Consider the following 115,343-nt stretch of genomic DNA (forward strand, 5'->3'; position numbering starts at 1 on the left):
GGCTTTGCCGGCACGCCGCTTTTCGCCCGCATCCAGCATCTCGTCTCTCCCCTGCTTGCCGTCCCGCATGCCGCCGCCGCCTTTGCGCTGGCTTTCCTCGTCGCCCCGTCGGGCTTCCTGCTCCGGCTGATCTCGCCGGAGGTGACGGGCTTCACGCGGCCCCCGGACTGGCTTCTTCCCAACGACCCTTTCGCGCTGACGATGATTGCCGGGCTCATCGCCAAGGAGGTGCCGTTTCTCTTCCTGGTGACGCTTGCCGCCCTGCCGCAGCTTGCCGTCACGAGGGCATCGCGCCTTGCGGCGGCGCTCGGCTACGGGCGCGTCGCCGGCTTCGCCATCTGTCTTTGGCCCGCCCTCTACCGCCAGATCCGTCTGCCGGTCTTCGCAGTGCTCGTCTATTCGGTATCCGTGGTCGACGTCGCCATGATCCTCGGGCCGAAGCTGCCGCCAACATTGCCGGTGCGAGTAACCCAATGGGCCGGAGACGACGACCTCGGTGCGCGATTTCTCGCATCGGCGGGCGCTTTCCTGCAGCTTGGCATCGTCGTTGCCGCAATGGCGAGCTGGATCGTGCTCGAACGGGTCGGGAAAGCCGTTCTCGCGCGCCTGACCTTTTCCGGACGGCGCTTTGCGCGGGACGGCGCGCTTCGCGCTGCGGGCGCCCTCGCCATGAGCACCTGTACGGTCACCATTTTCACGGGGCTCAGCGTGCTCTCGATCTGGTCGGTTGCAGGCCTCTGGCCCTTTCCCGACGCGTTGCCCGGAAGTCTCACGCCCAATACCTGGATGCGCACATTGCCTCAACTCTGGGCGCCGCTCGGCACCACGGTCGCGCTCGCTCTTTCGGCGTCATCGCTGGCGCTCGTATTTACCATCCTCCTGCTCTACCGCAACGGCATCGCCGGCGGACGGAAGAATGCAGCCGGCTACCGGCTGCTTTACCTCCCCTTGCTCGTCCCGGAGATCAGCTTCGTTTTCGGGCTGCAGGTCCTGATGCTCTCGGCGGGGCTCACTCCCGGCTTTGCGAGCGTGCTGGCGGTCCATTTCGTTTTCGTGCTCCCTTACGTGCTTCTGTCGCTGTCGGCCCCCTGGCGCGCGGTCGACCCGCGCTTCGAAAAAATTGCCGCCGGCTTCGGCAAGCCGGCGTTGGAAATCCTGTTCACGGTCCGGCTGCCATTGCTCTTTCGTGCCTGCCTCACCGCGCTCGCGGTCGGTTTCGCCGTGTCGGTCAGCCTCTATCTGCCGACGCTCCTCATCGGGTCCGGGCGGCTGACGACGATCACGACCGAGGCCGTCGCACTCTCGTCGGGCGGCGACCGGCGGGTCATCGGCATCTACGCCCTCGTTCAGGGTCTCCTGCCCTTCCTCGCATTTCTCGTTGCGTCGCTCGGCCCGCAGTTGCTATTCCGCAACCGGCGGGCAATGAGGACGTGAATGCAGGAAAACGCCGGGTCAAATTCCCCGATCAAGACAGGATGCCTGACGCTCTCGGAGGTGACGATCGGTCTGGGCGGCCGGGCCCTGCTCGCCGTATCGGCGTCCGTCGCGCCGGGCGAGGTGCTGACGATCATGGGGCCGTCCGGCTCCGGCAAGTCGACCCTGCTCGCCTTTGCGGGAGGCTTTCTCGATGCGGCATTCGATGTGAGCGGCCGCATCCTGATCGACGGCAAGGACCTGACGGCGGTTCCCGCCAACCGGCGCCACGCGGGCATTCTGTTTCAGGATCCGCTGCTCTTTCCCCATCTATCGGTCGGCGGCAACATCGTCTTCGCCATAGCGCCGGCTGTCAAAGGACGAGCCGCACGCCGCCGGCTGGCCGATGCAGCCCTCGACGAGGTGGGCCTTACCGGCTTCTTCGACCGCGACCCGGACACGCTCTCCGGCGGCCAGAAGGCACGCGTGGCGCTGCAAAGGGTGCTCGTTTCCGCGCCACGATTCCTGCTTCTCGACGAACCTTTCTCCAATCTCGACGCGGCGCTCAGGCAGCAGACGCGTGAGCTTGTCTTTTCCAAGGCGAGGGCGGCCGGGCTGCCCACCATCCTGGTGACCCACGACAGTGCCGACGCGGAAGCCGCCGGCGGCCGCGTGATCGAAATCGGAATGGAGGAGCAGGCGTGATGCGCGCGCTTCCGACCCTGCCTATCCGCGAGATCCTGCCCGGCCTTGGCGACGCGCTCGCTTCGTCGGGATCGGTCGTGCTGTCGGCTCCTCCCGGCGCCGGCAAGACGACGCTGGTGCCGCTTTTTCTGCTCGACCAGCCCTGGCGCGGCGACGGCAAGATCATTCTGCTCGAACCGCGGCGGCTCGCAGCGCGGGCCGCGGCCGGACGCATGGCCGAACTTCTGGGGAGAAGGTCGGCGAAACCGTCGGCTACCGGATGCGGCTCGACAACCGCGTATCGGGCAAAACCCGGATCGAAGTTGTAACGGAGGGCGTCTTTAGCCGGATGATCCTCGACGATCCCGAATTGTCCGGCGTTTCGGCTGTCCTTTTCGACGAGTTCCACGAGCGTTCGCTGGATGCCGATTTCGGGTTGGCGCTGGCGCTCGACGTGCAATCGGCGCTGCGCGAGGACCTCAGGATCGTCGTCATGTCGGCGACGCTCGACGTCGAACGCATCGCCGGGCTCGTCGGCGATGCGCCGGTCCTGAAAAGCGAGGGCCGGAGTTTCCCTATCGACATACGCTACGAAAACAGAGCGGCCGGTGAAAGCGTCGAGGACGCGATGGTCCGCACGATTGCAGAGGCGCATCGGTCCGAGGAAGGTTCCATCCTTGCCTTCCTGCCCGGGCAGGCGGAAATCGCCCGCACGGCCGCGCGGCTCGCCGATCGCTTCGGGGAGGCGACCGCAATCGTGCCGCTCTACGGCAATCTGAGCCAGAAGGAACAGGACGCGGCGATCCGCCCGGCACCGAAGGGCACACGCAAGATCGTGCTGGCGACTTCGATCGCCGAAACGTCGATCACCATCGACGGCGTCAGGATCGTCGTCGACAGCGGTCTGCAGCGGCTGCCGGTCTTCGAGGCCTCGACGGGCATCACGCGGCTCGAAACCGTGCGCGTTTCAAGAGCCTCGGCCGATCAGCGCGCCGGGCGCGCCGGAAGGACTGAGCCGGGTATCGCGATCCGCCTGTGGCATCCCGGCCAGACGGCGGCGCTCGCCGCCTTCACGCCGCCGCAGATCCTTGCCAGCGATCTCTCCGGCCTGCTCCTCGATCTTGCCCATTGGGGTGTGGCCGATCCGTCGACGCTGAAATTCCTCGATCCGCCGCCGGAGACGGCCCTGCGCGAGGCGCGAGGCCTGCTCTTCGAGCTCGGCGCGATCGACAGCCGCGGCGCGCTGACGCCGAGGGGCCGCAGGATCCGCGATCTGGCGCTGCCGGTGCGGCTTGCGGCAATGTCGGTTGCAGCCGCCGAGGAAGGGCGGGCGCAGGAGGCCTGCCTTCTCGCGGTGATGCTCACCGAGCAGGGCCTCGGCGGCAACAGCATCGATATCGAGGAGCGGCTGCGCCGGTTCCGGAGCGAGCGCAGCGACCGGGCCGAGGCCGCCCGCGGTCTGGCGCGGCGCATGGCCGGCGAGCTCGGCGCATCGAACAAGGCGGGTCTGGAGCCGGTTCTGCCTGGAGCCCTGCTGATGCACGCCTTTCCCGACCGCATCGCGCTGCAGCGCGGCGGGCGCGGCCGCTTCGTCATGGCGAACGGACGCGGTGCCGAGATACCCGAGACCGAACGCCTTGCTGCGGCCGGAATGCTCGTCATTGCCGATCTTACCGGCAGAGCCGGGGCGCAACGGGTGCTTGCTGCAGCGGAAATAACGAGAGGCGATGTCGAAGGGCACATGCCGGACGCCATCGTCACCGAGGAGCAAAGCTTCTTCGATCGGGCCAGCCGGCAGGTGCGTGCGCGCCGAGTGACACGGCTCGGGGCGATCATCTTCGAGGAGAAACCGCTGCCTCGCCCCAGCGGCCAGGCGGCGGCGCGGGCACTCGCGGACGGTATCCGGCAGCTGGGGCTCGCCGCTGTCCCCTTCCCGAAGGACGTGGAGCAACTGCGCGACCGCATCGGCTTCCTGCACCGCTCCATCGGCGAGCCCTGGCCGGACATGTCCGACGCGGCGCTGATCTCCCGTCTCGACGCGTGGTTCGTTCCGTTCCAGGGAGACGCCGGCGGCATTGACGGGATCAAGGGCCGCGATCTCGCCGAAGGCCTCATCTCGCTCGTTCCATACGGCCTTCAGCGCGACCTCGCCCGGCTGGCCCCTACGCATTTCGAAGCGCCGACAGGCCAGCTTCATCCGATCCATTACGACGGCGACGAACCGCTCCTGTCGATCCGCGTTCAGGAGCTCTTCGGCCTGAAAGCGCATCCCGCGATCGGCGACGGTCGGCTGCCGCTGCTTCTCGAGCTGATTTCCCCGGCCACCGCCCGATCCAGACGACCCGGGACCTGCCCGGCTTCTGGGCCGGCTCGTGGAAGGACGTCAGGGCCGAGATGCGCGGCCGCTATCCGAAACATCCCTGGCCGGAGGATCCCGCCAATGCGATGCCGACGACGCGCGCGAAACCGCGCGGGACTTAGAACGGGAGGGAAAGTGTGCTCGTTTTCCGATCCGTCCAACGTGGCCGGATGCGGCTCTACGGCGCACCGAGGTCCGCCGCCGTTTCCTATTTGCCGGGTTCGGAATAAAGTCCGGTAAGATGAATTGACGCCCGGTCGCGCATGCGACCCGCATCGCGAAACGGAAACGCATGGCAGCTGCGACACTCTATAACGATCAGAACAGCAATCGCAGTCTGAGGCTGCAGACGCTCATCCGGCTGCGCTGGCTGGCGGTGGGTGGACAATCGCTCGCCGTCGTCGTCACGGCGCTGTGGTTGCAGTTCCCGCTGCCGATCGTTCCCTGCTCCGTATTGATCGCCTGCCTGGCGCTTCTCAACGTCTTTCTCACGCTCCGCTTTCCGCCGACGCAGCGGTTGACGCCGCCGGCCGCCTTCTCCCTGCTCGGTCTCGACCTTGCGCAACTGACTGCGTTGCTCTTCATCACCGGCGGCCTTGCCAATCCCTTCGCGCCGCTTCTCTGCGTGCCGGTCATCATCTCGTCGGCCTCGCAGCCGAAGCCGCAGAGCATCGTGCTGGCCGGACTCGCCGTCCTGGGCGTCACCGCCCTTGCCTTCTCGCCCTTCCCGCTGCCCTGGTATCCAGGCACCGTTCTGCTGATGCCGCGCGTGCTGACGGCGGGCATCTGGTTCGCGATCGTCTCGATGACGGCCTTCGCCGCCTTCTACACCTATCGCGTCTCGCTCGAGGCGAGCGAGCTTTCCGAAGCGCTGACGGCGACCGAGCTCGTCCTCCAGCGGGAGAAGCACCTGTCGCAGCTCGACGGTCTCGCGGCCGCCGCCGCCCACGAACTCGGAACGCCGCTCGCGACGATCAGCGTCGTCGCCAAGGAGATGGAACGGGAGCTCGGCGACGATCCGCGTTTCGGCGAGGACGTCCATCTTCTGCGCAGCCAGAGCGAACGCTGCCGCGACATTCTGAGGCGGCTGACCACCCTTTCGTCCGAAAGCGAAGAACATATGCGGCTTCTGCCGCTCTCATCGCTGATCGAGGAGGTAATGGCGCCGCATCGCGAATTCGGCATAGAAATCGAGCTGAAGGAGCAGGGCGATCGCGCCTCGGAGCCGGTCGGCATCCGCAATGCCGGCATTCTCTACGGCCTGGGCAATCTGCTGGAGAACGCGGTCGACTATGCGCGCAAGAAGGTGACCGTCACGACGGAACACACGGCCGAGCGCGTGCGGGTGACGATCGAAGACGACGGCGACGGTTTTTCGCCGGACATCCTGGCGCGGATCGGCGAACCCTATGTGACGCGGCGGCAGAAGGACGACAGTGCCGGCGGGCTCGGCCTCGGTCTCTTCATCGCCAAGACGCTGCTCGAGCGTTCAGGTGCCCGGCTGCGCTTCGAGAACGGCGGTTCGAAACACCCGGGCGCCCGGGTCAGCGTCGAATGGCCGCGCGTGCTGATGGACACGAAACTGGCGAAATGACTTTTGGCGGTTTATTGAAGACAGGTGCGGGGAAACCCACATGATTGCCGGCAAAACCACCGGTTTATGCCTACCGCATGTTTCCTTTGATCCTGTCCGGTGAAAGAATAGAACATGCAGCACTTGAAGGGTTACAGCGGCCCTTGCGCGCCCGGTGAGACGCATGGCGCTGTAGGGATTTGAGAAATGATCGAAAAGTCGATGCCTGCGCCAAACACTCACGCCGCCGATGCGGACCTGATCGGGCCTGACAAGAGCCTTCTGATCGTCGATGACGACACGGCCTTTCTGCGGCGCCTCGCCCGCGCAATGGAAGCGCGCGGCTTCGCGGTCGAGATCGCCGAATCGGTCGCAGAAGGCATAGCCAAGGCGAAGACCCGCCCGCCGAAACATGCAGTCATCGATCTCCGCCTGAGCGACGGCAGCGGTCTCGACGTGATCGAGGCGATCCGTGGGCGCCGCGACGACACGCGCATGATCGTTCTGACGGGCTATGGAAACATCGCGACCGCGGTCAACGCCGTGAAGCTCGGAGCGCTCGACTATCTGGCCAAGCCCGCAGACGCCGACGACATTCTCGCGGCGCTGATTCAGCGCCCGGGCGAGCGGGTGGAGCCTCCGGAAAACCCGATGTCGGCCGATCGCGTGCGATGGGAGCATATTCAGCGCGTCTACGAAATGTGCGAACGCAATGTTTCCGAAACGGCGCGCCGGCTCAACATGCACCGACGGACCCTGCAGCGCATTCTGGCGAAACGGGCGCCGAAGTAACTCGCGCCGCCTTTCTAATCCCGCTCGCCGCTGACGATGTCGCTGATCGACTGGCCGAGCTCGCCGTTTCGCTCGGCCGCCCATTCTGCGAGCGTCAGGCGCTGCGCCGCCGTGCGCGCGAAGGCCTGCGTTACCGATTTTCGCGTGCTCGGCGGCAGGCGGTGTTCCGGAGCGTCGCGCAGCATATGCGCACCGTAGCCGTCGGAAAGCATCAGCCCGCATTCTTCCGGAAAGATGTCGAGGGGAACCTGCGCATGCGTTGCGAAGAACAGGCGGTCGCAGTGGAGCCGGTACTCCGGCCACTTGCGATCGACGCGGAAGTCCTCGATCGAGGTCTTGATCTCGATAATCCAGATTTCGCCCTTCGGCGAGAGCGAGATGAGATCGGCCCGCCTCCCGCTCGCAAGCGTCAATTCGGGCAGAGCCGCGTGGCGCAGTTCCATCAGCAGCCGCTGAACGCCGCGCCGTACCTTCATCGCCCGCTCTGACTGACGTCCGTCTGCGAGCGGATTGTCGCCATGGATAGACAAGATCGTCATTGCCGCCCTCGCAAAGTGATACGGCGACCTTTGCGCCTCTGACGAGACGCGCGGCGCTGCAGGGTGGTTTGTTGCAAAAAAGCCATCGTCACGGAATTTACACCTTTCGGCCACATTGCGGGGGGCCGGTCCCTTGCGCACTGCGGTGCAATAGAAAATAAGCTGTTGCCGCTGACGGCCGGACACCCTCCCCCGTATTTTCCTGACCTCTTTTACGAGACCATCATGCGCTTCCGCAACGCTCTCCTTCTGTGCAGCCTGGCGGCCACCGTTGCCCTCGCCGGCTGCTCACAGACCACGACCACGGCCGGCTCCTCTCCCGAGGGCGAAAAAGTGGCGACGAACCAGATCTTCTCCAGCAATTATGGCCCTGTTGAGGACCACGGATATGCGGTGCCGGGCGTTCCGATCAACCGCGTAGACCAGCGTTTCCATCGGCAGATCGTCGATTACCCGACGAAGGAACGCCTGGGAACGATCGTCGTCAACACGCCGAGCCGCTTCCTCTATTACGTGCTGCCCGGCGGCAAGGCCGTACGTTACGGGATCGGCGTCGGCAAGCAGGGTTTCGCGTGGGAAGGCGAGGCCTATGTCGCCTGGAAGCAGGAATGGCCGACCTGGCACCCGCCGAAGGAAATGGCCGAGCGCAAGCCGGAAGTCGCCAGATATGTAGAGGCCGGCATGGGCCCGGGCATCAGCAATCCACTCGGTGCACGCGCTCTCTATCTCTTCAACAAGGAAGGCCGGGACACGCTGTTCCGCCTGCACGGCACGCCGGAATGGTCGTCGATCGGCACCGCCGCCTCGTCCGGTTGCATCCGCCTGATGAACCAGGACATCATCGATCTCTATTCGCGGGTCCGCCCCGGCCGCAACGCACGCGTCGTCGTGCAGCAGTAACGGCTGCAAGACATCGAAAAAGGGCCATCCGGTGGCGCCGGGTGGCCCTTTCTTTTTGCCGTCGCGGCTGATTGCGCTCGATTCGAGAAGCTGGCGCGTTCTTTGTGCGTCCCTTTGGACGCACGGCGCGCCTTGTTGATCCCCTCATTCCTGTGCTCGTCACAGGAATCCAGCCAGACCGAGTCCTTGGGCTGAAAGAACGCTTCCCGCGCCGCGGACGCGGCGAGGGCATTGCGTCACAGCTTGACCATCTCGCACATTCGCAAATTAAAGTCGTAGTAGCCGCACATCCCGGGTCCCTCATTCCTGTGCTTGTCACAGGAATCCAGCCAGACCAAGTCCTTGGGCTGAAAGAGCTCTTCCGCGCCGCAGACGCGGCGCTGCTCTCATCCCTGTGACGAGCACAGGGATGAGGGGAGGAGAGGTTGCAGTCCTCCGATACGTTTCCTACAGCGCCGCGCGTCTTGTGAGACGCGCCAAGGTCGCTGTAACCCTTTGAGCTGCTCGATGTTTTTGTCCATTGATCGGCCACGATCAAAGGAAACATGCAGTGGCGCACGGTCGATACGCGAGGAATTCACGCGCATCACCGTGCGTGCCGACAAATCCGACCAGAGCTTCGACGCCATTAAAATCGCAACGGGCCTCAGGCCCGCTGCTTCGCCTTCAGCTCCAGCCGGCGGCGATGCAGGACCGGCTCGGTATAGCCGTTCGGCTGCTCGCGGCCCTTGAGCACGAGATCGAGCGCCGCCTGAAAGGCGATCGATTCGCTCGAAGCGCCCAGCCATGGGCTGGTAATTCGGATCGCCGGCGTTCTGCCCGTCGACGATCGCCGCCATGCGCTTCATGGTCTCCACGATCTGCGATTCGCTGACGATGCCGTGATGCAGCCAGTTCGCCATATGCTGCGCCGAGATGCGCAGCGTCGCGCGGTCCTCCATCAGGCCGACATTGTTGATGTCCGGCACCTTGGAGCAGCCGACGCCCTGGTCGACCCAGCGCACGACATAGCCAAGAATGCCCTGCGCATTGTTGTCGAGTTCGCGCTGGATTTCCTCCTCGGTCCAGTTCGGCCGTGGAGCGACCGGCACGGAGAGGATATCGGCGAGCTTCGCGCGGGCGCGGCTCTTGAGGCCCGCCTGGACTTCGGCGACGTTGACGCGATGATAGTGGGTGGCGTGCAGAGTCGCGGCCGTCGGCGACGGTACCCAGGCCGTGTTCGCGCCCGCCTTCGGATGAGCGATCTTCTGCTCCAGCATCGCCGCCATCAGGTCCGGCATCGCCCACATGCCCTTGCCGATCTGGGCGTGGCCGGACAGCCCGCACGCGAGACCGACATCGACGTTCCAGTTCTCATAGGCCGATATCCATGGCGCCTGCTTCATGTCGCCCTTGCGGATCATCGGGCCGGCTTCCATCGAGGTGTGGATTTCGTCGCCGGTGCGGTCCAGGAAGCCGGTATTGATGAAGACGACCCGTTCGCGGGCGGCGCGGATGCATTCCTTGAGGTTGACGGTCGTCCGCCGCTCCTCGTCCATGATTCCCATCTTCATCGTGTTGGCCGGAAGCCCGAGCGCCGCCTCTACGCGGGCGAAGATCTCGCAGGCGAAGGCGACTTCCTCCGGCCCGTGCATTTTCGGCTTGACCACATACATGGAGCCGCTGCGGGAATTCGCCCGCCGGCCGTTCCGGCCGATGTCGTGGAGTGCGATCAGCGCCGTCACCATGGCATCCATCAGGCCTTCCGGCACCTCTTTGCCGTCCCGGTCGAGGATCGCGGGGTTGGTCATCAGGTGCCCGACATTGCGCACCAGCATCAGCGACCGGCCCGGCAGTGTCAGAGTCGCGCCGTCCGCAGCCTTATAGGCCCTGTCGGGGTTGAGCCTCCGGGTGAACGCCGTGCCGCCCTTGGTCACCTCCTCCTCGAGATCGCCTTTCATCAGCCCGAGCCAGTTGCGGTAGACGAGCACCTTGTCCTCGGCGTCGACGGCCGCAACCGAATCCTCGCAATCCATGATCGTGGTGATCGCCGATTCCAAGACGACGTCGGATATGCCGGCTGCATCGGCCTTGCCGATGGGTGTCGTTGCGTCGAGGACGATGACGACGTGAAGGCCGTTCCGACGCAGAACGATCTCGGACGGCGCCGCGGGGTCACCAGCATAGCCGGCGAACTGAACGGAATTGCGCGGAGCGCTCTTCGTGCCGTCGGCAAGCGTTACGGTCAGCGTCCCTCCCTCGATCGAGAACGATTCGGCATCGCTCCAGCGGCCGGCCGCCAGCGGAGCGCTCGCGTCGAGAAATTCTCGCGCCCAGGCGATGACCTTGGCACCGCGCTTCGGATTATATCCCTTGCCGCGCTCGGCCCCGTCGGTCTCCGCTATCGCATCGGTGCCGTAAAGGGCGTCGTAGAGCGATCCCCAGCGCGCATTGGCGGCATTGAGCGCATAGCGCGCATTCATCACCGGCACGACAAGCTGCGGCCCGGCGATCGTCGCGATTTCGGAATCGACATTTGCGGTCGAGACGTAAAAATCGGGACCTTCCGGCAGGAGGTAGCCGATCTCCCGCAGGAAGGCTTCATAGGCTTCCATGTCGACCGGGGCACCATGCTCGCGATACCAGCCGTCGAGCCTGGCCTGCATCTCGTCGCGCTTGACGAGAAGGGTCCGGTTCTTCGGTCCGAGATCGTGAACGAGATCCGAGAAGGCGGAAAAGAACCGCTCCGCCTCGACCCCGGTGCCCGGCATCGCTTCTTCGACCAGAAAGCGGTGGAGCCCCGCATCGATCTGCAATCCATATTTCTCAACGCGGTCCATGCCACAGCTCCTGATTCAGTATTCCTATTGCCATAGATAGAAGCGGCGCCCGGAAGGAAAAGCGCTTTGGCCCCGCTCACATGCGCGGACACTCTCTCATCAACGCATTCCCTGTCAATTCCGCAAGGATGCGAAGAATTGTTTCCGGAATGGAAAAGGTCAAGACGCGTGATGCGCGATACGGGGCCGGCCGCTTGCCGAGGCGATGAAGCGTGCCTCGATCAGCTTGCGGCTGCCTTCGACTTCCGGCGCGTCGATCTCTTCCCGAAGCACCGCGGCGGGTTCTTCTGCACCGTTGGCGCGGGCGCTCTCCAAGGCCATCGTTTCGGCGCGCCGTCGGGCGACGCCGAAAGCCTCCTGCTGATCGACGAAGCGTTCGCTCGCGCCCGCACCGTTGACGATGAAAATGCCTTCTTCCGGCGTCGTCACGAAGACGGTGATCGTTGCCCGCACCTGACCGACAACCGCGCCGACGGCGTTTGCCACATCTGCCTCCGCCGGGATCGCGGCCTCGGTGGAAAGCATTTCGGCGATGGCGGGGTAATAGACCGGCGCCGAGGCGCCGAGACCGACAAGCGGCCGGTCGAGGCTGATCGAAAAGCGCACGATGCCCGGTTCCCGTTTCAGCGCCCGGTCGACGGCAAGTGAGGCGGCGGGGTCGATGGCGGCGCCGTCCTCGCTGAGACAGGCTTGCAGGATGGCTTCAGAGGATTGTCGCGTCAGCCGGTCGACGATCAACTTCGCGAGAGCTTCGACGGAGGCGGCGATAGGCTGCCCCGATCCGTCCTTGGTGCGGGCGGCGATCTCGAGACCCAGGCGTGCGGCCGCGCCGTTCCACTGCGCCTGCCGTCCGAGAACATGCATCGCGTCCGAGGGGGTGAGCCCGCAGATATGCACCAGTCCGCGCGCCACGAGCCGGTCGAGCGTTGCCTTCTGCGGCGTGCTGACGAGCAGGTCCGCAAGCGCCACCGGCACCATGCCGATGCGGCCGTAGAGTGCCTGCTCCTGCGGCTGAAGCCCGCTCGCCAGGTGGTCGGGCAAGCCGGTGCGGACCGCCAGGCGTCCATCATGCCGGCCGGCATGAGGCGCCCGCAACTGCCTTTCGAGCACCGACAGGACGGCGTCGCCGTGCAGGGCCGCGGCCAGGCTCAAGGGCAGGAACCGGCGGGGCCCGAGATCGAGCTTGGCCTTGAGGCCGCGGTCGTTGATCTTCACCTCGGAGTCGCCGCCGAGGCCGTAGGTGCGCATGGCGACCGCCTCGACCATGGTGCGAAAGCCTCCGACGACCGCGCCCTCCGCATCGAGTCGCGGGCGGCCCTTTTCGAGTACGGCTACGTCGGTCGTCGTGCCGCCGATATCGGAGACGACGGCGTTGTCCAGGCCGGTCAGATAGCGAGCACCGACTAGGCTCGCGGCCGGCCCGGAAAGGATCGTCTCGATCGGGCGCAGCCGCGCTTCGGCGGCCGAGATCAGCGCACCGTCGCCGCGCACCACCATCATCGGCACGTCGATGCCGCGGGCCTTGAGGAAGTCTTCGCACGAACCGATAAGCCGGTCGATCATCGAGACGAGGCGCGCATTCAGAAGCGTCGTCAGCGCCCGGCGCGGGCCGCCGAGCTTGGAGGAAAGTTCATGGCTGCAGGTGACCGGCAGGTGCGAGACCTCGCGGATGCGATCGCGCACGCGCTTCTCGTGGTCCGGGTTGCGCACGGCGAAATAACCGGCGATGGCGAAGGACGACACCTGAGAGCCGAGTGCCGGCAGCGCCGCGTCGAGCGCACTCATGTCGAGCGGCGTCTCGCCTCCATGAACGTTGTGGCCGCCGGGAAGGAACAGAACGGGATCGGACCCGAGCGCTTCCTGAAGGCCGTCGCGCTTCAGGTCTTCGGGAGCAAAACCGATCATGATCAGGCCGGCACGGCCGCCCTGGCCTTCGACCAGCGCATTGGTGGCAAGCGTCGTCGAGAGCGACACGAGGCTGATCGCCGAAACCGGCACTCTCGCCTTCGCGAGCACCGCCTCCACCGCGCCGGAAACGCCCTCGGCCAGGTCGTGGCGGGTCGTCAGCGCCTTGGCCTTGGCGACGACGCCGGTAGCTTCGCTGAAAAGGACGGCGTCGGTGTAGGTGCCGCCGGTGTCGATGCCGAGGAGAAGATGCGGGGTCAATTTCTGCTCAGTCCAATGATGAGGGTCCGAAAGGGTCTGTCCGGTGATAGGACATATTCTTGGAAAAAACCATCGCGCGACAACGACGTTTCCGTGTCTGACGGCGGGCGTATCCCACCAACCTGGGCCCTACTTCACCCGGGCAGACACCTTCATCGGCAAGCCGCCCCTCGGCTGCGTCGTCAGCCTTTGCACAGGCCAGGGATGCGTCTCGTCCGTCAGGTCGAAGCGGAAGCGGTGCATGAGCACGGCGAGCGCGATAACCGCCTCCTGCAGCGCGAAGGTCGCGCCGATGCAGATGCGCGGGCCAGCGCCGAAGGGCAGGTACTGGAAGCGGTTGATCTTGTCCCGGTTTTCCGGAAGGAAGCGCTCCGGCATGAAGGCGCGGGGTTTCTGCCAGTAGAGCGCGTGCCGGTGGAGCGTCCAGGGCATGACCAGCACCGATATTCCCTTGCGGATCGGCACGCGCTCACCTTCCGGGGAAGTCCACGCATCTTCCTCGATCGCGGCGCGGTTGATGGATGGCGCCGGCGGATAGAGCCTCAACGCCTCCTCGAAGGCGGCAAGCACATGCGGCATGCGCCCGAGCCAGTCGACCGGATCGGCGCCGCTTGCAAGAACCGAATCGATCTCCTGTTCCATCGTCTCGCGATAGGCGGGCGTATTGGCGACGCAATAGAAACACCAGGCGAGCGCCCGTGCCGTGGTCTCGTGGCCGGCACCTATGAAGGTGAGAATATTGTCCTCGATTTCGGAGGTCGTAAGCCCATCCGGACCTTCCAACTGCAGAAGCAGGGTCAGAAAGTCGTTCGGGACCTCGCCGGGCGCTTCCGCCATCCGTCGCCGGCGCAGAGACATCGTCTCGGAAACGACGCCGCGGAAACGGTCGAGCACTTTCCGGCCGCCGATACGGGTCAGTCGCGGAACCCAGCTCGGCGCAACCAGGAGGTCCATCGGATCGACGCGCCCCATTCGATGCAGCAATTCCTCGACATTGGCGGCGAAGCCCTGCTTTTCGACGGCGATCTCGCCGGAAAAGAGGGTCTCGGCCAGGATCTCGAAGGTGAGTTCCGTCATGTCCACGGCGACATTGGTGACGAAGGGTTCCGATGAAGCACCCGCGTAGCGGCCGACGAAGGCCTCGCAAACGCGAAGCATCTGGCCGGCAAAGCCTTTTGCGTGCCTTGGCGTGAAGACCGGCGCCATCGCCTTACGCGACCGTTTCCAGACCTCTCCTTCCGCCGTCAGGAGGCCGTCGCGCAGGATCGGGCGCAGGATCAGCCGCCGGACATTCGACATTTCGTAGTTGGCGGCGTTCTCGACGAGGATATAGCGGATGAGGCCGGGATCGTTGACGATAAGCGTCCGCTGATTGATGAACTTCGTCTCGATCCAGGGAAGCGTGTAGGAAGGCTCGCCCCAGAGCTCGAGCGGGTTTCGCAGAACCGTGCGGATGATCTCGAGCCGCGAGGGGATGCCGGTGCGCGGGACGGGCGCGGGCGGCTCGAATGGCTCCGGTCGCGTATCCATGTGTATGCCTTTCCCAGAGCAATTCCAGGAAAAGTGCGCAGCGGTTCTCAGTCCGGAATTGCGGAATGCTCTGGTCGCGTACCGTTCCAGTTTTTTACGGCGCAATCAAGAAAATGCTTCACGTGAATCGCGATGATTCCGCCGCCGGGCGATAAAGGATCACAAAAGGCTTTCGAGCTCTGCCAGTTTGTCGTTGACGAGCCAGCCGTAATAGTTCTCCTCCGGCCAGTGGACCTCGCCCCCCTGGTTCTTTGCGGCGAGCGCGGCCGCACGCGCATCCGGATTGCCGACATTGTAGAGCGTTGCCGTCAGGCCCGGATTGCCGGAGATATCCATGCCCGCAATCGAGCGATAGGCATCGATCGAATGCCGGATGGAGGCGGCCATATAGGCAAGCGACACGTCCGGGTCCATGATCGCCTCATAGACGCCCGCGGCGTTGTTTTCGTCGAGGCGCTCATAACCGGAAACGCGCGACACCATATCCGTCAGCATCAATGCGGTCAGCGGATTGATCTGGCCGAGACCGAAGGTCTGCCCGGCGAAGAACGGCTGGAAGAAGACGGCGCTGAAGCGGTTGTTCGGGAAGGATTTGCCGGCCACGGTATGCCCGCGGAACTGGCTGTCCCAGACCCGCTCGCGGCAGGTCCAGAGCGCGTAGGAGCCTTTCTTGCCGGCGCATTCGGCAAATTGGGGCCGCTCGACGAATTCGGCGATGGACTCGCCCTGATAGCCGAACTGGAAGCTGTCGCCCGCATAGGCGGCCGCCTTGACGTAATAGGATTGCAGCCGGTCATAGGCGTCGACATTGTAGGTGTGTTCGCCGACGATTGCCCCGACCATGTGAATGGGCGCGATGCCGTAGGCGCCGGCGACCGACTTGATCTTGCCGACGAGCTTGCGGTCGGTGGCAAGAAGCTCGCGCACCTTCTCGTATTTCGCGTCGAAGGATGTGCGGCCGGCTTTGGTGCGGCGTACCGAGGCGCCCGGAACGCCCGGCTGCTCGACGTGGCGATTGCCCTGCGGAACGATGAGTATCCCGCTCGCAGCCGAAGGACCGGCGGCGAGGCAAAATGTGAAGATCACGAGCATGCAGGCGGTGAGGCGCACTATCAGTTTTCCTGTAGACTCTTCCAAGAAGCCGGCGGACCCGCCGGTTCCGGCGCGCCCTGAAGGCAGAATCATGTCGGAATGATGCCTTAATTCTTAACGGCTGCTGATCGATCTCGAGAAAACGGAGGCGCCTGTCGAGTGACAGGCGCCCCACAATTCGGTGATCGACTGGCCTCGACGGAGGTCGGGCGTCAGAGGATGTAGCGCGACAGGTCGGTATTGGCCGCCAGATCCCCGACATGCCGGCGAACGTAATCGGCATCGATCGTGACGCCCTGGCCTCCGCGATCGGGCGCGTTGAAGGAGACATCGTCGAGCACACGCTCCATCACGGTTTGCAGGCGGCGCGCGCCGATGTTCTCGACATTGGCGTTGAGCTGGACCGCGACCTCCGCCAGCGCGTCGATCGCGTCCTCGGTGAAGTCGAGGGCAACGCCCTCCGTCTCGAGCAGCGCCTTGTACTGGCGGATGAGGCTCGCCTCCGTCTCGGTCAGAATGCGGCGGAAATCCTCCTTGGTGAGGGCCCTAAGCTCGACGCGGATCGGCAGGCGCCCCTGCAGCTCCGGCAAAAGGTCCGACGGTTTTGCGACGTGGAACGCGCCGGAGGCGATGAAGAGGATGTGATCGGTCTTCACCGGCCCGTATTTCGTCGCCACCGTCGTGCCTTCGACCAGCGGCAGCAGGTCGCGCTGCACGCCTTCGCGCGACACGCCGGCACCGATGCCGCCTTCGCGGGTGGCGATCTTGTCGATCTCGTCGAGGAAGACGATGCCGTCATTTTCCGCCGCCGCCACCGCCTCACGCTGGATCTGCTCGTTGTCGAGCAGCTTGTCGGACTCGTCGTTTACCAGGAGCGCATAGGAGTCCTTGACCGTCGTCTTGATTTTCTTGGTCCGGCCGCCGAGTGCCTTGCCGAACATTTCCGAAAGGTTGAGGACGCCGATATTGGCGCCCGGCATTCCCGGGATCTCGAAGGCGCCGCCGGGCGAGCCGGTTTCGGCGACATCGACCTCGATCTCCTTGTCGTCGAGCTCGTTGGCGCGCAGCTTCTTGCGGAAGGAATCGCGGGTTGCCGGCGAGGCGGTGGTGCCGACCAGCGCGTCGAGAACGCGCTCCTCGGCGTTCTGATGAGCCTTCGCCTTCACTTCGGCGCGCCTTTTCTCCCGCACGAGGCTGATGCCGACCTCGACGAGATCGCGAACGATCTGCTCCACGTCGCGGCCGACATAGCCGACTTCCGTGAACTTCGTTGCCTCCACCTTGACGAAGGGCGCGCCGGCGAGCTTGGCGAGGCGACGGGAAATCTCCGTCTTGCCGACGCCGGTCGGACCGATCATCAGGATATTCTTGGGCATGACCTCGTCGCGCAGCTCGTCGTCGAGCTGCTGGCGGCGCCAGCGGTTGCGCAGCGCAATGGCAACCGCGCGCTTCGCGTCCTTCTGGCCGATTATGTAGCGGTCGAGCTCCGATACGATTTCCCTGGGTGAAAAGTTGCTCATCGATTCCTCTCAAATTCCGTCCGCTCGAGCTCCATCAGGAGAGTTCGACCGGACTCGTCTATCCATTCGCCAAAAGGTACGAAACCGGCCTTCGCATAGGCTCGGACGGCGCGGCGGTTGCCGGCGTCGGGGTCGATGACGATGCGCGCGGCGCCGCTTTCGAACAGTCTTGCGGCAAAGGCTCTGAGCGCCATGGCGGCGACGCCTTTGCCTGTCATTTCGGGCGGGCCGATGAAGATGTCGACGCCGGGCGTGTCGCCCGACAGGTCCTTGGCCCAGGGCTCCTCGTCATATTCCGACGGGATCCAGGACTGGATATAGCCGGCCGGCTCCCCCTTCACACGAAAGACGAAACCGTCGACCTCACCCTTCGCGCAACCGTCCCGTATCAGCCCGAGTTCGACATCGGGATCGCCCCACCACTGCCGGACATGCGGCTCGGAAAGCCAGGCGAGGAGCATCGGCAGGTGGCCCTCGGCCACCGGCTCGAAGCTGACCTCTGCCGGCTCATTCGGCATCCAGCGTCTCCACGACGACGTTGTGGTTGGTGTAGACGCAGATGTCGCCGGCGATCTCCAGCGCGCGGCGGGCGATCTCCTCGGCCGACTTGTCGCTGTCCATGAGCGCCCGCGCCGCGGCAAAGGCATAGTTGCCGCCCGAACCGATGGCGATCGTCCCGTGCTCGGGCTCGAGAACGTCGCCGTTGCCGGTGATCGCCAGCGTCACCGTCCGGTCGGCAACCAGCATCATCGCCTCGAGATTGCGCAGGTACTTGTTGGTACGCCAGTCCTTGGCGAGCTCTACGGCCGCGCGCATCAGCTGGTCGGGATATTGCTCGAGCTTCGCCTCCAGCCGTTCCAGAAGCGTGAAGGCGTCCGCCGTCGCGCCGGCGAAGCCTGCAATCACGTCGCCCTTCGACAGGCGGCGGACCTTGCGGGCATTGCCCTTCATAACCGTCTGGCCGAGGCTCACCTGGCCATCGCCCGCCATTACCACCTTGCCGCCCTTGCGCACCGTGATGATGGTGGTCGCATGCATCGTTCCGTAAGGATTGTGTTCGCTCATGAAAGTACCTTTGGGCCCGGTAAGCCGGGGATGCGGCTCGCGATGAGCCTGGTTGCCTGAGGCCTATGTAAGTCGCAGCCGCGCGATTGCAAATGCGCGAACGCGCGCCCAGGCGGCTTTCGTTTTCACGTCGCTGCGGCGCACCGAATCTCCGTCGCAGTTCTGGATATTTCATGCCTCCCCTGATAAGGAGCGGCTCTGTGACGGAATGCGAAGATCGAAGGTGGCTTTGTCGCCCCTCTCCGCGACGCCCGAAAACGATGTTGCTCCGATAGGCCGGCTGGCCCAAAGTCATCGGAGAGTGCAGACAGGAGAGCCTGATGGCAGACGTGACGCCGAGCCGCACCGGCCAAGTTTCGCGAAAGACGAATGAAACCGCCATATCCGTCTCGGTCAATGTCGACGGAACGGGCGTATCGAAGATCGCGACCGGCGTCGGCTTCTTCGACCATATGCTGGACCAGCTCTCGCGCCATTCGCTGATCGACATGGAGATCAAGGCGGAGGGCGACCTCCATGTCGATGATCACCACACCGTCGAGGACACCGGCATCGCCATCGGCCAGGCGTTGGCCAAGGCGCTCGGCGATCGCCGCGGCATCACCCGCTATGCCTCCATAGACCTCGCCATGGACGAGACGATGACGCGCGCCGCCGTCGACGTCTCCGGCCGGCCCTTCCTCGTCTGGAACGTGACCTTCACGTCGCCGAAGATCGGCAGCTTCGACACCGAACTCGTGCGCGAATTCTTCCAGGCGCTCGCCCAGCATGCCGGGATCACGCTGCATGTGCAGAACATCTACGGCGCCAACAACCATCATGTCGCCGAGACCTGCTTCAAGTCCGTCGCCCGCGTGCTCCGCACGGCAACCGAAATCGATCCGCGCCAGGCGGGACGCGTCCCCTCGACCAAGGGGACGCTCGCCTGAGCCGGCCAATATCTGGTTTAAAGACCATGGCCTCCTACCTGATCATGACCCCACCCGGCGCACCGGCCGACGACGAAAGGGCGCGGTTCATCGCCGACGGATTCTCCTGGACCGCCTTCTTCTTCCCCGGTCCGTGGCTCATCGTCAAACGCGCGTGGCTCATCGGAATCTTCGTTTCCGTTCTGCAGTTCCTGTTGCTTCTTGCGGCATCGATGCCCGGCGGCTTCAGCGCAGCGCTGCTCGTCCATCTGGCGCTCGGTCTCATCGTGTCGCTCGAAGGCCCGCTTCTCATCGCCCGCAAGCTCTCGGCACGCGACTGGACGTTTCGTTCGGTCGTTCCGGCACGCGATCTCGAGACGGCCGAAGAAATCTATTACTCGAACGCCGAGCCGTCAGCGCCTGCAGGAGATGCAGCTCCCATGCCGTCGGCCGACAGGTCCGCTACGGGACGGCCGGGCGCCGCCGCCGGGCTCGGCTTTTTTGAATCCTATGGAGAGCGCTGATGCGGGTCGCCATCATTGACTACGGATCCGGCAACCTGCGCTCGGCCACCAAGGCCTTCGAGCGCGCCGCCCGCGGGGCCGGCATCGCGGCCGAAATCGATCTCACCGACAGGCCGGAACGGGTGGCCACGGCCGATCGGATCGTGCTGCCGGGCGTCGGCGCCTATGCCGACTGCCGCCGCGGCCTCGCCGCCGTGGAGGGCATGGAGGAAGCGCTGACGGAGGCGGTCGAGAAAGCTGGCCGCCCCTTCTTCGGCATCTGCGTCGGCATGCAGCTCATGTCGTCGCGCGGACTCGAAAAGACGGTGACGAAGGGTTTCGGCTGGATCCCCGGCGATGTCGTCGAGATGACGCCCGAGGACCGCTCGCTCAAGATCCCCCAGATCGGCTGGAACACGCTTGATCTCAAGCGCGCGCACGCCCTTTTCGACGGCATTCCGACCGGCGAGAACGGTCTGCACGCCTATTTCGTCCATTCCTATCACCTCGCGGCGGAGCGTGCCGAAGACGTGGTGGCGGAGGCGGACTATGGCGGCCCGGTGACGGCCTTCGTCGCGCGCGACAACAAGGCAGGCTCGCAGTTCCATCCGGAAAAGAGCCAGGCGCTCGGCCTCGCCCTCATCTCGAATTTCCTGCGCTGGAAGCCCTGAGGCTGCCGCGTCATTTCTGATCGGACGAACAAATGATCCTCTTTCCCGCGATCGACCTCAAGGACGGGCAATGCGTGCGCCTGAAGCTCGGCGACATGGAGCAGGCGACAGTCTATAATCCCGACCCGGCCGCCCAGGCGCGCGCCTTCGAGGAGCAGGGTTTCGAATGGCTGCACGTGGTCGACCTGAACGGCGCCTTTGCCGGGGAGACCGTCAACGGTGCGGCGGTCGACGCCATCCTCAAGGCGACGAAGAACCCGGTGCAGCTCGGCGGCGGCATCCGCACGCTGGAGCATATCGAGAACTGGCTTTCGCGCGGGCTGAAGCGCGTCATCCTCGGTACCGTCGCGGTGCGCGATCCCGCCCTGGTGATCGAAGCCTGCAGCAAGTTCCCGGGACGGGTCGCGGTCGGCATCGATGCGAAGGGCGGCAAGGTCGCCGTCGAGGGATGGGCGGAAGCGTCCGAGCTCGGGGTGATCGAACTTGCCAGGAAGTTCGAGGGCGCGGGCGTCGCGGCGATCATCTATACCGACATCGACCGTGACGGCATCCTGACCGGCATCAACTGGGCCTCGACGCTCGAACTCGCGGACGCGGTTTCAATCCCGGTCATCGCCTCGGGCGGCCTCGCCTCGATGGACGACATCCGCCGCATGACCGAACCGGATGCGCAAAAGCTCGAAGGCGCGATCTCCGGTCGGGCGCTTTATGACGGCCGGATCGATCCGAAGGAAGCTCTGGATCTGATCCGCGAAGCAAGAAAGGGGAAGATGCGATGACCCTTAAAGCCCGTGTAATCCCCTGCCTCGACGTGAAGGACGGCCGCGTCGTCAAGGGCGTGAACTTCGTGGATCTGATCGACGCCGGGGACCCGGTGGAGGCGGCACGCGCCTATGACGCGGCCGGGGCCGACGAGCTCTGCTTCCTCGACATCACCGCCTCTTCCGACAATCGCGAAACGATCTTCGACGTCGTCGCCCGCACCGCGGAGCAATGCTTCATGCCGCTCACCGTCGGCGGCGGCGTGCGCCAGGTGGCGGACATCCGCAAGCTCCTGCTTGCCGGCGCCGACAAGGTGTCGATCAACACGGCGGCGGTGAAGAACCCGGAATTCGTCGCGGAAGCCGCCGACAAATTCGGCGACCAGTGCATCGTCGTCGCCATCGACGCCAAGAAAGTCTCGGCGCAAGGCGAGGCGGACCGCTGGGAGATCTTTACCCATGGCGGGCGGCAAACGACAGGCATCGACGCGATCGAATTTGCGCAAAAGGTCGTCGAACTCGGCGCCGGCGAAATCCTTCTCACCTCCATGGACCGAGACGGTACGAAGAGCGGCTACGACATCAGCCTGACACGGGCGATCGCCGATGCGGTACGCGCTCCCGTCATCGCCTCCGGCGGCGTGGGCACGCTCGACCACATGGTCGAGGGCATCCGCGACGGCCATGCGACTGCCGTGCTCGCCGCCTCGATTTTCCACTTCGGCACCTACAGCATCGGCGAGGCGAAGCGCCACATGGCCGAGCACGGCATCGCCATGCGGCTTGATTGAGGCGGCGCTGTCAACGAGAAGGGATCCGATAATGACCGACTTCACCCTTTCCGACCTGGAGAAGATCGTGGCGTCCCGCGCCCGGGCGGCGCCGGAGGAGTCCTGGACCGCCAAGCTGGTGGCGGCCGGGCAGACGAAGGCTGCCAAGAAGCTCGGCGAGGAGGCGGTGGAAACGGTCATTGCCGCGGTCGGCGAGGACCGGAAGAATCTGGTCGATGAGAGTGCCGATCTCCTCTATCATCTTATGGTCGTATTGAATATCGCCGCCGTCCCGTTGCAGGATGTGATGAGCGAACTGGCCAGGCGGACGAGCCAATCCGGCCTGCAGGAAAAGGCGAACCGGCAGAATCCATGAGCATCGCCGCGGAAGACATCGAACCGGCCGACATTCCGGGCAATCTCCAGGGGGCGAATATTCGCCCTATCACGTCTTCTCCGCGGAGGAATGGTCGCGCTTTCGCGCCGACACGCCGCTGACGCTGACGGCCGACGAGGTGCAGCGCCTGCGCTCGCTCAACGATCCGGTCGATCTCGACGAGGTGCGACGGATCTATCTCTCGCTCTCACGGCTCCTCTCCGCCCATGTGGAAGCGTCGCAGATCCTCTTCCGGCAGCGCACCCGCTTCCTGAGCATGTCGAACGAGACGAAGACGCCCTTCGTCATCGGGGTCGCCGGCTCGGTCGCCGTCGGCAAGTCGACGACGGCGCGCATCCTTGCGGAGCTTCTCGCGCGCTGGCCCTCGAGCCCGAAGGTCGACCTCGTCACCACCGACGGCTTCCTTTATCCGAATGCGGTTCTCCAGCGGGAAAACCTGATGGATCGCAAGGGATTTCCCGAGAGCTACGATATCGGCGCGCTGCTCAGATTCCTCTCGGCGATCAAGGCGGGCCGGCCGAACGTCAAGGCTCCTACCTATTCGCACCTGACCTATGACGTGATCCCCGACCAGTTCCAGGTGATCGACCGGCCGGACATCCTCATTTTCGAGGGGATCAACGTGCTGCAGTCGCGCGATCTGCCGGCCGACGGCAAGATCGTGCCGATGGTCTCGGATTTCTTCGACTTTTCGATCTATATCGATGCCGAGGAGAGCCTGATCCACAGCTGGTACGTGAACCGCTTCATGCGACTGCGCGAAACCGCGTTCCAGAACCCGCAATCCTTCTTCCATCGCTATGCGACGATCAGCGAGGATGCGGCGCGCGCGATCGCCGAGGGCCTCTGGCACAATATCAATCTGAAGAACCTGCATCAGAATATTCTGCCGACGCGGCCGCGCGCCGATCTCATCCTGCAGAAGGGTCCCAACCACCTGACGCAGACGGTGGCGCTCAGGAAGCTTTGAGGGGAACCGCGCCGCCTGCGGGAAAGGAACCGATTCGGGCGGGGCGAAGCTTCAAGGATTGACCCTTCGCAACGTCAGATTGAGCCGGCCGCCGCTCCTCAGGAGCGTCGACGTGTTCGGATAGATGCGGTCGACGCCGTGGAAGGCGAGCCGTCCTTCGCCGCCGAGCACGACGACGTCGCCGCTTTCGAGCCTGAACGACACGGTCTGTCCGCCGCGTGTGCGGCCGCCGACGCGGAAAAGGCAGTCGTCGCCGAGCGAGATCGAAACGACGGCAGTCTCGAGATCGCGCTCGTCCCGGTCCTGGTGGAGCCCCATGCGCGCCTCTGCCGAGTAGAAATTCACCAGACAGGCCTCGGGGGACTTGTCGCTTCCGGCCACGGCATTCCAGATGTCGTGCAGCATGCGTGGAATCGGCGGCCACGGCTTGCCGGTGACCGGATGCGTCGCCTGGTAGCGGTAGCCGCGCTCGCGGTCGGTGACCCAGCCGAGCGCGCCGCAATTGGTCATGCGCACGGACAGGGGTTTGCCGGTCTTCGGCATCGCGGGCGCGAAGAGCGGAGCCTCCGCGACGACGGCGCGGACGGCCTCGACCAGTTCCTGCTGGCGCGAACGGTCGAGGAAACCGGGAATGTGTCTCACCCCTTTCGGCAGCACAAGCATTGGCGGCATCCTGTCATACGGCATCGATCGAAACCTCCCGTCAGCAGATCCGGCGGGAGATGACAGGGACATAGCGCTCACCGGGGTCGGGATCGACCCGAAACAGCCTTCGTTCAGCCGGCATCCAGATCGGGGATGCGCAGCACCTGGCCCGGATAGATCTTGTCGGGATGGGTGAGCATGGGCTTGTTCGCTTCGAAGATCGCCGTGTGCTTGGCGCCCTTGCCCTTGCCGTAATGGGCCTCGGCGATCTTCCAGAGATTGTCGCCCTTCTTCACGGTGTAGAAGACCGGAGCCTTCGCCTCGGCCGGCGCGGCGGCGCCGTCGGCGACCTTGAGCTCGGATGCCTCGACCTTGGATATGCCGAGCGTATTGCCGACCGCCACGACCGCCTTCTCGAAGGTGGACTGGTCCTTGACGACACCCTTCAGCACGACCTTGTCGTCCACGACGTCGACCTTGACGTCCTTGGTGCCGAGGTCATGGGACGCGAGCTCCTTTTCGACGCTTGCCGCATCCGGCGGCGTGTCGTCGCCGCCGATTCCGAGCTTCTTTCCCGCATTCTTGATAAAATCGAACAAACCCATGCTTGTCTCCTCTCTCGCGCGGCTGGAGCCTGCACATGTCGTCTTCCCCACGACCGCCGTACGGCTTGGCGACATGCGTCAGCGGATAAGAGAGTGCGATTGCGCGCAAAAGACAAGGGCGCGGGCGCAACTTTCGGGCGCGGTCAGTCGCCGCCGGGGCGGCCGCGCAGCTTCTTGATTTCGGAACGGCCGGATTTCTCCTTCAGCCGGCGTTCGATCGATCCGCGCGTCGGCTTGGTCTTCCTGCGCGGCGGGGGCGGCGGTTCCGCCGCCTTCAGGATCAGCTCCTTCAGCCGCTCGCGGGCGTCCTCGCGGTTGCGTTCCTGACTGCGGAAGCGATTGGCTTCGATCATAAGGACGCCCTCCTTCGAGGCGCGCCGTCCGGCGAGCTTCAAGGCGTTGGCCTTGACGCGCTCCGGCAGGGACGGCGAAGCCTGCACGTCGAAGAAGAGCTGGACGGCCGTCGAGACCTTGTTGACGTTCTGTCCGCCCGGTCCGCCGGCCAGCACGAATTGCTCCGTGAGCTCCCATCCGGCGATCACGATGTTTTCGTTGATGTAAAGCGGTTCGCTTGCCATGGATCTTCCTCGGCCGTTTCTATCGCATGCTTGAAAACCGGCCGCAAATGCAAAACCCGGCCGTAGGCAGCCGGGTTTCACGTGAATCATGGCAAAAGACCGGATTATTCGGCGGCCACCCTCGCGCCCGGGGCTGCGTCGCGCACGCTGCCGTCGACGTGGCGCTCGAACTTGGCGAAGTTGGCGATGAACATGTCGACGAGTCGCCGTGCCTGGGCGTCATAAGCCACACCATCCGCCCAGGTCGAGCGCGGGTCGAGAATGCCGGCCTCGACCCCCGGTACCGACACCGGCACCGCGAAGCCGAAATTCGCATCCGTGCGGAACGAGGCGCTGTTCAGCGAGCCGTCGAGAGCCGCCGAAAGAAGCGCGCGCGTCACCTTGATCGGCATGCGGCTTCCCGTGCCGAAGGCGCCGCCGGTCCAGCCGGTGTTGACGAGCCAGCAGGTGACGCCGTTCCTGGCGATGAGGTCCTTGAGAAGATTGCCGTATTCGGACGGATGGCGCGGCATGAACGGAGCGCCGAAGCAGGTCGAGAAAGTCGCCTCCGGCTCCGTCACGCCCTTTTCGGTACCGGCGACCTTGGCGGTGTAGCCGGAGAGGAAGTGATACATGGCCTGTTCCGGCGTCAGCTTGGCGATTGGCGGCAAAACCCCGAAGGCGTCCGCCGTCAGCATGATGATCGTGCGCGGCTGCGGCGCCGTGCCGGTCTTGCTGGCGTTCGGAATGAAGTGCAGCGGATAGGCGCAGCGGGTGTTCTCCGTCAGCGAACCGTCGTCGAAGTCAGGAAGGCGCCGCTCGTCGAGGACGACGTTCTCCATCACCGTACCGAAGCGGCGCGTCGTCGCAAAGATCTCGGGCTCTGCCGCTTCCGACAGGCGGATCGCCTTGGCATAGCAGCCGCCCTCGAAATTGAAGACGCCCTTTTCGCTCCAGCCGTGCTCGTCGTCACCGATCAGAGTGCGGTTCGGATCGGCGGAGAGCGTCGTCTTGCCGGTGCCCGAGAGGCCGAAGAAGATCGCCGTGTCACCGGCAGGTCCGACATTGGCCGAGCAGTGCATCGGCATCACCGACTTCTTGGGCAGCAGGTAATTGAGGACGGTGAAAACCGACTTCTTCATCTCGCCCGCATAGGACGTGCCGCCGATCAGCACGAGGCCGTTTGTCAGGTCGCAGGCGATGACCGTCTCGCTGCGGCAGCCGTGGCGTGCGGGATCGGCCTTGAAGCTCGGCAGGTCGATGATCGTCAGCTTCGGCTGAAAAGACGGAAGCGCCTCGCGCTCCGGGCGGATCAGCAGATTGCGGATGAACAGCGAGTGCCAGGCGAACTCGGTGACGACGCGCGTCGGTAGCGCGTTCTCCGGGTCGGCACCGCCGACGAGGTCCTGGACGTAGAGCGACATGCCTTTGGCATGCGCGAGCATGTCCTGACGAAGAAGCTCGAAATGCTCCGGCGAAATCGCGCTGTTGTTGTCCCACCAGATCTGGTCGGCGGTGTTGGCGTCGCGCACGACATACTTGTCCTTGGGCGAGCGGCCCGTGTGTTGGCCGGTGCGGGCGCAAAGGGCTCCATGGACCGTCAGTTCGGCTTCACCGCGGGCCAGGGCTTCTTCGTAGAGCTGCGGCGCCTCGAAGTTGTAGCGGACGACCGAGAGGTCGGAAAATCCGATCGATTCCAGTCCGATAGAGGGATTGCGGCTCCCGAGCTCATCCATGGTCAAGCTTCCTTCGTGGTTGGCCATTGGCGTTGAATTTCGTCGGAACATACCGGCAAGGCCGATCCAAGACAAGATAGTCAATTCTAAAACAATAATGAATTCAGTATATTAATCGATTTAAAGAAAAATATGCATTTTTTAATCGGTTGAATCGCACCTTCCGGAAACCCACCGGCGGGGCCGGCTGCAGGGGAACCGGATCAGGTGCTTTTGCACTTCGCCACAATTTGTTCCACCTTTATACTCAATTAACGCGGCCGTGACTCGCGGTTGCCGCGATTCTTGCAACGCATCTCGAAGCGTCTCGGCAACCGGGCCTCGAAACGGAGTAGAATAAGATGCAGACCATCGCGCTTGTCGATGACGACCGCAACATCCTGACGTCCGTGTCCATCGCGCTGGAAGCCGAGGGCTACAAGGTCGAAACCTATACGGACGGCGCATCGGCGCTGGAGGGTCTGCTGGCGCGTCCGCCGCAGCTCGCTATCTTCGACATCAAGATGCCCCGCATGGACGGCATGGAGCTGTTGCGGCGGCTGAGACAGAAGTCCGACCTGCCCGTCATCTTCCTCACGTCGAAGGACGAGGAGATCGACGAGCTCTTCGGTCTGAAGATGGGCGCCGACGACTTCATCACCAAGCCCTTCTCACAGCGCCTCCTGGTGGAGCGCGTCAAGGCGATCCTGCGTCGCGCGGCCAACCGGGAGGCTGCGGCCGGAGGCGCCGGTCCGGTGAAGAATGCCGACACGCCTTCCCGTTCGCTCGAACGGGGTCAGCTCGTCATGGACCAGGAGCGGCATACCTGCACCTGGAAGAACGAATCCGTCACGCTGACGGTCACGGAGTTCCTGATCCTGCACGCACTGGCGCAGCGACCCGGCGTGGTGAAGAGCCGCGACGCGCTGATGGATGCCGCCTATGACGAACAGGTCTATGTCGACGATCGCACGATCGACAGCCACATCAAGCGGCTTCGCAAGAAGTTCAAGATGGTCGACAACGACTTCGACATGATCGAGACGCTCTACGGCGTCGGCTATCGTTTCCGCGAAACGGCCTGAGGGAGCGAGCCGGCGGATTGCGGATCACTTGTGGCCGGAGCGCTGCCGCCCGTACCTCCCTTGCTAGCGCTTGCGCAGCAGCGCCGGCTGGCGTAGGGCATCGCGGGAACGGGCGAATGCGACAGGCGACGCGGGCAGAAGCGAAGGTCGCGTCGCGGGAGCGGGAGACTTGGTAGAAGTCTTGCAGGGCGATATCGAAGAAGCGGAAGGACGGGCATCGACGCTGCGCGGGCAGCGGCGATGGGCGCATCCCTTTACGCTGATCCGGCGCCTGTTCGGCAATGCGGTCTTCTCGAGCCTCACGCGGCGCATCGTCTTCTTCAACCTGGTCGCGCTCGTGGTCCTCGTGGGCGGGATCATGTATCTCAACCAGTTCCGGGAAGGTCTGATCGACGCCCGGGTGGAGAGCCTTCTGACGCAGGGCGAGATCATCGCCGGCGCCATCTCGGCCTCCGCCTCGGTGGACACCAATTCGATCACCATCGATCCGGAAAAGCTGCTCGAATTGCAGGCCGGCGAAAGCATCACGCCGCTGCCGAGCGACGAAGACCTCGAATTCCCGATCATTCAGGAACGCGTGGCGCCGGTCTTGAGAAGACTGATCTCGCCGACGCGCACGCGCGCTCGCCTCTTCGATGCCGATGCCGACCTGCTGCTCGATTCGCGCCACCTCTATAGCGGCGGACAGGTGCTTCGTTTCGACCTGCCGCCGGTCGATCCGGAAAGTCCGAGCCTCGCCGACGAGTTCGGCACCTGGTTCAACCGGCTGCTGCAGCCGGGCGACCTGCCGCTCTACAAGGAGCCGCCCGGCGGAAACGGCTCGATCTATCCGGAGGTGATGAACGCCCTGACCGGCGTGCGCGGCGCCGTGGTGCGCGTGACCGAGAAGGGCGAGCTGATCGTTTCGGTTGCCGTTCCGGTACAGCGCTTCCGCGCGGTCCTCGGCGTGCTCCTCCTCTCCACCCAGGCCGGCGACATCGACAAGATCGTCCATGCAGAACGGCTGGCGATCATCCGCGTTTTCGGCGTGGCGGCGCTGGTCAACGTCATCCTCTCGCTGCTTCTCTCGTCGACGATCGCCAACCCGCTGCGGCGGCTTTCGGCCGCGGCCATCCGCGTGCGCCGCGGCGGCGCCAAGGAACGGGAGGAGATCCCCGACTTCTCATCCCGCCAGGACGAGATCGGCAATCTTTCCGTGGCGCTCCGGGAAATGACGACGGCGCTCTACGACCGCATCGCGGCGATCGAGAACTTCGCCGCCGATGTGAGCCATGAACTCAAGAATCCGCTGACGTCGCTCCGCAGCGCGGTCGAAACCTTGCCGCTCGCGCGCAACGAGGAATCGAAGAAGCGGCTGATGGACGTCATCCAGCACGACGTGCGACGGCTCGACCGGCTGATCAGCGATATCTCCGACGCCTCGCGCCTGGATGCGGAGCTTGCACGCGCCGACGCGAAGAAGGTCGACCTCGAAAAGCTGCTCGGCGACCTCGTCGAAATTTCACGCCAGATCCGGGGCAGCAAGAAACCGGTGCTGCTCGACTTCGTCGTCGACCGTAAGGACAACCCGCGCGCAAGCTTCATCGTCAGCGGCTACGAACTGCGCATCGGTCAGATCATCACGAACCTGATCGAAAACGCCCGCTCCTTCGTCTCCGAGCAGAACGGCCGCATCGTCGTCCGGCTGACCCGGTCGCGATCGCGCTGCATCGTCTATGTCGAAGACAACGGCCCGGGCATCCAGGCGGAGGACATCGACCGTATCTTCGAGCGCTTCTACACCGACCGGCCGGAGGGCGAGGACTTCGGCCAGAACTCGGGGCTCGGCCTTTCGATTTCGCGCCAGATCGCCGAGGCGCATGGCGGAACGCTCAGAGCCGAGAACATCACCGGCAAGGACGGCCACATCGGCGGCGCCCGCTTCGTTCTCTCGCTGCCCGCCGAGCCGCACCCGTGAATGCGCCCTTCATCAATGTCCACGGAACCGCGATCGTTCTCGGCACGACCGGGCTGCTGATCACAGGGCCGTCCGGCTCGGGCAAGTCGGCGCTCGCGCTTTCCTGCCTCTCGCAAGTGAGACGCCGGGGCCGCTTCGCCGCGCTCGTCGCGGACGACCGCGTGGATCTGACGCTCGAGAACGGGCGCATCGTCGCGCGCTGCCCTGCCGCCATTCGCGGGCTCCTCGAAATCCGCGGATCCGGAATTGCGGAAGTCGGTACCGTCTCCGCCTGTGTTCTCGATTGGGCGATCACGCCGGTCAGGGCACCCTTCGAGCCGCGTCTGCCGCCGGAGGAGGAGGAGCTGCAGCTCGGGATCGGGCGAAATCTGCTGCTGTTGCGCCTCCCGGTCGAGGGGCCGCTGTCGCCGCTCGACACGCTCGCCGCCCTTCTGCCCGAAAATGTAGGACTTTAGCCTTATCGGAAGGCAGTGCGGCTGCTTTTTCGGCATTTTTGGCTTGCACTTCGCCTTTTCCTTGCCAAGATGGCGCCCCCAACAGGTGGACGAAATTGCTGCATTGCGATATCTGGCCATCAACGAGTTGCATATGCAGTTGGAGCAAAGATACCCATGATCGGACTTGTGCTTGTCACTCATGGCAAGCTGGCGGATGAGTTTCGGCATGCTTTGGAGCATGTCGTCGGTCCGCAAAAAGCTATCGAGACCGTCTGCATAGGCCCCGAGGACGACATGGATCAGCGGCGTCAGGATATCCTCGACGCCGTCGAGAAGGCCAATCAAGGCGACGGCGTCATCATCCTGACGGATATGTTCGGCGGCACCCCTTCGAATCTCGCCATTTCGGTGATGCGCGGCGGCAGCGTCGAGGTCATCGCCGGCGTCAACCTGCCGATGCTGATCAAGCTCGCAGGCGTGCGCGGCGAAAGCGACATGGACAAGGCGTTGGTGGAAGCCTCCGAGGCGGGGCGCAAATACATCAACGTCGCCAGTCGGGTTCTGAGTGGAAAATGATGGATCACCGCCCCGACACGGCTCTGACGCGCGAACTGCTCATCGTCAACAAACGCGGCCTGCATGCGCGTGCCTCCGCGAAATTCGTGCAGACCGTCGAGACCTTCGACGCGGAGATCACCGTCTCCAAGGACGGCATGACCGTCGGCGGGACCTCGATCATGGGGCTGATGATGCTGGCGGCCAGCACCGGCTGCTCGGTCTTCGTCACCGCCAGCGGCGCTCAGGCCGAAGAAGCGCTCAACGCGCTGGATACGCTGGTTCGCGACAAGTTCGGCGAAGAGATGTAACCGATATAAACATATAAAGACCTCTTTATATGTCGGTTGCCCTCCACGGGGTTTCCTGATAGACCGAAGGCACGCTGCCCGCGATCGCGGGAGGCACTGTCATGCCGCCAAACGGCCATGTGGCCGCGCGGCCCTAGGATCAGCCTGGAGAACTTCATGAGCGCAACTCAGGACTATATCGTCGCCGACATCGGGCTTGCCGATTTCGGCCGCAAGGAAATCGCCATCGCCGAAACGGAAATGCCGGGCCTGATGGCCTGCCGCGAGGAGTTCGGCGCATCGAAGCCGCTGAAGGGCGCCCGCATCACCGGCTCGCTCCACATGACCATCCAGACCGCCGTGCTGATCGAGACGCTGGTTGCGCTCGGTGCCGAAGTGCGCTGGGCCTCGTGCAACATCTTCTCGACCCAGGACCACGCTGCCGCCGCCATCGCTGCGAGCGGCGTACCCGTCTTCGCCGTCAAGGGCGAGACGCTGGAGGAATACTGGACCTACACCGACAAGATCTTCCAATGGGCCGACGGCGGCGTCTCAAACATGATTCTCGACGACGGCGGCGACGCGACCATGTACATCCTGCTCGGCGCCCGCGCCGAGGCCGGCGAGAACATTCTGACGAATCCGGGCTCCGAAGAAGAAGAGATCCTTTTCGCGCAGATCAAGAAGCGCCTCGCCGCGACACCGGGCTGGTTCACCAAGCAGCGTGACGCGATCAAGGGCGTGACGGAAGAAACGACCACGGGCGTCAACCGCCTGTACCAGCTCCAGGCCAAGGGCCTGCTGCCCTTCCCGGCGATCAACGTCAACGACAGCGTCACGAAGTCGAAGTTCGACAACAAGTACGGTTGCAAGGAATCGCTCGTCGACGGCATCCGCCGCGGCACCGACGTGATGATGGCCGGCAAGGTCGCGGTGGTCTGCGGCTACGGCGACGTCGGCAAGGGCTCGGCGGCTTCGCTCAGCGGCGCCGGCGCACGCGTCAAGGTCACGGAAGTCGACCCGATCTGCGCCCTCCAGGCGGCCATGGACGGCTTTGAAGTCGTCCAACTCGAAGACGTCGTATCGTCCGCCGACATCTTCATCACCACCACCGGCAACAAGGACGTCATCCGCATCGAGCACATGCGCGCGATGAAGGACATGGCGATCGTCGGCAATATCGGCCATTTCGACAACGAGATTCAGGTCTCGGCGCTTCGGAACCTGAAGTGGACGAACGTCAAGCCGCAGGTCGATCTGATCGAGTTCCCGAAGGGCAACCGCATCATCCTGCTTTCGGAAGGCCGCCTGCTCAATCTCGGCAACGCCACCGGACATCCGTCCTTCGTCATGTCGGCATCCTTCTCCAACCAGGTTCTGGCGCAGATCGAGCTCTTCACCAAGGGCGATCAGTACAAGAACGAGGTCTACGTGCTGCCGAAGCAGCTCGACGAGAAGGTGGCGCGCCTGCATCTCACCAAGCTCGGCGCCAAGCTGACCGAGCTCTCGGAGGAACAGGCCTCCTATATCGGCGTCAAGCAGCAGGGTCCGTTCAAGGCCGAACACTACCGGTACTGATCCTTACCCGAGCAATCCACAACATCTTGTGGCCGCGATCTTGACAAGAGATCGCGGCCGCTTTTTTGGGGCTCGCACTTTCAGCCGAATCGTCAAAGAAGTATGTTTAGCTTATCGATTCGTTATGCCGGTCTGGATTTTTCGGGCCGGCGGCGCGGTCGAAATGGGATGTCTTGTCGGACAGGCGGCAAACAGACGGAGACAGACCGGAGATGCAATCGGAACTGACAGGAGCCTTTGAACGGGCTCCGGCGCGCGGGGCGCAAGGTCGCCGGCACTTTCCGGACGAACGGGGACGGCGCCGTGAAAACACATGAATCCATGTCTTCTGCAGGACGGCAGGGGGCGCCGAGACTGCTCAAGCGGCTCCTTGCGGGAACGGTATTGCTTGCGGCAAGCGATGCCGCAGCTCAGGCCACCGATCCCGGCAGAAGCATATTCGGCACGACGGAGGTGGTGACCTTCTCCGTTTTGATCGGCGTCATTTCCGCCGCCATGATTTCGGCGATCTGGCTCATCCGCCAGCGCGGCAATATCGAGGCCGAGAACCGCGAGCTTCGTTCCAATCTATCCGACGCGAACCAGCGCATTTCCCGCTTCCAGGCTCTCATTGCGGACAAGAACCGGCGCATCGTGATCTGGGACGGGCTCGCGGAGCGCCCGGAATTCCTCGGTCAGCTTCCGGTCGAAACCGGCGCGCCGCAGGACGACCGGGACTTTCTCGCCTTCGGCCGCTGGATCAAGCCGCAATCGGCAGGTCTGCTCGAAAAGGCGATCGAATCCTTGCGTGCCCAGGCGCAGAGCTTCGATCTCGTGCTCGAAACCCAGCGTAACGAGGTCCTCGAGGCGCAGGGCCGCGTATCCGGCGGGCGGGCCTTCGTGCGCTTCATCGCGCTCAACAATCTCAGGGCCGAACTCGCCGAGTTGAAGCTCGAACGCGACCAGCTGCATGCTTCGCTTTCGACGTTGCGGACGCTGCTCGACGCCGTCGATCTTCCCGCGTGGCAGCGCGCAGGAGACGGCAGGCTCGAATGGGTCAATGCGGCCTATGCCAATGCGGTCGAAACCCAGAGCGCGAGCACGGCCGTCGCCGAAGAGCGCGAGCTGCTTGCGACCACGGCGCGCGAGCGGATCCGGGCGGTCTCGACGCTCCAGACGCCGTTCCGCGACAAGGTTTCGACAGTGGTCAGGGGCAACCGGACGTTTTTCGACGTCGTGGACGCCCGCACGCCTGCCGGCTCTGCCGGAATCGCGATCGACGTTTCCGGCATCGAAGCGGTGCGCGAGGAGCTGGCGCGGACGCTCAAGAGCCATGCCGAGACGCTCGAACACCTGGCGACGCCGGTGGCGATCTTCGACGGCAATCAGCGGCTGCAGTTCTACAATCAGGCTTTCCAGCGGCTTTGGGATCTCGACATGGGATTCCTCGAGCGCAAGCCCGACAACGGCGAGGTGCTCGATCGGCTGCGTGCCGGCGGCAAGCTGCCGGAGCAGCTCAACTGGAAGCAATGGAAGACGAGTGCGCTTTCCGTCTATCAGGCGATCGATACGCAGTCCGATCTCTGGCACCTGCCGAACGGCCAGACGCTTCGCGTTTTCGCCACCGCGCGGCCGCAGGGCGGCGCCACCTGGGTGTTCGAGAACCTGACCGAAAGGGTCGATCTGGAAACGCGCTACAACACGCTGGTCCAGGTCCAGGGCGAAACGATCGATCATCTCGCCGAAGGCGTCGCCGTTTTCGGACCCGACGGCCGCATCCGGCTTTCGAATCCGGCCTTCCGGGCGATCTGGGGCATCAATGAGACCGAGGCGCAGCCGGGCACCCATATCCGCGCGATCGAGCAGGCTTGTCTCGCCTCCTACGACCAGCCGGACGGCTGGAAGCGCTTCGCCCATATCATCACAAGCTTCGACGACGAGCGGCCGTCGAGCCGCGGCATTCTGGAGCTGCGCACCGGCCTCATCCTCGACTACGCGGTCATTCCGCTGCCCAACGCCCAGACGATGCTGACCTTCGTCAACATCACCGACAGCGTCCGCGTCGAGCGCGCGCTCACCGAAAAGAACGAAGCGCTGCGCAAGGCGGATGCGCTGAAGAACGATTTCGTGCACCACGTCTCCTACGAGCTGCGCTCGCCGCTGACGAACATCATCGGTTTTGCCGACCTTCTCAAAACGCCGGTGTTCGGCGAACTCAACGATCGCCAGGCCGAATATGTCGACCACATTGCCACCTCCTCGTCGCTGCTTCTGACGATCGTCAACGACATCCTCGATCTTGCGACCGTCGATGCCGGCATCGTCGAGCTCGAACTCGCGGAAGTGAATCTCATCGATCTGATCGACGACGTGACGCAGCAGATGGGCGACCGGCTGATCGAGAGCGGCGTGTCGCTTCGAACCGAAGCGCCCGACAATCTCGGCCGCATTACCGCGGACCAGCAACGGCTGAAGCAGATCTTCATAAAGCTTCTCACCAATGCGGCGAATTTCGCCCCGGACGGAAGTACGATCGAGCTCAAATGCTGGCGCGAGGGGAGCGACTTTGCCTTCTCAGTCACCGACACGGGGCCAGGGATCCCGCAGGACGTTCTCAACACCGTGTTCAACCGCTTCGAAAGCTATGGCCAGCGCGGCGGCGCGGGCCTGGGCCTGTCCATCGTGGAGAGCTTCGTCAGTCTTCACCACGGCAATGTTTCGATCCGCAGCAAGGAGGGCGAAGGCACGGCAGTAACTTGCCGCATTCCCTCCGCCGAAGCGCCGAAGGTCATCGCGGCGGAATAGATGAACTAAATGAAATCTCTCGAACGTCTGCTGAAGGACGAGGCCGCCACCATCGAATTCGGCGAAGATCTCGCATTGGCGCTGAAGGGCGGCGAATGCGTCGCTCTCTCGGGCGACCTCGGCGCGGGAAAATCGACCCTGGCAAGGGCCTTCATCCGGGCCATGGCCGACGACGAGACGCTCGAGGTACCCAGTCCCACCTTCACCCTGGTTCAAAGCTACGACCTCACGATCCCGGTCGCTCATTTCGATCTCTACCGGCTCGCGGACGCATCCGAGCTTGACGAGCTCGGTTTCGACGAGGCGCTCGCCCACGGCATCTGTCTCGTGGAATGGCCGGAGAAGGCCGAGGAGGCGCTTCCGGCCGGCCGAATCACCCTGACCTTCTCGCATGAAGACGAGGGCCGGCGCATTCACCTGACGGCTCCGGACGCGGCCTTCGAACGGATCAACCGCTCGCTTGCCATTCGCAAGTTCCTGCTCGATGCAGCCTATCCTGGCGCCCGTCGGCGCCACCTGAGCGGCGACGCTTCGATCCGGGCCTATGAACGCATCGACACCGGGGATGGTGCGCCGGCGAAGATCCTGATGGATGCGCCGCGACACAAGCCGGGACCTATCCTCGAGGACGGCAAGTACTACCAGCAGCTCGCCCATATCGCCGAGGACGTCGTCCCCTTCGTCGCGATCTCGCAACTCCTCCGCAAACGCGGTTTCGCGGCACCGGCGATTTACGCGCGCGACCTCGACCAGGGTCTGCTTCTCATCGAAAACCTTGGATCCGAAGGCATACTCGACGCCGATGGCCGCCCCGTGGCGGAGCGCTACATCGAAGGCGCACGCCTTCTGGCCCGGCTGCATGCTCAGCCCGCGGAGCGCGACATCGCAGTGGCTGAAGGGGTCGTTCACCACATCCCCGCTTTCGACCGGCCGGCGATCAAGATCGAAACCAGTCTGCTCGTCGACTGGTATCTCCCGTGGAAACGGGGGCGGCCTGCCTCGGACGATGAGCGGCGGGAATACTTCGCCGTATGGGACGGACTGATCGGCGTTCTCGATTCCGCGGAGAAGAACCTTCTACTGCGCGATTTCCACTCGCCCAACATTCTCTGGCGTCAGGACCGCACCGGATTCGACCGAATCGGCATCATCGACTTCCAGGACGCGATGATCGGGCCGACGGCCTATGACGTGGCCTCGCTGGTGCAGGATGCGCGAGTGACGATCGAACCCGATCTCGCCCAGCGGATGATGACTGCCTACATCTCCGAGCGCCGTGGTCTGGGTCCCTTCGACGAGGCCGCCTTCCGGCGCGACTGGCATCTGATGGCCGCTCAGCGCAACTGCAAGCTCGCCGGAATTTGGGTGCGGCTCAAGGAGCGCGACGGCAAACCCGGCTACATGAAGCACATGCCGCGCACCTTCGCCTATCTCGAGCATGCGCTCTCCCATCAGGTGCTGACACCCTTGCGCGAATGGTGCATTAAGGCTGGAATCCTCGCTCCCGAATCAGCGAACCGTTAGGACACGATGCCCATCACCAATGCCATGGTGCTTGCGGCCGGACTGGGCACCCGCCTGCGGCCGGTCACCGACACGCTGCCGAAGCCGCTTGTCAGGATAGCCGGCAAGCCGATGATCGACTATGTGCTGGATCTGCTCGCCGCCGCGGGCGTCACCAGGGCCGTTGTGAACGTCCATCATTTCGCCGGCCAGATGGAGGAGCACCTCGGCCGGCGAGAGGCGCCGCATATCCTGATTTCGGACGAGCGGGATGCGCTGATGAATTCCGGCGGCGGGCTGGCGAAGGGCCTGAAACTGCTCGATGGCGGGCCGGTGCTCGTCATGAATGCCGACCTTTTCTGGATCGGCGAGAAGCCGCAGCAACCGTGCAACCTGAAAAAGCTTGCCGAGTTCTTCGATCCGGAGCGCATGGACATGGCGCTGCTCTGCGTGCGTCTCGAGAACACGACCGGGCACAACGGCAAACGGGATTTCTCGCTATCGGAAGACGGCCGGCTCACGCGCTATGAAGACGGCATGGCGAATCCCGTCGTCTATGCCGGCGCGATCGCCATGGACGCAGCGCTGCTTGCAGACGCACCGGACGAGGCGTTCAACCTCAACATCTATTTCGACCGGGCGATCGCCAGGGGACGCCTTTTCGGTCTGATGCTCGAAGGGCACTGGATCACCGTCGGCTCGCCGGAAGCCATAGCGGAGGCCGAGGCTGCGATCCGCCGCTTCCGGCCGGAGGGATGAGGTGCCCGCATATCCGAACGTCTTCACGATTCCCGCCGGCCTGCCTTTTCTGAGGACGGTCGCGGAAAGGCTCTGCAGTGGCGAGCTGACCCCGGGCTTCCGCTACGATCCGGCGCAGCCGCTGGCACTGGCCGGTGTGACGATCTTCGTGCCGACCCGGCGCTCCGCCCGCGTGCTGCGCTCGGAGTTCGTCGATCTGCTCGGCGGCCGATCGGCCATCCTGCCGATGATCCGGGCGCTCGGCGAGACCGACGACGACAGCGGCTTCTTCGATGCCGAGGTGCCGGCGATCCTCGACCTCGCGCCCCCGCTTTCCGGAACGGCAAGGCTCATCGAACTCGGCCGCCTCATTCTCGCCTGGCGAAACCGCCTGCCCCAGGTGGTCCTCGACATCCACGCGGAAAGCCCGCTGATCGCGCCGGCAAGCCCTGCCGACGCCATCTGGCTCGCGCGCAACCTCGCCGAACTCATCGACGCGATCGAGACCGAGGAACTCGACTGGGAGGCCCTCGACGGACTCGACGGCGGCGAACATGCGCTCTGGTGGCAACTGACGCTCGCCTTCCTCAAGATCGCCCGCACCTACTGGCCGGAGCGGCTGGCGGAACTCAAGCACTCCTCGCCCGCACGCCACCGCAATGCGGTGCTGAAGGCCGAAACCCAGCGTATCGCCGCCGGAAAAGTGAGCGGACCGATCATCATCGCCGGTTCGACCGGTTCGATCCCGGCGACGGCCGCCCTGATCGCCGCGGTCAAGGCGCTGCCGAACGGTACGATCGTGCTCCCGGGCCTCGACGGATCGATGAGCGATGCGGAGTGGCGGCTGATCGCCGGAGAGACCCCCGGCTCCGGCGCTTCTTCAAGGGGCCCGGCAAGCCGCACCCACCCGCAATATGGATTTCACCGTCTGCTCAAGCGCATGGGCATCGAACGCGGCGACGTGCCCGCCCTCGCGAGCGCTGCCGATGATCTCGATTATCGCAGCGCGGTCCTGTCGCGGGCGCTGTTGCCCGCCGACGCGACGAATGTCTGGATGGAGGCCCGCCAGAGCTTCGATGCGGATAGACTCCTGTCCGCCTTTGCGGATGTGGCGCTGATCGAAGCGGCGAACGAACGCGAAGAGGCAACCGCCATCGCGATCGCGCTTCGGCTCGCGCTCGAAGCCGACGAGGAGAGCCAGGCGGCGCTCATCACCCCCGATCGAGGGCTTGCGCGTCGCGTCGGCACCGAGCTTGCCCGCTTCGGTATAGAGGCGGACGATTCCGCAGGCATTCCGCTCTCGGCGACGCCGGCGGGCGCACTTGCCCGGCTGCTCTTGGAAGCGACGCTGAGGCCGGACGATCCGGTTGCCCTGGTCGCACTTCTCAAGCATCCGCTGGCGCGCTTCGGTCAGACGGCAGAGGGTGCGCGCCGAGCCGCGGACGTGCTGGAGCTCGCGGCCCTGCGCGGCGGCACCGATGCGGCCGACATATCGTCCTTGGAGGGGGTCATCGACAAGGCGCTCGACAGGCAGAAGACCGACCGGCACCCCCCGCCCTGGAGGGCGGGCATCGGCCCCGACGACATTGCCATCGCGCGCGCACTCGCACGCCGGATAGCCTCGGCGGTCGCCCCCCTGGCCAGCACTCTCTCTGCCGATCGGCAAACCGGCCGTCACCGCTCGGCCGTGCTGCCCCTTTCGGATTGGGCGGAGCGTACAGGGCGCGCTCTGGAGGCGGCCGCCATCGACGAGCAAGGCAACCTTGGCGCGCTCTGGGCTTCGGAAGCCGGCGAAATATTGGCGACGCTCCTTAGGGGCATCATCGAAACCGATGGCCAGATGGAGGCCGACGGACCGCAATGGTGCGACATTCTCGAGGCGCTTGCCGCAAGCGAAGCCGTCAAGCCGCGATCGATGCGCCATCCCCGCGTCTTCATTTTCGGAGCGCTCGAATCGCGCCTGCAAAGCGTGGACCTGGTGGTTCTCGGCGGCATGAACGAGGGCACCTGGCCGGGGCAGACGTCGAACGATCCGTTCCTTTCGCGAACGATGAAGGCGGGTATCGGACTGGAGCCGCCGGAGCGGCGAATCGGCCAGCTCGCGCATGATTTCCAGATGGCCTGCGGCACCCGCCGGCTGATCCTTTCGCGCTCCATGCGTCAGGGATCGGCGCCGACAGTGGCTTCCCGATGGCTGCAGCGCCTTCAGGCGCTCGGCGGCAAGAGGCTGACGGAACTGCTCAAGGCCAATGGCGCCGACTATCTCCACTGGATGCGCATTCTCGACCAAGGCGAGCGTCAACCATTGTCGGACCGGCCGGAGCCGAAGCCTCCCGCGGAGCTGCAGCCGCGAAAATATTCCTTCAGCGAGGTGACGCGCCTGCGCCGCGATCCCTATGCCGTCTACGCGAGGCGCATTCTCCGGCTGGAACCGATCCAACCGTTCAACCGCGATCCGGGGGCGGCGGAACGCGGCCTGCTTTATCACCGGATCGTCGATCGCTTCGTCAAGGGCGGCTTCGACCCGGCGACGCGCGAGGGCGAGGAAGCGATGATCCGGCTCACCGACGAGGCTTTCGACGAGGAGAAACTGCCTGCGCATATCGACACCATCTGGCGGCCACGCTTCCAGGCGGTCGGAAGGGCGTTCCTCGAGTGGGAACGGGAGCGCCGGCACGGCATTGTGAACTCGTTCACCGAGGTTCCGGCGGCGATGGATCTCGGCATCGGCGATATCCGGCTGACCGGCATCGCCGACCGGCTGGATCGCCTGACGGACGGAACGATCGACATCATCGACTACAAGACCGGATCGAGCCCCTCGCCCAAAGAGGCACGAGCACTTCTCGACCCGCAGCTGGCCCTCGAGGCGGCAGCGCTCAGGGCCGGGGCATTCCGTATGATCGGGCCGGCTCGGCCGCACTCCCTGCGCTATGTCCGGCTGAAGCCGGGCAGCCGGTTTGCCGTCGACACCGTCAATAACGAGGGCGCCCGTTCGAAGGAGACGAAATCCACCGAACAACTGGCGGACGAGTCGCTCGTCGAGCTCCGGAAGCTGCTTTCCGCGCTTATGAGCGGCAGGTTCGGCTTCGCCTCGCGCCTGATCGTTCAGAAACAGCGCGACTACGGCGGCGAATACGACCATCTGGCGCGCGTCGCCGAATGGGCGACCGCGGATGGCGAGGACGACGATGAGGAGTGATGCGACAGGCCCGGAGGAGAGAACCCCCGAGGGGTGGCTCGACTGGACGACGCAGCGGCAGGCGCTCGCCTCCGATCCCGCGCGTTCCGCCTGGGTTTCCGCCAATGCCGGCTCCGGCAAGACGCATGTGCTCACGCAACGCGTCATCCGGCTTCTGCTTGCGGGCTGCCGGCCGTCCGCCATCCTCTGCCTGACCTACACGAAGGCGGCCGCTTCCGAGATGTCGAACCGCGTGTTCGAGAAACTCGCCGAATGGGCGACGCTCGACGACAGCACCCTCGAAAAGCGCATAGAGGCGATCGAAGGCAAGCGGCCGCCAACGGCCAAGATCCAGGAGGCCCGCCGGCTGTTCGCGCGCGCCCTGGAAACCCCGGGCGGACTGAAAATCCAGACGATTCATGCCTTCTGCGAGGCGCTTCTGCACCAGTTCCCGCTCGAGGCCAATGTCGCAGGGCATTTCTCCGTTCTCGACGACCGCGCAGCGGCGGTGCTGCTCGCCGACGCCCGCAGGGCTCTCTTGACCGCCACGGCAGCGGCAAGCGACCGGGAACTGGCGGAGGCCTTCGCCACGGTCCTCGATCTTGCCGACGATACCGGGCTTGAAAAGCTGCTTGCGGCGATCGTCGCCAACCGGGCGCCGATCCAGGCCTTTCTCGATCACGTCTCCGGACGCGGCGGGATGGACGCGCATCTGCGGACAGCGCTCGGCCTCGAGCCCGAAGAGACCGCCGAGACGGTCATGGCCGCGGTCTGGCCGCTGGCGGGACTCAATGGCCCGGCACTCGATGACTATATCGACTTTGGATTGCGCCTCGGCGGCGCCAAGCCCTCTGCCATCGCAGAAGGCTTGCGGGCCGTCCGGGCGATCGAGGATGCCACCGCCCGCTATGCCAAACTCGTGGAACTCTTCTTCAACGGCGGCGGCAAGCCGAAGGCGGAATCGGCCTTTCTGAACGCCGCAATGCGCCGTGCGGCGCCGCAGCTCGAACTCAGGGTGGAAGAGGCGCGCAGCCACATGCTCGCCTGCGTGGACCGCCTGAGCATCGTCCAGATGTACGGGGCGACCCGCGCCGCCCTCATTCTCGCCGAGAGGCTCAACCGCGACTACGAGGCGCTCAAGAAGGCACGCAGCCAGCTCGATTTCGAGGATCTCATCAACCGCACGGCGGCGCTGCTTGCCCGAAGCGACGTCGGCGCCTGGGTGCACTACAAGCTGGATCAGGGGATCGACCATATCCTCGTCGACGAGGCGCAGGATACGAGTCCTGCGCAATGGGCGATCATCCAGTCGCTCGCGGCGGATTTCTTTGCCGGCGAAACGGCGCGCGCGGATGACCGAACGATTTTCGCCGTCGGCGACGAGAAGCAGTCGATCTATTCCTTCCAGGGCGCCCGGCCAGAGCGCTTCTCGCGTGAGAGCACGTTGACGGAGCGGCGGGTGCGCGCGGGCAACAGGCACTTCAGCCCCATCCGCCTGCAGCTTTCCTTCCGCTCGACGGTGGACGTGCTCTCCGCCGTCGATACGGTCTTTGCGAATTCCGGGAATGCGAGAGGTCTGAGCGCGCGGAGCGAGGCGATCGTGCATGCGTCTAACCGGATCGGCCAGCCCGGCGCCGTCGACCTCTGGGATGTGATCGCGCCCGAGCCGGCGGCTTCGGAAGAGGATTGGACCGCTCCTTTCGACGCGACGCCCGAGCGCGCGCCGGTCAACATCCTCGCCCGCCGCATTGCAGCGGTCCTCGAAGATTGGATCGGCCAGGAGACGGTGATCGAAAAAGGCGTGCGCCGAGCCATGCGGCCCGGCGACGTCATCGTGCTGGTGCGCAAACGCGACGCCTTTGTCAATGCCCTGACACGCGCCCTCAAGCGGCGGGGCAATATCCCCGTCGCCGGCGCGGACCGACTGGTTCTGACCAGCCATATCGCCGTGCAGGACCTGATCGCGCTCGGCCGGTTCGTGCTTCTGCCCGAGGACGATCTGTCGCTCGCGGCACTGCTGAAGAGCCCGCTCCTCGATTTTGCCGAGGAGGATGTCTTCGAACTCGCCGCGCGGCGGACCGAGGGCGAAAGCCTCTGGCGACGGCTGCGGCAGGCGGGCGCGGAGGAGACGAGCCGTTATCACGGAGCGGTCCGCACGCTTTCGCGTTATGCCGGCCTGGCACGGGAACTGCTGCCGCACGATTTCTATGCCCACGTCCTCGGCGCCGATGGCGGACGGCGTGCCTTCCTGGCGCGGCTCGGCAGCGAAGTCAGCGATATTCTCGACGAATTCCTCACCTTCGCTCTCGATCATGAAAGGAGCGGTCTGCCGGGCCTGCAGGCTTTCATCTCGACGCTGGAGATCGAAGCGCCCACGGTCAAGCGCGAACAGGACAAGGAACGCGACGAGGTTCGCGTTATGACCGTACATGCCGCCAAGGGCCTCGAGGCACCGGTCGTCTTCCTGGTCGACGGCGGCGGCGAGGCCTTCGTCCGCCAGCAGGTCTCGGACCTTCGCTTCGTGGAGAAAACGCAGGCCGATCATTCCGGGCTCACGGTCCCGGTCTGGCGCGCGCCGGGTTCTGCGCCGAACTCGCTCATCGCCGCCGACAACGAGCGGCTGAAGAAGCTCGCCGAGGAGGAATACCGCCGGCTCCTCTATGTCGGCATGACGCGCGCAGCCGACCGCCTGATCGTCTGCGGCTATCGCGGACAGCGGCAGAATACCGACACCTGGCATTCGATGGTGCAGGGAACGCTGGCACAGGACCTGAAGGGCCGCGGAACGCCGAGGCTTTTCCGCGCCGGAAGCGAGGAGTGGCAGGGCATTGCCTGGCGCGAAGCGCATGTGCCGCGCGACCTCCCGACGTCCGAAGGCGGATCCGAAGAATCGCAACGGCGGACAGCCGGCTTGCCGACGGCGCTTTTCACGCCTCCGGCCGCGCCGCGGCGGCTGCCCCGGCCTCTTGCCCCGTCCGGCACGACCATCGCAATCGACGACCCCGACGGCGAAGCGATCGTCGGCTCGGCCCTTTTCGCCGGGAAGAGCGCGCCGAAACTCTCGATGCTCCGCGGCGCGATCCTGCACCGGTTGCTGCAGGTTCTTCCGTCGGTCGACGGCCGCGAGCGCCTGGCCGCGGCGGAGCGCTATCTCGCCCGTTCCGTGCCGCGCTGGCCGGAAGCCGAACGGCGCGCACTTGCCGGGAACGTCATGGACGTGCTCGACCATGCGGATCTGCAACCGCTTTTCGGCGAGCACAGCCGGGCGGAGGTCTCCGTCATGGGGACGCTGAAGCTCGGGACCCGCGAATTCGCCGTATCGGGCCGTATCGACCGTCTGGCCGTCACCGGCGACATGGTGACGATCGCCGATTACAAGACCAACCGCGAAATCCCGGAATCGCCCGAAGAGATCGCGCCGGTCTACAGAAACCAGCTCGCGATCTATCGCGAAATCCTGAAACCTCTTTACCCCGGCAAGCGTTTCCGATGCGTGCTGATCTTCACCGAAGGCCCGGCGATCCGGGTGCTTCCCGAGCCGATGCTAGACAGGAGTCTTGAAGAGCTCGCGACAAAGTGAGATACACGATATTGAAAATCCGGTGGCGATGCCTCACATGAGACACAACATCTGGACACTGCCATTCCGAAGGAGCACCCGATGGCTACTGTGAAAGTCGATACTTCCAATTTTCAGAAAGAAGTTCTGAACTCGGCCGAACCGGTCGTCGTCGACTTCTGGGCGGAATGGTGCGGCCCGTGCAAGATGATTGCGCCGAGCCTCGAAGAAATCGCAACCGAGCTTGCCGGCAAGGTCAAGGTCGTCAAGCTCAACATCGACGAAAACCCCGAACTCGCGGCGCAATACGGCGTCCGTTCGATCCCCACGCTCGCCATGTTCAAGGGCGGCGAAGTCGCCGACATCAAGGTCGGCGCCGCACCGAAGACGGCGCTCAGCTCCTGGATTTCGAACGCGGTGGCTTGATCCGCCAGGACTTCAATCCGACAATGCGAAGCCCGGCCTGGCCGGGCTTTTTTTCGCCTGAAATCGTCGTGATCTAGCGCGGCGGAGTGCCGTTTTCCGCGAGCACGTCGCCGACCAGGTAGAGGGAGCCGCCGATCAGCACGCGCGGCGGCACGGGGTCCTCGTCGGTGAGTTCCGCGATCTGCCCGAGCGCTTCGGCGACCGAGGAGGTTGCATTGGCCTCGAGCCCGGCTGCGGCCGCATCGGCGGCCAGCGCCAGCGGGTCCAGTCCCGCGTCGGACCCGTGCACCGGCACGGTGAAGACCTGTTCCGTCAGATCGAGGAAAGCCTTGAAATAGCCGATCGGTTCCTTGGTATTGATCATGCCGATGATCAGGAAGAGCGGTCGCGGGTCGCGCTCCTCGAAGGTGGCCATCGCCTCGGCAATGACGTGGCCGGCCCCCGGATTGTGTCCGCCGTCAATCCATATCTCGGCGCCCGGCGGGCAGAAATGCGAGAGCGTGCCGCCGGGGAGGCGCTGCAGGCGCCCGGGCCACTCGACGCCGGCCAATCCTTTCTCGATGGCCGCCTCGGGAACATCGAAACCGGCTGCCCGGACGGCACGGATCGCCGCCGCGGCATTGGCATATTGATGCCGGCCCGGCAGGCGCGGCAGCGGCAGGTCCGCAAGGCCGTTCTCATCCTGGAAGATCAGCCTGCCGAACTCCTCATGCGCCATGAAATCCTGTCCGTAGACGGATATTGGGCAGCCGAGACGTTCGGCGGTCGCGATCAGCACATTGCGCGCGCCCTCTTCCTCCTGGTGGCCGATCACCACCGGGCAGCCCCGCTTCATTATTCCCGCCTTCTCCGCGGCGATCAGTTCGACCCGGTCGCCGAGATAAGCCTGATGATCGAGCGAGATCGGCATGATCACGGAGACGGCCGGCCGGGCAATGACATTGGTCGCGTCATATCGTCCGCCGAGGCCGACTTCTATGATCGCGACATCGGCCGGATGCTCCGCGAAGAGCAGGAAAGTGACCGCGGTCAGGATTTCGAAGACGGTGATCTTCTCACCGCCATTCGCTTCGGCAACGCGCCGTACGGCATCGGCAAGCACGGGGTCGCTGACCAGGGCCCCCTTGCCGCCCTTTACACCCAGGCGATAGCGCTCGTGCCAGTTCACCAGATGCGGCGACGTGTGGACATGGACGCTGAGACCCGCGGCCTCCAGGATCGCCCGGCAGAAGGCCGTTACCGAGCCCTTGCCGTTGGTGCCGGCCACGTGGATGACCGGCGGCAGGCGCTCGTGAGGATTGCCGAGGGCGGCAAGCAGCCGCGTGATCCTGTCGAGCGAAAGGTCGAACCCTTTGGGATGCAGGGCGAGAAGCTTCTCGATCTCCTGCGCCGCCTCGCTGACCTCTGTCGCAGTCATGATGGTAGCCCTGATCTAGGCGCTCGCGGCCACCGGCAGCGGGGCCAACTCCGTCGCGGTATCGCGCTTGACCGCCTTGGCCGGCTTCTTCATCAGAATGTTGAGAACGCGCGCGAGCGTCTCCGGGATGTCGTGGCGCTTGACGACCATGTCGACCATGCCATGCTCCAGCAGATATTCCGAAGTCTGGAAGCCATCCGGAAGCTTTTCCCGCAGCGTCTGCTCGATCACCCGCTTGCCGGCAAAGCCGATTTCCGCGCCTGGCTCGGCCATGTGGATATCGCCCAGCATCGCATAGGATGCGGTGACGCCGCCGGTCGTCGGGTTCGTCAGGACGACGATATAGGGAAGCCCCGCTTCCTTGAGCATGTTCAGGGCTACGGTCGTGCGCGGCAGCTGCATCAGCGACAGGATGCCTTCCTGCATGCGAGCGCCGCCCGAGGCCGGGAACATCACCAGCGGGCACTTCTCCGCTATCGCGCGCTCGAAGGCCTTCACGATCGCTTCGCCCGCGGCAATGCCCAGCGACCCGCCGATGAAGTTGAACTCATGCGCGACGGCGACGAGCTTGATGCCCTGGACCTGGCCGAGGCCGGCAACGATCGTGTCATCGAGTTCGGTCTTGGCGCGGCTGTCGCGCAGGCGATCGGAGTATTTCTTCGAGTCGCGGAACTTGAGCGGGTCCTGCGCCACCTTGGGCTGCGGGAAGGCCTCGTAGATTCCGCCGTCGAAGAGATCCTTCAAACGGGCCTTCGCCGGCATCTTCATGTGGAAGCCGGATTGCGGGATGACCCATTTGTTCTCTTCCAGATCGCGATGGAACACCATCTCGCCCGTTTCAGGGCACTTGATCCAGAGGTTCTCCGGAACTTCCCTGCGGCCGAGCATCGAGTTGATCTTCGGCCGAACGTAGTTTGTGATCCAGTTCAATTAAGCAGTCTCCTGAAGATTTTCCTTCGGCTTGTGCGCGTCAATATGGGCAATTATTCGGCTGCAGCAAGCCGTGCCGCCCGTACGCCGGCCGCAAGCCCCCTGACGAGCGCTTCGACGCCCGGGACCGTCGCTTCCGTTGCCTGGCCTTCTTCGGTCAAGCTCGACGCGATCTGATTGACGATCGCCGTGCCGACGACGACGCCGTCTGCGGATGCGCCGATGGCGCGCGCATGGTCGGCGGTCTTCACCCCGAAGCCGACGCAGACAGGCAAGGGCGTATGCGCCTTGATGCGCGCGACCGCTCCGGCGATCAGCGACGGATCGGGCAGCGCCGAGCCGGTGATCCCGGTCATCGACACGTAATACACGAAACCCGACGTGTTTTCGAGAACCTTGGGCAGGCGGCGATCGTCCGTCGTGGGCGTTGCCAGGCGGATGAAGCTGATGCCCTTCTCAAGTGCAGGAATGCACAGTTCGTCGTCCATTTCCGGCGGCAGGTCCACGACGATCAGGCCGTCGACGCCGGCCTCGAGCGCGTCCTCCAGGAACCGCTCGACGCCATAGATATAGATCGGGTTGTAATAGCCCATCAGCACGATGGGGTGCGCTGGTCCTCCGCCCGGAAGAGCCGGGCGAGCTCCAGCGTCTTGGCGAGCGACTGCCCGGCCTTCAGCGCGCGCTGGCCGGCGAGCTGGATCGCCGGTCCATCGGCCATCGGGTCGGAAAAAGGCACGCCGAGTTCGATGATGTCGGCACCCGCCTGCCGCAGCGCCTTCATGATCGCCAGCGACGTTTCGAAATCCGGGTCGCCGCCCATGAAATAGGTCACGAGAACCGGGCGCCCCTCGGCCGCCACGTCGGCGAACCGTTGCTCCATGCGTGCGGTCATGATCTTTACTGCCCCATACCGAGAATTTTGCCGACGGTGAAAATGTCCTTGTCGCCGCGACCGGAGAGATTCATCAGGATGATCTCGTCCTTGCCCATCTTCGGCGCGCGCTTGATGACTTCGGCAAGCGCATGGGACGGTTCGAGCGCCGGGATGATGCCTTCGAGCCGCGTCAGCGTCTGAAAGGCCTCGAGCGCCTCATGATCCATGATCGGCACATATTCGACGCGGCCGATGTCGTTCAGCCAGGCATGTTCCGGTCCGATGCCCGGATAATCGAGCCCGGCCGAGATCGAATGGCCTTCCTTGATCTGGCCGTCACCGTCCTGAAGAAGATAGGTGCGGTTGCCGTGGAGCACGCCGGGCGAACCGGCGGTGAGCGAAGCGCAGTGCTCGTCGCCGTCGAGCCCCTTGCCACCCGCTTCCACGCCGACGATCCTGACGCCCTCGTCGTCGAGGAACGAATGGAAGATGCCGATCGCATTGGAACCGCCGCCCACGGCAGCGACCACGAGATCGGGAAGCCGGCCTTCGGCCTCGAGGATCTGCTGCTTGGCTTCCTCACCGATGACTGCCTGGAAGTCGCGCACCATCTCCGGATAGGGATGCGGGCCGGCGGCCGTGCCGATTAGGTAATAGGTGCTGTCGACATTGGTCACCCAGTCGCGCAACGCCTCGTTCATGGCGTCCTTGAGGGTGCCGTTGCCGGCCGTCACCGGCTTCACCTCGGCGCCGAGAAGCTTCATGCGGAAGACGTTCGGCGCCTGCCGCTCCACGTCGGTCGCACCCATATAGACCACGCAGGGCAGGCCGAAGCGCGCCGCGACCGTCGCCGATGCCACGCCGTGCTGGCCGGCGCCGGTTTCCGCGATGATGCGGGTCTTGCCCATGCGCTTGGCGAGCAGGATCTGACCGATGCAATTGTTGATCTTGTGGGAGCCCGTGTGATTGAGCTCCTCGCGCTTGAAATAGATCTTGGCGCCGCCGAGTTCGGCCGTCAGGCGCTCGGCGAAATAGAGCGGGCTCGGCCGGCCGATATAGTGGGTGCCGAGATTTTCGAGCTCTGCCTTGAAAGCCGGATCGTTCTTCGCCCTCGCCCACTCATCCTGGAGATCGAGGATCAGCGGCATCAGCGTCTCGGCGACGAAGCGCCCGCCGAATATGCCGAAACGGCCCTCTTCATCGGGTCCGGACCTGAAGGAGTTCGGTTTAGGCGGTTGATTCACGTCTTGCTCCCTGATCGCGGCCGCTCAAGCTTCCGCCCGGCGGACCGCTTCGAAAAACGCTTCCATGAGCGTCAGATCCTTTATCCCCGGCGCGCTTTCGACTCCGGATGATGTATCGATGGCGCGGGCGCCGGTCAGCGCAAGTGCGTCTCCGATGTTGCTCGCGTTCAATCCACCGGAAAGCATGTAATCGACGCTTCCGTCAAGCGCGTCGAGAAGCCGCCAGTCGAAAGAAATTCCGTTGCCGCCCGGCAGATCGGAACCAGCCGGAGGCTTCGCATCCAGGAGAAAACGGTCGACGATGCCCATATAGGGATCGATCCGCTCCAGGTCGGAGGCCTCACGGACGGCAAGCGCCTTCATCACCGGAAGACCGTAAAGCGCCTTGATGGCAAGGACCCGCTCCGGGGTCTCCGAGCCGTGAAGCTGGAGGACGTCGGGGGCGAGCGCCGAGACGATCTCGTCGAGACCGTCATTGTCCGCATCGACCGTGACCGCGACGATCTTCGCGCGCCCGCGGGCGCGCGCGGCAAGGCGGCCGGCATCGTCCGGTTCGATGTTGCGGGGGCTCTTGGGAAAGAAGATGAAGCCCACGTGGGAAGCGCCGAGCGCGACGGCACGTTCTACGGCTTCGGCCGTCTTCAAACCACAGATCTTCACTTCCGTTTTCATGGAAAGCGACCTTGCATGAAATGCTGCCCGAGTCGAGCAAAACCGTTGCGCGCCAGCGGCCAATCTTAGGAAGAGGGGGTGACGGGCATCCGGTGTTTTTCGGGCGAACCAAGCCGGCACCCTCCTCCGCCCTTCCTGCACCTTTTCGCCGCAAGCGGAGCGACGGGACAAGCCGCATGCCTCCCAATTTCCCTCTCCCCGCCTGCGGGGTGAGGGGCCCTTCGGCCACGCTCGATCTACCCGAAATCGATCGCGTGCAGCATCGTACCGTTGCGCTTGAGCCAGTGCCTGGCGTCCTTCGTTTCCGGGCACAGGCTCTCGCATAGCGCCCAGAAACGCGGTCCATGGTTCATTTCCTGCAGATGGGCGACCTCGTGTGCCGCGAGATAGGCGATCACCTTCGGCGGCGCCATGGCAATCCGCCAGGAAAAGCTCAAATCGCCCTCGGCGGAGCAAGAGCCCCAGCGGCTGCGGGTGTCCTTCAGGCTGAGGGAGCGTGCCCTGCTTCCCGTCCTGCCGGCATAGACGGCGACCAGGCGCTCGAGTTCGCTGCGGGCTTCCTTCTTGAGATAGTCGGCGATGCGCCGGCGCAGATGCTCCTCGGCACCGCCCACTCTCAGAACCGCCTCCTCGTCGATCACGAGCGCTTCGGTCAAGCCGCGCAGGCGGCCCGTTCTCTCGATGCGGTGAGCGACGCCGCGAACAAGGATGGTGCCGCCGTCCTCGAGCTCGCTTTCACCGGAAAAGCGGGCAAGCTTGGTCATCAGCCAGCCCTGGTGCCGGGTGAGAAAGGCGCTGACCTCGCGCTCCGGCAGGCCTTCCGGTACGGTGAGCTTCAACGCTCGCCCTCCGGGCTCGATGCGAAGCGTCATCCGCGTCGCGCGCGCATTTTGCCGAATGGTCAGGGGAAGGACCTTGCCGGCAACCTCGATGTCACGGACGACATCAAGGGGCGGTCCACTGCCACGGTGCCGCTTGAGAGATGAAAACATGAGGCCGTTCTAGACGATTCGCAGGGGACTTGGCAGATGGACGAGCGACATCCGGCGTTTCACATGAAACACCGGATGCCTTGCGGGATCAGCTCGATTCGAAGCCGGCTTCCGGACCGGTGCGGCCGTTCTTGCGTTCGCGCATGAAGCGGTCGAATTCCTCCTGGTCCTTGGCACGACGGAGTTCGCGTACATAGCCGTCGAATTCCTCGCGCATCTCGTCAAGCTTGCGGCGCTCCTCGTCGAGACGGGCAAGTTCCGCTGTCCGCCAGTCGTCGAAGGCGACATTGCCGGTACGATGATGTGCCCAATGTCCCCGGTGGTTCCGTTTGAAGCCGGCACACATGCGATCCACTCCTTCATTGGCGTCCTTCTTGAACGCCCTCAGCTTGTCGCCGAAGAGGATGTAGGCGAGCATTGCCAGGCCGAGCGGCCAGAACACAATGAAACCCAGCACCATCAATGCAATGGTCGCGGGCGTCCAGTCCGGACGGATCAGTGCAGATTGGTTCATCTTCAGGATTCCTCGCAGTCGGCGGGCCGCCCTTCGCGGCCCGATGAAAACGATGTGGGAAAGCCACGGCCCCGGCGCAAGACATCGCATCAAGGAATCGGACAACCCCCTGACTTTCCTCCGGCAAATCGAGCGCTACCATGACTCGCTCAGGCCGATTTGCCACCCTTGATGAGCTGTTTGACCGGCTCCGCATGGCGTGAATGCCGGCGCTGGAAGGCGACGATGCGCGGTGCGATCTCGCGGCGGAAGCGCGAACCGTTGAAGACGCCGTAATGGCCCACATCGGGCTGCATATAGTGCTGCCGCATCGAATCGGGAATGCCGGTGCAGATCGTCTGCGCCGCCCTGGTTTGGCCGAGGCCGGAAATATCGTCGTTCTCGCCCTCGACGGTCAGCAGCGCCACGCGCCGGATCGCCGTCGGATCGACCCGCTTGCCGCGGTGCATCATCTCGCCCTTGGGCAGCGCATGTTGCATGAACACCACCTGCACGGTCTGCAGGTAGAACTCCGCGGTCAGATCCATCACCGCCAGATATTCGTCGTAGAAGTCACGGTGTTTTTCGGCCGCGTCGCCATCGTTCTTGACCAGATGGGCGAAGAATTCCTTGTGAGCGATCAGGTGCCGGTCGAGGTTCATCGACATGAAGCCGGAGAGCTGGAGGAAGCCCGGATAGACCATGCGCATGAAGCCGGGCTGCGGCCACGGAACCGGCATGACGACATTGTCGCGGAACCACTCGATCGGCCGTTCCTTCGCAAGCTCGTTGACCGCGGTCGGGTTGATGCGTGTGTCGATCGGCCCGCCCATCAGCGTCATCGTCGACGGTGCGAGGGGATCCTCCGCCGCCTCCATCAGCGCGACGGCCGCCAGAACCGGAACGGCCGGTTGACAGACCCCGATCACATGCGCATCCGGCCCGAGGAAATGCAGCATCTGGATGACGTAGTCGATATAGTCGTCGAGATCGAAGGTTCCCTCGCTCAAGGGAACCATGCGGGCGTCGATCCAGTCGGTGATGTAGACGTCGGAATGGGGCAGCAGTGCTTCCACGGTTCCGCGCAACAGCGTGGCGTAGTGGCCGGACATGGGCGCAACGATCAGGACTTTCGGATCCGGAGCGCGGTCCCTTGGCAGGCTGCGTTCGAAATGGATGAGATTGCAGAACGGCTCCCGCCAGACGATCCTTTCACGGACGGGCACGGGCTGCCCATCGATCTCGGTTTCCGCAAGGCCGAATTCCGGCTTGCCGTAGCGGCGGGTGGCACGCTCGAAAACTTCCAGTCCTGCGGCCGCGGCGCGGCCGAAATAGGTATGTGAAACCGGATTCATCGGATTGCTGAAGGCCAGCCGCATGGCGTCTGCCGCCGTGCGCCACGGAGCCATCATCGCATGGTTCATCTCATAAAGCTGGTAGAACATGGGCGCGTATCCCTTGTCTCAAATCAACGAAAACGCCGCTCCCAGTCCGACGCCGGAGCGCCTCCTCAGGAAACGGTTGCATCGGTTTCCGTCGGAAGCGTAGTCACGAAGAGTAAGATCGTTTCACCGGGACGGCGAACGATCTAGCTTGCGGTTGTTCGTCTCTGGTGTCCGCAATCGCTGCTACACTAGCATTTTTCTTGTGCAGCGCAACAAACCCGCCCCTCACTTTTTGGGGAAGGACGTGCGCGCGGAACGAGGCCTCTCACCCGTCGCTCACAGCCACAACTGCCTTGACGAGCCCTGACTTGTCGTGAGCCCAGCGGGGAAGATCGCGGACGAGGTCCTCGAGCGTCGTGCGGTGGGTGACGAGCGCCTCGATCGGAACCAGCCCCGCCGCAAGCGACCGAATCACGTGATCGAAGTCCTCGCGGGTGGCGTTGCGGCTGGCGACGAGGGACATTTCCCGCTTGTGGAATTCGGGATCCGAGAAACGGATCTCCTCCTTGACCACGCTGACGAAGACGAGCGTGCCGCCGTGGGCGACATGGCCAAACGCCCCTTCCATCGACCGGGCGTTGCCGGTGGCGTCGAAGACGACGTCGAAACCCTCCCCACCCGTCGCCTGCGCGAGCGCCGCATCGTCGCCCGCCAGGATGCCGGGCGAAAAGCCGAGCTTTTCCGTGGCGAAGGCCAGGCGCTCCTCGCTCGTGTCGAGCAGCCGTACGTCGTGGCCGGCTATGCGGGAAAAGACGGCCGTCCCCAGGCCGATCGGTCCGGCACCTATCACCAGCGAACGGTCGCCTCGGCCAGCCGCCGAGCGACGGACGGCATGGGCGCCGATCGCAAGGAACTCGACCGCCGCGGCGGCTTCCGGCGAAAGGCCTTCGGCCGAATAGAGGTTCTGTTCGGGCATGACGATTTCTTCGCAGAAGGCGCCGTCGGTGTGAACGCCGAGGACGCGGATCGCCGTGCAGCAGTTCGGCTTGCCTTTACGGCAGGCGATGCACTCCCCGCAGGAGAGATAGGGGTTAACGACGACGAGCGTCCCCGGCGCGAACCGGGTGCCGGGTCCCCCTTCGATCACTCTCGCAGAGATCTCATGGCCCATCACGCGCGGATATTCGAGAAAAGGATGCTTGCCCTCGAAGATATGATAATCGGTGCCGCAGATCCCGACGCGGCTGACGGCAAGGCGGACCGAGCCGGTTGGCGGTGCCTCGGGCCCGCTGCGGGCGATGAGCGCGAGGCGGCCGGGCTCTGAACAGACGACGGCTTTCATGCGGCGCTCCGAAGCTTGCTGGGGACCGGTTGCGGGCAGGCGGCCATCACCGCGCCCCCCGCCGCCGCAACTGGTCGAAATAGACGATCACGATGATCAGCAACCCGGTGATGATGCGCTGCCAGAAGGAATTGACGTTCAGGAGATTGGCACCGTTGTTGATCGTGGCAAGGATGAAGGCGCCGAGCAGCGGACCGTGAACCGAGCCGACCGCGCCGAAAAGGCTCGTGCCGCCGATGACCGACGAAGCGATCGCCTGCAGCTCCCAGCCTTCGGCCTGCGTGGCGTTGCCGATGCCGATGCGCGAGGCGAGCAGAAGCCCGACAAAGGCGGCGCAGGTCGATGACAGGATATAGGCCAGATAGATCGTTCGGTTGACGTTGACGCCGGAAAGACGCGCCGCCTCGCGGTTGGAGCCGACGGCGAAGAGATAGCGGCCGAAGCGGCTCAGATGCAGGAAGACGTAAGCCGGAATTGCAACGACGATCACCATCCAGAAAAGACTGGGAACTCCGAGGAAGTCGGCGCGTGAGAAAGTGGTGAAGGCGTCGTTGGTGATCGAGATGGTCGAACCGTTTGTTATCAGGAGACCGATGCCGCGAAGCGAGGTCAGCGTCGCAAGCGTGATGATGAAGGGCGGCAGCCCCATGCGGACGATGCCGAAGGCATGGAAGGCGCCGATCAGCACGCCGATCGCCAGCGTCGCGATGATTGCGAGCCAGAGCGGAACCCCCGCCGCGAGCAGCCAGGCGACGATGACGCTGGTGAAACCGACGACGGCTCCGACCGAAAGGTCGATGCCTGCCGTGATGATGACGAAGGTCTGGCCGACGGCGAGAATCGCGGTCATCGCCCCCTGACGCAGGAGGTTGCTGATGTTGTTGGGCGTCCAGAAGGCATTGGTCGCCAGGCCCAGGAGCAGCCAGAGGACGACCAGCAATCCCACGAGCGTAAGACCGAACAGGATGCTGACGCCTTTCTTCGGCGTCGGTCCCGCGCTTTCAACCGTTTCCACACTCATCGCTTCCTCCCTGCGTCCTTCCTCATCCGGCTCTCAGGCATTGATCGCCTGCGCCAGCACTTCCTCATGGCTTGCGGCTCGGTAGTCGTGGCTTGCCACAAGCCGCCCCTGCCGGAACACATGCAGGCGATCGGCCAGCTCATAGACCTCCGGCAGGTAGGAGGAGATCAGGATGATCCCTGCCCCCTTCTCCAGAAGCCGCGCAAACAGCCGGTAGATTTCCGCCTTGGTGCCGACATCGACGCCCACGGTCGGCTCGTCGAAGATGAAGAGCTTCGCGCCGTGGCTCAGCCATCTACCGATCACGATCTTCTGCTGGTTGCCGCCGGACATGGCGGAGGCAAGCACGCGCCGCGACGGCGTCTTGATTTTCAGATCCCGGATCTGACGCTCGGCATTGGAGGCCTCCTGCGCGCGGTTGATCGTCAAGCCGCGCGTCAGCCTTTTGAAAACAGGCAAGTTGATGTTGACGCCGATCGGCAGGTTGAGGCACAGGCCCTGATCGCGGCGACTCTCCGGCGCGAGAGCGATCCCCAGGTCCATGGCCTTGCGCTCATTGGCTATCGCGACCTTTCGGCCCTGCCAGAAGATCTCTCCTTCGCTCACCGTGTTGCGCCCGTAAAGTCCGAGCGCGAATTCGCTGCGGCCGGCACCGATCAGTCCGTAGAGCCCGACGATCTCACCCGCCCTGACCGAGAGCGATATGTCGCGGAAACCGGGACCGGAGAGCCCGCGCGTCTCGACGATCATCTCGCCCGGCTGGAAACGTTCCTTGTGGTAGATCTGTTCGATCGTGCGGTTGATCATCAGAGTGATGAGCTCGGCCTCGTTCGTCTCGGAAATCGCGCGCGTGCCGACATGCGTGCCGTCGCGAAGCACCGAGACGCGGTCCGCGAGCTCGAACACTTCTTCCAGCCTGTGGCTGATATAGACGATCGTGACGCCCTCGCCCTGCAGCCGGCGGATCAGGCGGAAAAGCTGCGCCGATTCCTGTCGCGTGAGATAGGCCGTGGGCTCGTCGAAGATGAGGAACTGCGTGCCACGCATGGCCGCACGAGCAGTGGCGACCAGCTGCTGCTGGCCGATCGTCAGGCTGCCGAGTTCGGCATTGGCGGGCAGGTTGAAGCCGAGATCGTCAAGCACGCCCTGGGCCGCGCCGGTCATCGCGCGCTTGCGCATCAGCCCGCGCCGGTTCATCTCGTCGCCCAGGAACATGTTCGCCGCGACGCTCAGATGCGGGCAAAGCACCACCTCCTGGTGAACCGCGTTGATGCCGCGCGCGATCGCTTCGTTGGGCGTGGCCAGGTCGACTGTCTCGCCGCACCAGCGGATTTCTCCGGCGCTGCGGGCGATGACCCCGGTCAGGAGCTTGATCAGCGTCGATTTGCCGGCACCGTTCTCGCCGACGATCGCGTGGATTTCGCCGGATAGAAAGGTCATGGTCGCGGGCTTCAAAGCCTCGACCGCGCCGTAGTTTTTCTGCAGGCCGCGGAGTTCCAGGATGGGCTCGCCCTTCGGAACCGGATGGGCGCCCGCCGCCCTCACCTGTTCGTCATGGCGATGGCTGACCTCTTGAAGCCCTATCATGGCATTGTCCTCCACTTCCGGGATCGCAGCGGCCGATTCCCTTCGGCCGTTGCACTGTTCTCCTGAAGGCGATGCGCAGCGCCGGTCCTACGGCGCCGCGCAATCGCGCTCGTCAGTTGACCTTCGGATTCAAAAGCGCGTCGATCTTCGGCTCGCTCATATTGGCCTTGGTGACCAGATTCGCGCCGGTATCGACATTGGCTTCGACCTTCTCGCCCTTGGAGACCGCAAGAGCCGTCTTCACGCCGTCATAGCCCATGCGGTAGGGATCCTGGACGACGAGGCCCGCCAGCACGCCTTCCTTGAGGAAGCCCACGGTCTTGTCGTCGCTGTCGAAGCCGATCACCTTGATCTTGTCGCCGAGCTTGTTCTCGGCGATCGCCTGGCCGACGCCCTGCGCCATGATCAGGTTCGAGGCGAAAACGCCGACGAGGTTGGGATTGGCGGTGATCAGATCGGTCATGATGTTGAGACCGGTCGTCGCCTGACCGTCGGCATATTTGTCGGCAACTACTTTCAGGCCCGGATATTTCGTCTTGACCTGATCGAGAAAGCCTTCGCGGCGCTGGTCGAGCGAGCCGACACCCGGCAGGCTGGTGATGATCGCGATCTCGCCCTCTTCCTTGCCGGTCGCCTCCTTGATGGCGGCGGCAAGACCGTCGGCGGCTATGCGTCCGCCCTGGACGTTGTCCGTGGTCAGGAACGAGGTGAAGGCCTTCGAATCCGCCCCGGAATCGATGCCGATCACCGGAACCGATTTGGCGGCCTCGTCGACGGGCTTGCCGAGCGCCTTGAACTCCGTCGGCGCGATCACGACCGCGGCCGGCGCGCCCGCAACGGCGTTTTCCAGGATGGTGATCTGGCCGTTGATGTCGGATTCCGACTGGGCGCCGAGCTCCGGCACGTTGACACCGAGATCCTTGCCGGCGGCGCGCGCTCCCGCAAGCACGATCTGCCAGTAGAAGGAGGTGGTGTCCTTGACGATGATGGGGATGGTGACGTCCTGCGCGAAAGAGGTCGCGGGGACCATTGCGGCGACGAAAGCGGCGCCGGCCAGGGCATTGAAGGCACGGCGTGAAAGAATGCGCTTGGCTATGCTCATCGGGTTCTCCTCAGTTACACCTTGTTCCGTTATCGACCGGGTCGCCAGGTGCATGCGGCCCGGTTGCTTATGGAGAGTGGCGGCCGCCATCGAGGGCGGCGAAGCATCAGGCCCTTACCGCCTCCGGCCCCAGCTCGGGCGCGACAAGCGTATGGGGTTCGAAGGCCGCGTAATCTTCCGGCGCGATTCCGTAGCGGGTCAGTTCCATGTTCCGCTTCAGGCTCGACGGTTTGGCGGTTCCGAGCAGCACCGAGGCGACGTTGGGATTGGCCAGCGGGAACTGCAGGGCCGGGGCGGCCAGCGGCATGGCGCGCTGCCGGGCGATGGCTTCCATCGCCGCGACCTTGGCGCGCACCTCGTCGGTCGCCGGCATGTAATCGAAATGCGCTCCCTCGACCGGTCCGGTCGCGAGAATGCCGGAATTGAACACGCCGCCGACGACCAGCGAGGTGTGCTTCTTCGCGCAGAGCGGCAGGAGTTCGGCCACCGCGGAGCGGTCCAGGAGCGTATAGCGGCCGGCAAGCAGGATGCAGTCGATGTCGGCGTGGCGCATGACGTCGAGGCAGACCGGCACCTCGTTGACGCCGAGACCGTAGGCCGAAATGACGCCGCTCGATTTCAGCTCCTCGAGTGCTTTCAGGCCCGAATCCAGAAGCTGCCGCAGGTAAACGGCGTTTTTCGCCGCACCATGTGTGTAGCCGCCAATGTCGTGGACATAAAGAATATCGATTCGATTGAGACCGAGACGGGCATAACTCATCTCGACCGAACGCATGATCGCGTCGTAGCCGTAGTCATAGGTGACGTCGAAGTTCAGCGGCTTGACGTAGGAATAGTCAGGGACCTGGTTCTCGGGCACCGGGTGAAGCAGGCGACCGACCTTCGTCGACAGTACGAAGCTGTCGCGCGGCTTGTCGCGCAGGAAGTCGCCGACCCGCCGCTCGGCAAGGCCAAGGCCATAGAACGGCGCCGTATCGAAATAGCGGATACCCGCTTCCCAGGCCGCGTCGAGCGTCGCCATCGCCGCTTCACGGGTGCATTCCCGATAGAGACCGCCCAGTCCCGCGGTGCCGAAACTGTACTCCGTCACCGCAAGCGCGGTCCGGCCTATCCTTCTCGTCTGCATTCCTTGTTTTCCTCCCCCAAGGATTGCGCCCTTACATGCGTCTCGCTTCGCCCCTCAGCCTTAAAGCGTCGCCCCCAGATGCCAGGGCACGAATTCGTTGTCGCCGTAGCCGAAAAGCTCGCTCTTGGTCTTTCGGCCCGAGGCGGTCTCGATGATGAGCTCGAAAATCCCCCGGCCGAGATCGGCGATCGTCGCTTCACCCGAGGCGATGACGCCGCAGTCGATGTCCATGTCCTCTTCCATGGCCCGATAGAGCGCCGTGTTGCTGGTGAGCTTGATCGACGGCGCCGGCCGACAGCCGAAACAGCTGCCGCGGCCCGTCGTAAACGCGATCACGTTGGCGCCGCCGGCGACCTGGCCGGTGGCCGAAACCGGATCGTAGCCGGGCGTGTCCATGAAGACCAGTCCGGGCTCCGTCACGCGCTCGGCGTAATTGTAGACGGCCGTCAACGGCGAGCGGCCGCCCTTGGCGACGGCGCCCAGCGATTTCTCGAGAATCGTCGTCAGGCCGCCCCGCTTGTTACCCGGCGAAGGATTATTGTCGAGCGACGCGCCATGCATCGCCACATAGTCCTCCCACCAGGCGATCAGGCCATCGAGCTTGACCGCGACCGTCTCGTTTACCGCACGGCTGCGCAGGAGATGTTCGGCTCCGTAGATCTCGGAGGTCTCGGAAAGGATCGCCGTGCCGCCGGCGGCGGCGAGTATGTCGACCGCCGCACCGAGCGCCGGATTGGCGGTGATGCCGGAAAGCCCGTCCGAACCGCCGCATTGCAGCCCCACGATGATCTCGCTGACCGGGATCGGCACGCGCCTGGCGGCCGCGACTTCCTTGGCGATCTCGTCGAGAATGCCGAGCGCGCGCTCGACGGAACGGCGCGAGCCGCCGGCCTCCTGGATGTTGAAATGCCGCTTCTCGGCCCCGGCCCCGCTCTGGCCGTAGAGCGTCAGCTGATTGACCTCGCAGCCGAGCCCGACCATCAGCACGCCGCCGAAATTCGCGTGACGCGCATAGCCGGCGAGCGTCCGGTGCAGGTTCTTCATTCCGTCGCCCGTGGACGACATGCCGCATCCCTGGTCGTGGACGATCGGCACGAAACCGTCGATGCCTTCATATTTCGGCAGAATGCGCCTGTTCGCCTCGTCGGCGATCGCGCGACAGACCGTGGTGGAACAGTTCACGCTGGCGACGATGCCGATATAGTTGCGCGTTGCGGCCCGGCCGTCCGCCCGTCGATAGCCGAGGAACGTGCGCGCTTTGTCCGCCTCGCTGGCAGCCTCCGGCGGAACGGCGGCACCAATGGCGAGCCGACCCTGATCGAAGGCAAGGTTATGCGAATGAACGTGCTCGCCGGGCGCGATGGGGGACGTGGCGCGGCCGATCGCCTGGCCGTATTTGACCACCGGCTCACCGACGTCGATCCTGCGGATCGCGGCCTTGTGGCCCGGCTCGATGCGCGCGACCGCCGACACGCCGCCGGCCAGCCGGTCGCCCGGCGCAATCGCAGCGGTGGCGACGACGACGTTATCGTCCGGCGAAAGAAGGATCGAAGACGGTGCGGGCAAATCAAGCTCCTCCCGAACGGTTCCCCACATGTGAAAACACTGGTTCTGTCTTTTATCTACAATAGACAGATGTTCGTCAATGGCTATTATGGGCCCATTGCGGCAGTCGCGGAACGGGAGCCTCGACGTGCCGACACGAAAAACCCGAACCGGGCCGGATCCTCGCCATGGCGAAGCAGAACACCGTTTTCAAGGATGCCTTCAACCGCTGCCTGGAGCTGTTCGCGGAGACTTCCACGCTTCCCTCCGAACCGGAGCTCGGGCAGGCGCTCGGCGTCAGCCGCACGACCGTGCGCGCCATCCTGACGCGCTGCGAGGAACTGAGCCTCATCGCCTGGGACAAGCGCAGCAAGACGGTGCTGAGACGACCTGAGCCCTCGGACTACTTCCCGACCGCGGAGACCGATTCGCTTGCCGAAAGGATCGAGCGGAGCTTCATGCGCCGGATTCTGGCTGGCGGCGCCGAGCCCGGCATGCAGATCAACGAGCTCGAGCTTGCCCGCGAGATCGGTGCCGGAACGACCAGCGTGCGCGAATTCCTGATCCGCTTCAGCCGTTTCGGGCTGATCGAAAAACGGCCGAACAGCCATTGGGTCCTCAAGGGGTTCACGCGCGAATTCGCGCTCGAACTGACGGAAGTGAGGGAAATGTTCGAGCTGCGCTCGGCCGCTCGCTTCGTCTCCCTTCCCGACCAGGACCCGGCTTGGGAGGAGCTGAAGAAGATCGAGGCGGTGCATCGGGAAATTCTCGCCGACATCGACAAGCGCTACAGCGAATTTTCCGAACTCGACGAGCGCCTCCACCTGCTGGTGCACAAATCGTCCAGCAACCGCTTCATCATCGACTTCTACGATGTCATCGCCATCGTCTTTCACTATCACTACCAGTGGAACAAGGCGAATGCGCGGGAGCGCAACGCCCGGGCGCTGGAGGAGCATCTCGACTATATCGCCGCGCTGCAATCGCGCGACCCCACGCTCGCCGAACAGGCCTGCCGGCGACACTTGAAATCGGCGCGGGAGACGCTGCTCCAGTCGATTCCGTAGGTCACGATGACTGGAGCGTTTCCAGGAAATGTGTGTGACGGTTTTCCGTTCGCCGCTTGTTTGATCGCCTCATCACTGTGCTCGTCACAGGGATCCAGCCAGACCAAGTCCTTGGGCTGAAAGAACTCTTCCCGCGCCGCAGACGCGGCGCTGCTGGATCCCTGTGACGAGCACAGGGATGAGGACGGAGGAGAGATTGCCGTCCTCCAAAAAGTTTCCTACAGCCCGCGCGTCTTATGAGACGCCCTTCCCAGTCCTTGTGAGGAATCGATCAATAGCCGGATTCCGTCCGTACCGGTCCGCCCTCTCCAAGAAATTCCCGGCGCAGCCGCTCCGTTGCGCTGACGAGCAACGTAACATCTGTGCCGATCGCCATGAAATCGGCACCGAGCTCGCGATAGTCGCGCGCCTGGGCGGGATCGAGGGTCATGATCCCGCGTGCCTTGCCGGCTCTCTCGATCCGCGCGAAGGCCTCGATTATGGCTGTCCGTACCTCCGGATGACCCGGATTGCCGAGGTGCCCCATGTCCGCGGCGAGATCCGCCGGACCGACGAACAGGCCGTCGACACCGTCCAGCGCAGCGATGGCGTCGATCGCCTCGAGCCCTGCCCGGCTCTCGATTTGCAGCAGCAGACAGATCTCGTCGTTGGCGTTTTCGAGGTAGTCGCCGATGCGGCTGAAGTTGGTTGCCCGGCCGAGAGCGGCACCGACACCGCGCACGCCATGCGGCGGGTAACGCACGGCGCGCACGAGCTGCCGCGCCTGCTCGACATTGTCGACCATCGGGATCAACAGCGTCTGCACGCCGGCATCGAGGATCTGCTTGATCATGACCGCGTCGCCCACCGGCAGGCGGACGATCGGATGACTGCCTCCGCCGGCGACGGCGCGATACTGCGCAGCCAGCATGGGAAGGTCGTTCGGCGCATGCTCGCCATCGATCAGCAGCCAGTCATAACCGCTGCCGGCCACCACTTCCGCCGCATAGGGACTGGCGAGCGCCACCCAGAGACCGAGCTGAAAGCGGTTTTCGCGGATCGCCGCTTTGAAGGTGTTTTTCGGGGCGGGCATCGATTGCTCTCCTTCTGCGTCCGAGTGTGTCTGCCGCAATCTGCCGGCGGCGACCGAGTGCTTCCAAGCCTCTTACCGGCAAAAGAAAAAACCGGCCAGAACTTTCCAGCCGGTTTTTCGAGGGAGCGCCGCCTCAGGCGATGCCGCCGAGGCAGACATATTTGATCTCCATGAATTCCTCGATGCCGTATTTCGACCCCTCGCGACCGAGGCCCGAGAGTTTGACGCCACCAAAGGGTGCCTCCGCCGTGGAGATCAGGCCGGTATTGACACCGACCATGCCATATTCCAGCGCTTCCGCCACGCGGAAGACGCGGGCGAGGTCCTTGGCATAGAAATAGGAGGCAAGGCCGAATTCGGTGTCGTTCGCCTGTGCGATCACATCCGACTCGTCCTTGAAGCGGAAGAGCGGCGCCACCGGGCCGAATGTCTCTTCCCGCGCGACCGACATCGACTGGGTCACGTCGGCCAGCACCGTCGCTTCGTAGAAGGTGCCGCCGAGCGAATGGCGACGGCCGCCCTGCACCACGCGCGCGCCTTTCGCAAGCGCATCCGCGACGTGCTCCTCGACCTTCTTCAGCGCCGGCTGGTCGATCAGCGGTCCGAGGATGACGCCGTCCTCCATCCCGTTGCCGGTTTTGAGCTTGCCGACGGCCTGGGCGAGTTTCTCCGAAAACGCCTCGTAGACGCCGTCCTGCACATAGATGCGGTTGGCGCAGACGCAGGTCTGGCCATTGTTGCGGAACTTGGCGATCAGCGCGCCTTCGACCGCCGCATCGAGATCGGCATCATCGAAAACGATGAACGGGGCGTTGCCGCCGAGTTCCAGGCCAAGCTTCTTGATCGTGGCCGCGCTCTGGCGATAGAGCTCTGCGCCGACCTCGGTCGAGCCGGTAAAGGTAAGCTTGCGGACGGTCGGGTTCGAAGTCATCTCGGCGCCGATCTCGCGCGCTGAGCCGGTGATGACGCTGAAGAGGCCTTTCGGCATGCCCGCGCGCTCGGCGAGCACGGCGATGGCGATCGCCGAAAACGGCGTCTGCGCGGCAGGCTTCAAGACCATGGCGCAACCGGCGGCAAAGGCCGGCCCGGCCTTGCGGGTGATCATCGCGTTCGGAAAATTCCACGGCGTGATCGCGGCGACGACGCCGATCGGCTGCTTCATCACCAGAATGCGCTTGTCCTTCTGATGGCCAGGAACCAGGTCGCCATAGACACGCCGCGCCTCTTCCGCGAACCATTCGATGAAGCTCGCCCCGTAGACGATCTCGCCGGTCGCCTCCGCGAGCGGCTTGCCCTGCTCCATCGTCAGTATCCGGCCGAGATCGTCCTTGTTTTCGATCATCAGCTCGAACCAGCGGCGCAGCACCGCCGAGCGCTCCTTGGCGGTCCGCGCCGCCCATTCCTTCTGCACCCGCGCCGCGGCCTCGATCGCCGTTCTGGTCTCGGCGGCGCCGAGCTTCGGAACGCGGCCGATGATTTCGCCGGTCGCCGGATTGTTCACCTCGATCGCATTCTTCGGGTCGGCTTCGATCCAGGTATCGCCCACGAGAGCAGCCTGGCGAAACAGCGACGGGTCTTTCAGATTCATGTCGAGTCCTTCCTCAAAAAATCTACAGAACTTATACAGCTTTTTTCGCCGGTTCGACAATCACATGATTGCGGTTTACGGATCCTTCGCGCCCGCTGAGCTGACGCGCAGGAATGGCGATGCCTCGGACAGGCGCGTATCTGCAAGAAATAAGGATGTTCGTTCGTGACAGAAATCAACCATAGAAGAGCCGATCACCCCATCCACTCGATCTTTCTGGAGCGCTGGTCGCCGCGCGCCTTCACAGGCGAGGAGATCGGAGAAAAGGATCTGCTCGCGCTCTTCGAAGCCGCGCGCTGGGCGCCGTCGGCCAGCAATCTTCAGCCCTGGCGCTTCGTCTACGCCCGCCACGGCACCGAGCATTTCGCTCGCCTGCTGTCGACGCTCGACGAGGGCAATCAGCGCTGGGCGAAAAACGCCTCTGCCCTGGTCATCATCCTTTCGAAGACTCACAGGGTCACATCGACCGGCGAGCTGAGGCCGGCCTATACGCACGCATTCGACACGGGAGCGTCCTGGTTCGCGCTCGCGCTGCAGACGCAGCTCGCCGGATGGCATGCCCATGCGATGGCGGGGGTCGACAGAGAGAAGGCCATGCAGGTGCTCGGTGTTCCGGAGCACTACCGGGTCGAGGCAGCCGTCGCAATCGGCAGGATTGCGGATCCTTCTACCCTGCCGGACGATCTGCGGGAACGCGAAAAGCCAAGCCAGCGCAAGCCCGTCAGCGAATTCGTCTTCGAAGGACGTTTCACGGGCGAATGATTCGCGAGCGATCGAGCTTCCGAAAGACGAGAGCAGGGCGTGGATCGCCTTGCTCGCGTCGGAACCATGATCAAAGTGCTGCGCCTATACGTGCGCGTCAGATATCGAGATTGGCGACGCTCAGTGCGTTTTCCTGGATGAAGTCGCGCCGCGGCTCCACTTCGTCGCCCATCAGGCGCGAGAACAGACCATCCGCATCCGTCGCATCGGTAACCTTGACCTGCAGCAGCGAACGGACGTTCGGATCGAGGGTCGTCTCCCACAATTGCTCGGCGTTCATTTCGCCCAGGCCCTTGTAGCGCTGCATGGTGAGCCCCTTGCGGCCGGCGGCGAAGATCGCGTCGAGGAGGGCGCGCGGACCGCTGATCTCCTGCGTGCCGTCGCGGCGGCGCAGCACCGGCGGAGCGCCATAGACCTCCTTAAGCCGAGCCTTGAGCTGATCGATATGGCGTGCATCCGAAGAACCGATCAGCGCCATGTCGAGCACGGCCGCTTCCTTGACGCCGCGCACCATGCGCTCGAGCTTCAGCCCGCCTTCCGCCGTCACCGTTGCCTCCCATCCGCGTTCGGTCTCTTCGGCGATGACATCCAGCCGGCGGGCCACTTCGGCGGCGATCAATTGATATTCGTCGCGCTCGCCGTTGAGTTCCACGTTGAGCGCTCCGGCGATGGCAGCCTGCTCCACGACCGAGCGATTGTAGCGGGAGTGGAGCCCATCCATCAGCGAGCGCAGTCGCAGCGCATCGTTGATGACCTCGCGGAGATCCTGGCCGACGCGCACTTCGCCCGAAGCGAGTTCGAGCGACGCCTCCTCGAGGCCCATGTTGATCAGATAATCTTCAAGCGCCTTCTCGTCCTTGAGATACTGGACGGACTTGCCGCGGGCCACCTTGTAGAGCGGCGGCTGGGCGATATAGAGGTGGCCGCGCTCGATCAGCACCGGCATCTGCCGGAAGAAGAAGGTGAGCAGCAGCGTGCGGATGTGGGCGCCGTCGACGTCGGCGTCCGTCATGATGATGATCTTGTGATAGCGCAGCTTGTCGGCGTTGAACTCGTCACTGCCGATCGACGTGCCGAGCGCGGTGATCAGCGTGCCGATTTCCTGGCTCGACAGCATCTTGTCGAAACGCGCGCGCTCGACGTTGAGGATCTTGCCGCGCAGTGGCAGGATCGCCTGGTTTTCACGCGAGCGGCCCTGCTTGGCCGAGCCGCCTGCCGAGTCGCCCTCCACCAGGAAGAGTTCGGATTTGGCCGGGTCGCGCTCGGAACAATCGGCGAGCTTGCCGGGCAGCGACGAGATGTCGAGCGCACCTTTTCGGCGCGTCAACTCGCGTGCCTTGCGCGCGGCTTCGCGCGCGGCGGCAGCTTCCACGACCTTGCCCACGAGAATCTTGGCATCGGAAGGATGTTCTTCGAGCCAGACGCTCAGGGCCTCGTTGACCAGGCTTTCGACGACGGGGCGAACTTCCGAGGACACCAGCTTGTCCTTGGTCTGCGAGGAGAATTTGGGATCGGGAACCTTCACCGACAGCACAGCCGTCAGGCCCTCGCGGCAATCGTCGCCCGTGAGCGATACCTTTTCCTTCTTGGTGATGCCGGACGTGTCGGCATAGGAGGTGATCTGACGCGTGAGCGCGCCGCGGAAGCCGGCCATATGCGTGCCGCCGTCGCGCTGCGGAATGTTGTTGGTGAAGCACAGCACGTTCTCGTGATAGCTGTCGTTCCACCACATTGCCACTTCGACGGTGATGCCGTCCTTCTCGCCGCGGATCGACACCGGCTTCTGCACGAGCGGCTTCTTCGCCCGGTCCAGATAGGCGACGAAGGCCTCGAGACCGCCGTCATACATCATTTCTTCCCGACGAATGTCGGAATGGCGCTTGTCGGTCAGCACGATGCGGACGCCGGAATTCAGGAAGGCGAGCTCGCGCAGGCGATGCTCGAGCGTACCGAACTCGAACTCGATGTTCGAGAAGGTCTGTTCGCTCGGCGTGAAGGTGACCTCGGTTCCGGTCTCGCCGCCGGCGTCGCCCGTTACCTTGAGCGGCCCGTCGGCAACGCCGTGGGTGAAGCTCATTTCGTGGATCTTGCCCGACCGGCGGATCTTGAGCTTCAGCGACACGGAGAGGGCGTTGACGACCGACACGCCGACGCCGTGCAGGCCACCGGAGACCTTGTAGGAATTCTGGTCGAATTTTCCGCCGGCATGAAGCTGCGTCATGATGACTTCCGCCGCCGAGACGCCTTCTTCCCGGTGGATGTCCGTCGGTATGCCGCGACCGTTGTCCGTCACCGTGACGGAACCGTCGGGATTGAGCGTGACCGTTACGATGTCCGCATGGCCGGCAAGCGCCTCGTCGATCGCGTTATCCACGACCTCGTAGACCATGTGGTGCAAACCTGAGCCATCGTCGGTGTCACCGATATACATGCCCGGGCGCTTACGCACTGCATCGAGGCCTTTCAGCACCTTGATGGAATCGGCACCATATTCGGCGATTGCGCCGGCTTCGGTCTCAGAAATATCGGTCATTCGGGCTCAGATCTTTCCAGGTTTTCGGACGTCGCGATTCATTGCGAATCACAGCGCGAGATGCCTCGCGGACTATAGAAAATTTGTCCAATTGTTCCAAATCCCGGACGCGAAGATCGCGGCCGGGATGGGCTTTCATCCCCTGTCCTTATCAGGAAATGTGGCTTTTTCCAAAACATCTTCCAGTGCCCGAATCGTCTCCGCCGACAGTCCGCGAATCTCCATGCTCAAACGGTTGGCGAAGGCAGTGTGACCGGGCGGAAGGCCGGACGTGTCGAGCACGACTTTCGGATCTGAAAGATGCGCTATCCGGAAGAGTTCGTCGGCCTCATCCCAGATCACGTTGAAATAGCCGGCAACGCGCTGGAGGAAGTCGAAGCTCGGCGCTCCCCGCTTGCCGTGTTCGAGAGCCGAGAGATAGGCGGGCGAAACCCCTATTGCAGCCGCCATCTCTTTCTGAGACACGCCCTTGCGCCGGCGAAGTTCGCGCACGGCCTCGCCGAAGGGAGTCATGAGGCGCCGCCTCCCTTCGCCCGCGCCAGCCGCACATAGAGCGCGCCCTCGCCGCCGTGATTGCGGGCTGCCGGTTCGTAGGACGATATCAAGGGCCGGAACTCGGGAAGCGAGAACCAGAGCGGCACGGCTCGCTTCAGGGCGCCGTCGCTGCCGAGCGACGTCCCCTTGCCGGTGATGACGAGGACATGCCTCAAGCCGCGGTCGCGCGCCCTCAGGAGGAACTGCAGCAGTAGTCCGTGTGCCTCGCTCTGGATCATGCCGTGGAGATCGATCCTAGCCTCGAGCGTCAGCCGGCCCTTCGCCAGTTTGCGTTTGACCGGCCGCTCCAGCGGATGATGAGGGGGTGTTCTGCCTTGTCGCGGCTGAGTGAAAAGCCCCTGCCGGCCCTTTCGGGCGTGCTCGAGGGAGGCGTCGCCTCCGGGCCAGGTACAGCCTTGATTTCCGCGGTCCCGCCCAGCAGCTCCTCCAGAGCGTCCAACCGCCCGGGCATGGGCCGCGCCGAACGCGCGACCTTCCCCCAGAGAATGCGGTCCTCGGTGGAAAGCTTCTTGTCCTTAGCCATGGCTGGACTGCGCGCGATATCGGGCCGCGGCCGCGCGGGGCACGAAAATGAAGAAGTCTGCGTCGTTGCGCACGGAACCCGCGAGTTTCCCCGCCCGGTCGCCGGAGCCCGTGAAGATATCGCCGCGCGCCGGGCCGACGATGGCTGAGCCGGTGTCCAGCGCGAGCATCAGGCGCCCGAAGGGATGTCCGCCGTCGAGATGGAGCAGGGTTTCGCTCGCGACGTAGAAAGGAACGCCGAATGTATGGATGAGGCGGTCGACAGCAAGCGAGCGTCCCGGCTCCAGCGGTACCTTGGCAGCCGCCACGGGGCCGAGCCCCTCTTCCTCGACCGGCGCCTCGCGGAAAAAGATGAAGGACCGGTTATGCCACAGAACCTCGTCCGCCTTGTCGGCATGGGCCGCCAGCCAGTCGCGAATGCTCGCCATCGACACGGTGGCGGTGTCGATCTCGCCGCGATCGATCAACAGCTTCCCGACGGCGGAAAAGCGATGCCCGGTTTTGGCGGCATAGGTGATGCGGCGGCGCGATCCGTCCGGATAGATCAGCCGCGCGGCGCCCTGCACATGGACGAAGAACACGTCGACTTTGGAGCGGGCATAGGCGATTTCCAGACCGCGGCCGGCGAGAAATCCTTTTTCGATCGCGCGTCGGTCCGGATATTCCTCGATCCTGCCGTCGCGACGGCGGCCGAAGGCGAAATATGGGTCCATTCCTGCCGGCCGGTTTATGTCGTCGATATCGATGAGGTCCGAGGGACGCCGGTAGAAGGGAAAGCGGAACTCCGCATCCGGCTCAGCCCGTACCTCGACCTCGGGTTCGTAGAAAGCGGTGACGAAGCCGGTCCTTTTACCTTCAGGGCGGATTCGGAACGGAACGAACTGGGCCTCGAAAAATCCGCGTGCGGCGGCCGCATCGGAGAAATCGCTGCCTGCCGCGTCGAAGGCGGGCAGGAGGTCGGCGACCGAAATACCGAGCGAGCCGGTCTTGTACGCCTTCACCTCCGTTACATGCCGGTGACAGCGCCGAAGCGAAGCGATCACCGGCGCCGGGTCGTCCACAGACCAGCCGGGCAGCTCCGAATAGGAGACCGGCTCGAGATGAAAAGTCATGGCCGCCCGCTTCCCGGTCAGTTTTCCGATTCGGTGGCGATCAGCTTCCAGTTCGGGTCGCGTGAACGGATATCGCGCGCAAACGTCCACAGGTCGTTCACTTCGGCAACCGAATCGGCGTCTCCGTCGACCAGTTTGCCCTGCTTGTCGTAGGTCGCGGAAATAAGCTGGCTGATGATCCTGACCGTTATGTTTTCCTCGGCGTCCTTGATCTCCGCGTGCACGATATCGGCTTTGTCGATGCCGACGAAGGTCGACTTGACAACTTCGCCCTTGGCCTCGCGTTCCGCAATCGCGGCCTCGAAGCCCTCATAGACTTCGCGGGACAGCAAACCCTTGAGCGTTTTACGATCGCCATCGGCAAAGGCCATGACGATCATCTCGTACGCCATCTTCGCACCGTTGAGGAATTCGGTGGGATTGAAGTTGGGATCCGCGTCGGTCATCGCCCGGAGTTGGGCATTCAGCGGAGTCCCGGCCTTGGCGACGGTCTCGATCGCGGCATAGCGCGACTCGTCTTCCGCCGTCTCACGACGGGGAAGCTGAACGACCTTGCCGTTATCCTTGGCTTCCGGCCCTTGGGCGATATCCCGTGGAGAGTAGGGATCGAAAGGAGGCCGCTCGCTGCCGGTCCTGCGACCTAGGACGCTACGCAATTGCAGGAAGATGACCACGGCAGCGATCAGGAAAAAAATGTGATGAAATCAAAAGAGCCCATTTCCACCCGGAACCGCTGTTAGAATTTCTCGTACTGTTCCATATAGTCCGGAAGGATAGACCATTCAAACGACGATGTCGCACCCATAAACCGGAGACCGGACAATTGCACTCACCTTCTTGCGAGCACGGGCGATGCGTTTCCTGATCCCGCTCTTCATTCTCGGGCTGCCGCTTGCGGAAATCGCTGGCTTCGTCGCCGTCGGGCGCGAGATCGGCGTGGCGATGACGCTTCTTCTCGTTTTCGCAAGTGCCGTCGCCGGCATCATGCTCCTGCGCATCCAGGGTTTCGGCATGCTCCGGCGCGTGCAGGAGGCGGCACGGACGGGCAACGATCCGGGGCTGGACGTTCTCGGCGGTGTGCTGATCTTCATCGCCGCTATCCTCTTGATCGTGCCCGGTTTCATCAGCGACCTCGTCGGCCTTCTGATCTTTCTGCCCCGGTCCGACGCGCCATCGCCGGCTTCCTGCGCAGCCGGATGACGATTTTGAGCAGCACAACCGGCTTCTATCGTGCCTCCAGGCCCCAATCCTCCGGTTCCCGGTCCTCTGGCCCCCAATCCGCTGGCCCGCAATCCGCTGGAACCTCACGCGAGGAGCGCCGCGGGCCGCTGACGATCGATCTCGACGAGGACGAATTTTCGCGCAAGACAAAGGACGAAGACGACCCGCCGCCACCGGATCGTCTGCCTCATTGATCCGAGCTTCACTTTTTCTGATCCCGGCTCCAATCGGGTCTATAATCCGCTTTCCAAAGAAGGGCCGGATGTGCTCTTGCGTCGGGCCGGGCCGGGCCACGAGGGTTGTAAGCCCAAGCCCTAAATGTTAGATGGCCTCACCATTTCGAAGTCCGAGGAAACTCTTATGACGACTGATACCGCATCCAACGGCAACGGCAGTGCCCAGCAGCAGCAGAGCCCGTCGCTCAATATCCTGGCCCAGTACGTCAAGGACCTCTCCTTCGAGAACCCCGGCGCACCGCGTTCGCTGCAGGCTCGCGACCGCTCCCCGTCGATCAACATCAATGTCAATGTCAATGCCAATCCGCTGGCGGAGAATGATTTCGACGTTGTCCTGTCGTTGAGCGCCCAGGCCAAGGACGGCGACAAGATGCTCTTCAACGTCGAACTCGCCTATGGCGGCGTCTTCCGCGTCGCCGGCTTCCCCCAGGAGCACATGCTGCCGCTGCTCTTCATCGAGTGCCCGCGCCTCTTGTTCCCCTTCGCGCGACAGATCGTGGCCGACGCCACCCGCAACGGCGGCTTCCCGCCGCTGATGATCGATCCCATCGATTTCGCGCAGATGTTTGCCCAGCGCATGGCTGAGGAAAAGGTCCGCGCGCAGGTGGCAAATACCAACGACACGGCCAATTGATCGGTCCGAACGACTGGTAGACCCGGCTCACCGAGCCGGGTTTTTATGCCCGGCCTGCGCGATTCGCTTGAGAGACCCGCAGCGCCGCGATACGGACAGGCCTGGAGCATTTGATCCTACGCACTTGCGGACGGATAACCGTTAGACACTTTTCCTGGAAGTGCTCTAAACGGCTTCCGATCTGAGGGCATAGTCGGCTTCGCTGTATTTCTCCCAGATCGCATTCGCGCCGATCTTCGCGACGAGCGCCGCATGGGCAGCGATTTCTGCCTCCGTCAATCGTGGCCGCAAAGGCCGCTCCCTTTTGATGACGACGACCGGTCCGTCGTCGGCCTCCATCGACCGGCCATCCGTCTCCGTCATCACGAGACCAAGCGCGGCCTGGCGGCCGCCGATCATCTCGATATAGACCTCGGCAAGCAGCTCGGAGTCGAGCAGGGCCCCGTGCCTGGTTCGATGGGAGTTGTCTATACCGTAGCGACGGCAGAGTGCATCGAGCGAATTCGGTCCCATCGGGTGCTTGCGGCGGGCAAGAGCCAGAGTGTCGATAACTCGGTCGCTGCCGATCGGCGGCAGGCCGAGCCGCTCGAACTCCGCATTGATGAAGCCGATATCGAAGGTGGCGTTGTGGGCGACCCAACGGGCATCGCCGAAGAAATCGACGATCTCCCGGGCGACATCGGCAAAGGGCGGCTTGTCTTTCAGAAACTCGTCGGTGATGCCGTGAACGGCCAGGGCTTCCGGATGAACCTTGCGCTCCCCCGGATTGATATAGATATGGATCGTGCGCCCCGTCGGAAACTGGTTCTCGAGCTCGATTCCGCCGATCTCGATTACCCGGTCCTCGCGGTTGTCGAGGCCGGTCGTTTCCGTATCGAAGATGATTTCACGCATGCGGGAGCCCTGTGGACGATGTTTCGGGACGAATCACCCGAAGCTGCCCTCCATTCTTAATGTTATTTGCTGCGCAATTGAAGGCCATCGCCGCCCCTCATCCGGCCTGCCGGCCACCTTCTCCCCACATGCGGGCGAAGGAAACTCGCGGCAGCGTCGTACTCGTTCCCTCTCCCCGCATGCGGGAGACGGCTAGGGTCAGGGGGGTTTGCGAAGGTTAAGCCGCCCGCAAATCATCGACGATCGCACGGATCTGCTGCCGTGTGACGTCGAAGCTGTCGCTGGTGTCGACGATATAGTCGGCGCGGGCGCGCTTCTCGCTGTCGGGCACCTGCCGCTCGAGGATCATCGCAAACTTCTCGGCGGTCATTCCCGGGCGCTTCATGACGCGTTCCCTCTGCATCTCCGGATCGCAGGTCACGACGACGATGCGGTCGAGGCGCGCTTCCGCCTTGGTCTCGAAGAGGAGCGGAATATCCAGCAGCACGAAAGGCGCACCGTCCGCTCTGTGCCGCGCAACGAACTCCTGCTCCTTGGCGCGCACCAGCGGATGGACGATCCGTTCCAGCTCGGCCAGCCGCTCGGGCGCCGCAACAAGCCGAAGCGAAAGCTCGGCCCGGTCGATGACGCCGCCCTTGGCGACGCCCGGAAAGGCCGCTTCGACCGGCGCCACCGCTTCGCCGCTATAGAGCATATGCACCACTTCGTCGGCATCGTTCACCGGCACGCCGAGTTCCCGGAACATGCCCGCAGCGGTCGATTTTCCCATTCCGATGGAGCCGGTAAGCCCGACGATGATCATGCGTGCCTGTCCATATCGCTGATGATGATCTGTCTTAGCGTTTCGTCGACGACCGGCCTCAGACCGAACCATTTCTCGAATCCGGGCACTGCCTGATGGAGAAGCATGCCAAGTCCGTCGACGGTGCGGAAGCCCTGCTCTTCCGCCTGCCGCAACAGCGGCGTCTTCAATGGCACGTAGACGATGTCGGTGACGACGGCGTCTGGCGCCAGGCCCGAAAAGTCGATCGCCGGCGCCGGCTCGCCGTTCATGCCGAGCGAGGTCGTGTTGACGAAGAGCCCGGCGCCGGAAACGACCTCGGGAAGCGCCGCCATCGAATGTGCGTGCACCGCCGTGCCGAAGCGATCGGCCAGTTCCCTCGCCCTCTCGGGGTGCGGTTCACCACATGGATCGTCTTGACCCCTCGGTCCCGGATCGCCTGGATCACCGCTCGGCTGGCGCCGCCGGCACCGAGAATCACCGCGGCCGAGATGCGGTCCCATCCTTTGGCGTTCTCGTCCAGATTGGCGACGAAGCCACGCCCGTCGGTGTTCGTCGCGCGGATTTCTCCATTTTCGAGCCAGAGGGTGTTGGCCGCTCCGAGTTCGGCGCTGAGCTCGTCCGGCCGATCAGCCAGCCGGAAGGCGGCCTCCTTATGCGGAATCGTGACATTTCCGCCGCAGAAGTCGGTTCTTCCTTCCTTGATCTGCCGCATGAAATCGGGAAAGGCCTCGGGCGTGACCTCGTGGGCCCGGTAGCTTCCCCGAATTCCGAACTGCTTCAGCCAATGGCCATGAATGAGCGGCGATCGCGAATGCTTCACCGGATAGCCGGTTACAAAGGCATGGTTAACAAATGTTTCACGTGAATCATGCATCGATCGCACCCAGTTCGCGGAGTTTGGAGAGAAGCGGCAGCATCGGCAGGCCGAGTATGGTGAAATAGTCGCCCTCGATGGTCTCAAAGAGCTGGATGCCCTCGCCTTCGAGCTGATAGGCGCCGACGCTTGTCAGCGCCTTCTCGCCCACCCTTGCAAGATGTCGATCTATGAAGCCATCGCTCAATGGCCGCACGGTCATCTTCGCAGTGGAGACGTGCCGCCAAACGACCTCGTCGCCGCGCACGAGAACGATCGCGCTGTTGAGACTGTGCGTCCTGCCCGAGAGCGACCGGAGATGCTCGGCGGCTTCCGTCATGTCCCGGGGCTTGTGATAGACGCGGGTTCCAAGCGACATCGTCTGATCCGAACCGATGACAAGGGCGTTCGGAAAATGCCGTGCGACATCCTTCCCCTTGGCTTCGGCAAGCGCCAGGGCGACATCGACCGGCGAAGCACCAGACGCTTCCAGCGGCTGCTCGAGCGCACGCTCGTCGATCGCGGCGGCCCGGGCCTCGAAGGCCAGTCCTGCATTGGCAAGCAGAGTGCGACGAAAAGGACTGGCCGAGGCCAATACGAGCAAGGATTTCATTTTTCCGGTTCCGTGTTCGCGGTCTGCAAGCTGTTCTTGCGGCTCGCTCTATCTAAGCCGCGGCCGCAGGGCAACGATTGCGGCGGCAGTCTCCTCTATCGAGCGCCGCGTCACGTCGATCAGCGGCCAGTTGTTGCGCGCGCAAAGCGAGCGGGCATATTTCAGCTCCTCGGCGATCGCCGCCCGGTCGGTATAATCTTCCCCGTGGAAGTTCTGAGTCGTTCCGAGCACGCGATGCTGGCGCACCTGGGAGAGGCGCTCGGCCGAAGCGATGAGCCCGACGATGAGCGGTTTCGTCGCCTTCAGGAGCGCATCGGGCAGGGACACGCCCGGCACGATCGGAATGTTCGCCGTCTTTATACCGCGATTGGCGAGATAGATGCTCGTCGGTGTTTTCGACGTGCGGCTCACACCCACAAGGACCACATCCGCCTCGTTGAAATCGGAGGGAATCTGACCGTCGTCATGATCCATCGTGAAGTTCAACGCCTCGATCCGGGCGAAATATTCGGCATCCATGACATGCTGCGCGCCGGAGCGGCGGCGCGAGGGCGAGCCGAGATAGGATTGGAAAAGTTCGATGATCGGGTCGAGAACCGAGACGCAGGGCACGCCGATCTCGCGGCATCGCTGATCGATGAGGCCCGCAAGTTCCCGGTCGACGATCGTGTAGAGGACGATCCCCGGTGCCCCGTCGACCGCGTCCATGACCTGCATCAGCTGCTTCCGGTTGCGGATCAGCGGATAGACGTGTTCCAGCGCATGGGAGGTCTGGAATTGCGCAGCAGCCGCTCGACCGGCGGCGATCAGAGTTTCGCCGGTCGAATCGGAGATCAGATGCAGATGGAAGTAGTTTTTGCGGTTCTCCACGCAATTCTCCGCGGTCTGTTGATAAGGCGGGACAAAAACAGCTAACGGCGGCGCCTGGCTTCAGGCAAGTGGAAAAGCGGCGACTTGTTCACATCTGACACCGAACCGGAAATCTCTTGCCCAGGCATGTGGACAAGACTCATGGCCACGACAAATTGTCACGCGGATCGACTCCTCATCCACAGGAACCGCAAACTCCAGACCGCCGGCAAAGGACTGACTCTGCAGTGTTTTCCCGGGTTTCCCCGCTCAACGCGCAAATTGGCCGGAATCCCTCCCGCCTCTTTGCCGGAGATTGAGGCGGACTGGATAGGGTGAGGATCGATTTTAATCCTTGATACCCACCGACTCTAAGAAATAGAAACCTTATAAATTCAGTTTTATTTTTAGATTAGGAAGCGGCAAGTGAGCGGAACGCATCGCAAAGTGCTGGAGGTTTTGAGCGGCAAAACGCTCACCCCTCCCCCCATCTGGCTGATGCGACAGGCAGGACGCTATCTCCCCGAATACAGGGCGGTGCGTGCGACGGCCGGAAGCTTTCTCGACCTCTGTTACACGCCGGATCTCGCGGTCGAAGTGACCTTACAGCCGATCCGCCGCTACGGCTTCGACGCCGCGATCCTTTTCTCCGATATTCTCGTGGTGCCCGATGGGCTCAGGCGCAATGTCCGCTTCGAAGAGGGACAGGGGCCACGGATGGACCCGATCGACGAGGACGGGATTGGCCGGCTGCGACCCGATGGCGTCATCGCTCACCTGGCTCCTGTTTTCGAGACCGTCGGCCGGCTGAGACGCGAACTGCCGACGGACACCACGCTCCTCGGTTTCTGCGGGGCGCCCTGGACGGTGGCGACCTATATGATCGCCGGCCGCGGGACGCCGGACCAGGCGCCTGCGCGTCTTTTCGCCTACCGTCATCCTAAGGCTTTCGAGCGGCTTCTGACGCTGCTCGCCGATATTTCCGCCGACTATCTGGTAGAGCAGATCGATGCCGGCGCCGATGCGGTGCAGATCTTCGATTCCTGGGCCGGTGTGCTCGGCGAGGAGGAGTTTCAGCGTTTCGCGATCGAGCCCGTCCGGCGGATGATCGCATCCGTCCGCGCGCGCCGCCCCTCGGCGAGAATCATCGCTTTCGCGAAAGGTGCGGGCCTTCTGCTGAAGAATTATCGGCAGGCGACCGGTGCGGATGCAATCGGCCTCGACTGGTCGGTGCCGCTCTCCTTCGCGGCCGAATTGCAGAAGGACGGGCCCGTTCAGGGCAATCTCGATCCGGTACGGGTCGTGGCAGGTGGCGCGGCGCTGGAGCATGGAACCGATCGCATCCTGGACGTCCTCGGCCAGGGGCCGCTGATCTTCAATCTCGGCCACGGCATAACGCCGGACGCCGATCCGGATCACGTTGCCGCACTCGTCGCCCGCGTTCGAGGATCGCGATGAAAGGACAGCTATGAGAGGGGAACGCCAAACCGACAGCGTTCCGGGTAAACGGGCGCGCCTTCGTGCGGCGATCGCGGTCGCGGCCTTTGCGGCTTTGCTGATCGGCCTCTTCGCCGGGCAGCCGGACGACCTCTATCTGTGGATCAAGGCGCTCCACATCATCGCGGTGATCTCCTGGATGGCGGCGCTGCTCTACATGCCGCGTCTGTTCATCTATCACACCGATGCAGCGCCCGGGTCGGAACAGTCCGAGACTTTCAAGATGATGGAACAGCGACTGCTCAAGGTCATCATGAATCCGGCCATGATGATCTCTTGGGTGCTCGGACTTTACCTCGCCTGGAGCGTCTACGGCTTTATAGGCGGCTGGCTGCATGCGAAGATTCTCTGCGTTCTTCTGCTGACGCTGGTGCATGTGCATTTCAGCCGCGCGGTGAAAGCCTTCCAGCGGGACGAGAATCGCCGCGACGCGCGCTATTGGCGGCTGATGAACGAGGCGCCAACCTTGCTGATGATCGCCATCGTCATCCTCGTCGTGGTGAAACCATTTTGAATTCAATCGATTCGCAGCTGCAATAGTTGCTGCTAATTTGCCGCGACCCCTTGCGGCGCTTCACGTGAATCGCTATTTTCCCTCATCTCCTTCTTCCTGTGGCCTGTGACGAAGTTTTAGAGCCTGCCTCTTCCCCCCTCGCAGCTCCCTGACAAATCGCGCCGGCTCCCAATCCCCTATCAAGCACGGACCCTTCATGGCTGAAATGAAGCTTCAAGAACTTAAGAACAAGACGCCGACCGACCTCCTGGCCTTTGCCGAAGAGCTCGAGGTGGAGAATGCCAGCACGATGCGCAAGCAGGAGCTGATGTTCGCGATCCTCAAAATGCTGGCTCAGCAGGAGATCGAGATTATCGGCGAGGGCGTCGTCGAGGTCCTGCAGGACGGATTCGGATTTCTGCGCTCGGCGAATGCGAACTATCTCCCCGGTCCCGACGATATCTACATTTCGCCGTCGCAGATCCGCCGCTTCTCATTGAAGACCGGCGACACGGTCGAGGGCCCGATCCGCGGGCCGAAGGAAGGCGAACGCTATTTCGCACTTCTGAAGGTCAACACGATCAACTTCGACGATCCGGAAAAAATCCGCCACAAGGTTCACTTCGACAACCTGACGCCGCTCTATCCGAACGAGCGCTTCAAGATGGAACTCGAGGTCCCGACGTCCAAGGATCTCTCCGCGCGCGTCATCGATCTAGTCGCGCCGCTCGGCAAGGGCCAGCGTGGCCTGATCGTCGCGCCGCCGCGCACCGGTAAGACGGTGCTTCTCCAGAACATCGCGCATTCGATCACGGCGAACCATCCGGAATGCTACCTGATCGTCCTTTTGATCGACGAGCGACCGGAGGAAGTGACTGACATGCAGCGCTCGGTCAAGGGCGAGGTGGTGTCCTCGACCTTCGACGAGCCGGCGACACGCCACGTCCAGGTCGCCGAGATGGTGATCGAAAAGGCCAAGCGCCTCGTCGAACACGGTCGCGATGTGGTGATCCTGCTCGACTCGGTCACCCGTCTCGGCCGCGCCTACAACACGGTCGTTCCCTCATCGGGCAAGGTACTGACCGGCGGTGTCGACGCAAACGCCCTGCAGCGTCCGAAGCGCTTCTTCGGCGCGGCCCGCAACATCGAGGAAGGCGGATCGCTGACGATCATCGCAACGGCTCTGATCGACACCGGTAGCCGTATGGACGAAGTCATCTTCGAAGAGTTCAAGGGCACCGGCAACTCGGAAATCGTCCTCGACCGCAAGGTCGCCGACAAGCGCATCTTCCCGGCCATGGACATTCTGAAGTCCGGCACGCGTAAGGAGGACCTCCTGGTCCCGCGTCAGGACCTGCAGAAGATCTTCGTGCTGCGCCGCATTCTCGCGCCGATGGGCACCACCGACGCGATCGAGTTCCTCATCGACAAACTGAAGCAGACGAAGACCAACGGCGACTTCTTCGACTCGATGAATACGTAAGAGCAAGACTCTCTTTCTCAGCCGAGAGGCCGGCGCCGCCCAGCGCCGGCCTCTCGCGTATCCGGGATGGAGCACTTCCTTCTGCCGCCGTTTTCCCCTATCGGCCGTGATCCCGGGACGGGAGTGATTCACGTGAAACGCCGAGGTGGATATGCGCCCAAACAGAGCGACACTTGATTTCGAGCGCGGCTCGGTGCATAAGGCGGCTTCGCGATAGCCGGACGAGTGTCGCACCAATTGCGCTTCCGAGGCTCTGCCCGATCCCCAATGTTCAATGTGCCGAAATGGCGGGTATGGCCGGCGTCAAACCTGCTGGTCATTGCGTAAACCGGTAAGCCGATGCCATCGACCGATACGATCTACGCTCTTTCGAGCGGCTCGCTGCCTGCAGGCGTTGCCATTATACGTGTGAGCGGTCCGGCGACTGCTGATGCGCTGGTGCGACTTTGCGGAGCCCTGCCTGCGCCACGCATCGCGGCGCTCAGAACGATTCGGACTCGAAACGGTGAAACGCTGGACAGCGGCCTGGTGCTCTATTTCCCGGCGCCAGCGTCTTTCACCGGTGAAGATTGCTGCGAATTGCAGGTTCACGGTGGACGAGCCGTGGTAAGCGCCATCCTCGAGGAGCTCGCCGCAACTGAGGGGCTACGGCATGCGGAGGCCGGAGAGTTCGCAAGGCGGGCCTTTCAGAACGGCAAGCTTGATCTGGTGGAGGTGGAGGGGCTGGCCGACCTGATTGCTGCAGAGACGGAAATGCAGCGTCGTCTCGCCATAGAGCATTCCGGCGGCGGACAATCCGCACTCTATGCCGGTTGGGCCCGACGGCTGACCCATTCGCGGGCAATGATCGAGGCAGAGCTCGACTTTGCGGATGAAGACGATGTGCCGGGTTCCGTCAGCGCCGCGATCTGGGAGGATATCGGCAGACTCCGGCAGGAAATCGATGGCCATATCGCGCGCGCCGGCCTGGCCGAAATCATCCGGGACGGGCTCAAGATCGTCATTGCCGGTGAGCCGAACGCAGGCAAGTCGAGCTTGCTGAATGCACTGGCCCGAAGGGACATCGCTATCGTGACGGAGGTTGCAGGAACGACACGCGACGTTCTGTCCGTAGATCTTTCGTTAGCCGGATTCTCAGTTAAACTCTTCGATACGGCGGGACTTCGTGAAACGGATGAGCTTGTGGAGCGGGAGGGTATTCGGAGAGCCCGGCAGGTTATCGCCGATGCCGATCTTGTCCTTCTGTTATCGGAAAAACCGGGAGCATTCCGGCTTGATGAGGCTCTTCCGGAAACGGTCCCCGTCATTCGGGTTGCAACCAAGGTCGACCGCCCCTCACCACGATGGGCTGCATCGGATGCGGACATTTTTCTTTCCACGAGGACCGGTGAAGGCATGGCCGATCTATTGGCGGCACTGCAGTCGCATCTCCCCGATCTGGCCGGTAAGACAGCCCTCGCGATGCCGTCCCGGAAGCGCCACGTCGATTGTCTGCGACAGGCCAGTTCGGCGCTGGAGCGGAGCCTGAGTTCTTCCGAACTCGAACTGCGTGCTGAGCAGCTTCGGCAAGCAGGAGATGCCCTGGGTAGGATTACTGGGCGGGTCGATGTGGAGAACCTTTTGGACGTGATATTCTCCGAGTTCTGTATCGGAAAATAACGCGACGGATACAACGCAGGCGAGTCGCCTCGGGCGTTTCACGTGAAACGCCCTTGACTCGACGGCATGAACTGACAATCAAGGCGGAAGCTGAGCAAGCTAGGCTGGAGCATGTCTGAGATGGACTATGATGTCATTGTGATCGGTGGAGGCCACGCAGGTTGCGAGGCTGCCTCTGCTTCCGCGCGGCTCGGCGCCCGTACGGTTCTCATCACACATAAAAGGAATACGATCGGAGTAATGTCCTGCAACCCCGCGATCGGCGGGTTGGGCAAGGGCCACCTCGTACGGGAGATCGATGCGCTCGACGGCCTCATGGGACGTGTGGCCGATGCCGCGGGTATTCAGTTCCGGCTTCTCAACCGGCGCAAGGGGCCCGCAGTGCGCGGACCCCGTACTCAGGCAGACCGCAAGCTGTATCGCGAGGCGATGCAGCGGGAGATCGACGGGATCGAGCACCTCTCGGTGATCGAAGGGGATGCCTTCGACCTGTTGACCGAAGACGGTGTGGTTCGTGGCGTGATTATGAAGGACGGCCGAGTCTTTCGCGCATCAGCCGTCGTTCTCACGACCGGCACATTTCTAAAGGGCCTCATTCATATCGGCCAGCGCAAGATACCCGCCGGTCGAGTGGGCGAGGAACCGTCCCTGGGTCTCTCTGAGACACTGCGGCGCTTCGGCCTGCAGCTTGGTCGATTGAAGACCGGCACGCCGGCGCGCCTGGACGGACGCACGGTCGACTGGGACCGCGTCGGGCGGCAAGGTCCGGACGAAAATCCGGTCCCGTTCTCCTTCATGACCGATGCAATCATCAATCGCCAGATCGATTGCGGCGTGACGCGGACCACGGATGCGACGCATAAGATTATCGCCGATAACATTCACCAGTCCGCGATGTATTCGGGACAGATCGAAGGCGTTGGCCCACGCTACTGCCCCTCTATCGAGGACAAGATCGTCCGCTTCGGCGAGAGAGATGGTCACCAGATCTTTCTGGAGCCGGAGGGACTAGACGATGACACCGTCTATCCGAACGGGATTTCGACCTCCCTTCCCGAGGATGTGCAGGACGCCTTCATTCGTACGATTCCCGGTCTGGAGCAGGTCAAGATTCTCCAGCCGGGTTACGCGATCGAGTACGATCATGTCGATCCGCGGGAGCTGGAACTCTCCTTGGGCGTGCGCAAAATGCCCGGACTGTATCTTGCGGGTCAGATAAACGGCACGACGGGATATGAAGAAGCCGGAGCTCAGGGGCTCGTTGCCGGTTTGAATGCCGCGCTTCGCGCGAGCGGACGGGCTCCCTATGTCTTCAGCCGCACGGACTCCTATATCGGCGTGATGATTGATGACCTGACTTCGCGGGGCATAAGCGAACCCTATCGTATGTTTACTTCGCGGGCGGAATACAGGCTGTCGCTGCGCGCAGACAATGCCGATATGCGGTTGACGCCGGCGGGTGTTGCGCTCGGATGTGTCGGCGACGCGCGCCGTCAACGCTTCGAGGCATGGAAGCATTCCTTCGAGACGGGACGCAGGCTCCTGCAGTCACTTTCGGTTACGCCAAGCGAGGGCAAGCGTTTCGGCCTGAAGCTCAATCAGGACGGCCAGCGTCGTACCGCTTTCGATATCCTCTCTTATCCGGATCAGTCGATAGCCGCCTTGAAACCGGTATGGTCCGAACTTCAAAACATTCCGGCCGGGGTGGTCGAGGCGCTGGAGATCGATGCGGCCTATGCTGTCTATATGGATCGCCAGGCCACTGACATTGCCGGTGTAAGGCGTGACGAAAATACGACCATACCGGATGATTTCAATTACGACGTGCTTCCCGGCCTTTCGAACGAGTTGAAGCAAAAATTGGCACACCACAAGCCGCGGAACCTCGCCCAGGCTATGAAGGTCGATGGCGTGACGCCCGCGGCGATATCTCTCATTCTGTCTTGGCTACGAAGGCAGGATCGCCAGGCACAACGTGTGGGTGGATAGGGTATACAATGCAAGCGAGTATAGTTCCGGCACTGAACGGATTGCGTGTTTCACGTGAAACGGTCGAAAAGCTCGAGCATTTTGCCTCCCTCTTCCAGAAATGGGCGCGATCGATCAATCTCGTCGCCCCCTCGACGCTAGGGGATCTATGGCAGCGGCATATCCTCGATAGCCTCCAGCTTTATCAACTCTCCCCTGCCCCGAAGACCTGGGTCGATCTCGGAAGCGGCGGAGGATTTCCCGGTGTCATTACGGCCATTTGTCTTTCCGAGGCAGAGAACGGATGGGTTCACCTGGTCGAGAGCAATAACAAGAAGGCTGCCTTTTTACGCGTCGCGCTCAGGGAAATCGGTGCCAGGGGTTCCGTTCATCCGATTCGAATCGAAGCGGCACCGGCTGAAATTCCGAATTGCGACGCGATTTCGGCGCGTGCGCTCGCCGATCTGAGCCAACTGCTCGATCATTGTGCGCCATGGATGCTCATGGAAGACTCCAAAACGGTGGCATTCTTTCACAAAGGGCGGGATTATCAGCAGGAAGTCGACAAAGCCGTTAGCCGCTTTCAATTCGATCTGATAAAACATGCAAGTGTCGTCGAGCCGGATTCGGTTGTGCTCGAGATTGCAAATCTTTCACGTCGGACGAAGTGATAGGCGAGCGAAACATGTTTGGCCCAAAGAATCGGATCATCACTATTGCCAATCAGAAGGGCGGCGTCGGCAAAACGACGACGGCCATCAATCTTGCTACTGCGCTCGCCGCCATCGGTGAAAGGGTGCTGATCGTCGATCTCGATCCGCAAGGCAATGCCAGCACCGGGCTCGGTATCCAGCGTCGTGCCCGGCATCTGTCTTCCTACGAGCTGATGATGGGGACCCATTCGATCGGCCAGATTGCTCAGGATACGGCGGTGCCAAATCTGGCCATCGTGCCTTCGACCATGGATCTGCTCGGCGTCGAAATGGAGATTTCCAAGGAATCGGATCGGGTTTTCCGGCTCCGTAAGGCTTTGGCTTCGGTGGATGCTCTTGCTTATTCCTATGTGCTGGTCGACTGCCCGCCATCGTTCAATCTTTTGACGATGAATGCAATGGCAGCCGCGCATTCGGTTCTCGTACCATTGCAGTGCGAGTTTTTTGCCCTCGAAGGCTTGAGCCAGCTGCTGGAGACGGTCGAGCAGGTGCGGCAGACGGTGAATCCAGGCCTCGATATTCAGGGAATCGTGCTGACCATGTTCGATTCCCGGAACAATCTTGCCCAGCAAGTCGTCAGTGACGTTCGCTTGCATTTGGGAGATAAGGTTTATCATACCCTCATTCCCCGCAACGTGCGGGTGTCCGAGGCCCCTTCCTACGGCAAGCCGGCCATTCTTTATGATCTCAAATGCGCCGGAAGTCAGGCTTATCTCCAACTGGCCTCGGAAGTCATTCAGCGCGAGAGGCAGCGGAAGGCCGCTTAATCGTTTCGGTAGCGTAACTAATCAGGTGTCAGATGAACGATGACAGCTCCAAGAGGCGTCTGGGTCGCGGCCTTGCCGCCTTGATCGGCGAAATGGACCAGCCGCTGCACACCGGCGCGGCTCCGGCCGCCGCAATCAGCGCCGATCGGCGGATCCCGATCGAGTTCGTTTCCCGCAACCCTCGCAACCCCCGCCGACAGTTCGACGAGGCTGAGCTTCAGGACCTTGCAAGCTCGATCCGCCAGCACGGGATCGTTCAGCCGGTCGTCGTGCGCACCGTCGGTCACGACCGCTATGAGATCATTGCCGGTGAAAGGCGCTGGCGCGCGGCGCAACTTGCGGGCTTCACCGAAATACCGGTCATCGTGCGCGATGTCGACGACAGGACGGCGCTGGAGATCGCCATTGTCGAGAACGTTCAGCGCTCCGACCTCAACCCCCTCGAAGAGGCCCTGGGCTACGAGCAACTGATCGCGGAACACGGCTACACGCAGAACGATCTCGGCGACATCATCGGCAAGAGCCGGAGCCATGTTGCGAACAGCCTTCGCCTTCTGAAGCTGCCGGAGCCCGTGCGCGACATGCTTTCCGATGGCAGCCTTTCCGCGGGCCACGCCCGCGCGCTTATACCCACATCGGACCCGGTGACCTTGGCGCGTGCGGTCGTCTCGAAAGGTCTTTCGGTCCGCGAGGCCGAACGGCTGGCGCAGAACGACATCAAATCGCAGAACGATCCCAACTACGCAAAGGGCCGCCAGCGTGAGGAGAAGGACGCCGATACGCTGGCGCTGGAGCGCACCCTGTCCGATAGCCTCGGCCTGGAAGTGAGCGTCAACCACAAGGCCAGCGGCGGGCATCTCAAGATTACATACAAGACGCTCGACCAATTGGAAGAGATTTGCCGGCTGCTCGAGCGGCGTTGACGAACACCCTCAACGCCGCGCAGACTGGATCGTGATCGCCAGGAGATTCTGGATCACCAGACTTTCCTCGAGGCTCTGGCGGCTGCGGCTTTGATAGATGGTCGCCTGCAGGCGGCCCAATTCGCGCCGGATCGCCGGAGCGGTCCAGTGTTTCAGCGCCGCTTCGACAACCGGCTTGCGGCGGAAGTGGAGGCCGCGGCCAAGGCTTGCGACGACCTGACCCGCGGACTGGCGGCCCGCATCCATTTCGGCACGCATCACGTCGAGCTGCTGGAATTGCCTCAGGCAGGCCTGAAGCACGAGGAAAGGCGGCGTCTTGGATGTCGTGATCTTCTTCATCGCGTGCAGCAGCGCGTCGGCGTCGCCCTTCAATACCGCATCGACCGCATCATCGACCGAAATGGCGCTGGCGTCGCCGACGATGCCGAGAACGTCGTCCTCGTCGACCAAATCCTTGCCGCGGCAATAGAGGGCGAGTTTCCGGAGCTCGTTGCGCGATGCCATGCGGTCGCCCCCGAGCGCCTCCACCAGACGTTCGCGTGCGGCGGGACCGATGCGAAGGCCCGCTTCCGAAAGTTCCTTGTCGACAAGTGCTTGCAGGCCCCTGACGTCGTCGCTGTAGCAGGCGATCGAAGCGACGGAGCGGGAAGTCTCGCCCACTTTCCTGAGCGCCGCCCCCTTCTTGAGGTCGCCCGCTTCTATGATGAGCCGGGCGCCGGCGGGCGGGTCGGTCGCGAGAATCTGCAGCGCTTCGGTGAGCGCCTTCTCAGCGGACGCACCGCGCACCCAGACCAGCTTATCGCCGCCGAAAAGACCGATGGCATTGACTTCGTCCAGCACGCTTCCCGCGCCCTGCAATGACCCGGCATCAAGCTTGACGACGGCGAAAGGATCATCGAGAGGAAGGCCGAAGCTGCCGGCGAGTTCGGACGCGCGTTCCGAGACGAGGCCGCGATCGGGACCGTAGAGCAGGAAAAGCCGGTAGATCGCCGCAGATCGCTGCAGGAAATTATCGAATTCGTGCGACTTGACCTCGCTCATCTGACGAACGGATCAGCGGCCGAGAGCGGCTGCGAGGTCGGCCCCGATGATCTCCGCCAGTTCCTTGGCGGCGCGATTCTCGCCATCGCGCACGGCGCGTATCTTGGCGAATTCCTGCTGGGGGAAGTCGACCAAAGCGACGGCCGTCCGGTTCCCTGACTTCACGGTTTCGCCGGTGGCGGTCTTGGTCAGGTTGTAGTCCGCTTTCACGACGATGCGGCCGGCTCCGGCGTCGTCGTCGTCATTGTCGAGATCCGTGCTCTCATAGAGCACGCCCATCGTCCGGTGCGAGACGCTGAGCGCCAGATGATATTGCGGATTGACCGGTTCGCCTTGACCACGCGACGTCAGGAAGACGAGGGCATTTCGGACTTCCTGCTCGACGCGATCGTCGGCTTCCGAAATCTCGATCGCGGCAAGCGCAACAGAGGTCGAACCGGTAGGACCGTCGGAATAAAGGGGCCTGACCTGGCAGCCGCCAAGTGCCGCGAGCGACAATGCGCCGGCTACGAAGCCCAAGGACCGAAGACGGAAGCCAGCTATATCAGACAACGACATTGACGATCCTCTGAGGCACGACGATGATCTTCTTCGGGCTGCCGCCGTTGAGCGCGGCCTTGACGGCGTCGAGTGCGAGCACGGCGCTTTCGATCGCACTCTGATCTGCGTCGCGCGCGATTGTCAAATCGGCGCGCTTTTTCCCGTTGACCTGGACCGGCAGCGTGATCTCGTTCTCGACGATGAGCGCAGCATCGAATTTCGGCCAGGGCATCTCGGCGATCAGACCTTTGCCGCCGATCTCCCGCCAGCATTCTTCCGCAAGATGCGGCATCATCGGCGCGATCAGGTTGATCAGGATCGTGGCGGCGTCCTTTACCGCAGCAGTCAGAGCGTTGTCCGTCTTGCCGCTCGCGACCTGCGTCAGCGGGCCGGCCATGGCATTCACCAGTTCGTAAATGCGTGCGACCGCCTTGTTGAAGGCGAGCTTGTCATAGTCGGCCTCTACCGCCTTGAGAGTGCGATGCGCGGCCTGGGACACGGCAAGCCCCTCGCCTCCGCTTGCCGGTGCGGTATCGACGGCACGCAGCTTCTCCGCGGCCTCGGTCAGAAGACGCCAGACGCGCTGCACGAAGCGATGGGCGCCTTCGACGCCTGCTTCGGACCAGATAACGTCGCGATCCGGCGGCGAATCGGAGAGCACGAAGAAGCGTGCAGTGTCGGCCCCGTAGGAGCCGATGATGTCATCCGGGTCGACGACGTTCTTCTTCGACTTCGACATCTTCTCGATCGAGCCGATGGCAATTTCCTCGCCGGTCTCGATGTGGACCGCGCGCCGCTGTCCGTCTGTTTCCTCGACGCGGATTTCGGCGGGCGTGATCCATTCCCGCTGCGCGCCTTCGCCGCGGCTATAGGTCTCGTGGACGACCATGCCCTGCGTGAACAGCCCCTTGAAAGGCTCGTCCAGGGCCACGTGGCCGGTCGCCTTCATCGCGCGGGTGAAGAAGCGCGAATAGAGCAGATGCAGGATCGCATGCTCGATGCCGCCGATATACTGGTCGACCGGCAGCCAGTGATTGGCCGCTTTCGGATCCGTCGGGTTGTCCTCCCAGGGCGCCGTGAAGCGGGTGAAGTACCAGGAGGAATCGACGAAGGTATCCATCGTGTCGGTTTCCCGGCGTGCGTCCTTGCCGCATTGCGGGCAGGCGACGTGACGCCAAGTCGGGTGACGGTCGAGCGGATTGCCGGGCTTGTCGAAGGTCACGTCCGGCGGCAGCGTCACGGGCAGGTCTGCCTTCGGCACCGGAACGACGCCGCAGTCGTCGCAATGGATGACCGGGATCGGGCAGCCCCAGTAGCGCTGGCGGGAAATGCCCCAGTCGCGCAGGCGGAAATTGACTTTGCGCTCGCCACGCGGCGTGCCGTTCAGCAGATCGTTTTCGAGTCTGGAGGCGACGGTCTCGAACGCCTCTTGCGCCGAGAGCCCGTCGAGGAAGCGCGAATTGATCATCACGCCGTCGCCGTCATAGGCCTCGTCGCCGATCGTGAAGGTCTGCGGATCGGCATCCTTCGGCATCACCACCGGAACGACCGGCAGATCGTATTTGCGGGCGAAGTCCAGGTCGCGCTGGTCGCCCGAAGGGCAGCCGAAGATGGCGCCGGTGCCGTAGTCCATCAGCACGAAATTGGCGACGTAGACCGGCAGCTCCCAGTTCGGATCGAAGGGGTGCCGCGCGCGGATGCCGGTGTCGATGCCCTTCTTCTCCGCCGTCTCCAGTGCGGCGAGCGACGTGCCCGCGCGCCGGCATTCCTCGCAGAAGGCTTCGATCTCGGCGTTCTTGGCCGCGGCATCCCTGGCGAGCGGATGATCGGCGGAGATCGCCAGGAAGGAGGCGCCGAACAGCGTATCGGGCCGCGTCGTATAGACGGTGACTTCCTTCTCCTCGCCGGGGACCGTCGCCGGATCGAGCTCCCACCGCACCGACAGCCCTTCCGAACGGCCGATCCAGTTTTTCTGCATCAGCCGCACTTTTCGGGCCACTCGTCGAGCGTGTCGAGCGCGTCGAGCAGATCCTGGCTGAAGTCGGTGATGCGGAAGAACCATTGCGTCAGCTCGCGCTGTTCAACGAGCGCGCCGGAGCGCCAGCCGCGGCCTTCGATCACCTGCTCGTTGGCGAGCACGGTATTGTCGACCGGGTCCCAGTTGACCTTCGATTGCTTTCGGTAGACCAGGCCTTTTTCAAGGAAATCGAGGAAAAGATGCTGCTGGCGCTGGTAATATTCGGGATCGCAGGTCGCAAACTCCCGGCTCCAGTCGAGCGAAAGCCCCATGACCTTGAGCTGCGCCTTCATCGAGGCGATGTTCTGGTAGGTCCAGCTCGCCGGATGAACGCCGCGCTCCATGGCAGCGTTTTCCGCCGGCATGCCGAAGGCGTCCCAGCCCATCGGGTGCAGCACGTTGAAGCCGCGGGCGCGCTTGTAGCGGGCGACCACGTCGCCCATCGTGTAATTGCGCACGTGACCCATGTGGATCCGCCCGGACGGATAGGGGAACATCTCCAGGACGTAATATTTGTCGCGCGGATCGTCGTTCTTCGTCTCGAAGACCTTGCCCGCTTCCCATTGGTGCTGCCAGCGCGGTTCGGCATCGCGCGGATTATATCGTTCGGTAGCCATGTCTTTGTCGATGTTCCGGAAATTCTGCCGGGCGCGAGCGCCCGCGCGTGATAGCTGGCGTGACCTTCACCACGAAACGCCCCAAGCGTCAAGTTTTGAAGGATTCGCCGGGCGATCCCTTCGATTTGGCATTTCAAGCGCGGGAAGGATAACGCCGCGCCCAAAGCGAACCCGCCCGCTCCGGGTTGCGCTGGACTTGGCAAGCGTTGCAAGTTTCAATAAGCCGCAAGCGAAGATGTCTAGACGATCTTGAACGGGAGCGTGGAATGGAAGTCGAGGAACGGCTGAACGAAGTGCTGAGCCGGATTCGCGCAAGTGAGAAGTCGGCGAAGCGTTCGGAAAATGCCGTCAGTCTGGTGGCCGTGTCGAAAACCTTCGACGCCGAGACGATCCGGCCGGTGATTGAGGCTGGCCAGCGCCTCTTCGGCGAGAACCGCGTGCAGGAGGCGCAAGCGAAATGGCCCGCGCTCAAGCGTGAGACCCCGGACATCGAGCTGCACCTGATCGGTCCGCTGCAATCCAACAAGGCTGCAGACGCCGTTGCGCTCTTCGACGTCATAGAGACGATCGACAGGGAGAAGATCGCGCGCGCGGTCGCCGCCGAAATGCAGCGCCAGGGGCGCGATATCCGCCTCTATGTTCAGGTGAACACGGGTCTCGAGCCGCAGAAAGCTGGCATCGCGCCGGACGACGCGGCCGCTTTCGTCGGGCTTTGCCGTGACGAGTTGGCTCTGAACATCGAAGGACTGATGTGCATTCCCCGCTGGACGAAAATCCGGGACCGCACTTCGCCCTGCTCGCCAAGCTTGCCGATCAGTGCGGCCTTTCCAGGCTCTCCATGGGCATGTCGGGCGATTTCGAAACGGCAATCGCCTTCGGCGCCACCGGCGTGCGGGTAGGCTCCGCCATTTTCGGAGCGCGCTGAGTTCCAATCCCATTACCCTTTGGTCGGGGTTCCCGTTTACCTCCGTTCGCCTATCTTGCGAAGTGGAGGAACCGGGCTTCTCGTCCGGAGAGCGAGTGGGAGGAAACGGATATGGCGAGCCGCTATTCCGAAGTGTATGCCGCGTGGAAGGCCGATCCGCACGGCTTCTGGGCAGATGCCGCATCGGCGATTGACTGGTTCGAGCGGCCGGCGCGCATTTTCGAGCCTGCCGGCGGCACCTATGGCCACTGGTTTCCGGACGGCGTCACCAACACCTGCCACAACTGCCTCGACCGGCATGTCGAGGCCGGCCGAGGCGAGCAGCCGGCCTTTATCTATGACAGCCCCGTCACCGGCCGGATCGAGAGGATCTCCTATGCGGAGCTGCTCGCCGATGTGAAGGCAATGGCTGCAATCTACCGCAAGCTGGGCGTCGACAAGGGCGATCGCATCATCATCTACATGCCGATGATTCCGCAGGCGGCGATCGCCATGCTCGCGGCAGCGCGGATCGGCGCGGTGCATTCTGTCGTTTTCGGCGGCTTTGCCGCCAACGAACTCGCCATGCGCATCGATGATTGCCAGGCAAAGCTCGTCGTCTCGGCAAGCTGCGGGCTGGAGCCCGGTCGGACCGTCGCCTACAAGCCTCTGCTCGATCAGGCGATCGAAACGGCCAGGCACAAGCCGGCCCATTGCCTGATCTATCAGCGCGATATGCTCGCCGCCTCGATGATTCGCGGCCGCGACATCGATTTCGCCGAGGCGCTTGCGCAGGCCAGAGACGCCGGTGAGGAAGCCTCTTGCACGCCGGTCGCCTCCACCGATCCGCTTTATGTCCTCTATACGTCCGGGACGACCGGTCAGCCGAAAGGCGTCGTGCGGGACAATGGCGGCCATATGGTCGCGCTCAAATGGTCGATGGAGAACTTCTTCGGCGTCAATGCCGGCGACGTGTTCTGGGCGGCTTCCGACATCGGTTGGGTGGTCGGTCATTCCTACATCGTCTACGGGCCGCTCCTCAACGGCTGCACGTCGATCCTCTTCGAAGGAAAGCCAGTCGGGACGCCCGACCCCGGAACCTATTGGCGCGTGATTTCCGAACACGGCGTCGCCGTCATGTTCACCGCGCCGACGGCGCTGCGAGCGATCCGGAAAGAGGATCCGGAAGCTGTCCATGCAGGCCGTTACGACCTGTCGCGGTTCCGGGCGCTCTATCTTGCCGGCGAGCGGGCCGACCCGGACACGATCCGCTGGGCGGAACGGGCGCTGAAGGTTCCGGTGATCGATCACTGGTGGCAGACGGAAACAGGATGGCCCGTCGCCGGCAATCCATTGGGTCTCGGCCTCCTGCCGGTAAAATACGGTTCCCCGGCGGTTCCCCTCCCCGGCTACGACGTGCAGGTCGTCGACGACGCGGGCCACCCGGTGGAAACCGGCACGCTCGGCAATGTCGTGATCAAGCTGCCTTTGCCGCCCGGCTGCCTGCCGACGCTCTGGAATGCCGATCACCGCTTCCATGCGGCCTATCTCGAGGAATATCCCGGCTTCTACAAAACGGCGGATGCCGGCTATCTCGACGAGGACGGCTATATCTTCATCATGGCGCGGACCGACGACATCATCAACGTTGCGGGACACCGGCTGTCGACGGGGGCCATGGAAGAGGTTTGCGCCAGCCATCCGGATGTCGCCGAATGCGCCGTGATCGGCATCGCCGATCCCCTCAAGGGGCAGGTGCCGGCGGGCTTCCTGGTCATCAACGCCAATGTTTCCCGTGAAACAGAAGAAATCGAGAAGGAGGTCATCGGCCTCGTGCGCGAGCGCATCGGGCCGGTCGCCGCCTTCAGGACGGCGGTCTGCGTCAAGCGGCTGCCAAAGACGCGATCCGGCAAGATCCTGCGCTCGACGATCCAGAAGATCATCGACCGCCAGCCCTGGACGATGCCGGCGACGATCGACGATCCGTCGATCCTCGACGAGATTACCGAACTGTTGCGGTCCAAGGGGATTGGCGTTTAGAGCACTTCCAGGAAAGCGTGTAACGGTTTTCCGTCAGCGACGGTCAATAAAAAACCCGGATGTTGCGATCCGGGTTTTCTCATCTCGCAGATGGCGAACCGATCAGTAGTCGTCTTCCTCGTCGTCCTTGCGGTCCGACTTCAGCGACTTCAGCTTGGCGAAGACGGCATCGGCGTCGATTTCCTTCTCCTCTTCGCGATCGTGGCCGTAGTCGAGCTTCTCGGTCTCCTGCGCGGATTCGAGCGTCGCGCCGGTCTCGGCTGCGGAAGGAAGCGGGCGCCCCTTGGAGGCGCGCTCGACCTCCAGGTCCAGGTCGATCTGCGAGCAGAGGCCGAGAGTCACCGGGTCCATCGGCGTCAGGTTGGCGGAGTTCCAGTGGGTGCGCTCGCGAATCTGCTCGATCGTCGCCTTCGTCGTGCCGACAAGACGCGAGATCTGCGCGTCCTTCAGTTCCGGATGGTTGCGGACCAGCCACAGAATGGCGTTCGGGCGGTCCTGACGCTTGGAGACCGGCGTGTAGCGCGGGCCCTTGCGCTTGGAGTCCGGGACGCGGACCTTCGGCTCCGAAAGCTTGAGTTTGTGATTCGGATTTCCTTCGGCGCGTGCGATCTCGTCGCGCGAAAGCTGGCCGGTAGCGATCGGATCGAGGCCCTTGATACCCTGCGCCGATTCACCGTCGGCAATCGCCTTGACCTCGAGCGGGTGCAGCTTGCAGAACTGCGCGATCTGGTCGAACGAGAGTGCGGTGTTGTCAACCAGCCAGACGGCTGTTGCCTTGGGCATAAGCAGTTGCTGAGCCATGGATATAGTCCTTTTGTCCGTCCGCGCCGGTGTCGCGGGCCGTGGAGTCTACCACTCATTTCCGGGAATTGGGGGTTCTATACCGTTCTTGTCTCGAAATTGCAATTCTTCACTTTCAAATGTGCTTTTGTCTAATTGCGGACCGGAAGCGACCTGCTTATGAATTGTCGCAAAGGACCGGTGGGAGCCGATCCAGGGCGGAATGAGGAACTCTGTGCGCAGTTTTCCGCCGGTATCCGCCCATGATCTGACCAGAAATGCGCAGGGAGGAAAATTATGGACGTCAAGACCTACCCGGTCCTAGAAGCGGCCAGGAACCGCACGCTGCTCGACAATGCGACCTATCTCGAATGGTATCGCGAGAGCGTTGCCGATCCGGAGAAGTTTTGGGGCGAGCACGGCAAGCGGATCGAATGGTTCGAGCCCTATACAAAGGTCAAGAATACCTCCTTCGAGGGCGATGTCTCGATCAAGTGGTTCGAAGACGGACTGACCAATGTGTCCTACAATTGCATCGACCGTCACCTGAAGACGCACGGCGACAAGACCGCGATCATCTGGGAGGGAGACAATCCCTATCTCGACAAGAAGATCACCTATAACGAGCTGTACGACAGGGTCTGCCGTCTTTCCAACGTCATGAAGAAGCACGGCGTCAAGAAGGGCGACCGCGTCACCATCTACATGCCGATGATCCCCGAAGCGGCCTATGCGATGCTCGCCTGCGCGCGCATAGGCGCGATCCATTCGGTCGTTTTCGGCGGCTTTTCGCCCGAGGCGCTGGCCGGCCGAATCGTCGATTGCGAGTCCACCTTCGTGATCACCTGCGACGAGGGCCTGCGCGGCGGCAAGCCGATTCCGCTCAAGGAGAATACCGATACGGCGGTCGATATCGCTGCCAGGCAGCACGTAATGGTCAGCAAGGTCCTGGTCGTGCGCCGCACCGGCGGCAAAGTCGGCTGGGCTCCGGGCCGCGATCTCTGGTATCATCAGGAGACCGCGACGGTGGAGCCGCATTGCCCGCCGGAAAAGATGAACGCGGAGGACCCGCTCTTCATCCTCTATACGTCCGGCTCGACCGGCAAGCCGAAGGGCGTGCTGCACACGACCGGCGGCTATCTCGTCTACGCTTCGATGACGCATCAATACGTGTTCGACTACCGGGACGGCGACATCTACTGGTGCACGGCCGATGTCGGCTGGGTCACCGGCCACTCCTACATCGTCTACGGGCCGCTCGCCAATGCGGCGACGACGCTGATGTTCGAGGGCGTGCCGAACTTCCCCGACGCGGGACGGTTCTGGGAAGTGGTCGACAAGCACAAGGTCAACATCTTCTACACCGCGCCGACCGCGATCCGCTCGCTGATGGGAGCGGGCGACGATTTCGTCAAGCGCTCCTCACGCTCTTCGCTGCGCCTGCTCGGAACGGTCGGCGAACCGATCAATCCGGAAGCCTGGGAGTGGTACTATCACGTTGTCGGCGACGAGCGTTGCCCTATCGTCGATACCTGGTGGCAGACTGAGACCGGCGGCATACTGATCACGCCGCTGCCGGGGGCCACCGATCTCAAACCCGGCTCGGCGACGCGGCCCTTCTTCGGCGTCCAGCCGCAGATCGTAGACAGTGACGGCAAGGTCGTAGAGGGCGCGGCCGACGGCAACCTCTGCATCACCGACAGCTGGCCCGGGCAGATGCGGACGGTCTATGGCGACCACGAACGCTTCATCCAGACCTACTTCTCCACCTACAAGGGCAAGTATTTCACGGGTGACGGCTGCCGCCGCGACGAGGACGGCTACTATTGGATCACCGGCCGTGTCGACGACGTGCTGAACGTCTCCGGCCACCGGCTCGGCACGGCGGAGGTGGAATCGGCGCTCGTCTCGCACAACCTCGTTTCCGAGGCGGCGGTCGTCGGCTATCCGCATCCGATCAAGGGTCAGGGGATCTATTGCTACGTTTCGCTGATGGCCGGCGAGGTCGGAGACGACGAACTGCGCCAGGCGCTCGTCAAGCACGTCCGCTCGGAGATCGGGCCGATCGCGACGCCGGACAAGATTCAGTTCGCCCCCGGCCTGCCGAAAACACGCTCGGGCAAGATCATGCGCCGGATTCTCCGCAAGATCGCCGAGGACGATTTCGGTTCGCTCGGCGACACGTCGACGCTCGCAGATCCAGGTGTCGTCGACGACCTGATCGCCAATCGTCAGAACCGCGCGTGATGTGAGCTGGGTGGCGAGAGCCACTTATCCCGCTGCCGCACCTTCTCCCCGCAAGCGGGGCGAAGGGGCATTGCGGGGAGAAGGTTAGGATGAGGGGCTCAACCCCGCCCTCCACCAGCCCCGAACGCAGCGCTCGATTCGCTACCGAAACGAAATTGAAACGACCTGCCCTCAGAAATCGATCGCGCGGCCCTTGATCTCCCAATCGCCGAAGCGAGCCGGGTCGAGGCCGCCGCGTCCGCCCAGTTCCGCCGGCATATCCTTCGGCGCTTCGGCACGTCGCCTCTCTTCGGCCTCCTTCAGAGCGCGCAGCGCTGCCGGGGAAAGCGGACGTTTGGGGCGGTCGGGAGAATTGTCGTTGTCGTTCTGCATACCGGTCGCGGTTTCCGTAACGATATTGAAGAGCTGGCCGTTTATACCCATCATATAGGCACTTCCGTGTGAACGGAAACGCTTGATTCACGTGAAACCTTTGCGCGTACCGAATGGAACGAAGCGGCTGCAAGCGGCTTTCCAGGAGGCGCGGAAAGGACACCGATATGGTTGGAGCTCATTCATGAACCTCATGCGCACGGCAATGCTGCTTGCCTTCATGACCGTCCTCTTCATGGCCGTCGGCTATGTCATCGGCGGCCGCGGTGGCATGATGATCGCCCTCGTCATCGCCGCGGGCATGAACTTCTTCTCCTACTGGAATTCCGACCGGATGGTCCTGCGGATGTACCGGGCGCAGGAGGTGGACGAGCGCAGCGCGCCGGAATATTACGGCATTGTCCGCGATCTGGCGAAGAATGCCGGCCTGCCGATGCCGCGCGTCTACGTCATCGACAGCCCGCAGCCGAATGCCTTCGCCACCGGCCGCAATCCCGAGAACGCTGCGGTCGCCGCTTCGACGGGATTGCTGCATTCGCTCTCCTACGAAGAGGTTGCCGGGGTTATGGCGCATGAGCTCGCCCATATCCAGTATCGCGACACTTTGACGATGACGCTGACGGCGACGCTCGCCGGTGCGATTTCCATGCTTGGCAATTTCGCCTTCTTCTTCGGTGGCAACCGCGAGAACAACAATCCGCTCGGCTTCATCGGCGTGCTGATCGCGATGATCGTCGCCCCGCTCGCGGCCATGCTGGTACAGATGGCGATCAGCCGTACACGCGAATATTCCGCCGACCGCCGCGGCGCGGAGATCTGCGGCAATCCACTCTGGCTTTCCTCGGCGCTTCGCAAGATCGCCGGTGCCGCGCAGGTCATCCATAACAATGACGCCGAGCGCAATCCGGCGACGGCGCATATGTTCATCATCAATCCCCTCTCGGGCGAGCGGATGGACAATCTGTTCTCGACCCATCCGAACACGGAGAACCGGGTGGCGGCTCTGGAGAGAATGGCCCGCGAGACGTCCACGGGCTCGACGGCGCCGGTCCGCCCTGATAATGCAGGGCGCAAATCGCGCTCTGTCCCGAGAACCGGCTGGGGTCGCGGTGGTTCCGAACCGCCGAAAGGCCCCTGGTCCTGATGCCCGAAAACCGCAAGAACGATTCACGTCCGAAACGATCCCGCGAGCACAATCGCTCAAGAGCGGGAGGAGCCCGGCCCGACGCCGATGCCGCGGCCAAACCGGGCTTGAAGAGCCGCCAGGCGGCTGCCAAGATCCTGGCAGCGGTGGTGGACCGCAAGACGCCGCTCGACGGAATGCTCGATCCGGAGCGCGGGAACCCGGCCTATCGCGAGTTGAGCGAAGCAGATCGCGCGCTGGTGCGCGCCATTCTCAACTCGGCACTCCGCCATCTGCCGCGCATTCGCGCGGCCATCGACTCGCTTCTGCAAACGCCTCTCCCCGAGGGTGCGCGGGCTCTCGAACACGTGCTTACCGTTGCCGCCGCGCAGATTCTCTATCTCGAGGTTCCGGATCATTCGGCAGTCGATCTCGCAGTGGAACAGGCCCAGTCCGACCCGCGCAACCGCCGCTTCGCAAGCCTCGTCAACGCCGTATTGCGGCGGCTTTCGCGTGAAAAGGACGAAATTCTCGAAAAGCTGCAGCAAGTGCCGGCGATGCCCGGCTGGTTCTTCGACAGGCTCGTCGCCTGTTACGGTCCCGACCAGGCCGAGCGCATCTCCGAGGCGCAGCTCGTTCCCGCCGCCATTGACGTGACCGTGAAATCCGATGCGGCGTCCTGGGCGGAACGGCTCGCTGGCACCGTGTTGCCGACCGGCTCCGTTCGTCTTCAGGACTTCTCCGGTTCGATCCCGTCGCTTTCAGGCTTTTCGGAAGGGGCCTGGTGGGTCCAGGACGCGGCTGCTTCCATTCCGGCCCGCCTTTTCGGCGATATTCACGGGAAAAAGGTGGTCGATCTCTGCGCTGCGCCCGGCGGCAAGACGGCGCAGCTTGTCCTCGCGGGGCGGAGGTGACTGCGCTCGATCAGTCGTCAAGCCGGTTGCGGCGGCTCAAGGCGAACCTCGAGCGGCTGGGCTTCGAGGCCCGGACCAAGGAGAGCGACATGGCCGAGTTCCGGCCGGAAGAGCTCTTTGACGCGGCGCTTCTCGACGCCCCCTGCTCCTCGACGGGCACCACCCGGCGGCATCCCGACGTGCTCTGGACGAAAGGCCCGCCGGACGTCGAGAAGCTTGCCAGGCTGCAGGAACGGCTGCTGCGGCATGCGCTTACCCTGGTGAAGCCCGGCGGCCTCATCGTCTTTTCCAATTGCTCGCTCGACCCGCTGGAGGGCGAGGAGGTCGTCGCCCGCGTCGTCGCCGACGGCGGATGCGAACGGGTGCCGATCGACGCAGCCGATTGGCCGGGGCTCGAAAAGGCGATCACCCCGCTTGGAGAGTTCCGCACGACACCTGCGATGCTTCCACTGGAACCGCCCTTCGCCGGTGGCCTCGATGGTTTTTATGCCGCCGTGCTGCGCCGTGAGGGAGCCTGAGGGCGCTCATCAACAGACTGTTTTGCTTTGACAATTGACGCCCTCGGACGGCCCGCCTATCAATGGCGACAGGGTTGATAAATATTTAATGATCTTTCCCGCACGATTCCGATCTTCTGCATGATCCTCGAATCGGCTCCGGTTGAAGAGGAAACCCACGGGCGCCGATGACGTTTTCCAGTAAAACAAGGCTCCTATATTTGTATTTGCGCGAAGGCCAACGCCGATTGGCGCGCCTGCTTTCGCGCGGAAAGACGGCGGCGCTGCGCGTTGCAGGCTCTACGCCCGCCCGTCTGATCGTCGCACCCACGGATCTTCGGGCCATCGATCCCTTCGCCGCCGAAGAGATTCTCGCGGGTCGCTTTCCGCTCGCCGGCCGCGCCCTGGATACCGAAGGCGAGTCGCCTTTCGAAATCGACCTGCCGTCGCACGAGTTCGCGGTTCGCCTTCATTCCTTCGGCTGGCTGAGGCACATGCGGGCGATCCAGGACGAGGCCGGCTCGATCAGGCTGCGCCAGATCATGGACGACTGGATCGGCAGCCATGGCCGAAGCATCGGCGAAATCTCGTGGGAAGCGGATGTGGTCGCGCAGCGCGTCATCGCCTGGCTGTCCCATTCGCCGGTGGTGCTGCGTAATGCCGAGCACGGTTTCTATCGCCGCTTCCTGAGAAGCCTTGCCCTTCAGGTCCGCTACCTCCGGAATGTCGCCGAGACCGTGACCGACGGAGAGGCGCGCCTGAGGGTTCGCCTGGCACTCGCCATGGCCTCCGTTTCGATGCCGGCTACGGCTTCGGCTATCCGCAAGGCGTCGCGCAATCTGGATCTGGAGCTGGAGCGGCAGCTTCTGCCTGACGGGGCGCATTTCTCCCGAAACCCCCGGGCCGGGCTCGAGCTGCTGCTCGATCTGCTGCCGCTGCGCCAGACCTATGTCAATCTCGGCCACGACGTGCCTTCGAGGCTCATCCCCTGCATCGACCGCATGTATCCGGCGCTCCGCTTCTTCCGCCACCAGAGCGGGGAGCTCGCCCTCTTCAACGGCGCGACATCGGTTCTCGCCCATGAGCTCGCCTCGGTGCTCAGATATGACGAGACGTCCGGCGAGCCGTTCCGGTCGTTGCCGCACGCCCATTACGAACGCCTGTCGATGGGCGATACCGTCATCATCATGGACACTGGGCGTCCGCTTTCGGTCGACCTGTCGCGAACCGTCCATGCCGGCTGCCTCTCCTTCGAGATGTCCTCCGGCAGAAATCGCTTCGTCGTCAACTCCGGCGCGCCGAAATTCGCCGGCGAACGATTCAGGCAGATGGCGCGCACGACCGCCGCGCATTCCACCGTCACCGTCGACGACACGTCTTCCTGCCGCTTTTCGCAGTCGCGGTTTCTGGGCCCGATCATGATCAGCGGCCCCTCGCGCGTCACGGTCGAGAGAAAGGACGAGCCGGGAAGCATCGAGCAGGTCAAAGCGAGTCACGACGGCTACCTTGCGCCCTTCGGCCTGATCCACGAGCGCGACATCGGAATTCTCAATGGCGGGCGGTTGATCCGCGGCCGCGACCGCCTGCTGCTGGAGGATGGCAGCGATCCGGCAAATGACGACGACGCGGCCGCGGTCGCCCGTTTCCACATCCATCCGGCAATCGGCATGCGCCGGCACAGCGAGAGCGAGATTTATCTGACGGCGCCCGACGGAGAGACATGGCTCTTCGCCTGTCGCGACGGTGCGCTCGCGATTGAGGAGGATATCTTCTTCGCCGATCCCTCCGGCGTTCGCGCCTCGTCGCAGATAAGCGTGACCTTCTCCGCCGCCTCGCAGCCGGAGATCCAGTGGACTTTCACGCGGGAGGGATGACCCCGAAACTGCGCCGGGCCTATTTTCCCGTTGTTGCGGCGCCGAAGGTTCCTTCCGGCAACAAGCTATGCTAACGGGCAGCCATCCCAATCGCCGGAACTTCCTCCCTACGCGTCCGGCGCTGCCAAAGGAGCAAGGTCGATGGCTGTCGCCTCCAAGAAAATCCCCGCCCCGGACGAGGTCCGGATCAAAACCGCCCTCCTTTCGGTCTCCGACAAGACGGGCATCGTCGAACTCGCCCGCGCCCTCAACGACAAGGGCATACGGCTGGTATCGACCGGCGGTACGCACAAGGCGCTTGCCGATGCCGGCCTTCCCGTCAGCGACGTCTCGGAGCTGACCGGCTTTCCGGAAATCATGGACGGGCGCGTCAAGACCCTTCACCCAGGCGTCCATGGAGGTCTTCTCGCGATCCGCGACGACGCGGAGCATGCGGATGCCATGAGCGCGCACGGCATCACCGCGATCGATCTCGCCGTCATCAATCTCTATCCCTTCGAAGACGTCCGCGCCAAAGGCGGCGACTACCCGACCACGGTCGAGAATATCGATATCGGCGGCCCCGCAATGATCCGGGCATCGGCCAAGAACCATGCCTATGTGACGATCGTCACCGACCCGGCGGACTATTCGCCGCTGCTCGAGGAAATCGCAGACGGGACGACGCGCTACGCCTTCCGCCAGAAGATGGCGGCCAAGGCCTATGCCCGCACGGCCGCCTATGATGCGGCGATCTCCAACTGGTTTGCCGAGGTGCTCGACACGCCCATGCCGCGCCACCGGGTTCTCGGCGGCGTGCTCAGGGAGGAGATGCGCTACGGCGAAAACCCGCACCAGAAAGCCGGATTCTACGTCACCGGCGAGAAACGGCCGGGAGTGGCTACGGCGGCGCTGCTGCAGGGCAAGCAGCTCTCCTACAACAACATCAACGATACCGATGCCGCCTTCGAACTGGTGGCGGAATTCCTGCCGGAAAAGGCACCGGCCTGCGCCATCATCAAGCATGCCAATCCCTGCGGCGTTGCGACCGCGCCCTCGCTCGCGGAAGCCTATCGCCGGGCGCTCGCCTGCGATTCGACCTCGGCATTCGGCGGCATCATCGCGCTCAACCAGGAACTGGACGCCGAGACTGCGGAAGAGATCGTCAAACTCTTCACCGAGGTCATCATCGCGCCGTCGGTCAGCGACGACGCGAAAGCCGTCATCGCCCGCAAACCGAACCTGCGGCTGCTTGCGACCGGCGGCCTGCCGGATCCGCGCACGCCCGGCCTGACGGCGAAGACGGTCGCCGGCGGTGTGCTCGTCCAGACGCGCGACAACGGTATGGTAGAGGACCTGGAGCTCAAGGTGGTCACCAGGCGTGCGCCGACGGCACAGGAGCTCGAAGACATGAAGTTCGCCTTCAAGGTGGCGAAGCACGTCAAGTCCAACGCCATCGTCTATGCCAAGGACGGCCAGACGGCGGGCATCGGCGCCGGCCAGATGAGCCGCGTCGATTCCGCCCGCATCGCTGCCATAAAGGCAGAAGAAGCGGCCAAGGCGCTCGGCCTCGCCGAGCCGCTGACGCGCGGTTCGGCCGTCGCCTCGGAAGCCTTCCTCCCCTTCGCCGACGGTCTTCTGTCAGCCATCGCGGCCGGCGCAACCGCCGTCATCCAGCCGGGTGGTTCGATGCGCGACGAAGAAGTGATCGCGGCGGCGGACGAACACAATGTCGCGATGGTCTTCACAGGCATGCGGCATTTCCGGCACTAGAGCCCTTTTGTCTAATGCACTTCCGGGCGGAAAACCGTGACACCTGGAAGTGCTCTAACGCCTTAAGATACCGCCGCGGCTTATTTGATTTCCTCATTCCTGTGCCCGTCACAGAAATCCAGCCAGACCAAGTTCTTGGGCTGAAAGAACGCTTCCCGCGCCGCAGACGCGGCGCTGCTCTCATCCCTGTGACAAGTACAGGAATGAGGATGAGGAGAGATTGCAACCCTCCTTAGGTCGTTTCGACCTGAAACATGAACGTGATCTATTCCAAGACGTTAAGACGCCGGATGCGGAGGAAAACCACATCCCGCTCCGGCCTCCTGCTCGACATTCCTATCGCGGCCGGTGCGCCGGATAGGGGGTCCGCAGGAGGATCACGAGACCGACGGCGAAAAAGGCCACCAGCGCCATCATGCCGATCCGGGCCGAACCGGTCATAAGCGTGATCGTCGCGACCGAGGCGGGCGCCAGGAACGAGGTGGCGCGGCCGGAAAGGGCGTAAAGACCGAAATAGCGCCCGGCTTCGTCGGGCGAGACACTGCGCGCGAGGTAGGATCGGGACGAGGCCTGGACCGGCCCGAAGGCGACGCCGACGAGCAGGCCGTAAAGAATATAGGCCTTTTCGGCGGCGGTGCCGAAGAGGCCGCCCGAGTCCGTCGAGCCAAGCGGGACAAGCCCGAAGAGCGTGAAACCGGGCCCCGTGGAGACGATGCCGAGCGTGGCGATCGTCAATGAGACGAGGCTTGCGACGACGATCGTCTTGGAGCCGAGCCGTGCATCGAGCCTGCTCGCATAAAGGCAGCCGAAAATCGCCACGACGTTCAGGATGATGCCGTATAGCCCGAGTTCCATCGTCTGCCATCCGAACATTCCGGCCGCGAAGGTGCCGCCGAGCGCGAGCAGTCCGTTGACGCCGTCCTGGAAGATCATTCGGGCAATCAGGAACCGCAAGATGCCGGCCCTCTCCTTGAGTTCGGCAAGCGTGCCCTTCAGTTCCTCGAAGCCCCGAGCGGTTGCTTTCGCCATCGACATCGTTGCCCTGGTCGCATCCGGCGTGAAGAGGAACATCGGCAGGATGAAAACCATGTACCAGGCGGCGGAAATGGGGCCGGTGATGCGGGCGTCTTCGCCCTTTGCCGGATCGAGCCCGAACAGAGGTTCGAGTCCGATCGCCGTCTTGCCGGTCTGCGGGTTCCCGGCAATCAGCGCGACCACGGCGATCAGCACGATCATGCCGCCGAGATAGCCGAGGCCCCAGGCGATGTTGGAGATGCGCCCCACTTCCTTTTCGCTGACGAGCCGCGTCATCATCGAATCGTTGAAGACGATGGAAAATTCGGCGGCCACCGTCGCCAGCGCAAGAAAGACCGCCGTATAGATCAGGGACGAGCCCGGCGCCGCGTTCCAGAGCAGGGCGAGCGAGATGATCTTCACGGCCGCGAAAAAGGCGATCCACGGCTTTCGCGGGCCGGCCGCATCGGCAATGGCGCCGAGGACCGGCGAAAGCAGAGCGATCACGATCCCCGCAATGGTCAGCGTATAGCCCCAGACCGCCTGCCCATGGGCGGGATCGGCCGTTAGCCGGGAAACGAAATAGGGCGCGAAGATGAAGGTGGTGATCACGGTGAAGAAGGGTTGCGCGGCCCAGTCGAACAGCATCCAGCCGGCAATGCCGAGACGGGAAGTCCGAGGCCGCTCCTCCATTCGCCCAGCCGCGATATCCACTTCATCCCTCCCCGGCACTTGCGCAAGCGCGCCGCGTTCGTGGGCGGCGGGCAGGGCAATGAAGAACAACCTTCGACCGGGGCGGAATTGGTCCCTCCGGCCGAGTTATGGCCGGAGGGACTGTGTCATTTCGTCCAGCCGCGTGCAAGATCGCTGAGGAGACCGGCTGCGACAGTGACCTTGGCGAGCGTCGTTTCGCCCTTTTCGGTCAGGAGCCTCAGCTGGTCGCCGACAGTGGCGACGCGTTGGCGATCGCGATCCTGCCAGGCGAGAACGGGGTTTCGCTCGCCCTTATGCTCGACCAGGGCGGCGATGGTGATATCGCGGCGTGCGGTGCCGATATCGCCGACCGCCCGCGAGAGCGCCATCGACTCGAACTGCTCGGTGGCGGGCACGCGGTCGGCGGCCGCCAGCAGGCGGTTGATCCTCAGGCTCTCGGTGACGGTGAAATAGGCCTGGGCGGTGCGGCTCAGCGGCTCGCCGGTTACCGTGGCGATCTGCATGATCTCAGGGACCAGGGTCATGAGCGACAGTTCGGCGATTTCCTCGGCAAGCTTTGCCGGCACGCCGTTTTCGATGAAGCCGGCGGCCCTCAGGCGAGCTTCCTCGGCACCCTCCCTGGATATCGCCGCCCGCATGGTGCCGCGCAGCTTCTGCAGCCCGTCGCGAAGCCGGGCAACCGCTTCGGCCACGGAGCCCTCGGAGGCGCGGGTGCGCAGCGCCCGTTCGGCGACGAGCGCAAAGATACGCCCCACCTCGTGATAGAGCCGGTTCTGGATCACGCCGCTGATCCTGTTGTCGAGCGCGTCGATCTCGCCGTAGATGCGCGGCAGATCGAAGCCATCCAGGGCCAGTACCGCTGCCTTCACGACATCGGCGGAGAGGAAGCCGGTGGCATCCGTCAGCGTCGAAACGAAAGCCGGGCCGCCGCGGTTTATCGTTTCGTTGGCGAGTACGGTCGCGATGATTTCGCGGCGCAGCCGGTGCCCGTGAATGTCGCCGGCATAGGCCTTGCGCATCTTTGCGGGGAAGTAGCGCTCCAGGGTCGCCGTGAAATAGGGGTCGTCCGGAAGCTCGCTGACGAGCAGCTCGTCGAAGAGCACCAGTTTCGCATAGGAGAGCAGCACGCCGATCTCCGGGCGCGTGAGCGGCCGGCCCGCCTGGTAGCGCTCGCTCATCGCCTGGTCGGTCGGCAGGGTCTCGACCTTGCGGTTGAGGTGGCCGTCGGCCTCCAGCCGCGCCATCAGCCGCGCCAGCGGCGTGCGGTTGGCGAGGCCCTGCATCTCGGTGAGCGAGATCGCTAGCGACTGCTGGTAGTTGTTGCGCAGCACGAGATGTCCCACCTCGTCCGTCATCGATGCCAGAAGCGTGTTGCGCTTGGGGCGGGTCAGGCGGCCTTCGCGCATGGCGGAGGCAAGCGCGATCTTGATGTTGACCTCGACGTCGGAGGAATTGACGCCGGCCGAGTTGTCGATGGCATCGGAGTTGCAGCGCCCGCCATTGAGCGAGAAGCCGATCCGGCCTTTCTGGGTGACGCCGAGATTGGCGCCCTCGCCGATCACGCGCGCCCGCACGTCCTCGGCGGAGACGCGGATCGCGTCGTTGGCGCGGTCGCCGACCTCCGCATCCGTCTCGTTGGTGCCCCGCACATAGGTGCCGATGCCGCCGAACCAGAGCAGGTCGACCGGGCTCTTCAGGATCGCGCTCATGATCTCGAAGGGCGTCGCCTTCGACTTGTCGATGCCGATCGCCGCCATCGCTTCGGGGGTGAGTGTCACCAGTTTTTCCGAACGCGAAATGATCATCGCACCGGGCGAGAGCGTCTTACGGTCATAGTCCTGCCAGCTGGAGCGCGAAAGCGCGAACATTCGCTTGCGCTCGGCAAAGGAGAGATCGATATCCGGCTCGGGATCGATGAAGATATCGCGGTGATCGAAGGCGGCGATCAGCCGGATCTTTTCCGAAAGCAGCATGCCGTTGCCGAAGACGTCGCCCGACATGTCGCCGACGCCGGCGACGGTGAAGGGCGTCGTCTGGATGTCGACGTCCATTTCGCGGAAGTGCCGCTTGACGGCCTCCCACGCGCCGCGCGCCGTGATTCCCATCTTCTTGTGGTCGTAGCCGGCGGAGCCGCCTGAAGCGAAGGCGTCGTCCAGCCAGAAGTCCGCTTCCTGGGCGAGCGCATTCGCCGTGTCGGAGAAGGTTGCCGTTCCCTTGTCGGCGGCAACGACGAAATAGGGGTCGTCGCCGTCGAGCCGCAGCGTGTCCTCCGGGGGAACGACGTCCTGGCCGACAATATTGTCGGTGACGGAGAGCAGCGTGCGGATATAGGTCTTGTACGCTTCCGTTCCCGCCTTGAAGACCTCGTCGCGGCTGCCGCCGACAGGCAGCTGCTTCGGGTAGAAGCCGCCCTTGGCGCCGACCGGAACGATGACGGCGTTCTTCACCTGCTGCGCCTTGACGAGGCCGAGCACCTCGGTCCGGTAATCCTGTGCCCGGTCGGACCAGCGAAGGCCGCCGCGCGCCACCTTGCCGAAGCGCAGATGGACGCCTTCCACTTCCGTGCCGTAGACGAAAATCTCGCGGAAAGGCCGCGGTTCCGGCAGGCCTTCGAGCTGCTTCGGATCGAGCTTGAAGGCAAGAACCGCGCGCGGCCTGCCTTCGGCGTCCTTTTGGAAATAGTTCGTCCGGAGCGTCGACTGGACCGCATTGACGTAGCGGCGCAGGATCCTGTCCTCGTCGAGGCTGGGCACGGCCGACAGCGCCTCCTCGATGCCCGTCAGCAAGGCGTTGCACTTCTTCGTGCGCGCTTTCCCCTCCGTCGTCGGATCCATGCGCGTGGAGAAGAGGCGGAAGATGTCGGCGGCGATCGTCGGATATTTGTTCAGAGTATCGGCGATATAGCCTTGGGAATAGGTGATGCCGGCCTGGCGCAGATAGCGTGCATAGGCACGCAGCACCGTGATTTCGCGGGCGGTGAGCCCGGCAAGCAGGACCAGCCTGTTGAAATTGTCGTCCTCCGTCGTGCCGTTCCAGGCCGCCAGGAAGGCCTCCTCCAGGGCCGGGCCGATCCTGGCGAGGTTGAGCGTGTGCCCGTCGCGATGGATCAGCTCCATGTCGTGAAGGACGACCTCGCGGGGCTCGTCCCCATGGACGTGCACGCCGATGTCGTAGGTCTGCTCGCTGATGACACGGAAGCCGAGATTTTCGAGAAGCGGCACGCGGCGCGACAGCGAAACGGGCGTGTCGGCATGGAAGATCTTCAGTTCCAGCGTATCCGGCCGCTCCTGGTGTCGGTGGTAGAAGGAGATGCGGATCGGGTCGCCGGCCGTGCAGGCGGCGATGTCTACGAGGTCGGCATAGGCTTCCGCGGGCGTGAAGGCCGCCTGATAGGCTTCACCGACCGATATCTCCGTGCCCTCCTTGCGGGCGAGCAGATTGAACCGATCGATCCAGCGGGTGACGATTGCGCGGACCGCCTCTTCGAGCTTCGCCTGGGGAACCCGTGGCGTCTTGCCGCCCGAGCGGCCGATGATGAAATGGACGCGTGCAAGCCCGCCTTCGGGAAAGGCCGGGTAATAGGCCGAGACCCGGCCGTCATAGACCGTTTTCAGATAGTCGCCGATCTTTTCGCGGACGTCGGAATCGTATTGTTCGCGCGGCACGAACACGATGACCGAGACGAAGCGGTCGAAGTGGTCGATGCGCGGCAGCACCCGCACCCGGGGCCGGTCGCCGAGTTCGTTGATCTGTTCGCAGAAGGCGGCGAGCAGCCCGATGTCGATCTGGAAAAGATCGTCGCGCGGATAGGCTTCCAGCGTGTTGGCCAGCGTCTTGCCGGAATGGCTCTGCGGATCATAGCCGAAATGATCGACGATCTTCTCGATCTTGTGCCTGAGCAGCGGGATCTCCGACGCCTGCCGCGTGTAGGCCGTCGAGGTAAACAGACCGACGATGCGCAGTTCGCCGACGACGTTGCCGGAGGCGTCGAAACGCTTGATGCCGATATAGTCCATGTGGGCACGCCGGTGGACGACCGACTTCACATTGGCCTTGGTGACGATCAGGAAGTCGGGCCCCTCGAGGAAGGCGAGGATTTCCGGGGTGGTCAGCACCGCATCCTTGCCCTGGCGCAGGACCCGCACATCCGGATTGGACAGGATGCCGAGGCCCCTGCCCTTGCCGCGCTCGACCGTCGCCCGTTCGCCCTTGCCGGAATAGGTATATTCCCGCATGCCGAGGAAGGTGAAGTTGTTATCCCTTAGCCAGCGAAGGAACGCCAGCGCCTCGTCGCGGTCGCTCTTCTTGCGGGAAGCGTTGTATTCTTCGAGCTCCCGCATTGCCTGGTCGAGCAGAGCGGTCATCGCCGGCCAGTCGTGTACGGCTTGATGAACCTGCTCCAGCACATCCGAGATGCGCTTGCTCAATGAGCGTGCCTCCAGCGGGGTCAGCCTGCTCAAGTGGATTTGAATGTGGCTGACGCGGTGCTCGGGCGCGCTTTCCTCGTCCGGATCGAACAGCTTCACGGGTTTGCCGGGCTCCATCACCAGAATCGGGTGGATCGCCAGGTGGATGTCGCGGTGGGTACTCGTCACCTCTCCCATCACCGAATCGTAAAGGAAGGGCATGTTGCGTTCGGTGATCGCGATGATCGAAACCTCGATACCACCCGGTGCGACCCCTGCTACCGTCTCCACCGAGACCTGGGGCTTGCCGCCGTCCCAGCGTGCGAGTTCGCTGCGTGCGTGGGCAGCGGTGAGCGCCAGCATCTCAGGCGTGTAACGGTCGAGGTCGTCGTTGCTCGCTCCGCCGAAGAGGATTTCCGGTGGCAGTGTCTCGGCCCCGAATCTGGACCCTGCCGCCCGGGCCGCATCGATGTGCCGGTCCCGCTTCGGATTATGCTTCACGCCCATGAAATCGCTCTCCACTCATGATGGTTGAACCTAGCAGAACCATGCCCAATGGCGACCGTTTTTATGATGGATTTCGGCAAAATGGAGCCGAATTTCGGCGAAAATCACGTAGATTCGACCTAAATCCATTTAAATCGAAGCCAATTTTGCAAAAATTTCCCGAAAAACCGCAAAAACGAACGAAAACGCCGAAGATTCTGTCACGGGGGTCTGCACGAGCAGCAGTTGACAGTCCGTGAGGGGCGGGCGATCACACTTCGAAAGCGAATAACGGGGTCTCCCAATGTCCGACACGCCTGCCGCGCCCGGTGCCGTCATCGTCATTTCGAGTCATGTGGTGCGCGGCGCGGTCGGCAACCGGGCTGCCGTCTTCGCGCTGGAAATGCTCGGCCACCGGGTCTGGGCCCTGCCGACGGTCGTGCTTCCCTGGCATCCGGGACACGGTCGGTCGACGCGGGTGACCATGCCGGACGAGGACTTCCGCTCGATCATCGGCGATCTCGTCGCTGCGCCCTGGATCGGCGAGGTGCGCGGGGTGCTGTCCGGCTATCTGGGTTCCCCCGAACAGGCGGCGGCCGTTGCCGGCCTCGTGAAGGCGCTGCGCCAGCGCAATCCCGCGCTCTTCTATGCCTGCGATCCGATTCTTGGCGATGCGGGCGGCCTCTACGTCCCGGTGGAGGTCGCCAGCGCCATCCGCGACCTGCTGCTGCCGCTTGCGACGCTCGCCACGCCCAACCGGTTCGAGCTTTCCTGGTTGGCAGGTGCTTCGCTCGAGACGAATGCGGCCATCCTCGACGCGGCGGTCGACCTAGGGCCGCCACGCGTGCTGGTGACGTCGGCGATACCGATGATGAGCGGCGGCACGGGCAATCTCTACCTGTCCGGACGCCATGCGCTGCTTGCCGAGCACCGACTGATCGACAATCCTCCGAACGGCACCGGCGATCTGCTCTCGGCCGTATTCCTGGCGCGCCTGCTGGAAGGGCTGCCGGAGGAACGCGCGCTGCAGATGGCGACCGCCAGCGTCTACGAGATCATCGCGAGAAGCCGCAAGCGCGATTCCGACGAGCTGACGCTCGAACAGGATGCATCGAGCCTCGCGACGCCGATGGCAATGGTGCAGATGCGCCGCCTCATGCATCCGAGCCAGGCGCGGAAGAAATAGCGTCAGATATGGAAGAATTGCCTCATAGGCGCATTTCGCCCTTTCGGATGGCCGGAGCACGCTGTAACAGTTCGACGCTTCATGGTTCCCGGTGCGTCTTTCAGACACGCTACCCGCATGTTTCCTTGAATCCCGATCAAAGACAGGAGCACCAGGACGATGCAGCAGGAACGAGTGGATGAAACGGGGTTACCGATGGATATACAGGGCTTTCCGGAACATCTTCTGACCGGCTACCGCAATTTCATGAGCGGTCGCTTCACCGAACAGCAGCAGCGCTACAAAACGCTCGCCGAGAGCGGTCAGAAACCGAGGACGATGGTCATCGCCTGTTGCGACTCCCGCGCCGCGCCCGAAACAATCTTCGATGCCGGCCCGGGAGAACTCTTCGTCGTGCGCAACGTCGCCAACATGATGCCGCCATATGAACCGGACGGACATTATCATTCGACCTCGGCCGCGCTCGAATTCGCGGTCCAGTCGCTGCGGGTCACCAACATCGTGGTCATGGGCCACGGGCGCTGCGGCGGCATCAAGGCGGCACTCGACCCGGACGCCGAGCCCCTCTCCCCGGCGATTTCATCGGCCGCTGGATGAACCTCCTGAAACCGGCCGCCGAGCAGATCCAGAGCAATGACGTGATGACTCCGGCGGAACGACAGCGTGCGCTCGAGCGGGTCTCCATCCGCAATTCGATCGCCAATCTGAGGACGTTCCCCTGCGTGAACGTTCTCGAGTCGAAGGGAAAGCTTCGTCTCCACGGCGCATGGTTCGACATCTCGACCGGTGAGCTCTGGGTCATGGACGCGAAGACCGGCGATTTTTCCCGACCGGGAATGTAACGGTCGCCAGTCAGGCCCCTCGTCCGCCTGCCTGTCCCTTCTCCCCGCTAGCGGGAGAGAAGTCGCGGCAGCGGGGTGAGGGGCAAAACCGCTGTCACCCGCCGTCGATCTCGGCGCCGATGATGGCGATCGCCTGCTGATAGACGCTGGCGGCGTTCCAGCCCTGGATGGCGGCGAAGTTGACCTCGCCCGGCTGATAGCCGCCGCCCGGCTGCCAACCATGGCCGCGCAGGAAATTTGCGGTTGAGGCAAGCGCATCCGCTTTGGAGCGGACCATGTCGACATGGCCGTTGCCGTCCCCGTCCACGCCGTATTTCAGCACGTTCACCGGGAGGAATTGCGTCTGCCCGATCTCGCCGTGCGCCGCCCCGCGGGCGGCCGGGCTGAGGTCGCCGCGCTCGACGAGCTGGAGGGCGGCGTAAAGCTGGTTGGTGAAATAATCCGAGCGGCGACAATCATAGGCGAGCGTCGAGACGGCGGAAAGCGTGTGTTCCTTGCCCAGGAACGAGCCGAAGCCGGTCTCCATGCCCCAGATGGCGATCAATGGGCCGGCGGGAACGCCGTAGCGCTGCTCGATGCTCTGGAAGAGCCTGGCATTCTGCGCCCGCAGCTTCTTGCCGCGCGAAATGATCACCTGACCGCCGCGCTTCTGCATGAACTGATCGAGCGACAGCTTGAAGCTTTCTGGCCGCGATCGGCCCGGATCGTCGCCCTGCTGTAGGAGACGTTGGCGAGCGCCTGGTCGACCACCGAAGGGCTGATGCCGTTCCCGGCGGCTTCGCGCTTGAATTCCGACAGCCAGGCGGAGAAGCCGCTGCCGTCATTGCCGCACTGCGCCGCAGAGGCGTCCGCCGGAAGAACTACGGTTGAGATCAGGGCCGCCAGGCCCGCTGCTGCGCTCTTCACCCTATGCATGGATTACCCCGTCGATTGCCCGAATTTGTTGCCTTCGAAATTCCCGCTTCGTCATCCGCTCGTCGCCGGCACGATGGTTTCACGTGAATCCATTGCCCGCCGACGAACTGCGAACCCCGCCTGTCGCCGTAACGATGCAGGCGGGGCTTAAAGTTTGCCCGACCGAGGCCGATCAAGCCGCCTGCTTGCGCGGTTTGATCAGGCCGCGGTTGATCAACAGCTCTGCGATCTGCACCGCGTTGAGCGCCGCGCCCTTGCGCAGGTTGTCCGAGACGATCCACATGTTGAGGCCGTTTTCGACCGTCGCATCCTCGCGGATGCGCGAGATGTAGGTCGCGTCCTCGCCGGCGCATTCGTAAGGCGTCACATAGCCGCCGTTCTCATGCTTGTCGACGACCAGGCAGCCCGGCGCTTCGCGCAGGATCTCGCGCGCCTCGTCGGCGGTGACCTCGTTTTCGAATTCAATATTGACCGATTCCGAATGACCGATGAAGACCGGGACGCGCACGGCCGTGCAGGTCACCTTGATCTTCGGGTCGAGCATCTTCTTGGTTTCGGCCAGTACCTTCCACTCTTCCTTGGTGTAGCCGTCCTCCATGAAGACGTCGATGTGCGGAATGACGTTGAAGGCGATGCGCTTGGTGAACTTCTTGCTCTCGATCGGATCGGCGACGAAGACAGCGCGGGTCTGGTTGAAGAGCTCGTCCATGCCGTCCTTGCCGGCGCCGGAAACCGACTGATAGGTGGAAACGACGATGCGCTTGATCTTGGCATGGTCGTGCAGCGGCTTCAGCGCCACCACGAGCTGCGCCGTCGAGCAATTCGGATTGGCGATGATGTTTTTCTTGGAGAACTGCGCGATCGCGTCCGCGTTCACTTCCGGTACGATCAGCGGAACATCGGCGTCGTAGCGCCAGGCCGAGGAATTGTCGATGACGACGCAACCCTCCCGGCCGATCTTCGGCGAGTATTTCTGCGAGACGGCGCCGCCGGCCGACATCAGGCAGATGTCGGTGTCGGAAAAATCATAGGTGTCGAGGTTCGTCACCTTCAGCGTCTTGTCGCCGTAGGAGACCTCGGTGCCGACCGAGCGCGAGGAGGCGAGCGCCACCACTTCGTCGGCCGGAAAGCCGCGCTCGGAAAGAATGTTCAGCATCTCCCGGCCGACATTGCCGGTGGCGCCTGCGACAGCAATTTTGAAACCCATGATCTAAGCTCTCTTTCTGTCTCTCCTCGTTTGGTGGAGGGGGAAACTGCGCGGTGCGACCGCGAAGTTCCTGTCCCCGGCCTTACCGGGGAGAGAGCGGAGGGCCAGAGACGTCAGACGGTTTTCGTCGTCGTTTTGGCCGTGGTTTTGCGCGCGAGCGAGAAATGGCTGATCCGCCCGGCGGTATGGGCCGGCAAATTCAGCGCAGCGATGGACGAACCCTTCGGTCCCATGGCGGTTTCCTCGTTCGCCGCTGCTCTTACCGGCTTTTCGGCAAGAGTCAAGCCGCGGAGGCTCCCTAGCGGTCGTCACGGAAGGCAGGGCTGGCCCGTGGCACGATTGAAGACTTCATGATGTGCGGGCGCGAGCATGGTGATCCCGGCATTAGACGAAAGTCATAAGCCCAAAGCATCCCTGCCTCGCGTGCCACTTTTCTGACATCTTGTTGCGAGGCGCACCACGCCCGGATGTCAAAGGGGACCCGACGTTCAGGGAGGAATGTCCGGACCGGGGAATGGGCGCTCCAATAGACCGATTTTGGAGTGGAGGAATCAAAATGGCAAACGTCGTGACAGCGGGCGGCACAAAAGCCGGCCCGATGACCGGCGAGGAGAAGAAGGTCATCTTCGCCTCGTCGCTCGGTACCGTCTTCGAATGGTATGATTTCTATCTTTACGGTTCGCTTGCCGTTTATATCGGTGCAACCTTCTTCAGCCAGTATCCCGAGACCACGCGCAACATCTTTGCGCTTCTCGCCTTCGCCGCCGGCTTCCTTGTCCGGCCGTTCGGCGCGCTGGTTTTCGGCCGCCTGGGCGACCTCGTCGGCCGCAAATACACATTCCTCGTCACCATTCTGATCATGGGCCTGTCGACCTTCCTCGTCGGCGTCCTGCCCGGTGCCGCCTCGATCGGCATTGCGGCTCCGATCATCCTGATCGGGCTCCGCCTCCTGCAGGGTCTTGCGCTCGGCGGTGAATACGGGGGTGCCGCGACCTATGTGGCAGAGCATGCGCCGCACGGCCGCCGCGGCTATTTCACCTCGTGGATCCAGACGACGGCGACGCTTGGTCTCTTCCTCTCGCTGGTGGTTATCCTTCTGGTCCAGTACATGCTGGGCAAGGAAGCTTTTGCCGAGTGGGGCTGGCGCATACCCTTCCTGCTCTCTTTCGTGCTGCTCGGCGTCTCCGTCTGGATCCGCCTGAAGATGAACGAGTCTCCTGCCTTCAAGAAGATGAAGGAAGAGGGCAAGGGTTCGAAGGCGCCGCTGACGGAAGCTTTCGGCCAGTGGCGCAACGCCAAGATCGCCCTTCTGGCGCTCTTCGGCGCGGTCGTTGGCCAGGCCGTGGTCTGGTATTCCGGCCAGTTCTACGCGCTGTTCTTCCTGCAGAGCATTCTGAAGATTGACGGCCAGTCGGCAAACCTGATGGTTGCCGCCTCGCTCCTTATCGGCACAGGCTTTTTCGTCTTCTTCGGCTGGCTGTCGGACAAGATCGGCCGCAAGCCGATCATCATGGCGGGCCTCCTGCTTGCCATGCTCACCTACTTCCCGCTGTTCAAGGCGATGACTTGGGCCGGCAACCCAGCGCTTGCGGAAGCGCAGCAGAACGTTCGCGCCACCGTCACCGCGGCTCCGGGCGACTGCAGGTTCCAGTTCAACCCGACGGGCACGGCGAAGTTCACCACCTCCTGCGACATCGCCACCGCCTTCCTGACCAAGAACTCGGTTCCCTATGACGTCGTGACCACGGCGGCTGCGGGGACACCGGCGACGGTGAAGATCGGCGAAACGACGATCACCAGCTTTGACGCCGTTGCGGCCGGCGACAAGGCGAAGGCCGAGGAAGCGGCTTTCGGTAAGCAGATCAACATGGCGCTGCAGGCCGCGGGCTATCCGCTGGTGCGCGGCGTTGCCAAGGTTCCGGAATCGAAGCTCGACGCCTTCGTCGCTGCCAATCCGGAACTTGGCCTCGACGCCGCTGCCGTGCGCGCCGGCGAAAAGGCCATGGTGCCGGCCGACAAGCTCGTCGCCGACAAGCTGCTCACCCAGGAAGAAGTCGGCAGCGCCACCGAAATGGCGGTCTACAGCATAGACAAGGGCGGCGCCTTCACGATGGTGGCCGACCCGGCCCGCGTCAACTGGACGGTGATCATTGCTGTACTGACCGTGCTCGTCATCTATGTGACGATGGTCTACGGCCCGATTGCGGCGCTGCTCGTCGAACTCTTCCCGACCCGCATCCGCTATACCGGCATGTCGCTGCCCTACCATATCGGCAATGG

Annotated in this window: 82 protein-coding genes and 13 pseudogenes (2 of these 95 cut by a window edge); 47 read left to right on the top strand and 48 right to left on the bottom strand. The window is 63.6% G+C overall.

What is annotated here, in order from left to right; all coding sequences use genetic code 11:
- The 5 genes and pseudogenes from N0Q91_RS17595 to actR all read left to right on the top strand — a co-directional run.
- Positions 1 to 1,434 carry the 3' portion of an ABC transporter permease gene (locus tag N0Q91_RS17595; protein WP_275597067.1) on the top strand. It extends 255 nt beyond the left edge of the window, so only the last 1,434 of its 1,689 coding nucleotides appear in the window; its start codon lies off the left edge, out of view; its stop codon occupies positions 1,432 to 1,434.
- On the top strand, positions 1,435 to 2,118 hold the full coding sequence (locus N0Q91_RS17600) for an ABC transporter ATP-binding protein (RefSeq protein ID WP_275597068.1): 684 nt from the start codon (positions 1,435 to 1,437) through the stop codon (positions 2,116 to 2,118).
- A pseudogene (hrpB, locus tag N0Q91_RS17605) lies at positions 2,118 to 4,578 on the top strand (ATP-dependent helicase HrpB). Before N0Q91_RS17600 ends, hrpB begins: the two are co-directional and overlap by 1 nt.
- A gap of 170 nt (positions 4,579 to 4,748) precedes the next feature.
- Positions 4,749 to 6,050 (top strand): ActS/PrrB/RegB family redox-sensitive histidine kinase, encoded by a 1,302-nt coding sequence (locus N0Q91_RS17610; protein ID WP_018098632.1) that lies wholly within the window; start codon positions 4,749 to 4,751, stop codon positions 6,048 to 6,050.
- 186 nt (positions 6,051 to 6,236) lie between these two features.
- Positions 6,237 to 6,821, top strand: a complete 585-nt coding sequence (gene actR, locus N0Q91_RS17615; protein ID WP_003531971.1) for a global response regulator transcription factor ActR — start codon at positions 6,237 to 6,239, stop codon at positions 6,819 to 6,821.
- A gap of 14 nt (positions 6,822 to 6,835) precedes the next feature.
- Here actR and N0Q91_RS17620 read toward each other — a convergent pair whose 3' ends face one another.
- Positions 6,836 to 7,360: an MmcB family DNA repair protein gene (locus N0Q91_RS17620; protein ID WP_100672586.1), complete on the bottom strand. Its 525-nt coding sequence runs from the start codon at positions 7,358 to 7,360 to the stop codon at positions 6,836 to 6,838.
- Between the two features lie 225 nt (positions 7,361 to 7,585).
- On the opposite strand from N0Q91_RS17620, the gene N0Q91_RS17625 reads away from it, so the two are divergent.
- A complete protein-coding gene (locus tag N0Q91_RS17625; RefSeq protein ID WP_275597069.1) occupies positions 7,586 to 8,260 on the top strand; it encodes a L,D-transpeptidase in 675 nt (224 codons plus the stop codon).
- A 646-nt stretch (positions 8,261 to 8,906) separates the two neighbouring features.
- On the opposite strand, the pseudogene N0Q91_RS17630 reads toward N0Q91_RS17625, so the two are convergent.
- The 7 genes and pseudogenes from N0Q91_RS17630 to hslV form a co-directional block, all read right to left on the bottom strand.
- Positions 8,907 to 11,079: pseudogene (locus N0Q91_RS17630) on the bottom strand (malate synthase G).
- Positions 11,080 to 11,238: 159 nt separating this feature from the next.
- Positions 11,239 to 13,245: a hydantoinase/oxoprolinase N-terminal domain-containing protein gene (locus N0Q91_RS17635; RefSeq protein ID WP_275597070.1), complete on the bottom strand. Its 2,007-nt coding sequence runs from the start codon at positions 13,243 to 13,245 to the stop codon at positions 11,239 to 11,241.
- Between the two features lie 129 nt (positions 13,246 to 13,374).
- Positions 13,375 to 14,775, bottom strand: a complete 1,401-nt coding sequence (locus tag N0Q91_RS17640; RefSeq protein ID WP_100672590.1) for a cytochrome P450 — start codon at positions 14,773 to 14,775, stop codon at positions 13,375 to 13,377.
- 159 nt (positions 14,776 to 14,934) lie between these two features.
- Positions 14,935 to 15,885, bottom strand: coding sequence for a DUF1402 family protein (locus N0Q91_RS17645; protein WP_275597071.1), 951 nt, complete (start codon positions 15,883 to 15,885; stop codon positions 14,935 to 14,937).
- Positions 15,886 to 16,079: 194 nt separating this feature from the next.
- A complete protein-coding gene (gene hslU, locus N0Q91_RS17650) occupies positions 16,080 to 17,387 on the bottom strand; it encodes an ATP-dependent protease ATPase subunit HslU (protein ID WP_018098641.1) in 1,308 nt (435 codons plus the stop codon).
- Positions 17,384 to 17,905, bottom strand: a complete 522-nt coding sequence (locus tag N0Q91_RS17655) for a GNAT family N-acetyltransferase (protein ID WP_275597072.1) — start codon at positions 17,903 to 17,905, stop codon at positions 17,384 to 17,386. Before N0Q91_RS17655 ends, hslU begins: the two co-directional genes overlap by 4 nt.
- Entirely contained in the window at positions 17,895 to 18,452 is a 558-nt protein-coding gene (hslV, locus tag N0Q91_RS17660) for an ATP-dependent protease subunit HslV (protein ID WP_003531980.1), read from the bottom strand. Before hslV ends, N0Q91_RS17655 begins: the two co-directional genes overlap by 11 nt.
- Before the next feature lie 320 nt (positions 18,453 to 18,772).
- On the opposite strand from hslV, the gene hisB reads away from it, so the two are divergent.
- The 7 genes and pseudogenes from hisB to coaA all read left to right on the top strand — a co-directional run.
- A complete protein-coding gene (gene hisB, locus N0Q91_RS17665) occupies positions 18,773 to 19,381 on the top strand; it encodes an imidazoleglycerol-phosphate dehydratase HisB (RefSeq protein WP_100672593.1) in 609 nt (202 codons plus the stop codon).
- A 26-nt stretch (positions 19,382 to 19,407) separates the two neighbouring features.
- Positions 19,408 to 19,884, top strand: coding sequence for a DUF2628 domain-containing protein (locus N0Q91_RS17670; RefSeq protein ID WP_275597073.1), 477 nt, complete (start codon positions 19,408 to 19,410; stop codon positions 19,882 to 19,884).
- The gene (gene hisH, locus N0Q91_RS17675) at positions 19,884 to 20,534 is read left to right on the top strand and encodes an imidazole glycerol phosphate synthase subunit HisH (protein ID WP_275597074.1); all 651 of its coding nucleotides are present in this window, start codon (positions 19,884 to 19,886) and stop codon (positions 20,532 to 20,534) included. Before N0Q91_RS17670 ends, hisH begins: the two co-directional genes overlap by 1 nt.
- Before the next feature lie 32 nt (positions 20,535 to 20,566).
- Complete coding sequence (gene hisA, locus N0Q91_RS17680; RefSeq protein WP_275597075.1) at positions 20,567 to 21,313, top strand: 1-(5-phosphoribosyl)-5-[(5-phosphoribosylamino)methylideneamino]imidazole-4-carboxamide isomerase; 747 nt, start codon at positions 20,567 to 20,569, stop codon at positions 21,311 to 21,313.
- Entirely contained in the window at positions 21,310 to 22,086 is a 777-nt protein-coding gene (hisF, locus tag N0Q91_RS17685) for an imidazole glycerol phosphate synthase subunit HisF (RefSeq protein ID WP_275597076.1), read from the top strand. The genes hisA and hisF overlap by 4 nt, the downstream gene beginning before the upstream one ends.
- Positions 22,087 to 22,117: 31 nt before the next feature.
- Positions 22,118 to 22,441, top strand: a complete 324-nt coding sequence (locus N0Q91_RS17690; protein ID WP_275597077.1) for a phosphoribosyl-ATP diphosphatase — start codon at positions 22,118 to 22,120, stop codon at positions 22,439 to 22,441.
- A 55-nt stretch (positions 22,442 to 22,496) separates the two neighbouring features.
- Positions 22,497 to 23,432, top strand: a pseudogene (coaA, locus tag N0Q91_RS17695) (type I pantothenate kinase); the annotation flags it as partial.
- Positions 23,433 to 23,483: 51 nt separating this feature from the next.
- On the opposite strand, the gene N0Q91_RS17700 reads toward coaA, so the two are convergent.
- The 4 genes from N0Q91_RS17700 to N0Q91_RS17715 all read right to left on the bottom strand — a co-directional run bounded on the left by N0Q91_RS17700 (position 23,484) and on the right by N0Q91_RS17715 (position 26,975).
- Positions 23,484 to 24,095, bottom strand: a complete 612-nt coding sequence (locus N0Q91_RS17700; protein WP_275597078.1) for an alpha-ketoglutarate-dependent dioxygenase AlkB — start codon at positions 24,093 to 24,095, stop codon at positions 23,484 to 23,486.
- Between the two features lie 113 nt (positions 24,096 to 24,208).
- Complete coding sequence (gene lysM, locus N0Q91_RS17705) at positions 24,209 to 24,682, bottom strand: peptidoglycan-binding protein LysM (RefSeq protein ID WP_018098651.1); 474 nt, start codon at positions 24,680 to 24,682, stop codon at positions 24,209 to 24,211.
- Positions 24,683 to 24,825: 143 nt separating this feature from the next.
- A complete protein-coding gene (arfB, locus tag N0Q91_RS17710; RefSeq protein ID WP_100672599.1) occupies positions 24,826 to 25,260 on the bottom strand; it encodes an alternative ribosome rescue aminoacyl-tRNA hydrolase ArfB in 435 nt (144 codons plus the stop codon).
- A gap of 104 nt (positions 25,261 to 25,364) precedes the next feature.
- Complete coding sequence (locus N0Q91_RS17715; RefSeq protein WP_275597079.1) at positions 25,365 to 26,975, bottom strand: phosphoenolpyruvate carboxykinase; 1,611 nt, start codon at positions 26,973 to 26,975, stop codon at positions 25,365 to 25,367.
- 341 nt (positions 26,976 to 27,316) lie between these two features.
- Between N0Q91_RS17715 and chvI the strand changes: the two genes are divergently transcribed.
- The 12 genes from chvI to trxA all read left to right on the top strand — a co-directional run bounded on the left by chvI (position 27,317) and on the right by trxA (position 45,047).
- The gene (chvI, locus tag N0Q91_RS17720; RefSeq protein ID WP_018098654.1) at positions 27,317 to 28,039 is read left to right on the top strand and encodes a two-component system response regulator ChvI; all 723 of its coding nucleotides are present in this window, start codon (positions 27,317 to 27,319) and stop codon (positions 28,037 to 28,039) included.
- 223 nt (positions 28,040 to 28,262) lie between these two features.
- On the top strand, positions 28,263 to 29,996 hold the full coding sequence (chvG, locus tag N0Q91_RS17725; protein ID WP_275598149.1) for a two-component system sensor histidine kinase ChvG: 1,734 nt from the start codon (positions 28,263 to 28,265) through the stop codon (positions 29,994 to 29,996).
- Entirely contained in the window at positions 29,993 to 30,451 is a 459-nt protein-coding gene (locus N0Q91_RS17730; protein ID WP_275597080.1) for an HPr kinase/phosphorylase, read from the top strand. Before chvG ends, N0Q91_RS17730 begins: the two co-directional genes overlap by 4 nt.
- Positions 30,452 to 30,607: 156 nt before the next feature.
- Positions 30,608 to 31,009 (top strand): PTS sugar transporter subunit IIA, encoded by a 402-nt coding sequence (locus tag N0Q91_RS17735; RefSeq protein ID WP_018098657.1) that lies wholly within the window; start codon positions 30,608 to 30,610, stop codon positions 31,007 to 31,009.
- Entirely contained in the window at positions 31,006 to 31,299 is a 294-nt protein-coding gene (locus N0Q91_RS17740; RefSeq protein ID WP_018098658.1) for an HPr family phosphocarrier protein, read from the top strand. Before N0Q91_RS17735 ends, N0Q91_RS17740 begins: the two co-directional genes overlap by 4 nt.
- 156 nt (positions 31,300 to 31,455) lie before the next feature.
- Positions 31,456 to 32,856, top strand: a complete 1,401-nt coding sequence (gene ahcY / locus N0Q91_RS17745) for an adenosylhomocysteinase (RefSeq protein ID WP_100672601.1) — start codon at positions 31,456 to 31,458, stop codon at positions 32,854 to 32,856.
- A 303-nt stretch (positions 32,857 to 33,159) separates the two neighbouring features.
- A complete protein-coding gene (locus tag N0Q91_RS17750; RefSeq protein ID WP_100672602.1) occupies positions 33,160 to 35,640 on the top strand; it encodes a sensor histidine kinase in 2,481 nt (826 codons plus the stop codon).
- 9 nt (positions 35,641 to 35,649) lie between these two features.
- Positions 35,650 to 37,164 carry a tRNA (adenosine(37)-N6)-threonylcarbamoyltransferase complex ATPase subunit type 1 TsaE gene (gene tsaE / locus N0Q91_RS17755; protein ID WP_275597081.1) on the top strand — a complete coding sequence of 505 codons (1,515 nt, stop codon included), beginning with the start codon at positions 35,650 to 35,652 and terminating at the stop codon, positions 37,162 to 37,164.
- A gap of 6 nt (positions 37,165 to 37,170) precedes the next feature.
- On the top strand, positions 37,171 to 37,902 hold the full coding sequence (locus tag N0Q91_RS17760) for a nucleotidyltransferase family protein (RefSeq protein WP_275597082.1): 732 nt from the start codon (positions 37,171 to 37,173) through the stop codon (positions 37,900 to 37,902).
- A gap of 1 nt (position 37,903) precedes the next feature.
- Entirely contained in the window at positions 37,904 to 41,083 is a 3,180-nt protein-coding gene (addB, locus tag N0Q91_RS17765; RefSeq protein ID WP_275597083.1) for a double-strand break repair protein AddB, read from the top strand.
- Positions 41,073 to 44,642, top strand: a complete 3,570-nt coding sequence (gene addA, locus N0Q91_RS17770; protein WP_275598150.1) for a double-strand break repair helicase AddA — start codon at positions 41,073 to 41,075, stop codon at positions 44,640 to 44,642. The genes addB and addA overlap by 11 nt, the downstream gene beginning before the upstream one ends.
- A gap of 81 nt (positions 44,643 to 44,723) precedes the next feature.
- Positions 44,724 to 45,047 carry a thioredoxin gene (gene trxA / locus N0Q91_RS17775; RefSeq protein ID WP_018098665.1) on the top strand — a complete coding sequence of 108 codons (324 nt, stop codon included), beginning with the start codon at positions 44,724 to 44,726 and terminating at the stop codon, positions 45,045 to 45,047.
- Between the two features lie 73 nt (positions 45,048 to 45,120).
- On the opposite strand, the gene N0Q91_RS17780 is transcribed toward trxA, so the two are convergent.
- The 14 genes and pseudogenes from N0Q91_RS17780 to N0Q91_RS17845 form a co-directional block, all read right to left on the bottom strand.
- Positions 45,121 to 46,464 carry a bifunctional folylpolyglutamate synthase/dihydrofolate synthase gene (locus tag N0Q91_RS17780; RefSeq protein WP_275597084.1) on the bottom strand — a complete coding sequence of 448 codons (1,344 nt, stop codon included), beginning with the start codon at positions 46,462 to 46,464 and terminating at the stop codon, positions 45,121 to 45,123.
- A 15-nt stretch (positions 46,465 to 46,479) separates the two neighbouring features.
- On the bottom strand, positions 46,480 to 47,394 hold the full coding sequence (accD, locus tag N0Q91_RS17785) for an acetyl-CoA carboxylase, carboxyltransferase subunit beta (RefSeq protein ID WP_018098667.1): 915 nt from the start codon (positions 47,392 to 47,394) through the stop codon (positions 46,480 to 46,482).
- Between the two features lie 53 nt (positions 47,395 to 47,447).
- Positions 47,448 to 48,286: pseudogene (gene trpA / locus N0Q91_RS17790) on the bottom strand (tryptophan synthase subunit alpha).
- A gap of 5 nt (positions 48,287 to 48,291) precedes the next feature.
- Entirely contained in the window at positions 48,292 to 49,512 is a 1,221-nt protein-coding gene (gene trpB, locus N0Q91_RS17795) for a tryptophan synthase subunit beta (protein ID WP_003536446.1), read from the bottom strand.
- Between the two features lie 24 nt (positions 49,513 to 49,536).
- Entirely contained in the window at positions 49,537 to 50,184 is a 648-nt protein-coding gene (locus N0Q91_RS17800; protein WP_275597085.1) for a phosphoribosylanthranilate isomerase, read from the bottom strand.
- A gap of 236 nt (positions 50,185 to 50,420) precedes the next feature.
- The gene (locus N0Q91_RS17805) at positions 50,421 to 51,176 is read right to left on the bottom strand and encodes a M48 family metallopeptidase (RefSeq protein ID WP_275597086.1); all 756 of its coding nucleotides are present in this window, start codon (positions 51,174 to 51,176) and stop codon (positions 50,421 to 50,423) included.
- Positions 51,177 to 51,264: 88 nt separating this feature from the next.
- Complete coding sequence (locus tag N0Q91_RS17810) at positions 51,265 to 51,690, bottom strand: DUF2852 domain-containing protein (protein ID WP_026169010.1); 426 nt, start codon at positions 51,688 to 51,690, stop codon at positions 51,265 to 51,267.
- A gap of 149 nt (positions 51,691 to 51,839) precedes the next feature.
- Positions 51,840 to 53,114: a polyhydroxyalkanoate depolymerase gene (gene phaZ, locus N0Q91_RS17815; RefSeq protein WP_275597087.1), complete on the bottom strand. Its 1,275-nt coding sequence runs from the start codon at positions 53,112 to 53,114 to the stop codon at positions 51,840 to 51,842.
- A gap of 265 nt (positions 53,115 to 53,379) precedes the next feature.
- Positions 53,380 to 54,396, bottom strand: coding sequence for a zinc-binding alcohol dehydrogenase family protein (locus tag N0Q91_RS17820; protein WP_275597088.1), 1,017 nt, complete (start codon positions 54,394 to 54,396; stop codon positions 53,380 to 53,382).
- A 46-nt stretch (positions 54,397 to 54,442) separates the two neighbouring features.
- Positions 54,443 to 55,417 carry an ABC transporter permease gene (locus N0Q91_RS17825; RefSeq protein WP_029958994.1) on the bottom strand — a complete coding sequence of 325 codons (975 nt, stop codon included), beginning with the start codon at positions 55,415 to 55,417 and terminating at the stop codon, positions 54,443 to 54,445.
- Between the two features lie 33 nt (positions 55,418 to 55,450).
- Positions 55,451 to 57,004, bottom strand: a complete 1,554-nt coding sequence (locus N0Q91_RS17830) for a sugar ABC transporter ATP-binding protein (protein ID WP_100672612.1) — start codon at positions 57,002 to 57,004, stop codon at positions 55,451 to 55,453.
- Between the two features lie 112 nt (positions 57,005 to 57,116).
- Positions 57,117 to 58,106, bottom strand: a complete 990-nt coding sequence (locus N0Q91_RS17835; RefSeq protein ID WP_018098677.1) for an ABC transporter substrate-binding protein — start codon at positions 58,104 to 58,106, stop codon at positions 57,117 to 57,119.
- Between the two features lie 106 nt (positions 58,107 to 58,212).
- Positions 58,213 to 59,232, bottom strand: a complete 1,020-nt coding sequence (locus N0Q91_RS17840) for an aldo/keto reductase (protein ID WP_275597089.1) — start codon at positions 59,230 to 59,232, stop codon at positions 58,213 to 58,215.
- A gap of 60 nt (positions 59,233 to 59,292) precedes the next feature.
- Positions 59,293 to 60,828, bottom strand: coding sequence for a UxaA family hydrolase (locus N0Q91_RS17845; protein ID WP_275597090.1), 1,536 nt, complete (start codon positions 60,826 to 60,828; stop codon positions 59,293 to 59,295).
- A 137-nt stretch (positions 60,829 to 60,965) separates the two neighbouring features.
- On the opposite strand from N0Q91_RS17845, the gene N0Q91_RS17850 reads away from it, so the two are divergent.
- Positions 60,966 to 61,844: a GntR family transcriptional regulator gene (locus N0Q91_RS17850; RefSeq protein WP_100672615.1), complete on the top strand. Its 879-nt coding sequence runs from the start codon at positions 60,966 to 60,968 to the stop codon at positions 61,842 to 61,844.
- Positions 61,845 to 62,115: 271 nt separating this feature from the next.
- On the opposite strand, the gene hpaI is transcribed toward N0Q91_RS17850, so the two are convergent.
- On the bottom strand, positions 62,116 to 62,916 hold the full coding sequence (gene hpaI, locus N0Q91_RS17855) for a 4-hydroxy-2-oxoheptanedioate aldolase (protein ID WP_029959000.1): 801 nt from the start codon (positions 62,914 to 62,916) through the stop codon (positions 62,116 to 62,118).
- A gap of 133 nt (positions 62,917 to 63,049) precedes the next feature.
- Positions 63,050 to 64,504, bottom strand: a complete 1,455-nt coding sequence (gene gabD, locus N0Q91_RS17860) for an NADP-dependent succinate-semialdehyde dehydrogenase (RefSeq protein WP_275597091.1) — start codon at positions 64,502 to 64,504, stop codon at positions 63,050 to 63,052.
- A gap of 165 nt (positions 64,505 to 64,669) precedes the next feature.
- Here gabD and N0Q91_RS17865 point away from each other — a divergent pair, with 165 nt between their 5' ends.
- Complete coding sequence (locus N0Q91_RS17865; protein WP_127710510.1) at positions 64,670 to 65,266, top strand: nitroreductase family protein; 597 nt, start codon at positions 64,670 to 64,672, stop codon at positions 65,264 to 65,266.
- A gap of 97 nt (positions 65,267 to 65,363) precedes the next feature.
- Here the strand turns inward: N0Q91_RS17865 and gyrB are convergent, their stop codons facing one another.
- The 5 genes and pseudogenes from gyrB to N0Q91_RS17890 all read right to left on the bottom strand — a co-directional run bounded on the left by gyrB (position 65,364) and on the right by N0Q91_RS17890 (position 70,706).
- Complete coding sequence (gene gyrB, locus N0Q91_RS17870; protein ID WP_275597092.1) at positions 65,364 to 67,799, bottom strand: DNA topoisomerase (ATP-hydrolyzing) subunit B; 2,436 nt, start codon at positions 67,797 to 67,799, stop codon at positions 65,364 to 65,366.
- A 135-nt stretch (positions 67,800 to 67,934) separates the two neighbouring features.
- A complete protein-coding gene (gene relB, locus N0Q91_RS17875) occupies positions 67,935 to 68,312 on the bottom strand; it encodes a type II toxin-antitoxin system RelB family anti-toxin (RefSeq protein ID WP_003531717.1) in 378 nt (125 codons plus the stop codon).
- Positions 68,309 to 68,877, bottom strand: a pseudogene (locus N0Q91_RS17880) (Smr/MutS family protein). Before N0Q91_RS17880 ends, relB begins: the two are co-directional and overlap by 4 nt.
- Entirely contained in the window at positions 68,870 to 69,988 is a 1,119-nt protein-coding gene (gene mltA, locus N0Q91_RS17885) for a murein transglycosylase A (protein WP_275597093.1), read from the bottom strand. Before mltA ends, N0Q91_RS17880 begins: the two are co-directional and overlap by 8 nt.
- 17 nt (positions 69,989 to 70,005) lie before the next feature.
- Positions 70,006 to 70,706: pseudogene (locus N0Q91_RS17890) on the bottom strand (Tim44/TimA family putative adaptor protein).
- Between the two features lie 134 nt (positions 70,707 to 70,840).
- Between N0Q91_RS17890 and N0Q91_RS17895 the strand changes: the two are divergent.
- Together N0Q91_RS17895 and secB are read left to right on the top strand one after the other, a co-directional pair.
- Positions 70,841 to 71,403, top strand: a pseudogene (locus tag N0Q91_RS17895) (FxsA family protein).
- A gap of 166 nt (positions 71,404 to 71,569) precedes the next feature.
- A complete protein-coding gene (gene secB / locus N0Q91_RS17900) occupies positions 71,570 to 72,079 on the top strand; it encodes a protein-export chaperone SecB (protein ID WP_026169012.1) in 510 nt (169 codons plus the stop codon).
- 165 nt (positions 72,080 to 72,244) lie between these two features.
- Here secB and dnaQ read toward each other — a convergent pair whose 3' ends face one another.
- From dnaQ to N0Q91_RS17925, 5 genes and pseudogenes are all read right to left on the bottom strand, one after another.
- Complete coding sequence (dnaQ, locus tag N0Q91_RS17905; protein ID WP_100672625.1) at positions 72,245 to 72,973, bottom strand: DNA polymerase III subunit epsilon; 729 nt, start codon at positions 72,971 to 72,973, stop codon at positions 72,245 to 72,247.
- 217 nt (positions 72,974 to 73,190) lie between these two features.
- Positions 73,191 to 73,775, bottom strand: a complete 585-nt coding sequence (gene coaE, locus N0Q91_RS17910) for a dephospho-CoA kinase (RefSeq protein ID WP_275599937.1) — start codon at positions 73,773 to 73,775, stop codon at positions 73,191 to 73,193.
- Positions 73,772 to 74,631 (bottom strand): annotated as a pseudogene (locus N0Q91_RS17915) (shikimate dehydrogenase). Before N0Q91_RS17915 ends, coaE begins: the two are co-directional and overlap by 4 nt.
- A complete protein-coding gene (locus tag N0Q91_RS17920; RefSeq protein ID WP_275597094.1) occupies positions 74,624 to 75,223 on the bottom strand; it encodes a Maf-like protein in 600 nt (199 codons plus the stop codon). Before N0Q91_RS17920 ends, N0Q91_RS17915 begins: the two are co-directional and overlap by 8 nt.
- 48 nt (positions 75,224 to 75,271) lie before the next feature.
- Positions 75,272 to 76,093, bottom strand: coding sequence for a pyruvate, water dikinase regulatory protein (locus tag N0Q91_RS17925; RefSeq protein ID WP_100672629.1), 822 nt, complete (start codon positions 76,091 to 76,093; stop codon positions 75,272 to 75,274).
- 405 nt (positions 76,094 to 76,498) lie between these two features.
- Here N0Q91_RS17925 and hemE point away from each other — a divergent pair, with 405 nt between their 5' ends.
- From hemE to N0Q91_RS17965, 8 genes are all read left to right on the top strand, one after another.
- Positions 76,499 to 77,530 carry a uroporphyrinogen decarboxylase gene (gene hemE / locus N0Q91_RS17930; RefSeq protein WP_275597095.1) on the top strand — a complete coding sequence of 344 codons (1,032 nt, stop codon included), beginning with the start codon at positions 76,499 to 76,501 and terminating at the stop codon, positions 77,528 to 77,530.
- Positions 77,531 to 77,540: 10 nt separating this feature from the next.
- Positions 77,541 to 78,083, top strand: a complete 543-nt coding sequence (gene hemJ / locus N0Q91_RS17935) for a protoporphyrinogen oxidase HemJ (RefSeq protein WP_275597096.1) — start codon at positions 77,541 to 77,543, stop codon at positions 78,081 to 78,083.
- A gap of 196 nt (positions 78,084 to 78,279) precedes the next feature.
- Complete coding sequence (gene rho, locus N0Q91_RS17940) at positions 78,280 to 79,545, top strand: transcription termination factor Rho (protein ID WP_010970587.1); 1,266 nt, start codon at positions 78,280 to 78,282, stop codon at positions 79,543 to 79,545.
- A gap of 339 nt (positions 79,546 to 79,884) precedes the next feature.
- Positions 79,885 to 81,204 (top strand): tRNA uridine-5-carboxymethylaminomethyl(34) synthesis GTPase MnmE, encoded by a 1,320-nt coding sequence (gene mnmE, locus N0Q91_RS17945; RefSeq protein ID WP_275597097.1) that lies wholly within the window; start codon positions 79,885 to 79,887, stop codon positions 81,202 to 81,204.
- Positions 81,205 to 81,315: 111 nt separating this feature from the next.
- Positions 81,316 to 83,193: a tRNA uridine-5-carboxymethylaminomethyl(34) synthesis enzyme MnmG gene (mnmG, locus tag N0Q91_RS17950; RefSeq protein WP_275597098.1), complete on the top strand. Its 1,878-nt coding sequence runs from the start codon at positions 81,316 to 81,318 to the stop codon at positions 83,191 to 83,193.
- 8 nt (positions 83,194 to 83,201) lie between these two features.
- Positions 83,202 to 83,843, top strand: a complete 642-nt coding sequence (gene rsmG / locus N0Q91_RS17955) for a 16S rRNA (guanine(527)-N(7))-methyltransferase RsmG (RefSeq protein WP_275598152.1) — start codon at positions 83,202 to 83,204, stop codon at positions 83,841 to 83,843.
- 14 nt (positions 83,844 to 83,857) lie between these two features.
- On the top strand, positions 83,858 to 84,652 hold the full coding sequence (locus N0Q91_RS17960; RefSeq protein WP_100672635.1) for a ParA family protein: 795 nt from the start codon (positions 83,858 to 83,860) through the stop codon (positions 84,650 to 84,652).
- A 32-nt stretch (positions 84,653 to 84,684) separates the two neighbouring features.
- Positions 84,685 to 85,575: a ParB/RepB/Spo0J family partition protein gene (locus tag N0Q91_RS17965; protein WP_275597099.1), complete on the top strand. Its 891-nt coding sequence runs from the start codon at positions 84,685 to 84,687 to the stop codon at positions 85,573 to 85,575.
- A gap of 9 nt (positions 85,576 to 85,584) precedes the next feature.
- Here the strand turns inward: N0Q91_RS17965 and holA are convergent, their stop codons facing one another.
- The 3 genes and pseudogenes from holA to leuS all read right to left on the bottom strand — a co-directional run bounded on the left by holA (position 85,585) and on the right by leuS (position 89,790).
- Positions 85,585 to 86,616 carry a DNA polymerase III subunit delta gene (holA, locus tag N0Q91_RS17970; protein ID WP_275597100.1) on the bottom strand — a complete coding sequence of 344 codons (1,032 nt, stop codon included), beginning with the start codon at positions 86,614 to 86,616 and terminating at the stop codon, positions 85,585 to 85,587.
- A 12-nt stretch (positions 86,617 to 86,628) separates the two neighbouring features.
- Positions 86,629 to 87,174, bottom strand: coding sequence for an LPS assembly lipoprotein LptE (locus N0Q91_RS17975; protein WP_275597101.1), 546 nt, complete (start codon positions 87,172 to 87,174; stop codon positions 86,629 to 86,631).
- Positions 87,161 to 89,790, bottom strand: a pseudogene (leuS, locus tag N0Q91_RS17980) (leucine--tRNA ligase). The gene N0Q91_RS17975 and the pseudogene leuS overlap by 14 nt, the downstream one beginning before the upstream one ends.
- 266 nt (positions 89,791 to 90,056) lie before the next feature.
- On the opposite strand from leuS, the pseudogene N0Q91_RS17985 reads away from it, so the two are divergent.
- Positions 90,057 to 90,715, top strand: a pseudogene (locus N0Q91_RS17985) (YggS family pyridoxal phosphate-dependent enzyme).
- A gap of 111 nt (positions 90,716 to 90,826) precedes the next feature.
- Positions 90,827 to 92,734 (top strand): propionyl-CoA synthetase, encoded by a 1,908-nt coding sequence (locus N0Q91_RS17990; RefSeq protein ID WP_275597102.1) that lies wholly within the window; start codon positions 90,827 to 90,829, stop codon positions 92,732 to 92,734.
- A gap of 102 nt (positions 92,735 to 92,836) precedes the next feature.
- On the opposite strand, the gene N0Q91_RS17995 is transcribed toward N0Q91_RS17990, so the two are convergent.
- Positions 92,837 to 93,535, bottom strand: coding sequence for a DUF1013 domain-containing protein (locus N0Q91_RS17995; protein WP_018098706.1), 699 nt, complete (start codon positions 93,533 to 93,535; stop codon positions 92,837 to 92,839).
- A gap of 276 nt (positions 93,536 to 93,811) precedes the next feature.
- Between N0Q91_RS17995 and acs the strand changes: the two genes are divergently transcribed.
- Positions 93,812 to 95,761, top strand: coding sequence for an acetate--CoA ligase (gene acs, locus N0Q91_RS18000; RefSeq protein WP_275597103.1), 1,950 nt, complete (start codon positions 93,812 to 93,814; stop codon positions 95,759 to 95,761).
- Positions 95,762 to 95,932: 171 nt separating this feature from the next.
- Here acs and N0Q91_RS18005 read toward each other — a convergent pair whose 3' ends face one another.
- Entirely contained in the window at positions 95,933 to 96,187 is a 255-nt protein-coding gene (locus N0Q91_RS18005; RefSeq protein WP_003531755.1) for a DUF1674 domain-containing protein, read from the bottom strand.
- 130 nt (positions 96,188 to 96,317) lie between these two features.
- Between N0Q91_RS18005 and htpX the strand changes: the two genes are divergently transcribed.
- The 4 genes and pseudogenes from htpX to purH all read left to right on the top strand — a co-directional run bounded on the left by htpX (position 96,318) and on the right by purH (position 102,293).
- Positions 96,318 to 97,277 carry a zinc metalloprotease HtpX gene (gene htpX, locus N0Q91_RS18010; RefSeq protein WP_100672643.1) on the top strand — a complete coding sequence of 320 codons (960 nt, stop codon included), beginning with the start codon at positions 96,318 to 96,320 and terminating at the stop codon, positions 97,275 to 97,277.
- Positions 97,277 to 98,688 (top strand): annotated as a pseudogene (locus N0Q91_RS18015) (transcription antitermination factor NusB). Before htpX ends, N0Q91_RS18015 begins: the two are co-directional and overlap by 1 nt.
- Before the next feature lie 167 nt (positions 98,689 to 98,855).
- On the top strand, positions 98,856 to 100,541 hold the full coding sequence (locus tag N0Q91_RS18020; protein ID WP_275597104.1) for a heparinase II/III family protein: 1,686 nt from the start codon (positions 98,856 to 98,858) through the stop codon (positions 100,539 to 100,541).
- Between the two features lie 141 nt (positions 100,542 to 100,682).
- Entirely contained in the window at positions 100,683 to 102,293 is a 1,611-nt protein-coding gene (gene purH / locus N0Q91_RS18025; RefSeq protein ID WP_100672646.1) for a bifunctional phosphoribosylaminoimidazolecarboxamide formyltransferase/IMP cyclohydrolase, read from the top strand.
- 336 nt (positions 102,294 to 102,629) lie between these two features.
- On the opposite strand, the gene N0Q91_RS18030 is transcribed toward purH, so the two are convergent.
- Together N0Q91_RS18030 and N0Q91_RS18035 are read right to left on the bottom strand one after the other, a co-directional pair.
- Entirely contained in the window at positions 102,630 to 104,021 is a 1,392-nt protein-coding gene (locus N0Q91_RS18030) for an MFS transporter (RefSeq protein ID WP_100672799.1), read from the bottom strand.
- Between the two features lie 125 nt (positions 104,022 to 104,146).
- On the bottom strand, positions 104,147 to 108,934 hold the full coding sequence (locus tag N0Q91_RS18035) for an NAD-glutamate dehydrogenase (RefSeq protein WP_275597105.1): 4,788 nt from the start codon (positions 108,932 to 108,934) through the stop codon (positions 104,147 to 104,149).
- 283 nt (positions 108,935 to 109,217) lie between these two features.
- On the opposite strand from N0Q91_RS18035, the gene pdxY reads away from it, so the two are divergent.
- A complete protein-coding gene (gene pdxY, locus N0Q91_RS18040; RefSeq protein ID WP_275597106.1) occupies positions 109,218 to 110,099 on the top strand; it encodes a pyridoxal kinase PdxY in 882 nt (293 codons plus the stop codon).
- 159 nt (positions 110,100 to 110,258) lie between these two features.
- Positions 110,259 to 110,941, top strand: a pseudogene (locus N0Q91_RS18045) (carbonic anhydrase).
- Between the two features lie 94 nt (positions 110,942 to 111,035).
- Here the strand turns inward: N0Q91_RS18045 and N0Q91_RS18050 are convergent.
- The 3 genes and pseudogenes from N0Q91_RS18050 to N0Q91_RS18060 all read right to left on the bottom strand — a co-directional run bounded on the left by N0Q91_RS18050 (position 111,036) and on the right by N0Q91_RS18060 (position 113,347).
- Positions 111,036 to 111,856, bottom strand: a pseudogene (locus tag N0Q91_RS18050) (lytic murein transglycosylase).
- Between the two features lie 172 nt (positions 111,857 to 112,028).
- The gene (locus N0Q91_RS18055; protein WP_275597107.1) at positions 112,029 to 113,063 is read right to left on the bottom strand and encodes an aspartate-semialdehyde dehydrogenase; all 1,035 of its coding nucleotides are present in this window, start codon (positions 113,061 to 113,063) and stop codon (positions 112,029 to 112,031) included.
- Positions 113,064 to 113,176: 113 nt separating this feature from the next.
- Positions 113,177 to 113,347: a hypothetical protein gene (locus N0Q91_RS18060; protein WP_018098718.1), complete on the bottom strand. Its 171-nt coding sequence runs from the start codon at positions 113,345 to 113,347 to the stop codon at positions 113,177 to 113,179.
- 272 nt (positions 113,348 to 113,619) lie between these two features.
- On the opposite strand from N0Q91_RS18060, the gene N0Q91_RS18065 reads away from it, so the two are divergent.
- Positions 113,620 to 115,343, top strand: the 5' portion of a protein-coding gene (locus tag N0Q91_RS18065; RefSeq protein ID WP_275597108.1) for an MFS transporter. The gene runs 166 nt beyond the window's last position; the window shows 1,724 of its 1,890 coding nt (coding positions 1-1,724); it begins with the start codon at positions 113,620 to 113,622; the stop codon falls past the right edge of the window.

This window comes from Sinorhizobium prairiense (genome assembly GCF_029201645.2).
GTDB classification, from domain to species: Bacteria; Pseudomonadota; Alphaproteobacteria; order Rhizobiales; family Rhizobiaceae; genus Sinorhizobium; species Sinorhizobium meliloti_A.

Coding starts and splice junctions, on each gene's coding strand:
- N0Q91_RS17600 (WP_275597068.1), top strand. CDS start 1,435: ATGCAGGAAAACGCCGGGTCAAATTCCCCGATCAAGACAGGATGCCTG.
- N0Q91_RS17610 (WP_018098632.1), top strand. CDS start 4,749: ATGGCAGCTGCGACACTCTATAACGATCAGAACAGCAATCGCAGTCTG.
- actR (WP_003531971.1), top strand. CDS start 6,237: ATGATCGAAAAGTCGATGCCTGCGCCAAACACTCACGCCGCCGATGCG.
- N0Q91_RS17620 (WP_100672586.1), bottom strand. CDS start 7,360: ATGACGATCTTGTCTATCCATGGCGACAATCCGCTCGCAGACGGACGT.
- N0Q91_RS17625 (WP_275597069.1), top strand. CDS start 7,586: ATGCGCTTCCGCAACGCTCTCCTTCTGTGCAGCCTGGCGGCCACCGTT.
- N0Q91_RS17640 (WP_100672590.1), bottom strand. CDS start 14,775: ATGGATACGCGACCGGAGCCATTCGAGCCGCCCGCGCCCGTCCCGCGC.
- hslU (WP_018098641.1), bottom strand. CDS start 17,387: ATGAGCAACTTTTCACCCAGGGAAATCGTATCGGAGCTCGACCGCTAC.
- N0Q91_RS17655 (WP_275597072.1), bottom strand. CDS start 17,905: ATGCCGAATGAGCCGGCAGAGGTCAGCTTCGAGCCGGTGGCCGAGGGC.
- hslV (WP_003531980.1), bottom strand. CDS start 18,452: ATGAGCGAACACAATCCTTACGGAACGATGCATGCGACCACCATCATC.
- hisB (WP_100672593.1), top strand. CDS start 18,773: ATGGCAGACGTGACGCCGAGCCGCACCGGCCAAGTTTCGCGAAAGACG.
- N0Q91_RS17670 (WP_275597073.1), top strand. CDS start 19,408: ATGGCCTCCTACCTGATCATGACCCCACCCGGCGCACCGGCCGACGAC.
- hisH (WP_275597074.1), top strand. CDS start 19,884: ATGCGGGTCGCCATCATTGACTACGGATCCGGCAACCTGCGCTCGGCC.
- hisA (WP_275597075.1), top strand. CDS start 20,567: ATGATCCTCTTTCCCGCGATCGACCTCAAGGACGGGCAATGCGTGCGC.
- hisF (WP_275597076.1), top strand. CDS start 21,310: ATGACCCTTAAAGCCCGTGTAATCCCCTGCCTCGACGTGAAGGACGGC.
- N0Q91_RS17690 (WP_275597077.1), top strand. CDS start 22,118: ATGACCGACTTCACCCTTTCCGACCTGGAGAAGATCGTGGCGTCCCGC.
- N0Q91_RS17700 (WP_275597078.1), bottom strand. CDS start 24,095: ATGCTTGTGCTGCCGAAAGGGGTGAGACACATTCCCGGTTTCCTCGAC.
- lysM (WP_018098651.1), bottom strand. CDS start 24,682: ATGGGTTTGTTCGATTTTATCAAGAATGCGGGAAAGAAGCTCGGAATC.
- arfB (WP_100672599.1), bottom strand. CDS start 25,260: ATGGCAAGCGAACCGCTTTACATCAACGAAAACATCGTGATCGCCGGA.
- N0Q91_RS17715 (WP_275597079.1), bottom strand. CDS start 26,975: ATGGATGAGCTCGGGAGCCGCAATCCCTCTATCGGACTGGAATCGATC.
- chvI (WP_018098654.1), top strand. CDS start 27,317: ATGCAGACCATCGCGCTTGTCGATGACGACCGCAACATCCTGACGTCC.
- N0Q91_RS17735 (WP_018098657.1), top strand. CDS start 30,608: ATGATCGGACTTGTGCTTGTCACTCATGGCAAGCTGGCGGATGAGTTT.
- N0Q91_RS17740 (WP_018098658.1), top strand. CDS start 31,006: ATGATGGATCACCGCCCCGACACGGCTCTGACGCGCGAACTGCTCATC.
- ahcY (WP_100672601.1), top strand. CDS start 31,456: ATGAGCGCAACTCAGGACTATATCGTCGCCGACATCGGGCTTGCCGAT.
- tsaE (WP_275597081.1), top strand. CDS start 35,650: ATGAAATCTCTCGAACGTCTGCTGAAGGACGAGGCCGCCACCATCGAA.
- N0Q91_RS17760 (WP_275597082.1), top strand. CDS start 37,171: ATGCCCATCACCAATGCCATGGTGCTTGCGGCCGGACTGGGCACCCGC.
- addA (WP_275598150.1), top strand. CDS start 41,073: ATGAGGAGTGATGCGACAGGCCCGGAGGAGAGAACCCCCGAGGGGTGG.
- trxA (WP_018098665.1), top strand. CDS start 44,724: ATGGCTACTGTGAAAGTCGATACTTCCAATTTTCAGAAAGAAGTTCTG.
- N0Q91_RS17780 (WP_275597084.1), bottom strand. CDS start 46,464: ATGACTGCGACAGAGGTCAGCGAGGCGGCGCAGGAGATCGAGAAGCTT.
- N0Q91_RS17800 (WP_275597085.1), bottom strand. CDS start 50,184: ATGAAAACGGAAGTGAAGATCTGTGGTTTGAAGACGGCCGAAGCCGTA.
- N0Q91_RS17805 (WP_275597086.1), bottom strand. CDS start 51,176: ATGTTTTCATCTCTCAAGCGGCACCGTGGCAGTGGACCGCCCCTTGAT.
- N0Q91_RS17810 (WP_026169010.1), bottom strand. CDS start 51,690: ATGAACCAATCTGCACTGATCCGTCCGGACTGGACGCCCGCGACCATT.
- phaZ (WP_275597087.1), bottom strand. CDS start 53,114: ATGTTCTACCAGCTTTATGAGATGAACCATGCGATGATGGCTCCGTGG.
- N0Q91_RS17820 (WP_275597088.1), bottom strand. CDS start 54,396: ATGAAAGCCGTCGTCTGTTCAGAGCCCGGCCGCCTCGCGCTCATCGCC.
- N0Q91_RS17825 (WP_029958994.1), bottom strand. CDS start 55,417: ATGAGTGTGGAAACGGTTGAAAGCGCGGGACCGACGCCGAAGAAAGGC.
- N0Q91_RS17830 (WP_100672612.1), bottom strand. CDS start 57,004: ATGATAGGGCTTCAAGAGGTCAGCCATCGCCATGACGAACAGGTGAGG.
- N0Q91_RS17835 (WP_018098677.1), bottom strand. CDS start 58,106: ATGAGCATAGCCAAGCGCATTCTTTCACGCCGTGCCTTCAATGCCCTG.
- N0Q91_RS17840 (WP_275597089.1), bottom strand. CDS start 59,232: ATGCAGACGAGAAGGATAGGCCGGACCGCGCTTGCGGTGACGGAGTAC.
- N0Q91_RS17845 (WP_275597090.1), bottom strand. CDS start 60,828: ATGTGGGGAACCGTTCGGGAGGAGCTTGATTTGCCCGCACCGTCTTCG.
- N0Q91_RS17850 (WP_100672615.1), top strand. CDS start 60,966: ATGGCGAAGCAGAACACCGTTTTCAAGGATGCCTTCAACCGCTGCCTG.
- hpaI (WP_029959000.1), bottom strand. CDS start 62,916: ATGCCCGCCCCGAAAAACACCTTCAAAGCGGCGATCCGCGAAAACCGC.
- gabD (WP_275597091.1), bottom strand. CDS start 64,504: ATGAATCTGAAAGACCCGTCGCTGTTTCGCCAGGCTGCTCTCGTGGGC.
- gyrB (WP_275597092.1), bottom strand. CDS start 67,799: ATGACCGATATTTCTGAGACCGAAGCCGGCGCAATCGCCGAATATGGT.
- relB (WP_003531717.1), bottom strand. CDS start 68,312: ATGACTCCCTTCGGCGAGGCCGTGCGCGAACTTCGCCGGCGCAAGGGC.
- mltA (WP_275597093.1), bottom strand. CDS start 69,988: ATGACTTTTCATCTCGAGCCGGTCTCCTATTCGGAGCTGCCCGGCTGG.
- secB (WP_026169012.1), top strand. CDS start 71,570: ATGACGACTGATACCGCATCCAACGGCAACGGCAGTGCCCAGCAGCAG.
- dnaQ (WP_100672625.1), bottom strand. CDS start 72,973: ATGCGTGAAATCATCTTCGATACGGAAACGACCGGCCTCGACAACCGC.
- coaE (WP_275599937.1), bottom strand. CDS start 73,775: ATGATCATCGTCGGGCTTACCGGCTCCATCGGAATGGGAAAATCGACC.
- N0Q91_RS17920 (WP_275597094.1), bottom strand. CDS start 75,223: ATGAAATCCTTGCTCGTATTGGCCTCGGCCAGTCCTTTTCGTCGCACT.
- hemJ (WP_275597096.1), top strand. CDS start 77,541: ATGAGAGGGGAACGCCAAACCGACAGCGTTCCGGGTAAACGGGCGCGC.
- rho (WP_010970587.1), top strand. CDS start 78,280: ATGGCTGAAATGAAGCTTCAAGAACTTAAGAACAAGACGCCGACCGAC.
- mnmE (WP_275597097.1), top strand. CDS start 79,885: ATGCCATCGACCGATACGATCTACGCTCTTTCGAGCGGCTCGCTGCCT.
- mnmG (WP_275597098.1), top strand. CDS start 81,316: ATGTCTGAGATGGACTATGATGTCATTGTGATCGGTGGAGGCCACGCA.
- rsmG (WP_275598152.1), top strand. CDS start 83,202: ATGCAAGCGAGTATAGTTCCGGCACTGAACGGATTGCGTGTTTCACGT.
- N0Q91_RS17960 (WP_100672635.1), top strand. CDS start 83,858: ATGTTTGGCCCAAAGAATCGGATCATCACTATTGCCAATCAGAAGGGC.
- N0Q91_RS17965 (WP_275597099.1), top strand. CDS start 84,685: ATGAACGATGACAGCTCCAAGAGGCGTCTGGGTCGCGGCCTTGCCGCC.
- holA (WP_275597100.1), bottom strand. CDS start 86,616: ATGAGCGAGGTCAAGTCGCACGAATTCGATAATTTCCTGCAGCGATCT.
- N0Q91_RS17975 (WP_275597101.1), bottom strand. CDS start 87,174: ATGTCGTTGTCTGATATAGCTGGCTTCCGTCTTCGGTCCTTGGGCTTC.
- N0Q91_RS17990 (WP_275597102.1), top strand. CDS start 90,827: ATGGCGAGCCGCTATTCCGAAGTGTATGCCGCGTGGAAGGCCGATCCG.
- N0Q91_RS17995 (WP_018098706.1), bottom strand. CDS start 93,535: ATGGCTCAGCAACTGCTTATGCCCAAGGCAACAGCCGTCTGGCTGGTT.
- acs (WP_275597103.1), top strand. CDS start 93,812: ATGGACGTCAAGACCTACCCGGTCCTAGAAGCGGCCAGGAACCGCACG.
- N0Q91_RS18005 (WP_003531755.1), bottom strand. CDS start 96,187: ATGATGGGTATAAACGGCCAGCTCTTCAATATCGTTACGGAAACCGCG.
- htpX (WP_100672643.1), top strand. CDS start 96,318: ATGAACCTCATGCGCACGGCAATGCTGCTTGCCTTCATGACCGTCCTC.
- N0Q91_RS18020 (WP_275597104.1), top strand. CDS start 98,856: ATGACGTTTTCCAGTAAAACAAGGCTCCTATATTTGTATTTGCGCGAA.
- purH (WP_100672646.1), top strand. CDS start 100,683: ATGGCTGTCGCCTCCAAGAAAATCCCCGCCCCGGACGAGGTCCGGATC.
- N0Q91_RS18035 (WP_275597105.1), bottom strand. CDS start 108,934: ATGGGCGTGAAGCATAATCCGAAGCGGGACCGGCACATCGATGCGGCC.
- pdxY (WP_275597106.1), top strand. CDS start 109,218: ATGTCCGACACGCCTGCCGCGCCCGGTGCCGTCATCGTCATTTCGAGT.
- N0Q91_RS18055 (WP_275597107.1), bottom strand. CDS start 113,063: ATGGGTTTCAAAATTGCTGTCGCAGGCGCCACCGGCAATGTCGGCCGG.